Origin of the sequence: Salinibacillus kushneri (assembly GCF_900111405.1) — a bacterium.
GTDB lineage: Bacteria > Bacillota > Bacilli > Bacillales > Alkalibacillaceae > Salinibacillus > Salinibacillus kushneri.
This window is the reverse complement of sequence record NZ_FOHJ01000002.1, coordinates 115344-230686: the sequence shown is the minus strand read 5'-3', so window position 1 is coordinate 230686 and position 115343 is coordinate 115344. Positions and strand designations below refer to the sequence as shown.

General features: G+C 37.8%; 110 protein-coding genes, 1 tRNA gene, 5 pseudogenes, 1 riboswitch and 1 other annotated feature (2 of these 118 cut by a window edge). Of the genes and pseudogenes, 25 read left to right on the top strand and 91 right to left on the bottom strand.

Annotation, left to right across the window (positions count from 1 at the left end):
- Positions 1–32 carry the final stretch of a universal stress protein gene (locus BMX63_RS03545; RefSeq protein ID WP_093132034.1) on the top strand. 388 nt of this gene lie to the left of the window's left edge, so 32 of the gene's 420 nt are visible here — the last part of the coding sequence; the start codon falls outside the window, past its left edge; its stop codon occupies positions 30–32.
- 59 nt (positions 33–91) lie between these two features.
- Here the strand turns inward: BMX63_RS03545 and BMX63_RS03540 are convergent, their stop codons facing one another.
- Positions 92–1279 carry a D-alanyl-D-alanine carboxypeptidase family protein gene (locus BMX63_RS03540; protein WP_177167163.1) on the bottom strand — a complete coding sequence of 396 codons (1188 nt, stop codon included), beginning with the start codon at positions 1277–1279 and terminating at the stop codon, positions 92–94.
- A gap of 299 nt (positions 1280–1578) precedes the next feature.
- On the opposite strand from BMX63_RS03540, the pseudogene BMX63_RS18720 reads away from it, so the two are divergent.
- Both BMX63_RS18720 and BMX63_RS18715 read left to right on the top strand, forming a co-directional pair.
- Positions 1579–2004, top strand: a pseudogene (locus BMX63_RS18720) (DUF3231 family protein); the annotation flags it as partial.
- 51 nt (positions 2005–2055) lie between these two features.
- The gene (locus BMX63_RS18715) at positions 2056–2562 is read left to right on the top strand and encodes a DUF3231 family protein (protein WP_342731523.1); all 507 of its coding nucleotides are present in this window, start codon (positions 2056–2058) and stop codon (positions 2560–2562) included.
- A 57-nt stretch (positions 2563–2619) separates the two neighbouring features.
- On the opposite strand, the gene BMX63_RS03530 is transcribed toward BMX63_RS18715, so the two are convergent.
- Positions 2620–4038, bottom strand: coding sequence for a SpoVR family protein (locus BMX63_RS03530; RefSeq protein ID WP_093132032.1), 1419 nt, complete (start codon positions 4036–4038; stop codon positions 2620–2622).
- A gap of 135 nt (positions 4039–4173) precedes the next feature.
- Positions 4174–4782, bottom strand: a complete 609-nt coding sequence (locus tag BMX63_RS03525) for a YhcN/YlaJ family sporulation lipoprotein (protein WP_245732703.1) — start codon at positions 4780–4782, stop codon at positions 4174–4176.
- A 175-nt stretch (positions 4783–4957) separates the two neighbouring features.
- Here BMX63_RS03525 and BMX63_RS03520 point away from each other — a divergent pair, with 175 nt between their 5' ends.
- Complete coding sequence (locus tag BMX63_RS03520) at positions 4958–5191, top strand: YhdB family protein (protein WP_093132030.1); 234 nt, start codon at positions 4958–4960, stop codon at positions 5189–5191.
- A 169-nt stretch (positions 5192–5360) separates the two neighbouring features.
- On the opposite strand, the gene BMX63_RS03515 is transcribed toward BMX63_RS03520, so the two are convergent.
- The 21 genes and pseudogenes from BMX63_RS03515 to BMX63_RS18625 form a co-directional block, all read right to left on the bottom strand.
- Positions 5361–6080, bottom strand: coding sequence for an SDR family oxidoreductase (locus tag BMX63_RS03515; RefSeq protein ID WP_093132028.1), 720 nt, complete (start codon positions 6078–6080; stop codon positions 5361–5363).
- Between the two features lie 31 nt (positions 6081–6111).
- Positions 6112–6840, bottom strand: coding sequence for an ABC transporter ATP-binding protein (locus BMX63_RS03510; RefSeq protein WP_093132026.1), 729 nt, complete (start codon positions 6838–6840; stop codon positions 6112–6114).
- Between the two features lie 198 nt (positions 6841–7038).
- Positions 7039–8094, bottom strand: a complete 1056-nt coding sequence (locus BMX63_RS03505; protein WP_281242720.1) for an ABC transporter permease — start codon at positions 8092–8094, stop codon at positions 7039–7041.
- Positions 8072–9295: an ABC transporter permease gene (locus BMX63_RS03500; protein WP_093132022.1), complete on the bottom strand. Its 1224-nt coding sequence runs from the start codon at positions 9293–9295 to the stop codon at positions 8072–8074. The genes BMX63_RS03505 and BMX63_RS03500 overlap by 23 nt, the downstream gene beginning before the upstream one ends.
- A gap of 49 nt (positions 9296–9344) precedes the next feature.
- The gene (locus BMX63_RS03495) at positions 9345–10910 is read right to left on the bottom strand and encodes a DUF6583 family protein (protein ID WP_093132020.1); all 1566 of its coding nucleotides are present in this window, start codon (positions 10908–10910) and stop codon (positions 9345–9347) included.
- 218 nt (positions 10911–11128) lie between these two features.
- The gene (locus BMX63_RS03490; RefSeq protein WP_093132018.1) at positions 11129–12343 is read right to left on the bottom strand and encodes an anti-sigma-I factor RsgI family protein; all 1215 of its coding nucleotides are present in this window, start codon (positions 12341–12343) and stop codon (positions 11129–11131) included.
- Positions 12340–13077 (bottom strand): RNA polymerase sigma factor SigI, encoded by a 738-nt coding sequence (gene sigI, locus BMX63_RS03485; RefSeq protein WP_093132016.1) that lies wholly within the window; start codon positions 13075–13077, stop codon positions 12340–12342. The genes BMX63_RS03490 and sigI overlap by 4 nt, the downstream gene beginning before the upstream one ends.
- A 68-nt stretch (positions 13078–13145) precedes the next feature.
- Positions 13146–13970, bottom strand: a complete 825-nt coding sequence (locus tag BMX63_RS03480; protein WP_093132014.1) for a S1C family serine protease — start codon at positions 13968–13970, stop codon at positions 13146–13148.
- A gap of 29 nt (positions 13971–13999) precedes the next feature.
- Positions 14000–15757 (bottom strand): ABC transporter ATP-binding protein, encoded by a 1758-nt coding sequence (locus BMX63_RS03475; protein ID WP_093132012.1) that lies wholly within the window; start codon positions 15755–15757, stop codon positions 14000–14002.
- A 3-nt stretch (positions 15758–15760) separates the two neighbouring features.
- Positions 15761–17497, bottom strand: coding sequence for an ABC transporter ATP-binding protein (locus tag BMX63_RS03470; RefSeq protein ID WP_093132010.1), 1737 nt, complete (start codon positions 17495–17497; stop codon positions 15761–15763).
- Between the two features lie 782 nt (positions 17498–18279).
- On the bottom strand, positions 18280–18570 hold the full coding sequence (locus tag BMX63_RS03465; RefSeq protein WP_093132008.1) for a HesB/YadR/YfhF family protein: 291 nt from the start codon (positions 18568–18570) through the stop codon (positions 18280–18282).
- A 128-nt stretch (positions 18571–18698) separates the two neighbouring features.
- Positions 18699–19715: a TIGR00341 family protein gene (locus BMX63_RS03460; RefSeq protein WP_093132006.1), complete on the bottom strand. Its 1017-nt coding sequence runs from the start codon at positions 19713–19715 to the stop codon at positions 18699–18701.
- Positions 19716–20162: 447 nt separating this feature from the next.
- Positions 20163–20987, bottom strand: coding sequence for an aldo/keto reductase (locus tag BMX63_RS03455; protein ID WP_093132005.1), 825 nt, complete (start codon positions 20985–20987; stop codon positions 20163–20165).
- 81 nt (positions 20988–21068) lie between these two features.
- Positions 21069–21431 carry a hypothetical protein gene (locus BMX63_RS03450; protein WP_093132003.1) on the bottom strand — a complete coding sequence of 121 codons (363 nt, stop codon included), beginning with the start codon at positions 21429–21431 and terminating at the stop codon, positions 21069–21071.
- A 15-nt stretch (positions 21432–21446) separates the two neighbouring features.
- Complete coding sequence (locus BMX63_RS03445) at positions 21447–22523, bottom strand: undecaprenyldiphospho-muramoylpentapeptide beta-N-acetylglucosaminyltransferase (protein ID WP_093132001.1); 1077 nt, start codon at positions 22521–22523, stop codon at positions 21447–21449.
- 536 nt (positions 22524–23059) lie between these two features.
- The gene (locus tag BMX63_RS03440; protein WP_281242719.1) at positions 23060–24247 is read right to left on the bottom strand and encodes a NupC/NupG family nucleoside CNT transporter; all 1188 of its coding nucleotides are present in this window, start codon (positions 24245–24247) and stop codon (positions 23060–23062) included.
- A 330-nt stretch (positions 24248–24577) separates the two neighbouring features.
- A complete protein-coding gene (safA, locus tag BMX63_RS03435; RefSeq protein WP_093131997.1) occupies positions 24578–25195 on the bottom strand; it encodes a SafA/ExsA family spore coat assembly protein in 618 nt (205 codons plus the stop codon).
- A 149-nt stretch (positions 25196–25344) separates the two neighbouring features.
- Complete coding sequence (locus BMX63_RS03430) at positions 25345–26403, bottom strand: DUF2207 family protein (protein WP_342731519.1); 1059 nt, start codon at positions 26401–26403, stop codon at positions 25345–25347.
- A 63-nt stretch (positions 26404–26466) separates the two neighbouring features.
- Positions 26467–26754 (bottom strand): annotated as a pseudogene (locus BMX63_RS18710) (DUF2207 domain-containing protein); the annotation flags it as partial.
- Between the two features lie 20 nt (positions 26755–26774).
- Entirely contained in the window at positions 26775–26900 is a 126-nt protein-coding gene (locus BMX63_RS18815) for a DUF2207 domain-containing protein (protein ID WP_143060113.1), read from the bottom strand.
- Positions 26897–27025, bottom strand: a complete 129-nt coding sequence (locus BMX63_RS18625) for a hypothetical protein (RefSeq protein WP_281242716.1) — start codon at positions 27023–27025, stop codon at positions 26897–26899. Before BMX63_RS18625 ends, BMX63_RS18815 begins: the two co-directional genes overlap by 4 nt.
- Positions 27026–27172: 147 nt before the next feature.
- Between BMX63_RS18625 and BMX63_RS18810 the strand changes: the two genes are divergently transcribed.
- Positions 27173–27259, top strand: a complete 87-nt coding sequence (locus BMX63_RS18810) for a putative holin-like toxin (RefSeq protein ID WP_425441452.1) — start codon at positions 27173–27175, stop codon at positions 27257–27259.
- A gap of 181 nt (positions 27260–27440) precedes the next feature.
- Here the strand turns inward: BMX63_RS18810 and BMX63_RS03425 are convergent, their stop codons facing one another.
- From BMX63_RS03425 to BMX63_RS03290, 29 genes and pseudogenes are all read right to left on the bottom strand, one after another.
- Positions 27441–27881 (bottom strand): DUF6376 family protein, encoded by a 441-nt coding sequence (locus tag BMX63_RS03425; protein ID WP_093131993.1) that lies wholly within the window; start codon positions 27879–27881, stop codon positions 27441–27443.
- 246 nt (positions 27882–28127) lie between these two features.
- On the bottom strand, positions 28128–29288 hold the full coding sequence (gene yhbH, locus BMX63_RS03420) for a sporulation protein YhbH (RefSeq protein ID WP_245732700.1): 1161 nt from the start codon (positions 29286–29288) through the stop codon (positions 28128–28130).
- A gap of 301 nt (positions 29289–29589) precedes the next feature.
- Positions 29590–30879, bottom strand: a complete 1290-nt coding sequence (gene odhB / locus BMX63_RS03415) for a 2-oxoglutarate dehydrogenase complex dihydrolipoyllysine-residue succinyltransferase (protein WP_093131989.1) — start codon at positions 30877–30879, stop codon at positions 29590–29592.
- The gene (locus BMX63_RS03410) at positions 30876–33671 is read right to left on the bottom strand and encodes a 2-oxoglutarate dehydrogenase E1 component (protein WP_245732720.1); all 2796 of its coding nucleotides are present in this window, start codon (positions 33669–33671) and stop codon (positions 30876–30878) included. Before BMX63_RS03410 ends, odhB begins: the two co-directional genes overlap by 4 nt.
- A 308-nt stretch (positions 33672–33979) precedes the next feature.
- Complete coding sequence (locus BMX63_RS03405; RefSeq protein WP_093131985.1) at positions 33980–34297, bottom strand: ArsR/SmtB family transcription factor; 318 nt, start codon at positions 34295–34297, stop codon at positions 33980–33982.
- A 14-nt stretch (positions 34298–34311) separates the two neighbouring features.
- Positions 34312–35217, bottom strand: a complete 906-nt coding sequence (locus BMX63_RS03400) for a cation diffusion facilitator family transporter (RefSeq protein WP_093131983.1) — start codon at positions 35215–35217, stop codon at positions 34312–34314.
- A 584-nt stretch (positions 35218–35801) separates the two neighbouring features.
- A complete protein-coding gene (locus tag BMX63_RS03395) occupies positions 35802–36524 on the bottom strand; it encodes an amino acid ABC transporter ATP-binding protein (protein WP_093131981.1) in 723 nt (240 codons plus the stop codon).
- Positions 36525–37175 carry an amino acid ABC transporter permease gene (locus BMX63_RS03390; RefSeq protein ID WP_093131979.1) on the bottom strand — a complete coding sequence of 217 codons (651 nt, stop codon included), beginning with the start codon at positions 37173–37175 and terminating at the stop codon, positions 36525–36527. It abuts the gene before it with no gap.
- 89 nt (positions 37176–37264) lie between these two features.
- Positions 37265–38071 carry a transporter substrate-binding domain-containing protein gene (locus BMX63_RS03385; protein ID WP_093131977.1) on the bottom strand — a complete coding sequence of 269 codons (807 nt, stop codon included), beginning with the start codon at positions 38069–38071 and terminating at the stop codon, positions 37265–37267.
- A gap of 347 nt (positions 38072–38418) precedes the next feature.
- Positions 38419–40314 carry a PrkA family serine protein kinase gene (locus BMX63_RS03380; RefSeq protein WP_093131975.1) on the bottom strand — a complete coding sequence of 632 codons (1896 nt, stop codon included), beginning with the start codon at positions 40312–40314 and terminating at the stop codon, positions 38419–38421.
- Positions 40315–40600: 286 nt separating this feature from the next.
- Positions 40601–41266 (bottom strand): NAD(P)H:quinone oxidoreductase, encoded by a 666-nt coding sequence (gene wrbA, locus BMX63_RS03375; RefSeq protein ID WP_093131973.1) that lies wholly within the window; start codon positions 41264–41266, stop codon positions 40601–40603.
- Positions 41267–41343: 77 nt separating this feature from the next.
- On the bottom strand, positions 41344–41964 hold the full coding sequence (locus BMX63_RS03370; protein ID WP_177167183.1) for an alpha/beta hydrolase: 621 nt from the start codon (positions 41962–41964) through the stop codon (positions 41344–41346).
- A gap of 16 nt (positions 41965–41980) precedes the next feature.
- The gene (locus tag BMX63_RS03365) at positions 41981–42919 is read right to left on the bottom strand and encodes a ring-cleaving dioxygenase (RefSeq protein ID WP_093131969.1); all 939 of its coding nucleotides are present in this window, start codon (positions 42917–42919) and stop codon (positions 41981–41983) included.
- A gap of 459 nt (positions 42920–43378) precedes the next feature.
- Positions 43379–44296: a ketopantoate reductase family protein gene (locus tag BMX63_RS03360; RefSeq protein WP_177167160.1), complete on the bottom strand. Its 918-nt coding sequence runs from the start codon at positions 44294–44296 to the stop codon at positions 43379–43381.
- Positions 44297–44640: 344 nt separating this feature from the next.
- Positions 44641–45114, bottom strand: a complete 474-nt coding sequence (locus BMX63_RS03355) for a tRNA (cytidine(34)-2'-O)-methyltransferase (RefSeq protein ID WP_093131965.1) — start codon at positions 45112–45114, stop codon at positions 44641–44643.
- Positions 45115–45162: 48 nt separating this feature from the next.
- On the bottom strand, positions 45163–46014 hold the full coding sequence (locus BMX63_RS03350) for an amidase domain-containing protein (RefSeq protein WP_245732699.1): 852 nt from the start codon (positions 46012–46014) through the stop codon (positions 45163–45165).
- Positions 46015–46079: 65 nt separating this feature from the next.
- Positions 46080–46607 carry a methylated-DNA--[protein]-cysteine S-methyltransferase gene (locus tag BMX63_RS03345; protein WP_245732698.1) on the bottom strand — a complete coding sequence of 176 codons (528 nt, stop codon included), beginning with the start codon at positions 46605–46607 and terminating at the stop codon, positions 46080–46082.
- A gap of 205 nt (positions 46608–46812) precedes the next feature.
- A complete protein-coding gene (queG, locus tag BMX63_RS03340; RefSeq protein WP_093132482.1) occupies positions 46813–47925 on the bottom strand; it encodes a tRNA epoxyqueuosine(34) reductase QueG in 1113 nt (370 codons plus the stop codon).
- A 78-nt stretch (positions 47926–48003) separates the two neighbouring features.
- Positions 48004–49704 carry an ABC-ATPase domain-containing protein gene (locus tag BMX63_RS03335; RefSeq protein WP_093131963.1) on the bottom strand — a complete coding sequence of 567 codons (1701 nt, stop codon included), beginning with the start codon at positions 49702–49704 and terminating at the stop codon, positions 48004–48006.
- A gap of 334 nt (positions 49705–50038) precedes the next feature.
- Positions 50039–50112, bottom strand: a tRNA-Gly gene (locus BMX63_RS03330).
- A 267-nt stretch (positions 50113–50379) separates the two neighbouring features.
- Positions 50380–50919: pseudogene (locus tag BMX63_RS18410) on the bottom strand (ABC transporter ATP-binding protein); the annotation flags it as partial.
- A gap of 111 nt (positions 50920–51030) precedes the next feature.
- A complete protein-coding gene (locus BMX63_RS03320; RefSeq protein WP_093131959.1) occupies positions 51031–52089 on the bottom strand; it encodes an anti-sigma factor in 1059 nt (352 codons plus the stop codon).
- A 72-nt stretch (positions 52090–52161) separates the two neighbouring features.
- Complete coding sequence (locus BMX63_RS18405) at positions 52162–52374, bottom strand: RNA polymerase sigma factor (RefSeq protein WP_245732697.1); 213 nt, start codon at positions 52372–52374, stop codon at positions 52162–52164.
- Positions 52375–52387: 13 nt separating this feature from the next.
- A complete protein-coding gene (locus tag BMX63_RS18400) occupies positions 52388–52669 on the bottom strand; it encodes a sigma factor (RefSeq protein ID WP_245732696.1) in 282 nt (93 codons plus the stop codon).
- A 407-nt stretch (positions 52670–53076) separates the two neighbouring features.
- Entirely contained in the window at positions 53077–54255 is a 1179-nt protein-coding gene (locus tag BMX63_RS03310) for an iron-containing alcohol dehydrogenase (RefSeq protein WP_425441451.1), read from the bottom strand.
- A gap of 150 nt (positions 54256–54405) precedes the next feature.
- Positions 54406–55908, bottom strand: a complete 1503-nt coding sequence (locus BMX63_RS03305; RefSeq protein ID WP_093131955.1) for a sodium:solute symporter family protein — start codon at positions 55906–55908, stop codon at positions 54406–54408.
- 100 nt (positions 55909–56008) lie between these two features.
- Positions 56009–56503, bottom strand: coding sequence for a hypothetical protein (locus BMX63_RS03300; RefSeq protein ID WP_093131954.1), 495 nt, complete (start codon positions 56501–56503; stop codon positions 56009–56011).
- A gap of 11 nt (positions 56504–56514) precedes the next feature.
- Complete coding sequence (locus tag BMX63_RS03295) at positions 56515–57948, bottom strand: aldehyde dehydrogenase family protein (protein WP_093131952.1); 1434 nt, start codon at positions 57946–57948, stop codon at positions 56515–56517.
- 51 nt (positions 57949–57999) lie between these two features.
- Positions 58000–59004 (bottom strand): LacI family DNA-binding transcriptional regulator, encoded by a 1005-nt coding sequence (locus BMX63_RS03290; RefSeq protein ID WP_093131951.1) that lies wholly within the window; start codon positions 59002–59004, stop codon positions 58000–58002.
- A 197-nt stretch (positions 59005–59201) separates the two neighbouring features.
- Positions 59202–59436 (top strand) — a binding site (T-box leader).
- A gap of 57 nt (positions 59437–59493) precedes the next feature.
- Between BMX63_RS03290 and BMX63_RS03285 the strand changes: the two genes are divergently transcribed.
- The 4 genes from BMX63_RS03285 (at position 59494) to BMX63_RS03270 (ending at position 63381) form a co-directional block, all read left to right on the top strand.
- On the top strand, positions 59494–60648 hold the full coding sequence (locus BMX63_RS03285; RefSeq protein ID WP_093131949.1) for a pyridoxal-phosphate-dependent aminotransferase family protein: 1155 nt from the start codon (positions 59494–59496) through the stop codon (positions 60646–60648).
- Between the two features lie 13 nt (positions 60649–60661).
- Positions 60662–62248 (top strand): phosphoglycerate dehydrogenase, encoded by a 1587-nt coding sequence (serA, locus tag BMX63_RS03280; RefSeq protein ID WP_093131947.1) that lies wholly within the window; start codon positions 60662–60664, stop codon positions 62246–62248.
- A 549-nt stretch (positions 62249–62797) separates the two neighbouring features.
- The gene (locus tag BMX63_RS03275) at positions 62798–63130 is read left to right on the top strand and encodes a hypothetical protein (RefSeq protein WP_093131945.1); all 333 of its coding nucleotides are present in this window, start codon (positions 62798–62800) and stop codon (positions 63128–63130) included.
- Between the two features lie 65 nt (positions 63131–63195).
- A complete protein-coding gene (locus tag BMX63_RS03270) occupies positions 63196–63381 on the top strand; it encodes a hypothetical protein (RefSeq protein WP_093131943.1) in 186 nt (61 codons plus the stop codon).
- A gap of 151 nt (positions 63382–63532) precedes the next feature.
- Here the strand turns inward: BMX63_RS03270 and BMX63_RS03265 are convergent, their stop codons facing one another.
- The 12 genes from BMX63_RS03265 to BMX63_RS03210 all read right to left on the bottom strand — a co-directional run bounded on the left by BMX63_RS03265 (position 63533) and on the right by BMX63_RS03210 (position 75506).
- A complete protein-coding gene (locus BMX63_RS03265) occupies positions 63533–64534 on the bottom strand; it encodes a S66 family peptidase (protein ID WP_093131941.1) in 1002 nt (333 codons plus the stop codon).
- Between the two features lie 238 nt (positions 64535–64772).
- On the bottom strand, positions 64773–65588 hold the full coding sequence (locus BMX63_RS03260; protein ID WP_093131939.1) for a histidinol-phosphatase HisJ family protein: 816 nt from the start codon (positions 65586–65588) through the stop codon (positions 64773–64775).
- Between the two features lie 198 nt (positions 65589–65786).
- Complete coding sequence (locus BMX63_RS03255) at positions 65787–66221, bottom strand: hypothetical protein (protein ID WP_245732695.1); 435 nt, start codon at positions 66219–66221, stop codon at positions 65787–65789.
- Positions 66222–66527: 306 nt separating this feature from the next.
- Positions 66528–66977 (bottom strand): acyl-CoA thioesterase, encoded by a 450-nt coding sequence (locus tag BMX63_RS03250; RefSeq protein WP_093131935.1) that lies wholly within the window; start codon positions 66975–66977, stop codon positions 66528–66530.
- A 9-nt stretch (positions 66978–66986) separates the two neighbouring features.
- Positions 66987–67556: a TetR/AcrR family transcriptional regulator gene (locus BMX63_RS03245; RefSeq protein ID WP_093131933.1), complete on the bottom strand. Its 570-nt coding sequence runs from the start codon at positions 67554–67556 to the stop codon at positions 66987–66989.
- Between the two features lie 47 nt (positions 67557–67603).
- The gene (locus BMX63_RS03240; RefSeq protein WP_093131931.1) at positions 67604–69211 is read right to left on the bottom strand and encodes a long-chain-fatty-acid--CoA ligase; all 1608 of its coding nucleotides are present in this window, start codon (positions 69209–69211) and stop codon (positions 67604–67606) included.
- A 15-nt stretch (positions 69212–69226) separates the two neighbouring features.
- Complete coding sequence (locus BMX63_RS03235) at positions 69227–70003, bottom strand: SDR family oxidoreductase (protein ID WP_093131929.1); 777 nt, start codon at positions 70001–70003, stop codon at positions 69227–69229.
- 343 nt (positions 70004–70346) lie between these two features.
- On the bottom strand, positions 70347–70868 hold the full coding sequence (locus BMX63_RS03230; protein ID WP_093131927.1) for a DoxX family protein: 522 nt from the start codon (positions 70866–70868) through the stop codon (positions 70347–70349).
- Between the two features lie 697 nt (positions 70869–71565).
- Complete coding sequence (locus tag BMX63_RS03225) at positions 71566–72021, bottom strand: GtrA family protein (protein ID WP_093131925.1); 456 nt, start codon at positions 72019–72021, stop codon at positions 71566–71568.
- A 26-nt stretch (positions 72022–72047) separates the two neighbouring features.
- Positions 72048–73184, bottom strand: a complete 1137-nt coding sequence (locus BMX63_RS03220; RefSeq protein ID WP_093131923.1) for a glycosyltransferase family 4 protein — start codon at positions 73182–73184, stop codon at positions 72048–72050.
- A 21-nt stretch (positions 73185–73205) separates the two neighbouring features.
- Positions 73206–74354: an NAD-dependent epimerase/dehydratase family protein gene (locus BMX63_RS03215; RefSeq protein WP_093131921.1), complete on the bottom strand. Its 1149-nt coding sequence runs from the start codon at positions 74352–74354 to the stop codon at positions 73206–73208.
- Positions 74355–74543: 189 nt separating this feature from the next.
- Positions 74544–75506 (bottom strand): alpha/beta hydrolase, encoded by a 963-nt coding sequence (locus BMX63_RS03210; RefSeq protein WP_093131919.1) that lies wholly within the window; start codon positions 75504–75506, stop codon positions 74544–74546.
- A 254-nt stretch (positions 75507–75760) separates the two neighbouring features.
- Here BMX63_RS03210 and BMX63_RS18395 point away from each other — a divergent pair, with 254 nt between their 5' ends.
- The 4 genes from BMX63_RS18395 to BMX63_RS18380 are packed head-to-tail and all read left to right on the top strand — an operon-like array spanning position 75761 to position 77762.
- Entirely contained in the window at positions 75761–76399 is a 639-nt protein-coding gene (locus BMX63_RS18395) for a PAS domain-containing protein (RefSeq protein ID WP_245732694.1), read from the top strand.
- 27 nt (positions 76400–76426) lie between these two features.
- The gene (locus tag BMX63_RS18390; protein WP_245732693.1) at positions 76427–77179 is read left to right on the top strand and encodes a diguanylate cyclase domain-containing protein; all 753 of its coding nucleotides are present in this window, start codon (positions 76427–76429) and stop codon (positions 77177–77179) included.
- Complete coding sequence (locus BMX63_RS18385) at positions 77134–77427, top strand: EAL domain-containing protein (RefSeq protein ID WP_342731516.1); 294 nt, start codon at positions 77134–77136, stop codon at positions 77425–77427. The genes BMX63_RS18390 and BMX63_RS18385 overlap by 46 nt, the downstream gene beginning before the upstream one ends.
- On the top strand, positions 77355–77762 hold the full coding sequence (locus BMX63_RS18380; protein WP_245732718.1) for an EAL domain-containing protein: 408 nt from the start codon (positions 77355–77357) through the stop codon (positions 77760–77762). The genes BMX63_RS18385 and BMX63_RS18380 overlap by 73 nt, the downstream gene beginning before the upstream one ends.
- Positions 77763–77843: 81 nt before the next feature.
- Here BMX63_RS18380 and asnB read toward each other — a convergent pair whose 3' ends face one another.
- Both asnB and BMX63_RS03195 read right to left on the bottom strand, forming a co-directional pair.
- Positions 77844–79355, bottom strand: a complete 1512-nt coding sequence (gene asnB / locus BMX63_RS03200; protein ID WP_093131917.1) for an asparagine synthase B — start codon at positions 79353–79355, stop codon at positions 77844–77846.
- Between the two features lie 538 nt (positions 79356–79893).
- Positions 79894–80271, bottom strand: a complete 378-nt coding sequence (locus BMX63_RS03195) for a rhodanese-like domain-containing protein (RefSeq protein ID WP_143060112.1) — start codon at positions 80269–80271, stop codon at positions 79894–79896.
- Positions 80272–80442: 171 nt separating this feature from the next.
- On the opposite strand from BMX63_RS03195, the gene BMX63_RS03190 reads away from it, so the two are divergent.
- Positions 80443–81738 (top strand): glycosyltransferase family 2 protein, encoded by a 1296-nt coding sequence (locus BMX63_RS03190; protein WP_093131913.1) that lies wholly within the window; start codon positions 80443–80445, stop codon positions 81736–81738.
- Between the two features lie 4 nt (positions 81739–81742).
- Here BMX63_RS03190 and BMX63_RS03185 read toward each other — a convergent pair whose 3' ends face one another.
- The 5 genes from BMX63_RS03185 to BMX63_RS03165 all read right to left on the bottom strand — a co-directional run bounded on the left by BMX63_RS03185 (position 81743) and on the right by BMX63_RS03165 (position 87796).
- A complete protein-coding gene (locus BMX63_RS03185; protein WP_093131911.1) occupies positions 81743–82867 on the bottom strand; it encodes a DegT/DnrJ/EryC1/StrS family aminotransferase in 1125 nt (374 codons plus the stop codon).
- 28 nt (positions 82868–82895) lie between these two features.
- Positions 82896–84197, bottom strand: coding sequence for a nucleotide sugar dehydrogenase (locus BMX63_RS03180; protein WP_093131909.1), 1302 nt, complete (start codon positions 84195–84197; stop codon positions 82896–82898).
- 117 nt (positions 84198–84314) lie between these two features.
- Positions 84315–85316 carry a glycosyltransferase family 4 protein gene (locus BMX63_RS03175; RefSeq protein WP_093132480.1) on the bottom strand — a complete coding sequence of 334 codons (1002 nt, stop codon included), beginning with the start codon at positions 85314–85316 and terminating at the stop codon, positions 84315–84317.
- Between the two features lie 43 nt (positions 85317–85359).
- Complete coding sequence (locus BMX63_RS03170; protein ID WP_093131907.1) at positions 85360–86580, bottom strand: glycosyltransferase; 1221 nt, start codon at positions 86578–86580, stop codon at positions 85360–85362.
- Positions 86581–86611: 31 nt separating this feature from the next.
- A complete protein-coding gene (locus tag BMX63_RS03165; RefSeq protein WP_177167158.1) occupies positions 86612–87796 on the bottom strand; it encodes a glycosyltransferase in 1185 nt (394 codons plus the stop codon).
- A 180-nt stretch (positions 87797–87976) separates the two neighbouring features.
- Between BMX63_RS03165 and BMX63_RS03160 the strand changes: the two genes are divergently transcribed.
- Both BMX63_RS03160 and BMX63_RS03155 read left to right on the top strand, forming a co-directional pair.
- Positions 87977–88732 carry an SDR family NAD(P)-dependent oxidoreductase gene (locus tag BMX63_RS03160; protein WP_093131903.1) on the top strand — a complete coding sequence of 252 codons (756 nt, stop codon included), beginning with the start codon at positions 87977–87979 and terminating at the stop codon, positions 88730–88732.
- Positions 88733–88765: 33 nt separating this feature from the next.
- On the top strand, positions 88766–89734 hold the full coding sequence (locus tag BMX63_RS03155; RefSeq protein WP_093131901.1) for a dTDP-glucose 4,6-dehydratase: 969 nt from the start codon (positions 88766–88768) through the stop codon (positions 89732–89734).
- Here the strand turns inward: BMX63_RS03155 and BMX63_RS03150 are convergent.
- Positions 89731–90966, bottom strand: coding sequence for a glycosyltransferase (locus BMX63_RS03150; protein ID WP_093131898.1), 1236 nt, complete (start codon positions 90964–90966; stop codon positions 89731–89733). The two genes, BMX63_RS03155 and BMX63_RS03150, sit on opposite strands and share 4 nt — an antisense overlap.
- 150 nt (positions 90967–91116) lie before the next feature.
- On the opposite strand from BMX63_RS03150, the gene wecB reads away from it, so the two are divergent.
- Entirely contained in the window at positions 91117–92184 is a 1068-nt protein-coding gene (wecB, locus tag BMX63_RS03145; protein ID WP_093131896.1) for a non-hydrolyzing UDP-N-acetylglucosamine 2-epimerase, read from the top strand.
- A 54-nt stretch (positions 92185–92238) separates the two neighbouring features.
- Here wecB and BMX63_RS03140 read toward each other — a convergent pair whose 3' ends face one another.
- The 3 genes from BMX63_RS03140 to BMX63_RS03130 are packed head-to-tail and all read right to left on the bottom strand — an operon-like array spanning position 92239 to position 94921.
- Complete coding sequence (locus BMX63_RS03140) at positions 92239–93261, bottom strand: D-glucuronyl C5-epimerase family protein (protein ID WP_093131894.1); 1023 nt, start codon at positions 93259–93261, stop codon at positions 92239–92241.
- A 35-nt stretch (positions 93262–93296) separates the two neighbouring features.
- Positions 93297–93977: an N-acetyltransferase gene (locus BMX63_RS03135; RefSeq protein ID WP_245732692.1), complete on the bottom strand. Its 681-nt coding sequence runs from the start codon at positions 93975–93977 to the stop codon at positions 93297–93299.
- A gap of 17 nt (positions 93978–93994) precedes the next feature.
- The gene (locus tag BMX63_RS03130; RefSeq protein ID WP_093131890.1) at positions 93995–94921 is read right to left on the bottom strand and encodes a glycosyltransferase; all 927 of its coding nucleotides are present in this window, start codon (positions 94919–94921) and stop codon (positions 93995–93997) included.
- 143 nt (positions 94922–95064) lie between these two features.
- On the opposite strand from BMX63_RS03130, the gene BMX63_RS03125 reads away from it, so the two are divergent.
- Positions 95065–95970, top strand: coding sequence for a Gfo/Idh/MocA family protein (locus BMX63_RS03125; protein ID WP_093131888.1), 906 nt, complete (start codon positions 95065–95067; stop codon positions 95968–95970).
- Between the two features lie 319 nt (positions 95971–96289).
- Here the strand turns inward: BMX63_RS03125 and BMX63_RS03120 are convergent, their stop codons facing one another.
- The 6 genes from BMX63_RS03120 to BMX63_RS03095 form a co-directional block, all read right to left on the bottom strand.
- Positions 96290–96505 carry a hypothetical protein gene (locus tag BMX63_RS03120; RefSeq protein WP_093131886.1) on the bottom strand — a complete coding sequence of 72 codons (216 nt, stop codon included), beginning with the start codon at positions 96503–96505 and terminating at the stop codon, positions 96290–96292.
- Positions 96506–96521: 16 nt separating this feature from the next.
- The gene (locus tag BMX63_RS03115; protein WP_093131884.1) at positions 96522–96899 is read right to left on the bottom strand and encodes a DUF2642 domain-containing protein; all 378 of its coding nucleotides are present in this window, start codon (positions 96897–96899) and stop codon (positions 96522–96524) included.
- Between the two features lie 275 nt (positions 96900–97174).
- Positions 97175–97468 carry a hypothetical protein gene (locus BMX63_RS03110; protein ID WP_093131882.1) on the bottom strand — a complete coding sequence of 98 codons (294 nt, stop codon included), beginning with the start codon at positions 97466–97468 and terminating at the stop codon, positions 97175–97177.
- Between the two features lie 405 nt (positions 97469–97873).
- The gene (locus tag BMX63_RS03105; protein WP_093131880.1) at positions 97874–98821 is read right to left on the bottom strand and encodes an aldo/keto reductase; all 948 of its coding nucleotides are present in this window, start codon (positions 98819–98821) and stop codon (positions 97874–97876) included.
- 70 nt (positions 98822–98891) lie between these two features.
- Entirely contained in the window at positions 98892–99833 is a 942-nt protein-coding gene (ribF, locus tag BMX63_RS03100) for a riboflavin biosynthesis protein RibF (RefSeq protein ID WP_093131878.1), read from the bottom strand.
- Positions 99834–100055: 222 nt separating this feature from the next.
- Positions 100056–100436, bottom strand: coding sequence for a DoxX family protein (locus BMX63_RS03095; RefSeq protein ID WP_093131876.1), 381 nt, complete (start codon positions 100434–100436; stop codon positions 100056–100058).
- Positions 100437–100712: 276 nt separating this feature from the next.
- Positions 100713–100830: riboswitch (SAM riboswitch) on the top strand.
- 107 nt (positions 100831–100937) lie between these two features.
- Between BMX63_RS03095 and BMX63_RS03090 the strand changes: the two genes are divergently transcribed.
- From BMX63_RS03090 to BMX63_RS03070, 5 genes and pseudogenes are all read left to right on the top strand, one after another.
- Positions 100938–101960, top strand: coding sequence for a methionine ABC transporter ATP-binding protein (locus BMX63_RS03090; RefSeq protein WP_093131873.1), 1023 nt, complete (start codon positions 100938–100940; stop codon positions 101958–101960).
- Positions 101950–102612 carry a methionine ABC transporter permease gene (locus BMX63_RS03085; protein ID WP_093131871.1) on the top strand — a complete coding sequence of 221 codons (663 nt, stop codon included), beginning with the start codon at positions 101950–101952 and terminating at the stop codon, positions 102610–102612. The genes BMX63_RS03090 and BMX63_RS03085 overlap by 11 nt, the downstream gene beginning before the upstream one ends.
- A 14-nt stretch (positions 102613–102626) precedes the next feature.
- On the top strand, positions 102627–103463 hold the full coding sequence (locus BMX63_RS03080; protein ID WP_093131869.1) for a MetQ/NlpA family ABC transporter substrate-binding protein: 837 nt from the start codon (positions 102627–102629) through the stop codon (positions 103461–103463).
- 29 nt (positions 103464–103492) lie between these two features.
- Entirely contained in the window at positions 103493–104704 is a 1212-nt protein-coding gene (locus tag BMX63_RS03075; protein WP_093131867.1) for a M20 family metallopeptidase, read from the top strand.
- Positions 104705–104944: 240 nt separating this feature from the next.
- A pseudogene (locus tag BMX63_RS03070) lies at positions 104945–105577 on the top strand (DsbA family oxidoreductase); the annotation flags it as partial.
- Between the two features lie 152 nt (positions 105578–105729).
- On the opposite strand, the gene BMX63_RS18620 reads toward BMX63_RS03070, so the two are convergent.
- Positions 105730–105855 carry a hypothetical protein gene (locus BMX63_RS18620; protein WP_281242715.1) on the bottom strand — a complete coding sequence of 42 codons (126 nt, stop codon included), beginning with the start codon at positions 105853–105855 and terminating at the stop codon, positions 105730–105732.
- A gap of 160 nt (positions 105856–106015) precedes the next feature.
- Between BMX63_RS18620 and BMX63_RS03065 the strand changes: the two genes are divergently transcribed.
- Together BMX63_RS03065 and BMX63_RS03060 are read left to right on the top strand one after the other, a co-directional pair.
- Positions 106016–107227: an MFS transporter gene (locus BMX63_RS03065; RefSeq protein WP_093131863.1), complete on the top strand. Its 1212-nt coding sequence runs from the start codon at positions 106016–106018 to the stop codon at positions 107225–107227.
- A 318-nt stretch (positions 107228–107545) separates the two neighbouring features.
- Positions 107546–108142 (top strand): class I SAM-dependent methyltransferase, encoded by a 597-nt coding sequence (locus BMX63_RS03060; RefSeq protein WP_093131861.1) that lies wholly within the window; start codon positions 107546–107548, stop codon positions 108140–108142.
- A 24-nt stretch (positions 108143–108166) separates the two neighbouring features.
- Here the strand turns inward: BMX63_RS03060 and BMX63_RS03055 are convergent, their stop codons facing one another.
- From BMX63_RS03055 to BMX63_RS03020, 8 genes and pseudogenes are all read right to left on the bottom strand, one after another.
- Complete coding sequence (locus tag BMX63_RS03055) at positions 108167–108478, bottom strand: DMT family transporter (protein ID WP_093131859.1); 312 nt, start codon at positions 108476–108478, stop codon at positions 108167–108169.
- Positions 108478–108819: a DMT family transporter gene (locus BMX63_RS03050; protein ID WP_093131857.1), complete on the bottom strand. Its 342-nt coding sequence runs from the start codon at positions 108817–108819 to the stop codon at positions 108478–108480. The genes BMX63_RS03055 and BMX63_RS03050 overlap by 1 nt, the downstream gene beginning before the upstream one ends.
- A gap of 5 nt (positions 108820–108824) precedes the next feature.
- The gene (locus BMX63_RS03045) at positions 108825–109412 is read right to left on the bottom strand and encodes a TetR/AcrR family transcriptional regulator (protein ID WP_177167157.1); all 588 of its coding nucleotides are present in this window, start codon (positions 109410–109412) and stop codon (positions 108825–108827) included.
- Positions 109413–109655: 243 nt separating this feature from the next.
- A pseudogene (locus BMX63_RS03040) lies at positions 109656–110406 on the bottom strand (3-hydroxybutyrate dehydrogenase).
- 82 nt (positions 110407–110488) lie between these two features.
- A complete protein-coding gene (locus tag BMX63_RS03035) occupies positions 110489–111949 on the bottom strand; it encodes a CoA-acylating methylmalonate-semialdehyde dehydrogenase (protein WP_093131853.1) in 1461 nt (486 codons plus the stop codon).
- 72 nt (positions 111950–112021) lie between these two features.
- On the bottom strand, positions 112022–113368 hold the full coding sequence (locus tag BMX63_RS03030) for a GntP family permease (protein ID WP_177167156.1): 1347 nt from the start codon (positions 113366–113368) through the stop codon (positions 112022–112024).
- Between the two features lie 26 nt (positions 113369–113394).
- A complete protein-coding gene (locus BMX63_RS03025) occupies positions 113395–114591 on the bottom strand; it encodes an iron-containing alcohol dehydrogenase (protein ID WP_093131851.1) in 1197 nt (398 codons plus the stop codon).
- A 148-nt stretch (positions 114592–114739) separates the two neighbouring features.
- On the bottom strand, positions 114740–115343 hold the final stretch of the coding sequence (locus tag BMX63_RS03020; protein WP_093132476.1) for a sigma-54-dependent Fis family transcriptional regulator. 1211 nt of this gene lie beyond the right edge of the window; 604 of the gene's 1815 nt are visible here — the last part of the coding sequence; its start codon lies beyond the right edge, outside the window — the gene reads right to left on this strand; the stop codon is at positions 114740–114742.

The following is a 115343-nucleotide window of genomic DNA, read 5'->3' as shown; positions in this document are numbered from 1 at the left end:
GAGCGAATTGTCCAGTTCTAATTGTAAAGTAATACATGAAGGGGCTAATCTCTACTGAATTAGCCCCTTTATCTTTGTGTCAACCTTATTTTCACATAAATGATTTATAGGATTTCCTTCGTATTCGAATTTTACGAAACACAAATCCGATTATTCCAATCATCACAATTCCTGTTAGTATACTGGAAAGGTAGAAGCCTAAATTTAATTGTGAATTACTATTCTTTGCTGCTTCCATTTGGCTACTGCCATCATCATGATGTATCTTCATTAAATGGTAAGAATTGATACGTTCCCCATTCTGTTTGTAAATTTCCAGTTTTCCCTGTTTGGTTAATTGCTTTGTTATTGATATTTGATCTTTTACATGGGTATATTTTAGGTCTTCCGGAATTTTATACGCTTGATTTTGAATTTCAACAACTTCACCACCTTGAAGAGATGAGGTTTCAAAATGGTCAAAACCGTAGTTTAATAGATTCGCCGTATCCTGATATGCTTTATTTTGGGTTTGTCCGTTCATGGTAATTACAATCAGATTTAGATTTCCACGATTGGCTAAAGTGGCTAATGTATGGCCGGACTGATCTACATATCCTGTTTTTCCGCCAATAACATTGTCAAAAGGAAATTCCCCTTTTAGCATTTTATGATGGGAAATAAGTGTTGTATCCCAGGACTTTCCGTGCCATTTCATCTCAACCGTTCCAAATATATTACGGAACTCCTCGTTTTGCACTGCATAGCTTGTTATATGAGCCAGGTCTTTTGCTGTTGTTGTATGATCTGGATTAAAAAGACCATGTGGATTTTCGAAATGAGTTTGTTCAACTCCGATTTCATGCTTTAAGTATTCATTGATATCTTTAGCAAATTGTTCAACACTTCCACTTAAGTACTCAGCAATTGCATTCCCGGCATCATTTCCAGAATTAATTAAGAGCCCCTGAATAAGCTTCTTTAACGTCACCTTTTCACCTGATTCTAAAAAAACCGTTGTCCCTACTGTATCAACCGCATTTTCACTAACTGTTACAGTATCATCTAAATCACCATTTTCAATAGCATAAATTGCAGTGGCAATTTTCGTTAAACTAGCTGGATACATAGAAGTTGTACTATTCTTTTCATAAAGAACACTTCCATTATCTGCATCAATCATAATTGCAGATTGACTGGCTAATTGGGGTGCTTTGGGATTCGTTTCAGCAAAAACGGTTGGAATAAAAAGTGTATTCATAGTTAACAATAATGTGGCAATGAAGAGATATTTTGCCATTGTAACACCTACTTCGATGTATTTAAAAAATAACAGGTTCCATTATACCAGTCTTATAGATGATGTCACTAGAGGTAATAAAATTGTTAGTTGATTGTAACAACTGTTAAATAAAAATGGTTTATTTAAGGGAAATAAGATTATTGAGGTTTTTTACGGAAAACGAATGTTATTTACTCGTATGAAAATACTATTAAAAGAAAAAATATTCATAGAAGATAAAAAATGAGTAAAAAGGAACAGATTTAATGACTGGAGGATAAAAGAATATGGAAGGGAAGTAAGTAAAACTTACAGCAGCAGAAATTACTGAGTTGTGGAAAGGGTACATGAACGATCAGGCCATTACTTGCAGCCTTCACTATTTTTTAAATACGCTTAAGGATGAAGAAATTAAGCCTCTTGTACAGCATGCTTTAGAATTGGCAGAGGGAAATCTTCATGCCATAACAGAAATTTTCAACAAAGATAACTATCCGATTCCTTATGGCTTTAACCTTGAAGAGGACGTTAATGTAAATGCACCTGAATTATTTAGCGATTCATATATACTAAATTACTTGCATCTGTCCGTTCAAATTGCCCTGCAAAACTATAGCCTCAGCCTTTCCCAATCGGTAAGAAAAGATGTTTACAGTTATTTTAACGAGTGTATTACCCAATTGACAGAGCTTTTAAGAGAAACCAAGGAGCTTTTATTATCCAAAGGTCTATATCAAAGAAGCCCCTATTTGCCTATACCAGAACATAACGATTTTGTGAAAAAGCAAAGCTTTATGACTGGTTATTTTGGGGAAAGAAGGCCCTTGTTAGGACTGGAAATCTCAAACTTGTATGCAAATTTTCAGCGAAATGCATTGGGTGTAGCTACGATGATCGGTTTTAGTCAGGTAGCATCCCGTAAAGATGTCAGACAGTTTCTCATTCGAGGAAAAGATATTGCCCAAAAGCACTGTGAAATATTTGGATCCATTTTAAGAGAAGATAATTTGGATGTTCCTTCAACCTGGGATACAGAAGTAACGGATTCTACTACGTATACCTATTCGGATAAGTTAATGATGTATTACTCTACAACGCTTATTGCTCTTAGTGTAGGATATTACGGCGCAAGCATGTCTATGAGTCCCAGAAGAGATATTGGAATTATGTATGGAAGACTTTCGCAGGAAATCTTAAAATATGCAGAGGATGGTGCGAATATCATGATAAAACATGGATGGATGGAGGAACCACCAAGAGCTTTAGATAGGGATGAGCTAGCGAAAAAGAATAAAGACTGAATTTTCCCGTTAAAACACACATATAAAAAAGAGAACTGTCCCCAAAAAGGCAGTTCTCTAAATATATCTTTTCTTCACCTTATCCCCCTCACAACTAAACACTGTCACCCGATCTTCCACTATCGTTTCCATATGAACGGTACGTCCCCAAAGATTATAAATATAAGGAAGGGTCTTTTCTAAATAGTTAATATCCAACTCAATCCCCTCGTAGTGATGGAGCAGGTAAAGCTCACCGTTACGTAAATAATCCCCATTTTCAACCGTAATATAAGGAAAGCCTCCATTTACACGCATGGTAATCAGTTGATCTCTTACTTCTGTCCAATCCTTATCAACAACTTTATAATCTCTCCCTTGTTTTTGGAATAGATAAAGATCCTCTTCCTGCACGATTTCCTTTGTCAAATAGTTACGGATAAATGAAATATCAGACTCAATTTCTCGAACCTCAAAAAGCTTTTCTCGACCTGTACCAGGTTGAACTCCACTCTGTTTCATTTCTTCTGTTGGATTGTTGTAACGATCTTCAATATCTTCAAATATTTTAATGCCTAAACGATAAGGGTTAATGGAGGTATTGGACGGTGCAGTAACTCCCGAATGCAATTTAGCAAACTCCACCGTTTCATCACTGGTAAGGTTTAATTCGCGTAAGATACGAGAGTGCCAATAGGAAGCCCAGCCTTCATTCATGATTTTCGTTTCCAGCTGGGGCCAAAAATAACGCATTTCCTCGCGCATCATCGTTAAAATATCACGCTGCCAGTCATATAGCTCCCGGCTATGATTTTCAATAAATAAGAGAAGATCCTTTTCCGGCTGCTCAGGAATTTTCTTGCGTTGTACTTTCGCCTCTTCTTCAACTACTTGTTCATTTGGATCTATCCCAAATAAATCATGGTAGTCATTATCCAGTCTCTGATTTGGCTGAAAAATCGGCTCTGACTTTTTTTCCGCTTCATATTCTTTTCTAAGTAAAGATGGATCAATATGCTCATTTATCGCTAAAATAGCATCTAAAAAGGATTCAACTTCCTTTTTTCCGTATTGTTTTTCATATGCCTGTATGCGATCAGCTGTAGCTGCCATACTTTCTACCATATCTTCTCCTGTATTCTGATAGCGTAAATTATTCTTAAAAAAGTCACTGTGACCTAAAACATGGGCGACAATCAGCTTGTTTTGAATTAAACTATTCGAATTTAATAAAAAGGCGTAGCATGGATTTGAATTAATGACCAACTCATAAATTTTACTTAAACCAAGTTCCTCCTGAAGCTTCATTTTATGGAATTGCTTACCAAAGCTCCAATGTGAAAATCGAGTCGGCATCCCATAAGCACCAAAGGTGTAAATAATATCAGTAGGGCAAATTTCATAACGCATTGGATAAAAATTCAGACCAAATCCTTCTGCTATTTCTGTAATTTCATCGATTGCACGCTCTAAATTGGTATATTCCGTTTTCAACATGAAACCTCTCCCTTAATCGATGATTGCTATAGTATATGAAAAAGGGTGTCTTAGTTTTCGAATTATTTTATAATCTTGGCGAAATTTAAGTAGAAATAAACGAAGGGCCCTCTAGAGAGCCCTTCGTTTTCTTTATTACTGTTCATTATCTGTAGGGAAAATACGCTGGAACATATCTCCCATTTCTTTAAATAATCCCTCAATTGGGTCCCCATTTTCTATTTGATCTGCGTAATCTCCAGCCTGGTTAAAAAATTCCGGGTTTGCGGATACAAAAACATCGTCGATATCTTCATCTGTTGCTTTTACAACTTTGGATACACGTTGTTTTAATTTATCAGACGCTTCGTCATTCTGGTTCCCTTTCAGAGCTATTGCTACATACGCATTTTCATTTCCTGCAAAAACGTAAGCCTGGTCTACTTCGTTAATTTCATCGGTAATTCGGTCTGCTGCACGGTTAGCTACTTCATATTGGTTATTGTTGTTATTAGTGTTTTGTCCAGTATCATTATTACCATTTCGATTGATATTGTCCTGGTTTCCATTGTTAATATTTAGATTGTCACCATTGTTGTATTGGGGACGCTCTCTGTTTGGAGCAATATCTGTCGTATTGTTATATCGAACTGGCTGAACTCCGTTATTTCCATTATTTCCAAGCCCAGTTTCGTCACCACCCTGACATCCCGTAATGGTAACAGCTGTAAGCAACGTTGCACCCATTAGCTTTAGTTTATTCACTGGAATGGCCTCCTTTTTTGGATGGTTCACTTTTATTATTTGCCCGCTTGTTTGCTTTATGCGGTTAAGGATTTTCCAAAGGGCAAATTGGTTTTATATCCAAAAAAGGCCATGTAAATCAAAAGGCTTCTTGCGTCATACTATAAATGAACCCTTTTTTATGGGGGAATTGGCGATGAATATGGTGGATTATGATAAAGCAATGTATTTTACGTTATGGGGTCAATGGGATGATCTTCTCGTCTTAATGGTAAGAACAGAGGACGATTTTTTATCAAAAAAAATCGAGACCTTTTTACATGCTTATCACTATGGATATGATGAACCAACCATTGTAGGATCCCATCAAAACCTGATTCATTATTTAGAACATGCAATAACACAGGATACACCTGTTTATTATGTTTAAAGAGAAGGGAGCATCCCTTCTCTTTCTAATTCAAATATTTCACTCCAAAAAAACAGTTTTGGTTCGTTTAATTGTTTTTTCGGTTACAAATAAATGGATTGCAATTTCTTTATTATTTTTTCTCTCTCATCATGTCCTTTAGTACATCGATTTTCCGTTCAGTACCTGATTACGATTGTGGATAATCCTGTGTAAGTGGATGAAGATGAAGCTCATCAATCATCATATGTTTAGGAGCACTTGCCATATACAGAACCGCTCGTGCAACATCCTGTACCTTTAGCCAATCTTCTTTTGATGGATCTCCCTGTTTGCTTTCTGCAAAAAATGTATCAACCATACCAGGATTTACCGTACCAACACGAATACCATGTTTCCGTACTTCTTGTGAAACAGAACCCATAAATCCTTGAACAGCATATTTTGTAGCCGTGTATAAGGAGCCACTTGGTATGGTGTACCTTGCAACATCTGAAGAAATTGTTATGATGGTACCAAACTGTTGTTTTTTCATTGCTGGTAATACAGCTTTTGTACAGAGAAATACACCTTGTACATTGATGTCAAAAGTCTTTCGCCATTCCTCCAAGGTTACGTTTTCTACTTGCTTAAACAAACCAACTCCAGCATTGTTAACTAATATATCAACCTTTCCATAAGCGTTTTTCGTTGCCTCAACTACGTGTTCAACTTCATTTTCCTTTGCTACATCGGCTTTAAAGGAAAGGATATCTTCAATGCCCTGGTTTACTAATTCTTGTTTTGTTTTATGAATTTGCTCTGAACTCCCCAAAATAGATAGCTTAACTCCTTGTTCAGCTAACTGTCTTACAATTTCCTTCCCCATTCCTCTTGATGCACCTGTCACAATCGCAACATGACCTTTCATCTTTTTTTACACACTCCTATTGTTCCATCACTTATCTCATTCTAAGTTTTAATAGTTTACCCAAATCTTTATCCGTTTCATTCCCAAAGTTGTTTAGCTCAAATTCTTCAAGTTTTGAAAATGCATCAAAAAATATCAGTTTTCCTTTTTGAAATATCATAATCTTCTCACATATACGGTTCAGAATATCCCAATCATGACTCACCATCACAAGTGTCTTGCCACCCTGTTGAAGTAACTTTAACCATTGGATTAAATCCTCCTTTGCAGCTAAATCAACACCTGCTGTTGGTTCATCTAACAATATGAGTTCGGGATTATGTAATAAACCTATAGATACATTTACCTTACGCTTCCATCCACCTGATAATGCTTTAACTTTTTTATCCTGTACCCCAAATAAATCAAGAGCTGACATCACCTTATTCACATACTCCTTTGCAACCTTTTGTTTTGAAGCCTTTTGCCAAAACAAAATTTGATCCTGAACCGTTAAATCTTCATATAAGGCGATATCTTGAGGTATGTAGCCTATATTACTTCTAAGTTCTTTAAGTTTTTCTTTATAGGAAGCTCCCTGGTAATAAATCTTACCTCTGTCTGGTTTTAGAATGGAAGCTAGGATTTTTAAAAATGTAGATTTCCCAGCCCCATTCGGTCCAATAATGCCAATGGAATCTCCTTTATGAATGGTGGCTGAAACGCTGTTTAATATCTGATTCTTCTTTATATATTTATTAATTTGATCGACTTGAATCACATTTCATCCGCACCTTTACATGTTATATAGTCAGTCACCTTCGCTTTTCTTTTTGGCTCTGTTAAACATAGGTGTTCCGCTCCAGTATACTCACTTTCCGTGGGCAGTCCGGGGTCTCCGTGAATTTCACCTGCTTGTATAGCATGCGATCAATGAATTCACTTTTTAAAAACAACAATCATTTAAAAAAACAGCCTTTTAAAAAATAAGCTGGTAAAGCCATGTATGAGGGAAAATGACTTGCCACTTACTTTGATTGTCTGAAGTGAATGTGAGAAATGAAAAAAATAAGGACAGTAATGAATAAACTATTGATACGAGTAAAAATAAATAAGGGCTTTTAAAGATTCGAGTAAAGCTAAACGTTATCATCAAGATAACAGCAAATACAATAACAGACGGATAAATTATGGATGAATAGGAAAAACCAAACTCCTGTAAGGGTCTGCTTGATAGATAACAAATCATTAAAAGCAACAAAAGTGCAAAACCACTCGTTAATAAATAAAAACGTATGTAAAAAGGAATAAGACTACCTTGATGTAATCGAAGTCTTTCGATAATCCCCTGGGACTTCCATTTGTAAAGGGAAAGTAATAAAACGACAAAAATCATCCATGCATACCACAGCCAAAATCCTATTAAAGCAGCATAGCCTTTTGATTGAAAACTATTTTCGTTCTCAGGAAGAACTTCTGCCTCTTCATAGGGTACGAAATTCATTTGAAATAAAGGCTCAGGCTCCCAGTATTGTTCAGCGTGCTGATAAACCTTTCTCCAATCTTCCCTCGTTGTCAATCCTCTATATTGCGTTACATCATTTGCCGCCTTACTGCTTAAAGCAAAACGCATAATTTCCGATGCCACTTTTTCTTTAACAAAGGAATCAAAAAAAGATTTATCGGACCGAACCCATGTAATTTGTTCATTCATTTTTCCAGCCTGAATATGGTTTAGAAAGTCATCGTGTAAAAGAAAGGCTGCCTCCACCTCATTTGTTTGTACCGCCCGGTAAGCTTCTCTCTTCGTTAAATGAGTCAATTCAATCCGCGGATGATTCTCAATTTGCTGAGCAATTGTGTTCATTTCATTCGTTTCTTCCTCGACCACCCAGGCAATTGGAATCTCACTTTCATCTAAGGTGTCTGTTACAAATGGTACTACCATAAACCATAATAAGAAGGGAAAACTAATCATAAAAAGAGATCGCCATTTATTTTGATGTATTAATTTATTTAAAAGAAAAAGATACATACCCATCCTTACGCTCCCTTCTTACGATTTTAGTCAAAAGAACAGCAGCTAAAATAAGGACTAAAGCTGTTAAGAAAATCCAGTGCCTAAAAGGATTTTCATCATCAGAAATGATTGTCACAAATGCCTGATACATATGGTGAAAAGGGGAAAAGAACAGAACATGTTTAATCCACACAGGAAGGTAAAGCACTGGAATCCATACCCCGCTAATGAACAGTCCCAATAATGTCAGTAATAAATAGATATTCGTTCGCGTTGTCTGATTCGGCAAGAACCATTCCAGAATACACAACACTATTGCTAAAATGAGACAAATGAAAAACCAGGTAATAAAATGATATCCATGAAGTAGCCATTCAGAATCAACCACGACATAAATGAGTAAGTTTAAAAAACCTGCATTTACATATAAAAATACTGTATAAAACATTAATTCGCTCCACACGATGGTAAAAGATGGTATATTAAACGTACGCAAACGTTCTTCAATCCCTGCCTCTTCTTCTCGATGGGTAAATATTTGAAGTAATAATGCTGACATTAGTAAACTTGTTAATAAGTAAGCGATGACTCCATGGTATTCCCACCCAGCTTTTGCCCCTGATTCTACCTGCTCCATTTCAAATAAATCATTTCGATTCAGAGCAAACAACGTATAATTCACAATCATTTGCTGAAGTACTCTCTGTGGATTTTCATCGGAAGGTAAATGTTTTATGTATAAATCATATAACGTATTAATTCCACTCTGTGCAGCAGATATATACTTAGCACCGCTATTTAACAGCATCTTAACCATATTAGAAGAAAAAAGATTTTCATTATTTGTTCTGACTGTGATCGGTGTATTTTCCCCACTCCTTAAATCAGAAGTAAAACCTTCCGGAATATAAATGACAGCCGTTAGACGACTATTATCCAATTCCTCTATGGCCTGCTCTTTTTGTAATGCAAACATATGTAATACATTTGATAAACTATCTTCATTTTGAAGCTGATTAGCTAAAGTCTTTGTTTCAAACGTCTGATCTTCATCCACTATACCTACATTTATCTTTTCTGTACTATTATCCATGGATTGGGCAATCAAATATAGAAAGCAGCCAATAAATAAAAAAGGAAAAAACAGGATGGCAAAAAAAAGAGCAGGCTGTTTCATGATCCTTTTCCATTTATATCGAAATAATGTCCAGATCAAGACAACCCGCTCCTTTACATATTCATTATTAGTATTTTAAAAGCATTTCTTAAAAATTACCAGGCATCATACCACCAAATCCACCGCCCATAGTGGACTGATAGTACTCCATTGCATTTTTTTGAATTTCCATACCGATTTCCTGCCATTCAGCATCAGATAATTCAAGGGCATTAACGGAGTTATTTTCATCAACTGTAGGGAATTCTAAATCATCGGTAAAGGAATATTCGGTTTCTCCATTGATGGTTAATCCACCTGTTAAATTTCCGGTAGCAGGATCATCCATAGAGAAATCGATTCCTAATTCAAAATCCCTTTGACCACCGTCTTCTTCATTTGTATGACTTGTATTCACATGACCACTAATTTTTGGAATTTGCTGCGTTTGTGGTTCGTTGATGACTAAGTTAAATTGATTATCCCAGGTATTTTCTTCGATAACAGAGTCCGCTTCAACAGAAAAATCAATATTTTGAACAGAATCGGAAATCATGACATTTAATACATGATGAACACCATAAGCATCCCCATCTGGTTTTCCGTCTTCTGTATATTGAATAACAAACTCTCCGTCTTCTGTAGATGGCACACCTTCGACACCAAATTTAAATTCATATTGATTATTATCCTTTACAATCGTGTCCATATTGACAGTAAATGTATCTCCCTCAGCTGTTTCAATAGTAAGAATGCGGTATGAAACAGTATCTCCTGACATATACGCTTCATAATCCATTCCATTAGGCAGGTTTAAATCATCAAGGCTCTCAATCAAAGTATCCAATTCTTCCTGCTGTCGTTCTGTTGTACCAAATTGATAATTTAGACGTTCATCATCTTTCATTTTCGTAAACACGTCATTTAAGATTTGGCGTACTTCATCCTCAGTAAAATGGACGGCTAACTTTGTATAAGAAGACCCCTGGTATTCTTCGTTTTCAGTCACGTTAACCTGTTCCTCGGAAATGTGGTCAGTAACAATCCCTAAATATTCCTTTGCCATTTCCTTCATTTCTTCAGGTGTCATTGAATGTTGGGCCATTTCAGCAAAATTAGGCATTTCATCATAAGGAATGTCCTTTACACCTTTAGCTTCAAGTTCATCTCCTAATGTTTTATTATTAACAGTGAAATACTGATCATATAAGTCCGGAACTTGTAGTGACGTCTGTTCTTCATTTTGATAAAAATTTCCATTTAGCAAACTTGTATTTTGCAGGGATAGATCCAGACCAGCATAGGTTTCTTTCGTATCTGGATTTACTTTTACATTCGTTGAAAGCTCTGCAGAACTTACCATACTTTGAATCATGGAAAATGATGGATTTGCCATTGTTAATTGAGCAGGTAAATCGACACTAGCTGTAAATGCCGATGAAGACTCATAAGCTTCCTTAAGTAATCTTTCATTTAATTCCTGTGAATCCCCATAATACTCGTCATAATAGTCCCAAACCTCATTAAAGGTTTGATTCTCTGCATTTGCATACTGTACTAGTGGATTTTGTGAAACTTTATTAAATGCAAAAGCCACAATTGCACCAATTGCAACAACGAGAATAATAGAGGTAATTAGAATAACCCTCTTTTTACTTGTTTGTTGTTGTTCCATCCCGCACTCCCCTTTTTTAAGAATTCCTTATCATTATATAATGCAAATAATATAAGGGGAAGATAAAATTGGAAAAAATTTAAATAAAAAAACATCTCTACAAATCATAGTAGAGATGTTTAAACAAACATAAAAGGACTTTCTGCCTAAAAACGTTATCTTAAGCCAGGAGGAAACCATCCTTTATAATCGTGTTTATTATCATTTTTTGGTTGCCCTCAATCTTTTATCTTATCTTTTTTATCGAATTCAGGATGTTTCTCTTTATGACGAGTCGGGACTTTTTTATCATTTTTTTTCAGACCAGGTGGTAAGAATTTCTTTTTTTGCTCTTGATCATTTTGATCAGCTTCTTTTGACTTCTTCTCTTCTTTAGAACGATTCTTTGACCATTTGTTCTTACGGTCCTTTGAATCATTCCTTTCTTCTTTAGCTTTATTGGAGGATTTTTTATTTATTTCTTCTTTAGCATTGCTGGAGGATTTCTTATCTATTTCTTCTTTGGCTTTATCAAAGGATTTATCCTCCATTTTCTTTTTTAAACCAGGAGGAAGAAAATCTTTATCATCAATAAATTTTTCTATTAATTTTTGATGAATTTTTTCTTTTTGTGACTTACCGTTATCACGACCATCATGATCATCATTTTCATTATTATCATCATTTTCAGATTGATTTGCCTGTTCTTTCTGAGTAGGCTCATTAGAATCGGAGGATTCACTTGATTCAGCCTGCTGATTTTCGCTTTCCACTGTATTAGGTTTTTCCTTTTGCTCTTCCTTAGCGACTTCCTGAGCATATAAGTAGTTCATGGAAACCTGCTCTTCTTGTGCTCTTTGGTGGATTTCTTCTGGAACTTCAAACGTATTCACTGTAATCTCATCATCGTTTTGGTCATTTATATATGACTGAATCATATTTGAGATGTCCTGATTTTTATGCTTTATGTCTTCTAAATAGCTCACACCAATAAAAATGTCTTGTGTTGGACTCAAATATCCCAGTGTCTGCGTCTGGTTAATAATCATTAAGGTGACCATCTCTACAGATTGACCCTTCCAGTCTTCTAATTGTTTTTTAACCTGTTGGGCCTCTTGATTGATAGGAGTCAAATCGGTTACCTTTAAATTTTCATTTACAGCTAACTCAATGCTTGGATTAATATCCAAATTCACGTATGCATAGGCTTCCTGGGGCTGATTCATCATCATAGCGGGTACAAAGATAAGGAAAAATATAATAGCAACCGCCGAAACCCGGCGGAAATTTATAAGTGAGTGAATCGACTCCAAAAAGGATAGAGGTTTATCTTTAATCTCAACTTCCTCTCCTACCTCGTAACTACCCTTCATACGCATTTTATGAAAGGAACCATCGGCCGCCATAATAATCACATTTCGCCGATTCCTTTGAACAACTAGACCCTTCTTCACAGATCCACCCCCTTTAAATAATCCTTTAGATAGATGTAGTCGCCAGACAGAATAATAAACATAGCAAGAATATATTTACGATTTCTTTCAAGCGTTTTCCGACTCACCTCAACATAATTAATAAGGTCCTTCATTGGTAATCTTTTTTTTTCGATAACATAACTGCGTAAAGGTTCTTCATAAAATATAATTTTAGCTATTTGAATCGCTGACTGTCTTGCATCTGCATGTTTAGGTGATTGCTTAGTTAATTCTTTAAAAGAAATCTTATACTCCTGCAGTTCTTTTTGGAAATCAAGAATTTCTTCACGTCTTTGCCATGTTTCTGATTGTTGCTGATATTCATTCCTGGCAACCTGAACTTCTAACTGATTTTCCATTTTCTCTTCATCATCATTATCCTGATCAATAGATAGATCTGTCTGCTGCCGCCCTTCACTGCGTAAATAATCTATCACTTTTCGTTTTACAACAATCTTAGCAAACGAAAGAAATGAGCTTCCTTTATCCGTAGAATAGGTTTGTATCGCCTGATCAAAAGCAATCAAACCTATACTAAACTCATCGTCTGACTTTGGATCTATATACTTTTTACAAACTTGGGAAACCGTTTTGGCGATAAAAGGTTGATACTTTTTTAGCAGTTCATTTCGTGTTTGTTCGTTTCCTTGCTGAGCTGATAGTACTTGGTCTTCTAAGGAGATATTTTTCTTGCTGAATATACGTTCTATCAACCCTTACCACCTCCACACATAATATATTATTCGTTCAGAATACATCTTAAATGACCGTTCTTTTTCGTTTATCGAATGAAATTGGCTTCATCTTTCTGATAGAAATCCTCGATGGGAATAGCCAGTCCTACTTTGCCATCATTTGCTTTGTTTGTCGTAGCATATATCACACCGATGACTTGCCCGTCTCTATTGATAACAGGACTTCCACTATTGCCATTATAAATTGGAGCTTGTAGCATCAGCGCATCACCCTCGATGCTTGATGATTCTGTCAATCCGAGTATCTTCCCTTCATTCGCAATCCCATTAAAGTTAAGGGGGTTTCCAATAAAATAAATATGATCTTGTGGTGCCCATGAAGCAGAAGGTGCTAAGTCTAAAAATGGGAGATTCTCACCTTCCACTTTTAATAGGGCAAGGTCTATTTCTGGATAGGATGCCACTATGTCTGCTTCATATAAGCCTGCTTCTGGAAATCCAACATTTAAGTGAGGTCCTTCATCAATAACATGATAGTTCGTTAAAATATAACCATTTGATGAAATTGAAAAACCAGTACCTTTCCCTTCACCTGTTTCCACAACAACTACAGATTCCTGGTACGTATCTATTTCATCCATTGTTGATAATTTAGCAGATGTTTGAAGAAAGTCAACAATTGAGAAAGAAAAAGTTCTTGGCAAAAACTGCAATGCGCTTACGAGCATAAAGACAGAAATCATCCAAAACGCCCATTTTGGAAACGAACGTTTTGGCTTTTTTTCCTGTTCTTCATTTCGCTTTCTATTTATGCGCTCTTCCTGTAAAATTTCGTAAACTTCCTCTGGGTCCAGGTCTTCGTATAAATCTGTTTCATCTATAGTTTCTGGCTTTTTTTTCTCATCATCCATGTAAATGCCCCTTTGCACAACGCTTTGGCTTAAAATATGGATGGTACGGTTTGATTTCCATGTTGTTTTTGATACATTTCATAATATTTTCCTCGTGCTTGAATCAATTCTTCGTGTTTACCTGTTTCTATTATTTTACCACGTTCCAAAGCAAAAATTTGATCAGCATGCTGAATGGTTGATAAACGGTGGGCAATAATTAACGTTGTACGCCCTTTTTGAACAACTTTCATCGCTTCCTGAATTAATTTTTCTGTTTCTGTATCAATATTGGCTGTTGCTTCATCCAGAATTAAAATAGCTGGATCAAAGGCTAATGCACGTGCAAATGATAAAAGCTGTCTTTGTCCTGTAGAAAATTCACTGCCACTTTCACGAACAGGTTCATCGTATTTTTTTGGAAGCTTTTCAATAAATGTATCAGCACCAACGGCTTTTAATGCTTCAATAGCTCTATGCCTGCTAATAGACGGATCATTCAATGTTACGTTGGAAAGGATGGTTCCCGTAAAAATAAATGGATCCTGAAGGACAATACCTATTGAACGACGCACCTGTTGACGAGAATACTTCTTCGTATCCATCCCATCAATTTCAATTCTACCATGCTGCGGGTCATAAAACCGAAATAATAAATTCATGATTGAACTCTTTCCTGATCCTGTATGACCAACAAAAGCAGCTGTTTCTCCAGGATTTATATGGAAATCGATATTTTTTAGAACATATTCATCCTTTTTATATGCAAAGGTAACATTTCGAAATCTAACATCACCATCATAGGCGGGCATTTTTTCATCTCCTACCTTTTCGCCTGGCATATCCATCAATTCGAACACTCTTGCACCAGCCACACGTGAATGCTCTAATTGCGGCAGTTGACTTACAATTTGATTTACCGGCTCAAACAAGCGGGTAATGTAATCGACAAATGCATATAACACACCAGCTGAGATCATTGACGTACCTGAAATGGTATGCCCTCCAAAATACCATATAATACTCATAAAGGCGATGCCTCGTAAAATTTTCACTAAGTTAAAAGAAGTAAGCGCCGTTAAAGTATTCATTTTAATCTGGTAACGATAATTTCGTTCATTTAACGTTTCAAATTCGTCCTTAGCCGTCTTCGTACGACGGAAGGCCTGAATCACAGGCATTCCTTGAATTAATTCATTAATATTTGCATTGATTTCACTTACAGTTGATCGTATGATTCGATTATATTTACTAGCATAAATCTTAAATAGACGCATCCAGATATAAATCAATGGAATAAGAATTAAACAAATCAGCGCCAGTCTTACATCAAGAAGGAATAATGCTACATAAATCCCGGCCATGTAAACAAAACCATCAACAAACGTCTCCAGAACTTTCATATAAAGCTCTTTAATAGCTTCTGTATCATTGGTTACTCTTGCTACGGTTTTTCCCGCCGGTCTATTCACATAATAATCCATTTGCAGTTCTTGTATGTGACCAAAAACATCATTACGCATCCGCTGAATAATCTTATTCGCTGAGATTTGTAATAAATACGTTTTAAAGTATTGGAAAAAGGCTGCAAAAATTAGCAATCCCATATATAAGCTAAGCCATTTTATAACAGGCTCCATATTAGGATTTGTAATACCGACAATATGTTCATCAATGACGATTTTCGCAATAAATGGACCTGACAACTCCAGCCCAACTGAGATGATTAAACAAACAATCCCAATCATAATGGTTTTCCTACTCGTCATCGCATATTGATATAATCGCTTTTCCGTAGAACCTTTCATATATTACACCTCCACCATCTGTTGAATCGTATATTGTCTTTTATACCAGCCATTTTGACGGATAAGGTCATTATGGGTTCCTCTTTCTATAATCCTTCCATTATCAAGAACGATAATTTCATCCGCATATTGTACGGCTGATAAACGGTGGGCAGATATAATCGTTGTTTTGGCTTCACGTTCTTCTTTTAGATGTGAAATGATGTTCGCTTCCGTTTTGCCATCTACTGCTGAAAGTGTATCATCAAGAATTAATATTTCTGGATCCATAAGTAATGCTCTTGCTAATGACACACGCTGCTTTTGACCGCCTGATAGGGTGACACCACTTTCCCCAACGAGTGTATCCAATCCTTCAGGGAACTGGTCAATATCCTCTTTTAAGTCTACTGATTCCAGCATTTGATAGATTTCTTCATCAGTTTTCCATCCACTCCCAAATAATAGATTCTCTCTAATCGTTTTTGAGAACAAAACATGGTCTTGTGGTACATAGCCTATCCATTCTCTTGTCTGATCCAGCTTAAAGTCCTGGATAGGAATTTGATTGATTAGCACCCAGCCTTCTGGTGGTACATATTGACGCAACAGCTGCTTCATTAATGTTGTCTTACCTGAACCTGTTTTTCCTACGATACCAATGGTTTGCCCTCTCTTAACAGACAAATCAATGTCTTTTATTTGATAACCTTCAGTTTCCGGATACTGAAAGGAAACGTTTTTAAATTCGATTTTCTCAGGAATTTTGATTACTTTTGGATGAGGAGGATCATGTACATCAGGTTCTTGCGCCAAAATATGTTCCACACGATCAATCGATGCATTCCCTCTTTGCATTACATTAATTAAATCACCAACGGCAATCATCGGCCAGATCAACATCCCTAAGTAGACGTTAAAACTGACTAAATCCCCAAAGGATATTTGCTGATTAAAAACCAAAGTTGCCCCATAACCAATTCCGATAATGTATGCCAGACCCACCAGTACATTTATGGTTGGTTCAAAAAAAGCATCCACTTTAGCTACCTCTGCATTTTTTTGAAAAACATCCTCTGTCATCTCACCAAACCGGGCTTCATCCTGCCTTTCCTGAACAAAAGCCCTTGTGACACGAACGCCCTTCACAGATTCTAAGGTATAATTGTTCAAATCACTAAAGGAACGCTGTGCCTGCATAAAGCGGGTATGAATTTTCTTTCCATATTTATTGATGATGTAAGCCATAATAGGCAGTGGGATAAGTGCCGCCAAAGTAAGCTTGGCACTTATCGTAAAAAACATCATCACAATTATAAAACTCATAAAAACGGTTGAATCCACTAAGGTTAAAATTCCATAACCTGCTGTCATCATAATAGCCTTCAAATCATTAGTTGATCGAGCCATTAAATCACCGGTACGATAGCTGCCATAAAATCTTGGTGTCATTCTCAGAAAATGATTCATTAAATTGGAACGAAGTCTTCTTTCCAGCAATATAGATCGCCCGAATAAAGTATAATCCCAAAAGAATGAAAGGAGATAACTTAATAAAATAACCCCTATTAACCAGACCAATAACTCAACTAAACGCTCATTTGTCAAAGTCTGATACTGTATTTCATCAATGGCTATACCGATGATTTTGGGCGGTAAAAGCTCAAGCAGGTTCACAAATAGTAACGCAATAATAGCGATTGTATATCTTAACCATTGCTCTTTAAAATACCAGGATAATTTCTTAAAAACACTAAACATATTTCTCCATCCCTTCTCTATTCTTATCCAGATTTATTTGGGCCAGCTACCCGCTTTCTATCCTCTTTTTTTCCTTCCCTAATAATTGAAAGGACAATTGGAACAGCAGTCTTCCCTTATCACGTTTCATAAATAGCTGCAAACGAAACTTAAACAATTTCTCCACTTCCTTCCTGGATTAAAAAAACACCAATCGCCTGAATAAGAAAGCGATTTATTTTCATATTTCTTCTTTAAATGAAAAAATGCGCATACGCCCGTGACGTATGCGCAAGACAAACATTCAGTCCTCTTTTCGGCCAAATATTTGCAAGTACTTTAACCAACTAAAAAGTAAGGTAGCATAAAAAAATCACGGAGCCACCGTGACCTGTTTACATTTACAATCAATGTACAAACAAAAAAGACAAAAAAATCCTATCTCTTTATATACGGTAATAAAGAGGTCACGGTGTTATCATTATATTTAGTTAATAGTGAAAGAACATCATATAAATACTGTTGCCACATTTCCATATATTGTGTTTCCCTAATCATCTTTCGTGACCTCCTTTTTTTAAAATTTTAATTGCTCATAAATTATATAGTTTTCAAAAAGTTAAGTCAACAGTAAAAAAGAAAGAATTTTCCACTTAAGAAAAAATCAGGCATAAAGACGGAGTCAAGTGGTTTGAAATTCTAAATTTAAAAAGGCAATGCACAGATGAAGAGTATTCCCTTATCATTTCCTGTACCAAAAAATACACCTTTCAAACAAAAGTTCGAAAGGTGTTACAAATCCTTTAACGTTTTTCAAATGTAAATTCAGGTTCATCTTCTTTCAGATCAATAGTCAAATCATGCTCGTCTAAAAGCCATTTATCCTTATTATTTATATAAAAGGTAATTCCCTGAACTTCATCCTGAATGGCAATTGTTCCATCCATACCTTCAGACACTCCTAAAAAATAGCTTGGGAAGATAGTTGGAATTCCTCCATAAAGCTTGACAAAAAATTGTACATAATCCCCTTTTGCCAAATCCATTTCATCTATGTACCAATTGGCAGCCTCTTTTGTTACATTCAAATTCATGTCGACACCTCTTTTTATTCTAAATATATCATGATTTACCTGATTATACCTAATTTTACGTATATCATTATCATGTTCAACCTATTGCCAGAAATTCCATATGAGAATTAGTGATTACACCCATTGGATTATTTTATTTTAACATTCTGTCCAAATAGAATCACGACGACAAGAATAGCGACAATTACACCGACAAAAATAAACGAAAATGTTCTTGATACATTCGCCCGTTGCACCTCACGCCATCTAAGAGGCCGAATTCCACTTATAGAAAAGATGGTGATGGCTGATAAAAGAATACAAGTAGTATTTACTGTAATAAGTAATAATGAACCGAAAGTATCATCCCAATAGGCTTGACCTATGGATAAGCCTATTGCGATGGTAGGTGGTAACAAAGCAACCGCTACCATCACACCAACAAGATTTCCAGATAATCGGTTTAAAGTTGATAAGGCTCCTGCTGCACCTGAAGCAAGAGCAAGAAAAAAGTCTGAGAGGGTCACTTCTGTTCTAGCGACATATTCATTGTTCTCCGTCCCCATCCCAAATAAAAAACTAAAACCAATCGATATGCCCACAACAATGACAAAACCAAATAAAAAGGTTATCAATGATTGGACAACTCGCTGATAATCACCTAATATAGCAGAAAAAGCAACCGAAATAATCGGACCAATCATCGGGGCTATTACCATAGCCCCGATTACAACGGCCTCACTATCTTTGATAAATCCTACTGTGGCTACAATAGCAGATAGGATAATAAGCAACGTATAATTTAGGGTAATATTGCTATTTTTTTCGATTGTTTGAATAAGCTCCTGTCTACTGGCCCTTACTAACTTAGACTCTTCCTGTTCAGACTCACTACCTTCGTTGTCCACATTTTGCAGTGTTTGTTTAGAAATGTAGGTTTGTACGGGAATGAGTACGGTTTCAAATCCTTCGACAACATTCGTTTCATGCTCGAGATAGTTTAAAATTTCTTCAACACTGCTACTTTCCACAACCATCCGAACCAATAACATGTTCTCACCTTCACGAAAGGTCATATAGGAAAGGTGAGGAAATTCCTGAAGTGCACGGTTTGTTTCTTCAAAATGCCGTTTGGGAATGTAAGCTTCTATAAGCTGCATTTTCATAACGTACAGGCTTCCTTTATACTAAAGTTACAACTTATTATTCCCATATCGTTAATGTGATAAAATAAGTTTACTACCATGTTCATTAAAGGTATATTCAGATGTAACCAAAAGCGTCTTCCTTGCTTGATTCATGTATAGAAACAATGAGTATAAAAGGAGAGTTACAATGCTTTTAGAAAAAATGCTTGGCCATTAATTAAAAATTTGCAGGAGCAATATATCCCTTACGAAACATGTGGACTTTCTGATAAAAAAGTAGTGATATTGAGCCGTTTGGATAGTCGTCTTGTTGAATTTCTTCCAAAAGCCTTAAATATCAAAATGGGGATGTAAAGTGAGTAAAGAAGGCTGGAGCCAACCTCCACTATTTCCCGGGAAATTTCTACATAAAACGTCATAAAAGAAAAGACATCAATCTCCATTTGGAGTTGATGTCTTTTCTTTTTAATATGGAAATTCATCCGGATGTTTTCCAGTACGCTTATCCTGATTTAAAGCGTCTATTTTCTTCATGTCCTCTGCTGTAAGTGCAAAATCAAAGATATCTGCATTCTCTTTTTGACGATGAGGTTTTGTAGACTTTGGAATAATGACAATCTCATGCTGGTATTCCCAGCGTAAAATGACTTGTGCCGCCGTTTTTCCATATTTCTCAGCAATCTCATTTAATACAGGGTCATCTAAATATCGACTTCTGCCTAGTGGCCCCCATGCTTCAAGCTGAATTTCATTTTCCTTACAAAAGTCTAACAAATCCTTTTGATAGAGCTGTGGATGAAATTCTACCTGGTCTACCATTGGTTTTATTTTAGCTTCCTTCATAAGTTCTTCCAGATGATGAATTTGGAAGTTACTAACACCAATCGCACGTACTTTTCCCTGCTCGTATACCTCTTCAAGAGCACGCCAAGTATCCTTGAATTTACCTGGAACAGGCCAATGAATTAAATAAAGATCAATATAGCCTAATCCAAGTTTTTGTAAACTGTCATCAAATGCTTTTAGAGTCTCTTCATAACCCTGTTCCGTATTCCATACTTTACTGGTTACAAAGATATCTTCACGGTTTAATCCACTCTCACGTATCGCTTGCCCAACTTCTTTTTCGTTTTCATAAAAAGCTGCTGTGTCAATGCTTCTGTATCCAAGATCAAGAGCAGCTTTTACTGTATCCACCGCTTCTGTTCCTTTTTCTACTTTATAAACCCCTAAACCTACCCAGGGAATTTTGACTCCATTATGTAATGTAACGGTACTGGTTAAACTCATGACGTCATCTCCTTTCTTACCTTCTATGTTGATGATAATTTTTTCGATAAGGAAACGCAAATGTAATGAATTAATTCTGTTTTATCCACTGTCCAAAGGTTTCTTATTTTCAATATAGTTAGGTAATCGCATTTCTATAAATAGTAACGAGATAAGTCTTAATATCACCGGGTAAAGCGCGATAACCCCAAGAAGGTCGCCTATATAGCCTAATAATTCCGTTGCAAGCATCCCAATCGATAAAAGAAGCATAAGAATTGCAGATATATTGCCTGACACCCCATTTACAGGAATCCAGACATTTCTGATGAGAGTAGATTCCTGCTCTAAATCCTGAAAACATTGATAATGAAAAGCCTTGAGCCGAAACCACTTGGATGCAGTAATAAGTTCATCGCGATCACGAATTCTTCTTGCGCAATAGTGACAATGAATTTTGGACATCGTTTCTCCTCCCTACTAATCCTTTATATGCTTTATCAACTGAATAACCTGATCCTTGGTTTCTTCACTTTTATAGGCCTCCATCTTTTCCATAATCGTCTTTCGTTCTGCCCATAATTGATTAAGCTCATTTAAAAAGCGTTCCTCCTGTAATTCTTCTTCCTCAATAACACGGGCAAATCCCTGTTTTTTAAAAGAGTTCGCATTCAAAATCTGATCTCCTCTACTAGCTTGTTTAGACAATGGGATAAGAAGCATCGGTTTATGCAAGGCTAAAAATTCATATATAGAATTCGAGCCTGCACGGGATACAACTAAATCAGCAGCAGCAATCAAATCTTTTAATTCATCCTGAACATATTCAAACTGAACATAACCAAAACGGTTAATCGAGGAATCTACTTTTCCCTTCCCACAAATATGAATAATTTGAAACGCATCCAATAATTGATCAAGGTGCTTCCGAATGATGTCATTCATTTTTTGAGACCCTGAACTTCCTCCCATGATGAGAACAACAGGTTTATCCTTTACAAACTCACATTGCTTTAATCCTTTCATCTTATCACCTTGAAATAACTCTTCCCGAATAATCGCACCTACCCATTCTGCCTTTTTAACAGGTAGATATTCCATTGTTTCCGGAAATGTAGCAAGAACTTTTTTGGCAAACGGAAAAGCCATTTTATTTGCCAACCCTGGGGTATAATCTGATTCATGAATAATGGCTGGTACTCCCTTTAACTTAGCTGCGGTAACAACCGGAACGGAAACAAACCCACCTTTCGAAAATACTGCATGAGGCTTCACTTTCGATAAAATTCTTAATGACTGAAAGGTTCCTTTTAGTACCCGAAACGGATCCTTAAAGTTTTCTTTGTCAAAGTAACGGCGCAGTTTTCCAGTTGAAATGCTGTGATAGGTAATCTCTTCTATTCCACTTACAAGTTCCCGCTCAATTCCCTGATGTGAGCCAATGTAATGAACATCCCATCCTTCGTGTAAAAATTCAGGAATAAGCGCCAAATTGACGACTACGTGACCCGCTGTACCGCCACCTGTAAAAACAATTGATTTATTCTTTCTCTTCATGAATGGTGTCGTCCTTTCTATATGTACAATTAACTAACATTTAAATCATTATTATAACCTATTCTATCGTAAAAGATATATCAGCAAAAAGAAAGTCCCATATAAATGAAATCCCCCCCTTAACAATCCATTTTCATTTTAATACCACCTGCGACTTCTTGGATGTGGGAGGATATGTTGAAGACATGGAGTGGTTCGGTATTGCCACGGATTGGCTTTGGTTTATGTCCACCACGACCTGGGAGCAGTAGCTGGACATAGAAAAGTAAAGCAGATTGTGTTCAGACACGACTACGCAAAAAACCCATTCCAAATACATACTACTGTCATGGAATGGGTTTCTTAAAATTAAAGTTTACTCGGTACGAAAGAGATATATGATTTTTGTTTGTTACTAAAGTCATTTGGTCAACTTTCATATGAATTTTGTCTTATAAGGAAGAAAACCAGTCAAAAGATTGAGGAATTTCGTCTTTTATATATCCATTCAGTCTCTAGATGAAAAAAGGGACACTGATTGTGTCCCTCGTGTCTTCTTATAAGAATAGTCCAGCAATTGTTGCAGAAAGGATGGAAGCTAAAGTAGCCCCGATTAACAGCTTCATTCCATATTTGGAAACCGTTTTTCCTTTTTCTGCGTCAATTCCTTGTACTGTACCTGCAATGATACCAATGGATGAGAAGTTGGCAAAACTAGTTAAGAATACAGAAACAATCCCGACTGTCTTTTCGCTCATACCATTCATAATTTCAGTAAATTGAGTCATGGCAACGAATTCGTTGGTCACAATCTTTGTTCCCATAATACTTCCAGCTTCTACAACCTCACTTGGTGAAATACCCATTAGGAATCCAAGTGGTGCCAAAATATAACCTAAGATTTGTTGTATGGTTACACCTGCGAATACCATTTGAATAATTCCATTTACAAGGTCAAGTGCAGCAATAAAAGCAATAAGCATGGCTGCGACAATAAGTGCAATTTTACCACCATCTAATGCACCATTTCCCATAGCCTCAAAGAAGCTTTTAGCCTCTGATACATCTTTAATATCAACTTCATCTTCTTCATCTTTTACTTTTACTGGAGCAATAATCGATGACACAATAAGTGCACTAAACATGTTTAATGGAAGAGCAACTAGTACATACTCTGGTGGAAGCATTTGCATATAGGCTCCTACGATGGAAGCAGACACAGACCCCATTGCGGATGCACTTACAATATATAAACGATTACTATTTAAATGATGGAACTGGGATTTGATGGCTATTAACGCCTCAGATTGACCAAAAAAGATACTATTTACCGCGTTAAAGGACTCAACTTTCGGCAAACCGGTAATTTTGGAAATTCCCCAGCCAAGATATTTAATAATAAATGGAAGAATCTTTAAATGAGTTAGCACAGCTAATAAAGTAGAGAAAAAGACGATAATAAGCAGAACATTAAAGAAGAATACATCTTCATATCCTCCTAACCCTCCAGCCACAAATCCAACGCCTTCCATACCAAACTCAATTAATTTATTAAATCCGTTTGATATAGCTATTATAATATCCTGTCCAATTTCTGTTTTAAATAAGAAGACTGTAATAATTAGTTGAGACAGAATCATTACCAATATCCCTTTAAAATTTACACTCGTCCTCTCATTAGACATTAAATAGGCAATTCCAAGAACGATGATAATGGCCAAAATACCTAGTAAAATTCCTACAATATCCAAAATATAAACCTCCTCATACCTGCTACTGATAGTGTTTGTATACTGTAAGACTTTCATGCAGAACCGCTGTATTCTTCCACACCCTTATCGCTTTGTTAATTATTGGATTGAAAGCGATTCACCGAAAATCATCACGCATTTCATTATAAAGGTCTTCAGATTATCTTTCTAGTCTTTTTTGTAAGAATTTGATGAAATTTTTTGGAAAAACAACAATTTACTTGTTTTTTAACGAGTGGGAACTTAATCTCACACATCTAAGCAAGCCAAACAAAAAAGTCCCAGTTTTTATTAAAAAACAAGGACTTTTTGCTTTTATTATCGCTATTTTTTTATAAACATTTTCGTCCAATAATGCCCATAGCTCCCACCCTTGGCATAACCTACACCGATATGCGTTACATTTGAATCAAGGATGTTTTTTCGATGGCCCGGACTATTCATCCAGGAGCGAACGACTTCTTGAGGAGTTCGCTGACCAGCTGCAATATTTTCAGCTGCCCTTGAATAGCTGATTCCAAAATTCTGCATCATCGTAAATGGAGATCCATAGGTTGGAGAGGTATGAGAAAAATACCCTTTGTCCCTCATATCTTCTGACTTATAACGTGCTACTCTGGCTAATTCCCAATCAAACTTTAAAGGACTCAAACCATTCTGCGAACGATAATTATTCGTTATACGAGCTACTTCTTCTTCTACGGACTGTGTACCTTCCCTTAGTGGTATAGTGACTTTATCACCTGGATAAATCAAATCGGGATTACTAAATTGGGGATTGGCATTAATGATTTCTGATAACCCAACCTCATACTTGACAGAAATTTTCCATAATGTATCCCCAGATTGGACTGTATATGTATCTGTTTGGGCTGAGACACTCACGTTTTGCACAGTGAATAAGAGTAGCATGATGCCAAATGCGACAACCATTTTTTTCATTGTTCAACACTCCTTTCTTAAAAATCAACCTTAGTTTATGCCGATTTTTGTAAATTAAACAAAATGATGGATAAAAATTACCATAAATAAAACCCAAATAATATTTGATTTGGGTTCTATATGGCTAACTTTATGACCGATTAAGGACTTTAAAACGCTCCTGAACCGCCACCACCGCCGCCTACACCAGTTCCAGTCCCGGCATTTACACTTCCGGTACTGGCAGCCACTGTATGTTCTGCGTGGCTAAAACTTTCCTGAATTGAAGTCGATATCAACAGAAAGCTCATCATATCTAAGGCGGGAGTAGAGTATTTTGCAGGTATTTTTTCAATGATTCGTTTATTTTTCTCATTCATCTTTTTATCATTTAAGCCTATGGCATAAATAATTGACCGCATTTGATCATCTTCAGGCCATTGTCTCCATTGATTTTCATTAATCTGAGGATATTGATTCTCGAACTCCTTCCATTTTTCACGAATGGCGATTCCTTTTGCCGTTTTTGGCGAATAAAACAAGATAAACATTTCAAGGCCAAAAAAGAGTGCAATGATAATTAAAGTCCACATATACAATTCATGGATAGCTATAAGGACAGCAAATGGAATAAGCAAAAGGCCCATTAAACCTACTGTCCATTTAAACTTCGTCTTTTTTTCAACTAAATCATGCATTTTAACTTCTTTAGCTACCATTCCTGCCCAGGTTTTCATATCCTCATGAAAGGTTTTATGATTCGTTTTTTCTTCTGTATAAGCTTCTAAGTCATTTATTTGGAAGGTATGGTTAGATCCAATTTTCTCAAACATCCACTCAAGTAGAAAGGCTTCATGTTCATAATCTGTGTCACGGTGAATTACCGTAAATGTATTCTCCTCTTCATGCTTAACGTATCCCTTACGAACTAGGTCCAGTAAAGCACCTGTCACAAGATAGGCATTTTCCGGTACAGATTGCATATAAAGCATAGTGGCAGGAGTGCTCATCACTTCTTTAGGGAGAAAGAACTCAGCAGAAAACATCCGCTCAGCTTCCAGCTTTTTTTCCTGGTTACTGCGCCAGGATGACCAGATTAACCCTAATAGCAGAACACCTATAAAACCTACTATATAAGGAGACAAGTCTGATAAAAATTCCTTTCTATTTTCAAAAGCTGCCATTTCATCTTCCAATTTTTTCTTATCCAATAAAATTTCCTCTCGCATCGGCTTATCTTCCGTAAGAGATGCAGATGAAAAAAGTTCCTGAGGATAAGCAACACGAATATCACCTTTTTCCTCATGATCTACTTTTCCCATATCAAAATGAACTACACCTTCATCAAGCACATTAGCTGACTGCTGTGCTTCATCATATCCATAGGCTATGACATCTTCTGTAGCCTGTGGGGGATGAACTAAAACATTAAATTGCTCGTAAGAAGACTCGTTACTTTTATCAAAAAACGGCCAGTAAAACTGCGCGACATCATTGTAGACCTCTATTCCATCTTCAATCGTATAAGACAAATCAATGGTAATCGTTTCATCTGAGCCCTTACGATATATTTTGTAGTCTGACTCTTCCTGTTCTACATTTAATGATGTGTTGTTTTAAAAGCCTTAAAGTTCTCTATGGAAGTCCCTTTTTTAGGGATAATACTTCGGGTAATTCCATTAAACTCATCATCAAACTGATACGTATGAGATTCCTTAACCTTCACATCACCATTTTCCTGTAAATAAGCACAATTTGTGTTTTTTCAATGGTAAAATCAACGGCAAGGACCTCTAGAGGGAAAAAAAGGATAAAGGCAAAAACAATTAATAGAGATGCAAGTTTCTTCATGTATAGTTCTCCTTTCCTATCTCCATATACGATAAAAGAACGAAATCGTTTCAATTGTTTTTTTACTATTCCAATTTTTTGTTACAATAATCTTGTACAATAAGGCTTTCTTGGGTGGTGGCTCACTCCCTTTTATGAAAGGGGGTGATGCATATGACAGTATTCGAATCGCTGATGCTAATGATTTCCTTTGGAACATTGGTCGCGACAATACTGTTTAACGAAAAAAAGTAACCACCCTATAAGCCTGGCAAGCAAGTTAGGGTAGTTACTATTTTAACGCTCTAACGTGTGAGTCGCCCCCATTTAGGGCTATTGTACAGGCCGTTGGTGTTAAACCAACGGTCTTTTATAATATATGTGTATGTCTCCTTTAATTATACATGATTTACGTGAAACTGAGAAGTGCAAAACGCTACAATCCTAGGTTTTCTAACTGATTTAATAAACTTGTCATATTACGAATCGTCTCTGCCATTTGAGAACTTTCCAGCTTTTCAATGGCCACCTCTCCATTATTCGTGACCTGCTGAATGGTTTGATCTATTTTTTGACTATGCTCAACAAGTTGCTGATGTATATCCTCTGCAACAGCAGGTGGTTCCATTCGGATAAATTCATTCACTTGAGTCTCGATATGATTTAAACGCTCATTCAATTGTTGTTCTACCTCCGGATTAGCAGCTGCCTCTTCCATAAGCTGTGGAAGATCAGAACTAAAATCACTCAACGTATTGATATACTCTGTTGCTTCATTGGCGTAATCTAAGGAGTCATTTACTTCATTAAATAAATTACAGCCTGTCAAAGCAGTGATGCTAAAGAAAATGGCGGTTACCAACAATCTTTTTTTCATCTTGAGACTCCTTTCATTCTATTTTCTCCATGTTAACATAACATTCATGAAGTAGGTTGTATTAAAGCTTACTGTTGATTTTCTACCAAGTTATATTTTGATCGGGGTTGCGTGAGGAGCGTATACGGGAGACCCCAGCAGCCTTATGTCGAGATAACTTCCGGACCGCCCATGGAACACGGGAACGGAAATCCCACACCTATGTTAACAGTGCCATAAAGTAAGGGATGAGAAACGTCTCATCCCTTACTTTACATCGGATTCCTCTTTTTTGAAAAACTCCTTCATCGCATGAAATACATCCGCTCTACGTTTTAAAACATAATGCTTAAATTTCGGATCTTCAAATTTGTGGTAAACAGACATTAACGTGGAATGCCGATTGTACTGATTGACCTCTCCATAACAGAACATACTCGATTTTTCCATTAGTTGTTCAACCAATCGAACGCAATTTCGATTATCAGAAGTTAAATTGTCACCATCCGAAAAATGAATAGGATAAATATTATAACGTGATGGATTATATTTATCATCGATAACTTCTAAGGCCTTCCTATAAGCTGATGAACATATTGTTCCTCCGCTTTCACCTTTTGAAAAAAACTCATCCTCTGTTACAACTTTTGCCTCTGTATGGTGGGCAATAAATTCAATATCCACCGTATCATAATTCTTTCGTAAAAAACGTGTAGTCCAAAAGAAAAAACTTCGCGCCATGTACTTTTCCCACATCCCCATACTTCCGGAAGTATCCATAAGGGCCAAAATAACAGCTTTGGAATCTGGCTTTTCAATATCCTCCCAGGTTTTATAACGAACGTCATCTGGATAAATTGGATAAAAGGAAGCCTCACCCTCCTGAGCATTTCGTTTTAACGTTTCTTTAAGCGTTCGTTTCTTATCAATATTTCCAGTTAAACCTGTTTTACGAAGGTCCCGAAATTCCGTATCTGTGGTAACAATATCATCCTTCTCTTTTTCTTCCAAATTGGGAAGCTCTAAATGCTGGAAAAACGCTTCTTCCAATTCTTCAAAAGAGACTTCTGTTTCATAATAGTCTTGACCAGGCTGATCACCTGCTTCCTGCCCGTTACCCACCTGTCCTTGCTCGGGCCTACCATCTTTTGCAACAACATCTCCAACTTTGCTATCACCTTGACCCTGACCCGCATGTTTATTTTTGTCAAAATTATATTTAATTTTATATTCATTTAATGATCGTACAGGGATTTTCACTACATCTTTCCCTTCCGACATAATGACACTTTCTTCTGTCACCAAATCCGGCAATCGTTTTTTAATGGCTTCCCTTACTTTCTCCTGATGCCTCTGTTGATCATCATATCCTTTTTTATGGAGAGACCAATCTTCTTCTGATATCACAAAGCTTTTTTTATCATCCATCATGAATTTCCCCCCATAAGATTTATTAATGATATCTTATGCAGAGATTGGACTTCTTTTCACTAAAAATTGAATTTTTTGAAAATATGATGCATTTAGCATAATTGAAATGCGAATCTGATTTTCTATTTTAGATGAAAAGAAATATAAAGGCTGTTTTCGCATAACTCACTAAACTTTTTATCCGAAACAAATAAAAAAGCAGCCCAATTTTGTATGGTAATTGGACTGCTAAAACTCTGCTGAAAAATATTTATAATCTTAAAACGGACAACTTCCTAAAATGCTTAATCGACTTCTATTACCCTTCTAGTAAAAGGCTATATGGATCTTCCAGCATTTCTTTGATACGTACCAGGAACTGTACTGCTTCACGCCCATCGACGATACGGTGGTCGTAGGACAGAGCCAGGTACATCATAGGACGGACTTCGATGCTGTCATCTGGCATAACCATAGCACGTTTTTGGATCTTATGCATGCCCAGAATACCAACCTGTGGAGAATTCAAGATTGGTGTTGATAATAAGGAACCAAATGTACCACCGTTTGTAATGGTAAAGGTGCCACCCTGCAATTCTTCCATTCCTAATTTTTTATCTCTGGCTTTTATCGCTAAATCCGCAACCTGCTTTTCAATACCAGCAAAGTCTAAACGATCCGCATCTCTTACAACGGGAACGACAAGGCCTTCTTCTGTGGATACTGCCATACCGATATCATAGAAGTTCTTCTTCACAATTTCGTCTCCTTGAATTTCAGCGTTAAGAAGAGGAAATTCCTTCAAAGCACCCACAACAGCTTTCGTAAAGAAGGACATAAATCCTAATTTCACACCATGCTTTTCCTGGAAATCTTCTTTACGCTCTTTACGTAGATTCATAACGGCGGTCATATCCACTTCATTAAACGTAGTAAGCATAGCTGCTGTATGTTGAACATCTACTAACCGCTTCGCAATCGTTTGACGGCGACGGGACATACGAACACGCTCAACAGGCTTATTAAATTCGGTCTTTTCTGCCTCTTTGGAAGCTTTACCTGAATCTTTTTCTTTTTTACTGCTTTCTACTTTTTCTTTTGCTGCCTGTTCTACATCTTCTATACGGATGCGTCCTAGTGGATCCTTAGGATACAGTTCCTTTAAATCAATTCCAAGCTCACGGGCACGCTTCCTTGTTGCTGGTGCTGCAACTGGTGCTTTGTTTGGATCCTGTTGTTCGTCTTTGGCAGCTGGTTCTTCTTTAGTAGCAGGAGCTGGCTCTTCCTTCTTCTCTTCTTTAGGAGCTTCTGCTTCTTTTTCTTCAGGCTTCGTTTCCCCTGATTTCTCTTCTGATGCTCCAACACTGGCTGTTCCTGTTTCATCCACCTTTGCAATAACATCGCCGATTTCGACATCTTCCCCTTCACCGGCAACGATTTCTGTTAACACACCACCAAATTCCGTGTTAACTTCTACATTGACTTTGTCAGTCTCAAGTTCAACAACTGCGTCGCCCTTTTCGACTTTGTCACCTTCTTTTACAAGCCACTCAGAAATCGTACCTTCTGTGATGGATTCAGCTAGTTCAGGAATTGTAATTTCTTTCACTGGGAATCTCCTCCTTTAGAAAGCTTTAGCGTCTGGTTAATAATCTTGTTTTGTTCTGATTTATGAATATTTGGTTCACCAACGGAAGGTGATGAACGTCTAGGGCGACCAATATACTTCACCATTTGACTGTCCTTCGCCAGAGTCTGTAACTCTTCTTTCACGAAGTCCCAGCTTCCGGCATTTCTTGGTTCCTCTTGAACCCAGACGATTTCTTCAATATTTTTATAACGAGCCATCATGTCTTTGATTTGCTTCGCAGGGAATGGATAGATTTGTTCTACTCGCAATACATGAAGCCAATCAAAATCTTCCCCTTTATGTTCTTCAAGTGCTTCATCCAAATCAACCATAATTTTTCCGCTGCCTAAGACAAGGCGTTTCACCTTCGTTTTCTTCTTACCCAGATTTTCCTGCTCAACAACCGGCTTGAATTTACCTTCAGTAAACTCACTAGGAGCTGCAGCGACTCTTGGATTTCTTAAAAGACTCTTAGGTGACATTACCACAAGTGGTCGAGCTGAGTCTTTTCCTCCTATAGCCGCCTGCCTGCGTAGCAAATGGAAAAATTGAGCTGATGAGGTTACATTCGCTACCGTAAAGTTATTTTCAGCAGAAAGCTGTAAGAAGCGCTCTAAACGTGCACTGGAATGTTCTGGGCCCTGCCCTTCATATCCATGCGGAAGAAGAAGAACCATATTTGATTTTTGTCCCCACTTAGCACGTCCTGCTGCAATAAATTGATCGAGAATAACCTGAGCTGTATTGGCAAAGTCTCCAAATTGCGCTTCCCAAAATACTAATGTTTCCGGGGATTGCACACTATACCCATACTCAAATCCAAGTACTCCTATTTCCGAAAGTGGGCTGTTATAAACATCAAAGGATGCGTTTACCCCATCTAACTCATGAAATGGACTATAGGTTTTTTCTGTTTCTACATCATGTAAAACAGCATGCCTGTGAGCAAATGTTCCTCGCTCAGTATCCTGACCTGTGATACGTATTGGGGTTCCCTCTTTCAAAATGGTGGCAAACGCTAATGCTTCCCCTAGAGCCCAATCCACTTTCCCTTCTTCAAAACCTTTTGCTCGTTTTTTCAGAATACGCTCTAACTTTTTAAATACCGTAAAGTCTTCTGGGCGTTTAAGCATATTTTCATTTAGCTCTTTTAAGGTTTCCAATGGTACGGCTGTTTCGATCTCATCCAACCCATTTGCCAGAGCCTCGGGTACTTCTGCCTCTTCAGGCTCCTCCTGTTCATCTTCTTTCATGTTGTCGTAAATCGATTTGAATTTTTTCGAGACGTCTTTTTTCAACTGTGTAAATTCATCATCCGTAATAACGCCTTCTTCATTAAGCGTATTCGCATATTCATGAAGAACCGACTCATGCTGATCTATATCTTTATATAGGAAAGGCTGAGTAGACCTTGGTTCATCCATTTCGTTATGTCCATAGCGGCGATAGCCTACCAGGTCAATTAAAATATCTTTTTGAAATTTTTTACGATATTCATATACGAGATTTACAGCTGTTAAACACGCTTCAGGATCGTCCGCATTCACATGAACAACCGGAATTTCAAAACCTTTGGCTAAGTCACTGGCATACGTTGTGGAGCGTCCATCCGTGTTATTAGTAGTAAAGCCAACGAGGTTGTTAGCGATAATATGGATGGTTCCACCTGTGTGATAGCCCTCTAAGCGTGAAAGGTTCAATGTTTCTGCTACGACACCCTCACCAATAAAGGCGGCATCACCATGGATAGAAATTGTAAACGCCTTATTAGGATCAGGTTTTGCGTAACCCTTGTGAGAACGGTCATCCTGTGCCGCTCGTGTATACCCTTCCACAATTGGGTTAACAAACTCCAAATGAGATGGATTATGGGCTAATGTGACACGAGTACTCTTCTCACCTTCTCTTTTAATATCACGATCAGCACCAAAATGATATTTCACATCTCCTGTCCATCCGTAATTAATACCAGTTGAACCTTCAGATGGTATTAACTCTTTATCAGGCGAGTGATGAAATTCAGAAAAAATTAAATCGTATGGTTTTCCAAGAACATGAGCTAATACATTTAAACGACCACGGTGGGCCATTCCCATGAGAACATGCTCAACGGAATCATTTTTCGCATCATGGACTAAACGATTAAGCATTGGAACCATGACGTCTAAACCTTCTATAGAAAAGCGCTTTTGCCCTACAAAAGTTTTCCCTAAAAATTGCTCGAAGCCTTCTACTTCAGCTAAGCTTTTAAGCAATTCCTTTTTTTCTTCAGAACTAAGAGAGACTTTAAATTCTTCAGATTCAACACTTTGCTGAAGCCACTCCCGTTCATCATTATCATGTACATGGTAAAATTCAAACGAAATCTTACCAGAGTAACGCGATCTAAGCGTATTAACAACGTCCAATGCGTTCTTCACATTGGCTGGAGCGTTTTTCCATATCCATTTTGATGGGATTGAACGTAAATCTTCATCGGACAATCCATACGTTTTTGGATCAACAAGTGGAGAATAGCGATCTTTTTTCCTCCCGACCGGATAAATATTCGCTTCTAAATGTCCATGCCGACGAATCGACTCTACTAGCTTCATAGTCGTAGAGATTTTTTGCACATCACCATCTGTTAAACCTTGTGATCCTGGTTGTGTAGTTCCACCAGATGATATCCATTCTGGTGCTCCATATTCACGAAAGATATCCTTTAACGATGGATCTACCAGTTCAGGGTCTTCCAAAAATAGTTCATATTGTTCCTCGACGTAACCCATGTTTGGGCCGTGAAACTGATCCCAAATACTTTCTGACCCTTTGTTTGACACTTTTCACTACCCCCATTAGATTTTCGTAAACGTATACATTACTCTTTTTATTATAGGTTTACACCGCTATTTACTCAACTAATTCATTTATGTTCTATGAAGAAATTTCTATAGCTGGGTGTAAGGTTCCTACAGATGTACCATACTCATTTAGTATATAAAAAAAATCCTGTACAGAAAAGTCTGTGAGTAAAGAAATTTCATGTTTTTCGAAAGTTTATGTACTGAATGAGCATTTTTATAGTCCAAGACAACATTTATTGGTGTAAAGCATGGTGAATGGTTTGATCTAACATTTTCATTACATGCTCATCATCATGAGAATAATAAATGGTTGTCCCTTCTCTACGAAACTTGACTAAACGTAAGCTTTTTAAATAACGAAGCTGGTGGGAAACATTCGATTGCTTCAACTGCAGCGTTTCGGCTATTTGATTCACTGAATATTCTTTTTGAAAAAGCAGATACAAAATCCGCAGTCTTGTGGGATCAGACAGTGCCTTAAACGTTTGGGAGACAATGTAGAGTGTATCCCCGTCCAGCTCCTGATAATCTTTATTTTTCTCATTTTCCATAATTTATCTCCTCTTTAATTACAATTGTCTTCTTTTTGGCGGAATTTGGATCCGTCTCCTTCTATTTGAATCGTCGTGTGGTGTAATTCAAATTTATTATGCAAAAGATCTGATGCTTTTTCTAATATTGAATCCCGATCTATTCCCTTTTCTACGATTAAATGACAGGTTAACGTAGGAAAGTCTGATGTAATCGTCCAAACATGCAAATCATGAACTTCTTTAACACCTGAGATATTACACAAGGTATTTTCCACTAAATCCATCTCGATATGGGATGGTTTCCCTTCCATCAAGACGTGAATCGAATCCTTCGTTACTCTCCATCCACTAATTAAAACCAGGATAGAGACAATGACACTAGCTACCGGATCTGCTATATTCCAATCAAAAAATATGATGAAAAGACCGGCAACCATTGCGCCAACTGAACCCAATAAGTCACCTAATACATGCAAAAATGCACTCCGTAAATTTAAATTCTCCTCCGTATCGCCCTTCATAAGGATCCATGCAACGAAAATATTTACAACAAATCCAATGGAAGCAATAATCAGCATTCCTGCACCTACATTAGGTGGCTCTAAAAACCGGTGGTAAGCCTCCCAAAAAATATAAAGGGAAATGGCAAGTAAAGCTATTCCATTAAAAAAGGCAGCCAAAATTTCAAACCGTTTATACCCATATGTTTTACTCTTATTGGCAGCTTTTTCCCCTATCTTAAAAGCTAAAAGGCTTAATCCGAGTGATGCAGCATCACTTAACATATGCCCGGCATCTGAAATAAGCGCTAAGCTGTTAGTAAGAAAACCACCTATAACTTCTACAACCATAAAAGTAGTTATCAAGCAAAAGCTTATAAGTAAAGCTTTTTTATTAGCATTATGATGATGATGTTCATGATCATGATTGTGTCCCATAATAACCGTTCACCTCTTAATATGATTATATGTTCATATTAACATACTTTATGGATATTCATAAAGAAGAAAAAAGCAACAGATCCGGTCTAATTGCATAAATAAGCCTAACGGATAAGGTGTATATTCTTTTCTTTCCTGTTGGACAAATAATAAATTACAATAGAATCCTGTCTTTTGATGAAATCATTCGGTCACTATCCCTTTGAATGCTGTCTGCATGTCTAAGATTTCTGTTTGTAGTGCGAGAAGGAATCCGCATCCTTTTGTTTTTTTCCGTTTTCATTTCCACTCCTTCAGGAATTTATTCAGATTCGTTTATAATTCCGTCTATTTGCCCCGAAATCCTGGCCAATCACACCTTTATTCTGTCACCCCAACCGATTTCTTTCACTTCCCATAGTTATTCGGTCAAAAACCCCCTTAATCACATCTGCCGAATTAATTATTAAGTTTTTTTCCTCTTATTTACATCCAGATATAAAGCGACAGATAGACATAAAAAAAGCGAAATGCATTCTTCTTCTTTTTCTAGAATGCACTCCGCTTACTATTTACTATATAAACCTTCCTTACTTTTGTGACTATAAAATTTTACTTAAGAAGGACTGAGTACGAGGATTTTGCGGGGTATCAAAAATAGCATCCGGATTTCCCTCTTCCTGGATAATTCCTTCATCCATAAAGATAACCCGATCTCCAACCTCTCGGGCAAAGCCCATCTCATGGGTTACAACCACCATAGTCATTCCTTCTTGTGCCAAATCTTTCATAACCTGAAGCACATCTCCTACCAATTCAGGGTCCAATGCAGAGGTTGGTTCGTCAAAGAGCATGACCTTTGGCTCCATGGCTAGAGCACGGGCAATCGCGACGCGCTGCTTTTGTCCCCCGGAAAGGCTATCCGGATAATCCTGTGCTTTATCTGAAAGTCCAACTTTTTCAAGCAGGGATAAACCAATTTCTTCAGCTTCTTTTACTGATAGCCCCTTTACTTTAATAGGAGCAAGTGTGACATTTTCTAAAACCGTCTTATGCGGGAAAAGGTTAAAGTGTTGAAACACCATTCCCACTTTTGTACGCAGGGCATTAATATCGGTATCCTCAGCTGTTAATTCTTCTCCATCAATCGTTACAGTTCCTGACGTAATATCTTCTAATAAATTCAAACAACGCAAAAAGGTACTTTTACCAGATCCGGAAGGGCCAATCACACAGACCACTTCCCTCTCTTCAACTTGGGCATCGATTCCCTTTAACACTTCTAAGTCACCGAACGATTTATGCAAATCTTTTACTGTTATCATTTAAACATCCATCTTCCTTTCTATTCTTCTTAAGTAAAGAGCAGCAGGAATGGTTATAATGAGATAGAATAAACATACCATCACCAGCGTTTCAAACTGCTCAAAAGTGGCGTTATAATATTGTCTGGCCTGGTAAATTAAATCACTCACCGCAATAACGGAGAAGACTGACGTATCCTTCAAGCTAATGACAAATTGATTTCCCAAAGGCGGAATCATACGTTTAAAGGCTTGTGGCCAGACAATATAGCGCATAGTTTGTCTTTCTGTTAACCCCAGGGACCTTCCTGCCTCAGTCTGTCCACTATCAATGGAGTATACCGCCCCGCGGACAATTTCTCCAATATAAGCACCTGCGTTTAATGCAATGGCAATAACTCCTGTAGTAAAAGAATTCAGTTGCAACTCTGACAAACCAAAATAAATAAACAATGCCTGTGCCATAATTGGTGTTCCACGTATAATTTCTATATAAACCGTCCAAAAACCTCGAATAACTTTAATTTTGGAAAGTTTCCCCAGACCAGCCAAAGCCCCTAAAATCATACCTAAAAATAAGCCAATCAGGGTAATAGCTACTGTTACTTGTAACCCTTCCCAAAGAAAGGGTAAGGATTTTACATATGGTGAATTCATAATAGCATCTATCATTCTAAAAATCTCCCCTTAATTTAAAATAGCGTAACAAGCTTAGCTTGTTACGCTTGATTTCGTCGTGTTTACAATGTTGTGTTTGATTTTTATTCTTGTGGCGGTTCTGTACCAAACCACTTTTCATAGATTTCTGCATACGTACCATTTTCTTTAAGTGTCGCTAATGCATCATTTACAGGCTCTACAAGCTCAGATCCTTTTGGAAATGCAATTCCATATGGCTGACCTTCTAAAATATCACCAACCGTTTTCAATTTATCGGGAGCATTTTCTTTAATATAATATTGAACGTTTGGCAGGTCATATAATACTGCATCAAGTCGTCCAGCAATTAGATCCTGATAAGCTGTTACAATTTCAGGAAAGGAATTTACATCTGCATTTGTGTTTTCTTTCAGATACTCTTCACTCGTAGATCCTTGACGAGAACCTACTGCATGACCGTCAATATCCTCAATAGATCCAATATCTGAATCTTGTGGAACAGCCAAAATCAATCCAGAATCATAATACTTATCTGAGAAATCGATTTCTTCTTTACGATCATCTGTAATAGAAATACCGGCAACACCAATGTCATGCTTGCCTGTACGCATGGAACCAAGTAAACCGTCAAATTCCATCGTATTAAATTCAACCTCAAATCCAGCTTCTTCAGCAATGGCTCTAAGTAATTCAATATCAAAGCCTTCCATATCTCCTGTTTCCGGATTCTTATATTCAAATGGCTGGAAGTTGGCGTCTGTCGCAACCTGATAAGTTTCTACATCATTTGAACCGCTATCTGCGTCACCATCCCCACTATCGCTGCTTGATGACTCACTTGTTCCACAACCAACTAACATTGCAATGGATAGTAGTACAATAAAAATTCCAAATATTTTTTTCTTCATGAAAAAATTCTACCCCCTAATGTTTTGTAGACAATCTTAATTATCCCAAACGAATGAAAATAGTTAAATTTTCAAAAAAATCTGAATGTAATGATTTAGGCTTGTTTATACTCATAAAGAAAAAATAGGACAGAATTATATAGAATAACTCCCTTAAAAACCCGTATACTCCGTTAAAGTCAAAATTCGCTCACCTTTTTGGTAATATATTCCTATGTGCTCGTTTGATGTATGAAGAATTCGTCACATTTCAAAAAAACCGTTCCGATAATTATCTCATCGGAACGGTTTTACTCATTCGGATAGTGTAAGGTAATCACTTTACTACACAATTTTCAGTCCATTGTTTAACGATTGAGTAAGCTTCCCACATAACGCAATAATTCATTAGCAGACGTTGAATCGTATCCATACTCATCTATGAGGGTGGCAATAACTTCATTAATTTTCTTCAGCTGTTGTTCATCAGGGGTTTTGGTTGATGTCGTGATTTTTACAACATCTTTTAAATCAGCAAACAATTTTTTCTGAATGGCTTCACGAAGGCGTTCGTGGGATTGATAGTCAAACCTTTTACCTTTTCTGGCATAGGCAGAAATGCGGATTAAAATCTCTTCACGGAATCCTCTCTTCGCATTTTCCGAAATCCCAATCTGCTCTTCAATGGAACGCATAAGCTTTTCATCAGGCGGCATTTCTTCACCGGTTAGAGGATCCTTAATTTTTGTTTTATTGCAATAGGCCTCCACATTGTCCAAATAATTATCCATTAATGTCTTAGCTGATTCTTCATAAGAATAGACGAACGCTTTCTGTACTTCATTTTTCGCAATCTCATCATACTCTTTACGGGCAACGGAAATGAAAGATAAATAGCGCTCCCGATCCTCTTTCGTAATCGAAGGATGATCGTCCAGCCCCTCTTTTAGAGCTCGAAGTACATCTAGTGCATTAATCGAATTCGTATCTTTTTTAATAATGGCTGAAGAAATACGATTCATGATAAAACGGGGATCAATACCGTCCATGCCCTCATCCGGAAACTCCTTCTTAAACTCATCAATATCAACTTCACTAAAGCCCTCTACATTCTGCCCATCATACAGATACAGCTTCTTTAATAAATCTATATCCTGTCGCTTCGATTCTTTCAATCTGGTTAAAATGGTAAAAACGGCTGTAATCTTTAATGTATGTGGTGCAATGTGGACGTCCCTCATATCACTTTCTCTGACCATTTTCTGATAAATGCGCTCTTCATCACTAACTTTTAAGTTATAAGGAACCGGCATAACAATCATACGGGAATGAAGGGCCTCATTCTTTTTATTGCCAATAAATGAACGGTATTCTGCTTCATTTGTGTGAGCAATAATTAACTCATCAGCACTTATTAAGGCAAAGCGGCCGGCTTTAAAATTCCCTTCCTGCGTTAACGATAAAAGATGCCATAAGAACTTCTCATCACACTTTAAAATTTCCTGAAATTCCATTAAACCCCGATTGGCCACATTTAATTCTCCATCGAAACGGTATGCACGTGGGTCTGATTCGGAGCCATATTCCGCAATCGTGGAAAAGTCAATAGATCCGGTCAGATCTGCAATGTCCTGTGATTTTGGATCAGACGGGCTAAAGGTACCAATTCCCCGACGTTTGTTTTCTGATAGAAAGACGCGCTCCACCATGACGTCTTCTATGCGACCACCATATTCTTTTTCAAGGCGCATCATATTTAGCGGGGACAAATTACCTTCAATGCGTATTCCATATTCCTGATAGAAGTCGTCTCGTAAATGCTGGGGGACGAGATGAAGCGGATCTTCATACATCGGGCAGCCTTTAATCGCATACACCGCCCCATAATCAGTATAGGAAAATCGCTCAAGTCCACGTTTTAGTAAAGAAACAATCGTTGATTTTCCACCGCTTACAGGCCCCATTAAAAGTAGGATTCGTTTCCTGACATCCAGTCGTTCTGCAGCCGGATGAAAATACTCTTCAACTAACTTCTCCAATGCTTCCTCAAGGCCAAACAGCTCATGACTGAAAAACGTATATTCTTTATGCCCATCCTTTTCCTCTACGCCTGCTTCTTTAATCATTTGATAAATTCTTGAATGTGCAGACTGCGCTAAATAAGGCCTTTCTTTTAAAAGCTCTAAATACTCTTTAAACGTGCCTTCCCATCGAAGCTCTTCTTCTTCCCTTCGATGTTCCTCAATCTTGTTTAAGATGCTCATGCATCGCCCTCCTATTAGGTGAATTGAAATATATGATGATTTGTACGATTTTGTACAATATATGTCGAGGACGAGCTAATGATGAATTATTAAGGAGAAAAGAGTAAAAAGTGGGGGGAAGATATTAAGTGCGAGAATGCCTGTGCGTAAAATTCAGATAGCTATCAAATTATCCTTTCGCCTGGCACCATCCACTAAGCAAAAAATCCCCATCCATCCGTATATTAGAAAAATACCAATAAAAAAAGAGCCAACCCTATGGGTCAGCTCTTGTTATTGGTTTAGTTTATTGTTGACCGTTTTTCACCCATGTTGCTACATCTACAAGGCGCTTAGCCTGATGTTTAACAGCTGCTTCTACATCTTCAACGATATTTCCATCTTGTCCTTGTGAAGCACTCGTACCATATGGGTTGCCACCACCAGCAAAGATAGATTGGTCAGAATATCCTGGAGGTACAATAATTGCTCCCCAGTGTGCCATGGATGTGTAAAGGGAAAGAATAGTTGCCTCTTGACCCCCATGTGGGTTTTGTGCGGAAGTCATTCCACTAACTACTTTATTTACAGTTTTACCATTTGCCCAAAGACCACCTTGCTCATCAAGGAATTGTTTCATTTGAGCTGGTAGGTTACCAAAACGAGTAGGCATGCTGAATAATAAAGCATCTGCCCATTCTATATCATCTGAAGTTGCTTCTGGTACGTCTTTTGTAGCTTCAAGATGCTCTTTCCATGCTGGGTTAGAGGCAATAGCTTCCTCAGGTGCAAGTTCAGGTACTCTTACAACTTTCACATTTGCACCAGCTTCCTTTCCCGCTTCTTCAGCCCATTTTGCTAATTCGTAGTTTGTTCCAGTTGAACTGTAATAAATAACTGCTAAATTTACATCTGCCATTTGACTCGACTCCTTTTCCTTTGATTTATTAAATAGTTTGCTAAAAATACCCATAAACTAAACACCTTTCATACCTTTTAATCTAATTTATTCCGGAATCACCCCCTTAAATTAGATTAAAATCACATAATTCATGAATTTTCACCATAATGTTTTTGATACCATTCAGTTGATTTTTCTACTTCACCTCTAGTTAATTGGTGACCGTAATTATCCCAATGTAATTCCACACCAGCCCCTGCATTTTCTAATAAAGTATGAAGCTCATTTGACTCCTCTGGTGAACAAATTGGGTCATTACTACCCGCAGCAATGAAGATAGGAACACCAGATAAATCAGGAAGTCCAATCCCTCTTCTAGGTATCATTGGATGATGAAGCATGGCACCCTTTAGTGAATTTTGATAATGGAATAAAAGACTGCAGGCAATATTAGCGCCATTGGAATAGCCTATCGCTACAATGTTATTTCGATCAAAACCATATTGATCTGCCGCTTCATCCAAAAATTCATGCAATTCTTTCGTACGATTGATAAGATCTTCTTCGTCAAATACCCCTTCAGCTAATCGACGGAAAAAACGGGGCATTCCATTTTCGGAAACATTTCCACGAACACTCAATACAGACGCTTCTCCGTCTATCATACCGGCTAGTGGAAGTAAGTCCTGTTCTGTTCCACCAGTTCCGTGTAATAATAAAAAGGTTGGTTTGTCAGAATTAGACCCTTTATTAAAAATGTGTTTCAACAGATTTCCTCCTCTTTTATTAATCAAGTTCTCGAACTTCTACAGGTAATAGAATGTCTTCAATACGCTTTCGATGTGGTTCATACCATTCAGGCAAACGTAAAGTCTCACCCAGCCTGTCCTTTTCTTCGTCAATCGCGAACCCTGGAGGATCGGTTGCAATTTCAAACAAAATTTGTCCAAACTCCCGGAAGTATACCGAATTAAAATAATTGCGATCCTGAACAGGTGTAACCTGGTAGCCATTTTCCTGCAAAAGATGCTGCCATTCGATTTGATCATCATCATCTTCTGCGCGAAAAGCGATGTGATGAACCGTTCCCGAGCCTTGAAGCCCTCTAACTACAGCACTTTGTTTAATATCAATCACATTACCAATGTCACCAGTGGCTTGGAGGCGAATGATGTCTTCTTCTTCCCCAACCTTTTCCAAACCCATTAAGCTGGTTAGCAGTTCGGCAGTTTTTCCCGGCTGTCTGGAATAAAGCGTTGCACCGCCAAAGCCTTTAATGGCTACATCAGGTGTAACTTCCCCAAAACTCCAATTGTTTAAAGCCCCTTCCTCACGTTCAACAAGTTCTAAACGCAAGCCGTGGATATCTTCAAATTCCAAAGAATTCTCTCCAAATCGGTTTGTTTTCTTTGTTTTAATATCAAATTTAGCTAACCGGTTTTCCCAGAAAGAAAGGGAACCAGCAGGAACCACAAAAGAAGTAACCCCTACCTGTCCACTGCCTACCCTGCCTTTATGAGCTCCTGGAACTGGAAAAAACGTCATAATTGTTCCAGGTGATCCGTCTTCATCGCCAAAGTAAAAGTGGTACGTACCCGGATCATCGAAATTAATCGTCTTTTTCACAAACCGCAAACCTAAAATTCCAGCATAAAAATCCATGTTTTCCTGGGGATCACTGACAATCGCCGTAATATGATGAATCCCCTTGGTAACCTTTGACATAAAACCCGCTCCTCATTTCAAGTAAATTCCGTTCTAGTTTATCCTAATTCAAAAATCTATTTACAATTTCTTGTAAAGTCCATTCCTCATTTTCAAATGTTATCAATTCATTTATCTTGAATTCGAACTAAATTATAAAACGAACAAAAACAACTGTCAAGGGATACAGAAAAGCGGAGGCGACTGGTTAGGCCCAACAGCATAAGCAGAATTCACGGAGTGGCGCGGGTTTCGCTACGGAGTGGATTTTGCTTATGTCTGCTTGGGCCTAGGAGCCGCAGCTGGACATAGAAAAGCGGAGGCGACTGATCAGGCCCAACAGCATAAGAAGAATTCACGGAGATAATCGAATCTACGAATAATTGGACAATTAAAGCATCTTCTTTCATTTTTTATCAATTTCCAAATTCCCGCCGGTTCCCCCACGTACCTAAAAAAATTGAGCTGCGCTACAGCAGCTCAATTTTGACCATTCTTATAAGGATGTAACAACGCGTATATCGCCTTTAGACAAGGAAGGTCAATGTTATATTGTTCACCCAACGTTAAAAGATACCCATGCATACTGTCCAATTCCAAAGGCAGTCCTTTTTTCAGGTCCTTATGCATGGAGGAAGTGAGATCAGGAGATACGCTTTTCAGCCTTTCCATTACGGTATCCACCATATCACCGGATATTTCTACTTGTCTTGCCTGAGAAATTTTGTATACTTCAGTAATAAGATTTCGTAAAAAGGCTTGTGTTACCTCATCTTCCAGTGCCACTCCAATAGGTGCCCGAACGGCTGATGTTATGCCGCTCAGAGAAGTTATAAAAATAAATTTTTTCCATATTTCTGCAAGAATCTCTTCCGTAAGGGTAACAGCTATTTTAGCATCCTTCATCATCTTTTCAATGTTTTCTAAAAAGGAAGAATCCTGTGTTGTTAAGGGACCAAAGATAATATCCTGCATTGGACTTTTTTGAATGATATCCCCTTTTTCGTTCAAGGTAGATTCGATATAGCATAGTCCCCCTAAGACATTTTCCTTTCCAAACTTTTCAATAAACAAATCTAAGTGCTCCACTCCATTTAACAGAGGTAATAATTTAGCTCCTTGCTGTACTAACTCTTCTAACTGAGGCATAGCACCTTCCAGATGATAATTTTTTAAAGCTACAATAACAAGATCCGGCTGTTCCACCTCTTTAGGCTCCACTATAAGGTTTGGTTCGAAGGAAAAATTCCCATGGATGCTTTCAATGTTCAAGCCCCTTTGTTTGAGCTGTTCATACCTTCTCTTTCTGACTAAAAAATAAACAGATTCACCATTTTGGGCGAGTTTTCCACCATAGTAACCACCTACTGCTCCTGCTCCCATCACAACAACATTCATCATTAACACCTCCAAAAAAATGTATAAAAGGAACATAAAAGTAAAATCTATGTGTAATGTATAAACTTGTTGTAGTTTAATAAAAAACAAGAAAAACATGAAATATCTATGAAGATTAAGAAAGGATATTCAAACAGACGCAATATTTGGTATAATAAGAAATAGCTTACATTACATAAAGAATGGTTTACGTTTGACAAAAGGAGGATTTTTCATGAAGATAATACTTATCTTAGGGGTATCCATCGCATTCCTTACATCAATCTTTTCAGCTGGTTATAATACCAAAAAATAAAAAGATAGAGAAGTCGCCATCCACCCAATTGTTGGAGATGGCGGCTTTTTTAGTTCATATGAGGAAAACCTTGCTGACGTAAAGCTTCAAAAATAATAATCGCTGCTGTATTCGAAAGGTTGAGGGAACGAATTTGGTTGTTCATATGAATTCGCAGGCAGTGATCCTCTTTTCCTTCCAGCAAATCTTTCGGAATCCCGGAAGTTTCACGGCCAAATACAAAAAAGATATCTTCATCCGGGTTACTATAATCATAATCAGTATAGTACTTAGTTCCAAAATTTTCAATATAGTAATAGGTTCCATCCGGGTATTTATGATACAGTTCATCGATGGAATCATAGTATTTAATGTCTACATTATACCAATAATCCAGCCCGGCACGACGAACCATTTTATCATCCGTTGAAAAACCTAAAGGACGAATAAGATGTAATGTGGTATTCGTACCTAAGCAAGTTCGCGAAATATTTCCTGTATTCGCTGGGATTTCTGGCTGATATAAAACGACATGTATTCCCAACATTATCACCTCTATTACTGCTTCATACATTAGATATTATATCACATGTTATTCGCCTATACGGAAAAACTTATACTGACAATTCGGGGTCCAAGCATGCGAGTCTTCATAGCTCCAATATCGATTGCGACTATTTACAGTATGAGCATTGACAAGAGGTTCCCCGTTACCATCCTTGGCTACCACAATCGTAGTATGATTCCAATTGCCATCTCCTTCAAAATCATAACAAATAACATCTCCTAATAAGAGTTCATTAGCATTCTCTACCTCTTTTGCAGTTAAGCCCTGATTTGAACCACTTAAATACCAGCGAAAGGCATGGGCTACAGACCAGCTGTAACTCCAATTATCTCCAGAATACCACCAGCCCTTTGAGCGATTGGATGCCCCCCACATAGGTGCTCCACCAGCCCGCAGGCATTGGGAAATATAATTGGTACAATCGACCTCAAATTTTTTGTATTCAGGATTATAATCATTCCACCAGCGCTCGGCATATCTTACCGCCGCCCTGCGATCATAGGAAAAAGCTCTTTGTTCTAATCTTGTATCTGATTCAAATGCAGGTGTAATGTGTTCCGTTTGATTACCTGATGGTGGAGGGATCATTTCATGGCGGGATAAGGTTTCATCTTGGAAATTCAGTCTAACTGGAATGAGTTCTTCTTCTAGATAGGTCTTACCCGTTTGCTTTAATAAGTAAGATAGATGAAGATAATAATGAATCTCTTTTTTGTGGTTTCGGTTCATTTGATGATAAGGCTTCCCCGCTCCTGTAACCTGTAAAACCTGAACACCTCTATTTTCATAGGCATCCTTTTTTTGCTTCCACCATTTGAAATCAGTGTATTGCCGAATAATATTTTCCCATTCTTTCTGAAGAAAAGAATTTTTCACCGTTTACGCCTCCCTTCCGTTCTAATGTATGAAAGGGAGATAAAAAGCATGTAAAATAGACAATATTATTGAGAAGCTAGTGGAGTCTTTTCAAGTTTAAGCAAAAATGCCTTTTTATCAATGCCACCAGCATAGCCTGTCATATTCCCGTTACTCCCTACAACACGATGACATGGAAGCAAAATAGGTAATGGATTTCGATTTACAGCCCCTCCTACTGCTCGTTGTGCACTAGGCGCGCCTATGATATGGGCAATATCTTTATATGTTCGTGTTTCTCCATAAGGAATATCTTTCAGAGCTGACCATACCTGTTTTTGAAAGGGTGTACCGTATAATTCATAAGAAAATTCAAATTGTGTGCGCTCACCCGAAAAATACTTTTCAAATTGTTGCATTACCTCCAGTAATTTTGTTGGATGATGTTGGATGTTTGCCTTTTTGAAGTGTTTTTGGAGCCAATTATGAAACGAGTCACCCAGTTGACTAAGCTTACCATATTGTAATGCACATAACGCTTCGTCCTTCATGATGAATGTAATTGGACCTAAATCGGTATCCATTTCGTCATAATACAACCATGAATTTTTCACCCTAAAAACACCTTCTTTTAAATTTTTATGTACAGGCTGTTTGGATGTTTACGGAAAACTGTTAAAATGATTCGAAATTCGCCAAAGGACTTCTCTGCTTAAACTCGCCAGTACATTTACTTAATAGTTTATCGAACATTTTGTGATTAGACTATAAAATCGAAAAAAGAGTCACATTTTCCTCAATGCGACTCTTCGACAAGCATTAACTTAGTGGTGCAGTAAAGAACTCTAACCCTTTCTCCATTTCAGCTAATACCGATTCATCTGTCTCCTTCTCTTTTGCTTCTAAAATGGCCGTTTTTCCGCTTTCTGATCCAATTTTCCCTAAAGCCCACGCTGCTGTTCCTCTTATTACGAGCCGTGGGTCATGCTTCATTACATCAATGAGTTCATCAACTGCAGTTTCGTCCTTATAATTCGCTAAAGCGATAATGGCGTTACGTTGAATCGGCTTCTTACCTCTCCAGGAGCCTGCCATCGGACCAAATGTTTCCTTAAATTCACGATTCGAAATACGTAATAACGGCTTAAGACGGGGTTTTACCACTTCTGGGTCCGGCTCCATTTCTTCGTGTAAATGAAAGTTTTTCCCTTTATTTCTCGGGCAAACTACCTGACAGGTATCACAGCCGTATAGACGGTTTCCGATTTTTTTACGATAATCATCAGGTAGAAAGTCCTTCGTCTGTGTTAAAAAGGCAATACATTTTTGAGCATTTAATTGCCCGCCCTGAATTAAAGCTCCTGTGGGACAGGTATCTACACAAAGATTACAATTGCCACAGTCTTCTTCTAATGGCTGATCGGGCTCAAATGGTATGTTCGTAATCATCTCGCCTAAATACACATAAGAGCCAAATTCAGGAGTGATAAGAACAGTGTTTTTCCCTGTGAAACCAATTCCTGCTCTTACTGCTACTTCTTTATCAGATAATTCCCCTGTATCTACCATAATCTTATATTGGGTATCAGGATGTTTTTCCTTTAAATATTCTCCGAGCTGTTCTAGCTTTTCTCGTAAAATATGATGATAGTCTGTTCCCCACGAGGCCCGGCAAAATTGTCCTCGTCTGTCACCCTTTGTACTTCGTGGGGCATTTTCCAGCTTTGATGGATAAGCTAAAGCAATGGAAATAATGGACTGAGCCTCTGGCATTAATTTCCGAGGGGTGGTTCTCTCCTCAATTGTTCCCTTTTCAAAGCCTGACTGATATTGATTTTCCTGCTGCACTTTCAGACGTTCCTTAAGTGTGGTAAACACGTCCACCGAAGCAAAGCCGATTTTATCAATACCAATACCCTTGCTCTGCTTCATAACATCCTGTTTTAACTCATCATACAAACCATTTCCCCTCCTTTCACTTTAGCACTTTAAAGCGTGTGGGGACAGTCCCTAATCCCCGACTTTAGCTGTTCGTAAGCGATTGAGTGTGGCTGCTATTTCATATCTTCTGGGTCTGGCTAATTCACCCGGATGCTCGTGTGGTCTTGGCGTGAAGGAAGCAAGACCATTTGTATCAATTTGGATTTCAATTTCATCTAACAGCTCATTGAGGGACCTTTTCTGTTTCAGCCAGCCTTTTTGTTCTAAATGATGCAAAATTTGAGCAATCATGCGTGTTTGGGACACATCCACAAGCTGCTCGACCTGTTGAAGATCGATGTCAACACGTCCCATTAGAATTTTATCAAGCTCCTTTGCCTGAACCTTAGACTTCTTACCTTTACGACTATCTAAGCTATTCGGTAAAAAACGTCGATTGGAAATGGTTCCAAAGGACTTATCAATATGCTTACGCTGGCTCGGAAACTGACTGGCAATCTCCTTCGCTTTTTCCGTAACATTATGTGGTATATATTCATCCAGCATAATCACCTGATCTGCAGCATCAAAATAGTCACCGGAACCACCCATAACTAAAACGGTTGATACTTGAAGCTCATTACGCAGTTGACTGATTTTATCAATAAACGGAGTAATCGGTTCTTTTTCCTTAACAACAAGCTCCTGCATTCGCTGATCACGAATCATAAAGTTGGTGGCACTTGTATCCTCGTCAATTAACAAGGTTGATGCACCAACCTCAAGAGCTTCCATTACATTCGTTGCCTGTGAAGTACTTCCACTGGCATTTTCCGTACTAAATTGAGCTGTATCCTCACCATGAGGCAAATTATTAATAAACGGAGAAATATTGACATGGGTGACCTTCCTGCCATCCTCTGCTCTTACTTTAACGGCGTTTAGATCAGTAAGGACATATTCACGCCCATCTCCCTTAATATGATGGTAAACACCACGCTCAATAGCCGTAAGCAATGTACTTTTTCCGTGGTAACCTCCCCCTACAATGACTGTAATTCCCTGTTTTAGTGCCATCCCCGTAAGAGGCTCGTCACGGTGTGGAAGATCAATGGACACACGATTTTCCTCTGGACTCTGAAAAGGAACCGCCTTTTTTAACGGACGATTACTGATTCCACTTTCACGCGGTAATATTGCTCCATCAGCAATAAAAGCAATCCAATTGTTCTCCTTCATTGCTTTACGAATAGCTTCCTGCTGGTCTGCTAATTGGACAAATGCTTCGATTTCGTCGTTTTTAATCGAAAAAATGGACTGCTTCATAATATCCGGGATTATTTGAAAGAAGAGCTTTTCTGCTTCACGACCATTGATTCGGCGACCATTTGCCGGAAGTCCAACAGATAAGCAAATCGTCGTTTGAGAACCATCTGTTGTAACCGCTGTTCGGTCTAAAATTTCTTGTCCAGGTGCATCAATACTAAGTAGACCGCTCTTTCCTGATCCACGCACTGTGGCCTGATTATTTCGAATAGCTTGGGCTACAGAGCGGGCAATGACATCTTCTGTGTATATTTTTCGCTGTTTCCCCTGTATCCACTCTTTTCTAACAGGAAAAGCTTTATTCGGAACAATGATTCTGACTTTGGAAGGGGAGGCAAACGGATCTCCCTGAACGTAATCAATCGCTAATTTATATTGTTGAAATTGAAATATCCCTTGCAGAGATTTATATCCTTTATATCCTTTTCCATCAATATTTCGCAACGTAGAGCGCAGCTTTTGCATAACCAAAACACCTCATCTATTATTCGCTCTTGATTGATTCCTCAACAATCCAAGGATACAAGTCAGTAGCAGGAAATTCAAGTGTTAACGCGGCTTGATTGTGAGACATGGATTGACTGAAAAATTCAGCTCAATAAACCAAAAATAACTTGCGCCTGACAGAATAAAGCTTTCATTAAATCGAATCATAAGCTAAACCGAAAGAATGATCGCGTTTATCGAGGAATATCGACATCATAACGCTCCGTAAAGATTCAATAAATACATAAAAAACGCAATGCTTCGTGGCGAGCCAAACGAAACACTGCGTTGGTAACAGTTATTATATAATTGCTGGAGCGGGTGATGGGAATCGAACCCACGACATCAGCTTGGAAGGCTGAGGTTTTACCACTAAACTACACCCGCATTTTTTGTCGAATTTCTTTGTTTTGAATTGATATTTGCTATTATAACAACTAATGGACAATGGTTCAACAGTTTTTAAAAATTTATTCTGATTTTATGTATTTTATGCTAAACAAGTCCATAATTTTTAAATTTTTAGATGTAAAAGTGGCAACTGGTAGATTTAGTGTATAAGCTAAATACACGGAATAGCACCCTTTAGGGAGTAACATTTTGCTTAAGTTGACTTGAACCTATAGCTACTTTTTGTACACGACTCTGCCAATCCCCATCCTGGATAATCGCAACCCGATCACACATTTGCTGCATTTCAGCCAGTAGATGACTCGATACCTTCACAGCTATCCCTTGTTCGGTTAACCTTTTTAAATAGCTACGGAATTCATAAATTCCCTGTGGATCTAATCCATTTGTAAGCTCATCGAATATAAGCAGTGAAGGCTGATGTAGGATAGCCTGCGCTACCCCAAGCCGCTGCCTCATCCTTAGAGAATAGGTTTTAACTTTTCTATGAATGTTTTTCTCCTTATCTACTAATTTCACAACTTCATCGATTCATTCTTTCATAATCTTTTCTGTAGACATTCTGGCAAAATGAACGAGATTTTGATTGCTAGCCAGTTAGAAACTTATACATTTCCGAGTTTTCCACTATGGCGCCCAATGGTTGTCTTTCCCAGCACCATTTGGACCTAGCAATCCAAAAACTTCGCCTGGCTGAATGGAAAAGGACAAATCATCAACAACATCTTTGTTCCCAAGCTTTTTCGTCACATTTCTTAGTTCAAGCGCTGGTTTAGTTTCCATTTTTACCTCCCAATATGAAATATTTGCTTTTTACCATTGTTATCTTACCATAAATGTATTAAGGAGAATTATGGTGTAATGTCTATTTATAAAAATTCAACGCTCTTCTTCTTAATTCCACAGCCTTACTTCACCAATAGTTAGATTAGTAATCCAATTTTCTCCCTTTAACTCCAAAATTTCCTTGGTGGGACCTGTGATAACTATGCCATATATGTGGACTCCTTCATTATTTAAATAATGAATCCGTTCGTCTAAGCGAAGATCGTTAAGTCGAGCTACTTGCTTAACCATTCCTTTATGGTCAGCCATTAGCTCCAGTGTGTGCATGAAATTTTCATTTCGAAGCTCTGCACTGCCATATTCTTCTACAGGAGGTAAAGAGCCTGATTCTGAAGTAACACGACTAAAAAAGCCCGTATCTTCTGTTTTTCTTGACATAACATTTAAATCTTCTGGATGCCAGATGGGCTGACTAGGAAATCCAATGGCTTCTGTAGCACCTGGTCCTTTTTGTTCCGCTTCCTCTTTTTCTATTCCGGTTTCAACCGCAAACCATACTGGCTCTATTGTTTGATAATTTTCAAGCAGGGATAAAAGATCTTCTGTTGAGTAAGGCTGATCTAATGATACAAATGCTTCTACTACCGTCCCTTCAGGTAAATGCTCAAGTCGACTCCATTCTTGTTTATCCTCCAAGGCCACGTCTTTAACAGGATAATAAAACATAGGATTTTGATTGATGTCTTTTTCAACAATCGGCTCAAACAAAGGTATACCATACAAAAAATTCATTTCAAAGCTACCAACCTTTTCGTACTCATTCCCTATTCTTTTTTTGAGGTCTCTTTTGTTATTTAAAAAGAAATAACCCACACTTGATCCCCCGCTCCTCGCATCAATATTCGGTTGTGTAACAGCCAGGGTGGATTTGATCACATCGTTATAGACCTCAATTCGATCTGGGTCACCCCACGAGTACAAAATCACATTTATTATACTACTAATAAAAGCGATTAAAATGAGAATTCCAATAGCTGTACCTGCATTGGTTATTCTTGCTTTCCATTTCCCTTTTCGAAGGATTTTTTGATAATTTTGCGAATTGGAAAGTGTTTTTTCTTTTTTCTCACCCAATTCTTCATCTAAATAAGATTGATAGACTTCCATCTTTTTTAACTCTTTTTCAACGTCCTGACTTTCCTCTTCCGATAGCTTTCCTTCTGAATAAGCTTAAAATCTTCACTCATGAGGTGCTTCATTCCTTTCCTTTTGTTGACGAAGTGTTTGACGACCTCGAAATAACAAAATTTTAAAGTGAGACAGTGAAACTTCCATGATTGATGCTGATTCTTTATAAGATAAATCATGAAAATCAGCCAATAGAATTGCATGCTTCTGTTTTGCTGGTAAGGTCTTCAGCATTTCCTTCAGCTCCAGGATTTGATTCTTCATTACGGCCTCTTTTTCAGTCGAAGCATTTCCTCGTATTTGTTGAAAAAAGGTCTGGTATTTTACAATTTGGGCGTTTATTTTTCCTCATATGATCGATAAACACATGGTAGGCTACCTTAAACAACCAGGGTTTCATTTTCTGATCATTAAGCTCTTCAATATGTAAATAAGCACGGAAAAACGTCTCCTGCACCAAATCCTCCGCTAAATAACGATCATGCGTAAGAGAAAGCAAATAGCGTGAAATTTCCTGGATGTATGATTGGTAGATATCATCAAGATTGTAACGCGACATTTACTTCCTCCTCCTTCCCCCCTGACTACGAATAAGAATGGTATTTTGTTACAAAAGAATTTTGTCTATATATGTAGATCAATTTGCAGTTTATGAGGTATTTTCGATTCTGTTGTTTTTACCATGATTTCTTTCGCTATCTGCAGAGATTCGGTCTAGCTATTTCACATTCCTGTCCGATTACAATATAATTATTTCACTTTTCTCATTAAATCGATCAAAGCACCACCATCATGTTGATCCTTTCATTAATTCTGGTAATTCCTACCATAATCAAGTCTGTTACACCTTTAATCCTGTCGCCTCTTATCATATATAAACTAATCCATTCACACCACCGAATTTATACGCTCCCTATACAATAAAAAAGCCAGGCCCCGAACAGGCTGGGCCCAGCCTAATAATTCCTAATCACTTAAAAGCTTTCCGTCATAAGCATTCTGATAAATTTTCCGAATTAAGTCCAAATCCAATTTTTTCGGACTTCTATTTAACAATCGTTTTTGCTCAACACCATTTTGAGCTAACCGCTCAATATCATCCTCTTTAATGGAGTACTCCTGTAATTTTGTAGGAAGACCGACATCTTTGACGAGATCCTGAAGGCTTTGTACCACATCAATGGCAAGCTGTCGGTCACTTTTCCCTTCTGTTGGGAGATTGAAGATTTCTGCCACCTTTACCATTTTGTTTAAGGAGGCTGGCCAGATGTAGTCATACACATAAGGTAACAGAACAGCATTAGACTCCCCATGCGGGATTTTAAACAGTCCCCCAAGAGGATAGGCTAGCCCATGTACACCGGCAACTCCGGCATTGTAAAAGCTTAAACCAGCTATTAAACTGCCAAGTGACATTTGCTCTCTGGCATATTCATCCTTTCCGTTCCAAACCGCTGTACGCAGATTACCAATAATTCGTTTCATAGCATCAATCGCCAATGTATCCGTTAATGGTGTTGCATTCACAGAAGTATACGCTTCCAAAGCATGAGTAAAGGCATCTACTCCACTTGCCGCTGTTACTTTAGATGGCAATGTATACGTCAATACAGGGTCAACAATCGCATAATCCGCTAATAAATTTTCATGGGTTATGACATCCTTCGTATCCTCTAAGGAAAATACAGCAATGTCAGTAACTTCTGCACCTGTGCCGGAAGTGGTCGGAATTAATACTTTCGGTAGCCCTTTTGCTTCAGGCTTTTTTGTACCGGATAAGTTTAAAAAATCCTCAACTATACCTTCATTTTCAGCTAATACAGATGCAGCTTTTGCTAAATCCAAAGCACTTCCGCCACCAACACCAATAACCAAGTCCGCTTGTTTACTTCTTACCTCATCAACCACTTCATTTCCTACTTTTAGTGGAGGTTCGGGTACTACATTCGTAATAATATCGACATCAGCCTTTTCCTGATCTAACAATTGGAGTACAGGGTTGATGACCTCCAGTTTTTTGAGCATGGGATCTGTAATCAAAACAACCTTTTTAACCTGTTCTTCATTTAAGATATCTCTTAATCTCTCAATTGACCCTTTTCCATGAAAAATATTTTTTGGTGAAACGAATTGATCCATAGTAATCACACTCCTCTATTATTTATTTCAAGGCTATTTTCAAATCGTTTGTTGCTCTGCCTGCCGCAGGTGAAATACACTAGGCTTTCCCCATCCTTGTATAGCTCGCCATCAACGAATTAACTTATAAAAAAACAACAATCTTTAAAAAACAGCCTAATTCAATGTTAAATCCTCTGATTCTACCGTTTTCTTTTGTATACTACTCGAGAACATCAAGGTATGAACAACCATTACAACCATACTAATGAAAACACCAAGTCCAGCAGCCGCGAAAGGATTGCTAACGTCAAATCCAAATGGTAAATAAATAATCCAGTAGGAAATAGTCCCAGCTAATAACGCTGAAATTGCTCCTTGTCTAGTAGAGCGCTTCCATAATGCTCCAACAACTAATGGACCGGCTGTTGCTGACACAATTCCTCCTATCCCAATCCACATAAAGATTGATAAAAACTGTGGTGGTGACCAGGCCAACAGGATTCCAACTGCAATAACCAGAATCGTTGAATATCTACTAATGAGTAGCTCCAGCTTTTCGGATTTATTTTTACTAATATTCATTCTTGGAACAATGGTTTTCCTAAAGATATCATTAGCTAGTAGCTGAGTCAGGGATACAATCAGACCGTCTGAAGTAGACATTACAGCTGAAAGAACAGCAACGGCTAAAAACGCTGCGATTACGGGAGGGAATATTTCTTGAAATAAAACAGGAATGATTTGATCCGGGCGTATATCTGCGGCTGGGTCCACAACTGCAATCCCTAACATTCCGCCAAGCCCCATTAAAGGTAGTATGGTAGCAAAAAATGTACAATACATAATCAGTTTTTTCATATCTTTATTGGATTTTACAGCTAAGAATTTATTGCCAAGGTGTGGTAAAATTCCAAAAGGTAAGTGAGCGATAAATAATAAAGCAATGAGCCAAAATGAACCATACGTATCATTACCAGGTATAAACAATGTATCAAACGCACCTTCAGGCTTTCTTTCCTTTATCAGGTTTATCATATCTCCAAAACCGCCATCTACTCCTACACTTCCTACAAAACATGCAACGACAGTAATTGCCGTAATGAACATTAAAAATCCTTGAATGGCATCTGTCATGATATCTGAATGGGAACCACCTAAGAATACATAAATAGCTAAAACAATTCCGGTAATAATAAGACCGACTCCATAATCAATCCCCATCATCGTTTGAAACATCGTTGCGGCCGCGACTAGCTGAGAAACAACATAGAAAATTAATAGAATCGAAATAATCGTAAGAGTAATCCGAAGAAATTCACTATTATACCGGTCTCCAATAAAATCCGGAATGGTTCTCGTCCCAAATTTATCACCATACATTTTAATCGTTTTGGCAACAAACAACATACCAATAACTGTTGCAACCGGATACAATAATGGATACCATAAACTAGGTGCCCCTAAATCAAAAGCTAACCCAGGCATTCCCATAAAGGTAGAACCACTTGAAATACCTGCGCTAATGACTAATGCAATAACAATTGGGCCATAACTGGAACGGGCCGTTGCGAAATCATCAGAGGATTTTGTTTTCTTACCACCCATAACGCCCATGGTAATCATCATACCAATAAACAAAACCATAAATATCCATGAAAACATAACAACAGCATCCATTTTATCCCCCCTTATTTATCCAGCAGTTTCGTTTTAAACAATACAATCGCCATACCTATCCATGTAGTTAGTAAAATTCCTATCATCCAGTACAAAAATGTCATACATTCACCTCCTTCAGATAGTTGGCAATTTCCTTATATTTTTCTAAAACATCCTCACTCCCAGTCGATGGTTCAAGCAAAAATGTTTTCTCCCTGCCCTTAACTTTCCTGGAATAAACGAGATACGGAATATACAATGTAAAGGTATTCTTAAGATGGATTTCAGGATAAGACCAGACTTTCCGTTTGTGTATATAATTGTTTTTTAAATATTCCATACCTGTTTGCGTTAATTCCTGATAGGTGTAATGGATGGGAAGGATAAGATGATGATTTTGCTCATCAAAGGGAAGCAGATTATCCTTTTTCATTTGAAAAAAGCTGGTCTCCATTTTGGTTAAATTCGTAATAAGAGATTTCTTTTCCATACGTTTTTTAAGGAAAGGGAGTGGTTTAAAACCAATCTCCCAATTTGTTACTTCATAGGGATAAAAGACAACCTTAGCATCTGGATGGGCTTCTATTTGTTCTTTATAGGCAAGTGTATACATGTTCCTTCTCCTTAAAAATCGTAATTCATACTGATGAATTTCATATGAACCATTTCCTTCATTGCATATTTGATTCCCTCATAGCCATATCCTGACGATTTCAATCCCCCATACGGCATATGATCAAACCTTAGTGTAGGAAGATCATTAATTAGTACTTGACCTACGATTAGCCCATGAGCAAATGTAAAGGCTTGTGGCAGATGATAGGTGAAAACACCTGCGTTTAAACCATAGTTAGTATCATTCATAGCTTCTAAGGCTTCTTCAGCATTTTTGACTGAATTAACAATAACCACAGGTCCAAATACCTCATTACAGGAAACTCTAGCTTCATTTGATACATTGGCTAAAATCGTTGGCTCAATACCGTTTTCCTGTTTCAATCCACCTGTAACAAGTCTGCTCCCGGAATCGACAGCTTCCTGAATCCAGGTTAAAACTCTATCCTGGGATTTTTCGTCTATAACTCCTGACAAATCTGTATTTGGATCATTCGGATCACCATATTTCAATGACTCAGTAAATTCCTTAAAATAAGCTAAGAATTCATCAAATACATCCTGATGAACATAAACTCGTTGTGTACTGATACAAACTTGCCCATTGTATGAAAAGGCACCTGTGACAGCACTTTTAGCGATATCCTTCAGTTTATTTTTAACACTTTCATCTACATAAAGTGCTGAGTTATTTCCAAGTTCCAAGGTTACTTTCTTCAGACCCACCTGGGATTTAATTAATTTTCCAACCTCCGGGCTGCCCGTGAAGGTAATCTTTTCGACATCGGGATGTTCAATTAAGACTTTTCCTAAACGAGGCCCATCCCCGGTTATGACCTGGTAAGCATCTTCAGGCAGTCCAGCTTCCTTGAATACTTCCGCTAGTTTAATAGAGGATAGAGGAGTCTTTTCTGCCGGTTTAACGATGATACTATTTCCTACTGCTAATGCCGGGCCGACTTTATGAGCTACGAGATTAAGCGGAAAATTAAATGGTGTAATCGCGCCAACAACACCGATTGGCTGGAAAATGGTATATGCATCTCTGCCCCCACCGTTAGTAGCGGCATCCAAACGTATGGATTCTCCCTCCAGTTTTCGTGCTTCAATGGCTGCAAATTTTAACGTTTGAACGGTACGCCCTACTTCCCCTAATGCAAAACGAACAGGTTTTCCGGATTCAAGTGTAATGGTTTTTGCAAAATCTTCCTTATTTTCGTCTACCATTTGCGCAGCCTTTTCCAGAATAAGCGAGCGTTTTTCAGAGGTTAATGCCTTCATTTTTTGAAAAGCTCTTTTCCCATTCTGGATGGCCTTTTCCATTTGCTCATTACTGCATTCCGGAATATCCATGATTTTTTCTCTGGTATGAGGGTTCATTAATGCATACGTATTCATTGAATCTTTTTCTAATTGATTCAAATATTGACTAGTATCAAACATGATAATTCCTCCCCTTTATGCAAATAAATTTTTGTTTACGTATTCATTTTACTAAATAAGCTTTGTTGTTGATCGGTTATACAATTTAGTTTTTACTGTCTCCTGAACAAACTCACTCGTATTATATGCTTCTCGAAGATTAATTAAGTCAATTAATTTTTCAATGGCTATTTGCCCGAGATTCGTCTCATCTATAATCCCGACAGTAGTGAGCTGAAAGGAATGATGTCTACTTAATTCTACATTATCAACTCCAATCACACTGATATCCTCTGGAACGCGATAGCCCTTTTGGATAAGAAAATCAATCACATAAATCGCAATGGAATCCGTTCCAGCAAAAATGGCAGTAGGGCGATGTTTTCGGGACATAATGTGACTCGTTTTTTCAAAGATGTCCTGCTTGCTTGTATCCGTAATAAAGATATGATTATCATTAACATCCATTCCATACTCATTAGATACCTGTTTAAAGCCATCATATCTGCCTTTAAATGTTGACATGGTCAACGGACCGCCAAGCCAAACGATATTTTTATGGTTAAGATTAATTAAGTGTTGTGTAGCAAGTCTTCCAGCCTGAAAATTATCCATTTCCACATAGTTTCCCTTTTCTCTATGCTTACGGTTAAACATCATAAATGGAATATCAAGCTTTTGTAATTCTTTATAAACTGGATCCTCATAAAGTATGGAAGATAAAATAATGCCATCAACTTGATGATTTAATACATCTTCATAAATAGACATGTTATCCCCGAAATTTTCAAAATGAACGTTAATATTAAATCCCTTTGCTTTTGCGTAATTCACTATAGATGTTGTCGTTTCCACAAAGAAAGGATTATGTAATGGTCCCGATAACAGCGCTATTGATCTCGTTTTCTTATTCACTAACGAACGAGCTATTGAATTAGGTCTATAGTTCAATTCCTCCATAGCCCTTTTCACTTTGTTTAACGTTTTCTGATTTACTTTTTCAGGACTATTCAACACCCTTGATACGGTTGTTTGAGAAACTCCTGCATAGGATGCAACATCTTTTGAAGAAGTCATTTTCTGTTCACCAAATTTTCAATGATTTATTGTTTATTTTAAAATGAAAACGCATTCATTGTCAACAATATTCTGAAAAAACGAATCAGAACTATTCCTTCACTTTTAACGTATAAAAACCAAAAAACTTGGAATGAAAGGTTGACATTCGATTTAAGTCTGCTATGATAGATAAAAATTATTTAATACGTTTAAACGTTAATACGGTGAAGAAGACAGATTTGTAGTGAATTATACTTCAGAGAGCTGGTGGGTGGTGCGAACCAGTGGTAATCACTATGGATAGCCCTTCTGAGTTGGCAGACTGAACAGATAGTAGGCTTGCCCGGTACATGCACGTTATGCATGAGGACCAATGAAGGCTCCTTCCACAGCGCATGGAAGGTAGTGAACAAGGGTGGTACCGCGGATGTTTAACCTTTCGCCCCTTCCATAAGGGGTGAAAGGTTTTTTTATGCCAACATTAATCCATTTAAGGAGTGAAAGCTGATGTTACAAGATCAAACCTTTTTACGAATTCCTGGGCCAACACCGATTCCTCCTAGTGTACAACATGCCATGTCCCAGCCAATGATTGGGCATCGTGGCAGTGAAGCAAAAGAATTAATCCAGAGAATTCGTCCAAGACTAAAAACCATTTTTGGAACTGAACAAGACGTGCTAATGATTGCTGGGAGTGGGACAGCCGGCTTGGAAGCAGCTGTTGTAAATAGTGCTATGCCTGATGATGAAGTCCTCGTGATTGTTACAGGTGCATTCGGTGACCGTTTCAAGAAAATTTGTCAGTCCTATCAGTTGAATACTCACGTTATTGACGTTCCCTGGGGAGAAGCCGTGAATCCTGACAAAGTGGCTGCATATCTTAACCAACATCCGAATATAAAAGTGGTATTTTCAACCTTTTGCGAGACCTCAACAGGCGTATTAAATCCTATTCAGGACATCGCTAAAGTTGTACATCAGACCTCAGATGCACTACTAGTCGTTGATGGTGTGTCGTGTATTGGCGGGGTCGAATGCAAAATGGATGAATGGGGTGTGGACGTACTCGTAACCGGTTCTCAAAAAGCCTTAATGCTTCCAGCAGGTCTTACCTTTGTAGCAGCTAGTGATCGTGCTTTAAATAAAATGAAGGAAAATCCACAACCTCGTTTTTATTTGAATTTGAATACCTATCATGACAAGTTAACCGATTATTCAACACCTTACACACCAGCTTTGTCATTATTATTTGGCTTAGAACAGGTCCTCACCCTAATAGAAGAAGAAGGGTTTGACAAGGTTGTAGAACGCCATGAAATGATGAAAAACATGACAAGAGCTGCCTGCAGAGCACTTCATCTTCCTTTACTAACAACAGATCAGGACGCCTCACCTACTGTCACCGCTGTACAGCCTAATGATGTTGATCCGGAAAACCTTCGCAGTATTGTCAAACAGGAATTTGGATTGTCGCTGGCTGGTGGCCAACAGCATCTTAAAGGGAAAATATTCCGAATCGGCCATATGGGGTACTCATCCCCTGCTGATGTGTTACAAACCATAAGTTTACTTGAAATCGGCTTACATAAAGCCGGAAAACAAGTGGAATTTGGTACAGGTGTAGCAGCCGCTCAAGCGATTTATACACAACTACAAAAATAGGAGGTAAAACCAAATGACTTTTCACATTTTAGTTAGTGATCCATTAAGTGAAGAGGGGATTGCCCCCCTCAAACAGGAAAAAAATATGGTAATCGATGTGAATACCAGTCTCTCTCATGAAAAGCTGTTAGAAATGATTGGGAACTATGACGCACTCCTTGTACGCAGCCAAACCAAAGTAACCAAAGACATTATAGAAAGAGCAAAACACCTTAAAGTCATTGGCAGGGCAGGTGTTGGCGTCGATAATATTGATTTAGATGCTGCAACGGAACACGGGGTAATTGTCGTAAACGCCCCGGATGGGAATACCAATTCAGCCGCCGAGCATACCATGGCCATGCTCATGTCACTGGCACGGAAAATTCCACAGGCCTATCATTCGCTAAACCAGCATGAATGGAATCGAAAAGCCTATGTGGGTGTAGAAGTAAAAGGAAAAACGCTCGGTATTGTTGGACTCGGCCGTATTGGTGCAGAAGTAGCCTATCGCGCCAAGGGACAGCGTTTAAATGTCATTGCTTATGACCCCTACCTAACCGAGGAAAAAGCAGAAAAAATGGGCATTCAGTATGGAACATTTGAAGAAGTCATCCAACAGGCAGACTTCATAACCGTTCACACGCCATTACTTCCAGCGACAAAGCATATCATTAACAAGGATGCCTTTGATCAAATGAAGCCAGGTGTACGAATTATCAACTGTGCCCGCGGAGGAATTATTGATGAGGATGCACTCTATGAGGCTATATTAGAGAAAAAAGTCGCCGGGGCCGCTCTCGATGTTTTTGAAGAAGAGCCACTGCAAAACTATCAATTAGTGAATCTGCCTGAAGTAGTGGCTACCCCGCATTTAGGTGCTAGTACGATAGAAGCCCAGGAAAATGTAGCCATCGATGTAAGCCATGATGTCATCCAAATATTAAATGAGGGTGTGGCAAAAAATCCTGTCAACTTGCCATCCCTCCCTGCGGATGTCATGAAGCGGATTGAACCCTATTTTAACTTATCCGAAAAACTAGGGACCTTTAGCGCTCACCTTGCCCAGGAAGCTGTTGAAGAAGTAAGCATTTACTATTCAGGAGATTTAGCTGATCTGGATGTAACGCCACTAACCCGTAATACGGTAAAAGGAATTTTAAAGCGTTACTTAGGCGAGCATGTCAATGATGTTAATGCACCTTATTTTGCCGATAAAAAAGGAATTACCATCAATGAACAGAAAACCACATCTACCAAAGGATTCACCAACCTATTAACCGTGGAAGTCGGTACTCAATCAGGAACATCCAAAGTGGCCGGTACATTACTCAATGGCCTTGGAACACGGATTGTAAAAGTCGATGCCTACAGTGTTGACGTTATACCAACTGGCCACCTATTACTCATCCGTCACACTGACCAGCCAGGTGCCATCGGACGTGTGGGAAGCCTCCTCGCCCAATTTGACGTCAACATTGCAACCATGCAGGTGGGGCGTTCGGATGTCGGTGGAGATGCGATTATGATGCTTACCGTTGATCGTCAAATAGATAATAATATACTTGATGAATTAAAAGCAGTGTCTGATATTCATCAGGTGAAGACGATAGACTTGTAGACATGTCTTGTGCAGCGTGATTCTGTGGTAAGATGGCCTTATTTAATAAAACTAAGGCATAAATAGTAAAAATTAAAATTCACAAAACAACAGCCAGATATATATAAGAGATTAATGAATATCGTTTACAATGAAAAGATACCTTAACGGACTAATCTATTAAAAGATGGATAAATTCAGTAAATATTAGCTCAATAACTTTTAAAATCGGCTTAATTATTTTTAAAACTGGCTTAATTATTTTTAAAATAGGTTAGATAATGTATTATTCAAGAGTAAAACATCATAAATGAATGTACATTCTTTATAATTAAGGCTCTGTTAAACATGGGTGTTATTTCCACTCCAGTGCGCTCGATTTCCGCGGGCGGTCCGGGAGCCTCCTCGGCATCGGCCCAGGGCCCCGTATACCGCTCTTGCCACAGGAGTATTGTGCACTTCAGCTCCAATCAACTTGGCAGAAAACCTTCAATAAGCTTTAACATAGCCGTAATTAAAATGCCTTATCTAACTTTTTTTGCTTATTTACTATTTCGAAGAGGTGATGTAATGGGATATGTATATACAGGACTTATTATGGCTATTTTTGTAATATTTTTGGTGACAATTATTTTAGCAACTATCCCGGAAAATCGTAAAAGTAGAATAAGATTTGGTTGGATATCTACAATAGCTGGTATCCTGCTCTTTTTTCCATCCGTTATACTGTTTGGCGGCTTTTTCGGAATCGGCGGAGCATTTTTAGGGGCGGCTGTTGGCTGTTGTTTAATGTTAGTTGGACCTGTCATCTGGATTGTTGGTTTGTTGACCAAAAAAGATAAAAATCCTGAAGATGATGCAAGCTTAATAGGTTCCTATAAAAAGAAAAAAGCCGAAAATTAAAATGAAAGTGCAGGGCATGATTACTAATTGAAAATCGTGTCATAAATACAAAGGAGGTCTTACACATGGACTTTCTATTCCTCATTGTTGCCATTTGTCTATTATTATTCGCCATGAGTAAAATGTCCATGATTACATATTCTAAAAGAAATTCTGTCTTAAAAGAAGCTAAACAAAATGCACTCTCACTATCTTTACGAGATGATAGGTATAGAATATTTGGAAACATAGCGCAGTTGCACAGGCAATGATGCTCCTAATGGAAAAAGTGACCCCATTCCTACGCCTACGCTTATTATTTCGTATGGCATGAACAACAGGAAGTGTCCAGGAAATTAGTCCAAGCACGACACTCCCGAGATTAAGTAAACTAATCCTATCTAACTCCTTTGTTGAAATTTTTTATAAAACCCCGTCTTCCATAAAGGTGATTTTGCCTTGTTCAGCATCTAATTCTATGTTTATCCCTATAGGAAAAACATGTGATGGAAAGGTATGTCCGATATCAACATTTGTCAGGATAGGGATGTTGGTATCCCCTATAACCTCAAGCAACAGTTCATTTAAAGTGAAAGGGGCGTTTAAATCATCAAACTGTTCATGCTTCCCCACAATTAAACCGCTAATCTTATCAAAGATACCAGAAACTTTTAACATACTAAAAAGTCGTTCCTCTAGTGCCATGTCCTTATATGAATCTTCTATAAATAAAATTGATCCCGTCAGGTCAGGAAAGTATTGGGAATTTAGGAATCCAGACATGGTATTCAAATTTCCACCAACTAATTTACCTGATGCTTTACCTTTTCTCAAACAAGTCCAGCCTCTGTTTTCATACATCTTTTTAGCTCTCGTTTGGGTGTTCCAATCAAGCATTTCATCTGTCCACTCATTTGGAATTTCAAGCGTATATGGTGCAGATTTTTGTTTTGTGACTATATTTTTGAAATACTCCACTCCTTTTGGAAGCATGTCAGGGTATTCACCGAAGGACGGGATAATGGCTGGTCCATAAAAGGTGACAAGTCCAATTTTTGTATAAATACCCAAGAGAAGGGATGTTACATCACTATAGCCCATAATAATTTTGGGATGATCCTTTAGATATTCATAATCCATGTAGGGTAATAAGGAATTTGAATTTGTTCCACCTATCGTACTTATAATCGCTTTCACTTCAGGATTATGAATGAGTTCATTGAATTCATTCACTCTATCTTTTATCGTTCCAGAACGATACGCCTGACTCTTATTTGAACAACTGCCTTCAACAATTTCATAGCCAAGTTTTTGAAGGAATCTCAATCCTCTTTCATACCTCTGTTTAAATTTTACAGGTGCTGGTGTGGATGGTGTAATAATTCCAATTGTGTCTCCTTCTTTTAATACCTCTGGTTTTATCATAGATCAAACACCCTCTATATGTATCTTTTTCAGCAATTGAGTTTGTATGCTTATTCAGATGGTAAATTACGTTAATCTACAGTTATCTTAGCACACAATTTTCTAAATGTTGTTTAACTTTATATATTAAAATGTACGGTTATAAGAAGAAAAAAAGCACGTGAATACATTATGAGTCCACGTGCATGGTTTGTCATTAAAGCGTGTAACGACAACTAATATGATTCCTTGACACCAATCAATCTAAGGAATAAGTCTCTCTCTTCCGTTTACTAAACACCTGAATCTCCTGATACCCAACCGAACGTGCCAATTCAAGGGACTGATCAAACGCATAGCCTACATGTTTCGGTGCATGGGCATCAGAACATGTCACAATGCCAACGCCAGCATCATAGCATTTTTTGAGCAGTATTGGGTCTGGATAAATTTCACCAACAGGCTTGCGAAAACCTGCTGTACTGATTTCTATACAAGTGCCCGATTTGGCTAAAGCTTCAACGGCCCGGTCATATTGTTTTTCCACAAAATTTTGATTGTCAGGCTTATAGGAGAAAATTTTTATTAAATCAATGTGCCCGACAAAATCAAACAGTCTGGATTCAGCTAAAGTAACAATCTGGTCAAAATACTGTTCATAGGCTTCATAAATGTCCCGCTTTTCGTATTCATCACGATAAATGGCTAAATCAATTCCCCAATCACCAATCCAATGAACCGATCCAATCACATAATCAAAGGGATGAGCCTTGATAAACTGCTCCATTTCCTTTTCCTTACCTGGGGTGTAATCCATTTCAATCCCCATTTTCACTTTAAGGCCTTCCGCTCTTGCCTGATCAAAAAACGCCTGGTAGTCTTTGAAGTTTAACCCACGTCGATTATCAATCCACGGGTTTGAGATAATATCCTTAGTCTCGTTAAAGAAATAGGCATGCTCTGAAATGCCCAATTCCTCAATACCTTTCTCTTTTGCTTGTTGTAAATATTCCTTCAAATACTCTGTTGTGAATTCCCCAGTTTCAGCCATATGTACATGATAATCGGTCAGCATGTTATCCTCTCCATTTTAAATTTTTCATATATTGTATCATGGATAACCTTTTATTCTCAGTATTTATTCGCTGCAATCACCAATCAGAAAAATGTTAGTATTCACAAGGAGAAAAAATGCACGAAGAATCTTCCGTCTTATCATCAAACATCTCCCTTTTTCCCCTGTTTCCATACAGTTTTAAATCATTTTCCCATATCATTCTTTAATAAATTTCTTGAAATATAGTAATAAAATGATTAAGAGTACCGGGTTTAAAACTGCTGAATAGCCCAAATGCCACCATCCATAATAAAAATAACCCCATGGTTCCGGCAATAAGGTAATAAACTCATATATCAACAGGGTAATTTCCCAATAAAAGAAGTACCGTATTTGCTTCAATAATGGACTATGAAGTGGATACCAACTTAAAAACATCGTATTAATAGGTGGAAGTAACACTAAATGGGCGGGTAAGGAATTCCAGTCAACTGCTTTTTCAAAATACCAGTAAGCATGATATTTTATGTCTATGTAAATATCGAAACTACTTTGAAACGCAATTGTAAAAGTCCATATGTGTGCAATTTGTTTAGCAGCTAATGATTTATTGGTTTTGAATGCAACAACATTAAAAAGAATAATTGACATGTAAAGTCCAAACATAATAAAATTCCTTTTTTTTATTAGCACAAACCATATATTGTAAAATAATACCATTAACTAGTAAAACCTTCTAATTTTGCTCATCCAATAGTGAACTGAAGCAAAAGAGAATAAGGAATACATTTATTACTACAATAACGAACGAATGTAAGAAAAAATGACTGGTTTAAGTTCAATACAATATTGAACTCAAAACCAGCCAACCCGTTGATAATGAAAACTCTAATTTTTGGGTCACCATCTTTCTCCCATCATATTTTATTTAATCCATATCCACTAAAATATATCTCTTTATCTTTTCCCTTGCACCACATTCTCCTCTATATAAGGCTCAAGCTTTTGTCGAACAGAATCTGGTATAGAGGTAGTCTTTTGCTTGTTAAAATCAAAATAAACCATAATCGCTGTACCTTCAGCAATCAGTCCTCTTTCATTTACAAATTTGTGTCGTAAATGAAAGCTGGAGTTTCCCATTTTACTTACATACGTACGAATCGTCATGACCTCATCAAAATACGCCTGCTGTTTAAAATCACAGGAAGTAGATGCAAGAATAAATGGCCATGACTCCATATCTAGAAGCTCTCCTAAATCTTTAAACATTTCAATGCGCGCCTCTTCTAAATAAATAAAATAACTGATATTACTCACATGGCCTAAGGCATCTGTTTCGCTTGCTCTTACCTTTACTTTACATTCATGTTTCAAACGAACACCTCTCTTCTTATTCAACCCATTCATAGGCTTTTTCTATACAGAATCTTCAATCCCCTGACAAATCATATCAATAAATATACTTGCTACTTCAGAATCAGTAAAAACACCATCAGACTGAAACCATTGATAACTCCAATTACACGCCCCTAATATACCAAGAGTAACAATATCCGCTTGAATATCACGTCGAAATTCCTTAGCTTTTATTCCATCACGTATCACCTTTTCCATAGCGGTTCGTACCTGATTTCGTTTTGTTCGCACTTCACTCATATGCTCCTCATTTAAATGACGATATTCACGATGAAATACACGCGCACTGTTACCTAAAGGCGTAATATTGGTTATCAGTACCCTTACCAGACCTTCAAGCTTTTCTTTATAGGTAAGTGTCGTGTCATCCATCACCTGCTGCTGTTGTTGTAATAACGTGTCAATATATTTGCGATGAATCGTCATCAGGACCTGTTCCTTGCTTTTAAAATAGTAGTAAAACGTCCCCTTAGTAACACCTATCTGGTCTACAACATCTTGAATGGAAGTTTCGATAAAGCCGTTTTTCTCAAAGCACTCTATACAAGATTTAATAATTTGATCTTTCATTTGCAACCCTCCAGGCTTCTTTAAAAGAATCTACTAAAAATAGAGGGTTACGCCATTTCTTCTCTTACTTTTCGTCGCAAAATTTTACCAACATTGGTTTTGGGCAATTCCTCTCTAAAATCAACCATACGGGGGATTTTATATGCCGCTAAATGTTCCCGGCAATACGCAATGATTTCTTCTTCCGTAGTACTTTGTCCCTCATTTAAGACGAGAACGGCTTTTACGGTTTCCCCACGATATTCATCTGGTACCCCTACAACTACAGCCTCCTGAACAGCAGGATGTTCATATAGAACTTCTTCAACATCGCGAGGATAAACATTATAGCCACTCGCAATAATCATATCTTTTTTCCGATCCACAATGTAAGCGTATCCATCTTCATCCATACGTGCAAGATCACCTGTGTAAAGCCAGCCGTCACGTAAGGTATCCGCTGTCTCTTCAGGCATATTCCAATATCCCTTCATTACCTGAGGCCCCTTGATAATTAACTCACCGGTTTCTCCATAAGGAACTTCAGTTGTACCATCGCTAAGATCCACTACTTTATAATCCGTTGAAGGAACACCAATACCTATACTTCCAGGCTTCCGTTTTGAGAACATTGGGTTACAGTGAGTGGTTGGAGAAGCCTCAGTCAACCCATATCCTTCTAAGATTTTGGCTCCTGTTTTAGCTTCAAACGAACGCATTAATTCGCCCGGCATTGGAGCACTTCCGCTATTACAAATTTTGATACTGTCAAGTCCATATTCTTCTGCTTTCGGATGACTGTTAAGGGCTACATACATGGTTGGTACACCTGGAAAAGATGTTGGTTTGAGGTTTTTGATTGTTTGCAGAACTTCTTCTATTTCAAACTTAGGAAGTATAATATTCATAGCAGCTGTATAGACGGAGAGATTCATACCAGATGTCATACCAAACACATGAAAGAGAGGAATAACGGTTAGGGAACGTTCATTTCCAATTTCGATTTCATCTTTAAAAAATTCATAGGCCTGAATAGTGTTTGTGACAATGTTTCGGTGGGTGAGCATGGCTCCTTTTGATCTACCTGTTGTGCCTCCTGTATATTGTAAAACAGCAATGTCCTCTTCTGGATCAATACCAACTGGATTCGGAGGGTTGGAGGCCTGCTTTATATAATCGGTAAATTCAACCGCTAAGTCATCTTCTGTAGTTTCATCACCCAGACTTACCTGAATAACCTTCTCAACATCTGTTTGATCAATGATCTGATTCAATACTGGAAGAAGCGGCTTATAAATCACTATAGTTTTTGCACCCGAATCGTTTAAAATATACTCAAGCTCACCACCAACTAGCATTGGGTTTACTTGAGTAACCGTTCCTCCCGCTTGAAGGATGCCATAGTAGCTTATGACATACTGCGGACAATTGGGAAGCATCAAGGCAACACGATCACCCTTTGAAACACCATCCTCTTGAAGCCTGGAAGCAAAAGCCTCTGCCTGCTTGCCAAGTTCTTTATAGGTCATCTCCCTTCCATAAAAATGAATGGCCTTATGGTCACCAAACTTTTTGATTGTCTGCTGCAGCATATCTGTTGTAGCAAGCTCTGGAATCTCAATCTCACTTTTAAGATGATCCGGATAATGCTTTTTCCATACCTTTTCCATATTCATTCCTCCTCAGATATTTTATGTAGCACTCATTCCACCATCAATAGAAATCGTTTCACCTGTGATATAACTGGATGCTTGTGAAGCTAAAAACAATGCAATCCCTTGAATTTCTTCCTCCTTGCCCAGACGGCGTAATGGTGTTAATTCAGATACTACTCCGCCTCCTTTTTCTAACACTCCCTTGGACATTTTCGTTGGAATAAATCCTGGTGCAATGCAATTGACATGAACGTTATAGGGTCCCCATTTGGCTGCTAAATCCTTTGTCATTGTAATAATGGCACCCTTACTAGCGTTATAGCCAACAGCATCCATGACACGTGGATCAACACCTCTTAAACCAGCGATTGATGATAGATTAATAATTTTTCCACTCTCCTGCTCGACCATATACTTTCCTACAGCCTGAGACATGAGGAAAGTACCGGTTACATTGACATTCATCACCTTATACCAGGCATCAAGCGGCATTTCTAAAACGGGTGCCCCCCAGGATGCCCCACTATTATTAACAAGAATATCAATTTTCCCAAATTTCTCTATCGTTTGGCCCACTACATTCTGCACTTGGTCCGGCTCTTTCACATCACACGGAAGAGCTAAAACTTCCCCACCTATTTTTTCAATCTCTTTAGCTGTCACTTCACAATTCTCAACCTTACGCGAGCAAATTACAACTTTTGCTCCAGCATCTGCGTATGCCAGAGCAATTTGTCTTCCAAGACCACGGCCACCCCCCGTTACGATTGCTACTTTCCCATCCAGTTGGAACAAATCCTGAATTAAACTCAAATGATCTCCTCCCCACCTATTGTTAACGCTTTCATAAAATCATTAAAACCATTTGTTGCAAGGTACAAATACTGACTAGTTAGTATGATACTATCATTGTACCACATGATTATGAAAATTTGTATAATTTTCAGCCTATCTCTTTCCCTTAAAAGAGGAAAATAGCCACTTTCTTTTAAGAGAATTATATTTTCATGCTTTCATCCTGCACCGTTTTCTCAACAAGACCACCTTTTCCTTCATGTTAGTAAAAGTATATGACCGTTTATGTAAAAAAAATGACGCGACTCTTAATCGCGTCATTTTATATTTCATAAGCTCTTATTCTTATTCTTTATAATAATTAGGCAACTGCGACTTCATCTTTCTGTTTTTTACGACTTTTGAATGTAAGATTATGTTTGTTTAAGAAAGGCATTACCCAACGGTCTAAACCAAAGCGACCTGCATTGTATCCTGCAACAACGATAAATAAGGTTAATAGTACCATTTGAGCATTTGTACTTACTGTTCCACTAAATAAAAATGCGAAGTTCATGGTCATTCCCATTAATCCTGCAAAGTTTGTAAAGATTCCTAAGATAAGCGAAAGACCTACTAAACATTCTCCCCACATGACTAAAAACGAGAACAACTCAGCATTAGGTAACGCGAAGCTTTCCAGAAATGCTGCCCACCAGCCTTGTACAGCAGGATGATCACCACTAGCACTTGCAATGGCCCCTTGAATAAATCCACTTGCATCAAAGCCTCCACCTGTCAATTTACCAAATCCTGATGTAATCCACTGATATCCAATATATATTCTTAGAAACGCTAGTACACCTGCAACATATTTATTATGACGTAGAATATGATTAAACATATAAATCCACCCCTTTAAAATTTTGTTCAACTTTTCACATTTGATTTTATATGTGTTGAATAAGTGTAACAGCTTTGGCCCCCATGGCTGACCATTTTTTGCTGTTTCCTTATTACACTTATATCTTATCATGAAACTTATATTTGAAAACCACTTTGTTCAATAGTTCACATATACGTAACAAAGATTTGTATAATTTGTGAATTACTGAACAATAACTTGAAATGATGAAACACTCCCCACTTCTTCAACCAAAACCACAATAAGTTTAATGGACTGTGTTCATTGTTGAATTTATTCTGTCTATTTTGCCGATAATTCTGTATCCATATCGAATGATTCTGTTACAAAGGTTAATATACATTCCAGGAATTTTAACTCATGTTGAGGATAACGGATAATCCTTTCTGGTTATGTTGTATTCATTTTGCCTTTGTTGTGGATTCTGTTTCCATTCCGTGATATTCACGTCTGTTTTTATAATTATGAAGTCTAACTTACGAAGATTTCTGTCTGCCTGGTCTGATTCTGTCAATTGATGGGATCATTCAGTCTGTTAAAATAGTATTCCTTTCCGAGATTTCCGTCTCCTAGCCTTCCCGCATCCAGTGCACTTACACAAAAGAGTCCAGATCACTCATCGTAATCTGGACTCTCAACTCTTACTTACATTTCAAGACCTGGTTTCTATAGGCTATTATTCCTTTACCTTCCCAGCCCCGAAATCCTTAAACACAAAATATTTAATCATAAAGAAGCTTGCCAAGAATGAAAAAAACATCGCTAAGCCTTTGGCAATATTATACCGTAACCAGTTTGGCACACCAATAAATGCTAATAATACATTGCCAGCAAAAAAGACAAGATTATTAACACCTAAACTCACAATAGCCTGTCCAATAAAGGTAAGTCGCTGCCAATGGCTTCCTTCTGCTGAGCGTTTAAAGGTAATACTGGCATTCCAAAAGTAACTATTACCAATAGCAAGTGTATAGGCAATCGTATTATATAAGAGCAGCAATCCTTGATCTTCGGTATGAAAAAAAATTAGTAATACATTTAGTACCCCAATATCTATCGCCGCATTGGCGATTCCAATTACACTGAATTGCATGAATTGGAATGGACCTTTTTTCTTCTTATCATTTCCCATGGAATCCCTCTATTAGATGTTCAAGTTTAAGATTGCTCTTGTTTTAATTCTTCATCTACCCTTGCGACTTCTTTATAATAATCTAAAACTTGCTGTGCTGCACCTTTCCATCCTAGCTCTTTAATTTCTTCATGTGCGGCATCAGCTAAACGTTTACGTAATGTTTCATCTCTAAAACGTAAGACTGTATCTTTAAAGTCCGTTGATTTATCGGGCTCATAAAGTAAACCTGTTTTTTCGTCTTCAATTTGTTCACACGTTGGTCCGCTCTTAGCAGCTACTAAAGGAAGACCAGATGCCATAGCCTCCATAATAACCAGGCCAAGGGTTTCTGTCGTTGAAGGAAATACAAACACATCCGATGAAGCAAAGGCTTTTGCCAGCTCTTCACCATGTAAAAATCCTGTGAAAACGGTATGAGTCCCTTCAAAATGTTTTTCAAGGGCAGAACGGTGTGGACCATCACCCACAACAGCCAGAACAAAATCGTCTGATTCATCCAGTACCGATTTAATCTTTTCAATTTCCTTTTCAGCGGCAAGCCGGCCAACATATAGTAATAATATTTTATCCTTTTGACCATTTGTTAAACGTTCACGCATGTCGTCATCATACCGTTTAGGCTGAAACATCTCGGTATCAACGCCACGCTTCCAGACATGGACATTGTAGAAATCAAGATCAACCAGTTCATCCTGTACGGTTTTAGATGTACAAAGATTTAAATCAGCTTTATTATGAAGTTTTCGGAAATACCACCAAATAAGTCCTTTAAAAGGAGATAATTTATAATAATCCAGATACTGAGCTACATTCGTATGATAGGAAGCAATCATGGGATAACCAAGCTGCTTAGCGTAACGTACACCTGAAAAACCAACTAACGCTGGATTGACCACGTGTACAACATCAGGCTCATAATCTGCCAGAATTTTTTTCACCTTACGTGTTGGCAGTGAAAACTTCTTCGACCGATAAAAAGGAAGGGTCCGAGCTGGAATCCCTTCAACTTTTGCCCCTTCAAATTCATACACGCCAAGGTCAGGTGCAATAATTCGTACATCATGCCCTTCTTGCAAAAAGTAACGGATACAGGCGGTTAGTCTTGTTACAATTCCATCTGTAGAAGGGAGAAATGTTTCCGTTACAATGGCAATTTTCATGGAATACACTTCCTTATTGCATTATTTCCAGGAAACTTGAGGAAGCACATTTTCTTTAATCACGCGGTCTTTGTGATCAACAACAGCTTTCAAGATGTTCCGAACAACCTCTTCTGTTAGTAAATGTGGTTCCAGCCCAAGATCCTTAAGCTTCGTGTTTTCAGCATGGAAGAAATGGTCTTCTAATTCCACACGAGGGTTTTCAAGGTGAGCAATATCTGTGTCAAAGCCTTCCTCTTTCGCTACCTTTTGTACTAGTTTGGCAAGATCTAGTACAGAAAATTCCTCTGTAAACTGGTTAAATACACGGAATTCGCCTTTATCAGCCGGATTATTTGCTGCAATTTCAATACAACGAACTGTATCTTTTATGTTTAAGAATCCACGGGTTTGACCACCTTGCCCGTAAACGGTTAAGTCATGACCAATTGTGGACTGGATAATAAAACGATTCAAGGCTGTACCAAATACACCATCATAGTCCAGACGGTTCGTTAGCACTGGATCCATTTTGGTTTCTTCTGTTTCAAGCCCGTAAACAATTCCCTGATTCAAGTCAGTTGCACGAATGCCCCAGATTTTGCAGGCAAACATAATATTGTGGCTATCATGAACCTTAGACAGATGATAGAAGGAACCCGGTTGTTTAGGATATGGTAAAACATCCTTACGGCCCTTATGTTCAATTTCAAGGAAGCCTTCCTCAATTGGAATATTTGGTGTCCCATATTCACCCATAGTACCTAATTTAATAAGATGACAATCCGGTACAATTTCGCGAATACCATATAATACATTTAATGTACCTACGACATTGTTTGTCTGCGTAAATACGGCATGCTCACGGTCAATCATGGAATAAGGTGCAGAGCGTTGTTCAGCAAAATGCACGAACGCGTCCGGCTTTTCCTGCTTGAGTACTTCTCTTAGGAAATCATAGTGGTTAAGGTCTCCATTATATGTACGGATTTCTTTTCCAGTTAACTCCTTCCACTTCTCTACTCGTTCTTCTAAGGAAGCGATTGGTGTAATGGAATTTGAATGAAGTTCATCGTCCATTTTTCTTCTAATAGTGTTGTCAATGATGGATACATCATGACCTTGTTTGGATAAGTAAAGGGCTGTTGGCCATCCGCAGAAGCCATCCCCACCTGCAACAATAATGTTCACAATTATTCCCCTCCATTTTGGTTATAACTATATTTTATGGATAGATGTTGTACGTCTTTTTGTAAAGATTGACATACTAGGTGCAAAACACACACTGGTAATTAAAAACTATCATGATATGACTAATTTGACAAATGAAGATCCAGTATTTAGATAAATTTTAACATATTTCTAGTTCGTAAAATAGAATTAAGGGTTCATATGCTTATTTAAAAATTCATTTAATTTCGCTACATATTCTTCTTTATGAATAACAAATGCTTCTCCATGGCTTGAACCATTAAATGTTATCAGTTCCGCTTCACTACTGGTATTTTCATATAGCTCTTTGGACATTTCAGTAGGGACAAACGCATCGTCATTTCCATGAACATAAAGAATAGGTACATCCGCTTTTTTTACTTGTTTGAGTGCGGATGCCTCTTTCAAGGAATAATCGGCCCTTATTTTTGTTACAAGGCTTGTACTTGGTAAAACCGGAAAAGCCGGTACGTTAAACATACGTTTCATCTGATAATCAAATAAATCATAGACGCTCGTATAAGGACTATCCGCAACAATTGCCTTTACATTGTCCGGAAGCTCCTCACCACTTGCCATTAATACCGTAGCAGCTCCCATTGATACCCCATGTAAAACGATTTCAGTTTCAGGGCCTAACTCATCTACAACTCTATTTACCCAATCGACATAGTCCAGTCGATCGTGCCAGCCAAAACCGATATAATCTCCTTCACTCTTCCCATGACCACGCATATCTACTGTAAACATATTATACCCTAACTCTTCATAGTAATACTGACCAAACAGCCCCATTTGACTGCCGTTTCCTAAATAACCATGGGCAAACACGACTGTTTTATTCGTAGGCTCTTCTGCTTCAAGAAAATAGCCTTGCAGGGTTAACCCATCAAAGGATTCCATTTTCCATGTATCAAAATCCTGATTTGCCACCCAGTTACGCCAGTCCCCTTCAAGCATAACTTCCATCGCTTCCCCTGACACTTCTAAATCATCATTTCCATTTAAAAAGTCCTTAGGAAAATCGCGATCAATAGCAAGATTATAGAAGTAAATACTACCGATAATATCTATTAATAATAGGATGATCAATAAGCCAATGCCTATTTTTATCCAAGGCTTCTTTTTCACGTTTTTTCTCCTTTCCCCTCACCTTCTTCCTATATATTATACATGATTCAGCTCTACTATAGGTCTACTCTTAGCTAGTATTTACTGGTAATTAATTAATACACGCCGGCATAAAATAAGCATATAGACTTACGTATTTTCCCTATACTTTCAAAATAAAAGGACTTTTTATTCATACAGAAAAATGGTTTAATAAAAACAAGAATCGTTTTAAGTGTTCTACTAATCTATTACATAGTTGCAGGTGACTTCAATTGAGTAAATACAGTATTAAACAAATTCCATTTTACGTCTGGCTAATCAGTGGTCTTATTTTTATATTGGCGATTGGGATTGAGCATTTATCTTCAAATATAAATACTGGGCTATTCTGGTTACTGAACTTAATTTCTGTATCCTTATTTTCCTATCACTTAGGTTTATTTGGCGGTGTTCTCTCACTCTTAATCATTTTATCCATACGAATTAGTGTTGATTTTCAAACCTTTTCATCGCTTTCATCACAAGAGCTATTAAGAATTTTGTTTATTAATTTTATCGGATTTGTTACGTCCATTTCTATTGGTTACCTGGCAGGAAAAATGAAGCTAAATGAAAAAAATATTCGTGAAATCTTCAATAATAATGATATTACCTTATGGACAAGGAACGTCAAAACAGGCCACGTAACTGTTTCTGAAGGAAATGCTAAAATATACGGTGTATCAAGGAAGGAATTTGAACAAAATCCCCAGATTTGGTTTCAATCCATTCATCCTGAAGATCAGGATATATTAAAAGGGGCCATTGAAAAGCAGAAAAGGGGAAAGAAAACGAAAGTCGTATACCGAATTATTCGTCCTGATCGACAAATTCGCTGGATAGAAGACCGCGGGACTCCCGTTTACAATTAATATGGAGAAGTTACAAGAGTAGACGGAGTGGTTTTTGACGTTACAAGCGAAAAAGAAACTGAAGAAAGAATGAACAAGATGGCTTATAACGACTCCCTGACTGGTCTGCCTAACCGCAATTGGTTTCAAAGCTACCTTGAAGCAACACTCATTTCAGCTCAGAAAACCAATACATCAATCGGTATCATGTTTATCGATTTCGATAACTTCAAACGAGTCAATGATACACTTGGACATCGAGTAGGAGATGGTTTATTAATTCAAATGGCAGAGCGCCTGCAAACCTGTATTCGACAAGGTGATATTGTTTCAAGACAGGGTGGGGATGAATTTTTAGTTCTTATTGAAGATTCAAGTGAGGATGAGATAGAAGAAATTGCTGAGAGAATCATAAAAAATATGAACCATCCTTATATGGTGAAAGGAAATGAAATATTTTCAACACCCAGTATAGGCATTAGTATGTATCCCATTATAGAGGATAATGCGGAATCGTTAATTGAAAAAGCTGACTTTGCGATGTACCTGTCAAAGGAAAGCGGAAAAAATAATTATCAGTTTTATAATGACGAGTTAAACCAGAAAATGAAACGAAAAATCATGCTCGAAACCCGTCTTCACAAGGCGATTGACAATGGGGAACTGGCCATTCATTTACAGCCGCAAATCAATTTATCGATAAGCTGTCTTGCCGGCGCAGAGGCATTATTACGCTGGGAATGTGATTTAGACGCATTTCACCTAAAGAATTTATTCCAATTGCAGAGGAAACAGGATTAATTATTCCAATTGGGGAATGGGTTTTACGTGAGGCATGCAAGCATTCTAAGAAATTCCGCGATCATAACTTAATGCCCTTTCCTATATCCGTTAATATTTCAACAAAACAGCTGATGAATCCAAATTTTATAAGTCGTTTAAAACAAATGATTTCCGAAGAGCAAATGAATCCGCCCTGCTTACCCTGGAAATTACCGAATCAGCATTATTATTCTATGAGGAGGCCAAGGAAAATATTGAAGAGCTAAGGAACTTAGGGATTGGTATTTCCATCGATGATTTTGGTGTTGGTTACTCTTCTTTAAGCATGATTAAGGATATCAGGATGGATGAGTTAAAAATTGATCAGACCTTTTTAAATGATGCCTTAGAAAACCGCCGTGTCTATTCGTTGCTGAAAACGATTATTAAAATTGGAAAAATCCTGAATGCAAAAGTGGTTGTCGAAGGGGTGGAAACAGCCGGTCAGCTGGAAATTTTAATTAAAAAAGGCGTATATGGACAAGGCTTCTTTTACAGCCATGCTTTACCTGCTGAAGAATTTGAAGAGTGGTATTTAAAATACTATACAAAAACCACTTAGGGAAGGAACATCCCCATATAACCAATGGTGTTCCCTCCCTAAGTTCCTATTAAATTGCTCCAGCAGATTTTATATAGTCTATTAAGCTGTTGCCCAGCGTCCCATTATATCAATGGCTGATTTTTCAGGGAAAATTTCTTTATAAATCTTAAAGTATAAGCATTCTTGTTTACTTCTAAGTTCAACAGGTGCTTCCTGATTAAGGTCATGGAATTCTTTATCTGACATTACTTGATTGGCATGCTCTTCTAAAATATCTAAAGCACCGCTTCCCGCAGAAAACTCTTCTTTTTTGCGCCAGAGTATGGAATGAGGCAGTAATCCACTAAACGCTTTTCGTAAAATCCATTTTTCCATATGCTCATCAGTATGAAGCTTCGATTCTGCCGGTATGGCTAAGGCATTTTTAATGAGTCCTAAATCCAGGAACGGTACCCGAAGCTCTAAAGAATGAGCCATACTCATACGATCGGCACGCTGTAAATTAATATTGTGAAGGGAACGAATAATACGGATAATTTCGTTATTAAGACCCTTATCATCCTGATAATTTTTCAAATACTCATAGCCAGCAAATAATTCATCGGCTCCTTCACCAGACAAAATAACCTTCACGTGCTCTGATGCGAGTTTCGACACAAAATAGTTGGGCAAGGCACTGCGAACGAGAGATGGTTCAAAGGACTCAAGGTGATAAATCACTTTAGGTAAGACATCAAGTAATTCCTCTTTTGAGTACACATACTCATAATGATCCGTTCCAATTGCCTCTGCTACTTCGCGGGCACGTTTCAGATCCTCACTGTCCTCAGAGCCGACACAAAAGGATTTTACCGGCTGTTCCCCTTTATTCAGTTTCGTAGCAAGTGCGGAGATTAAACTGCTGTCTAAGCCTCCACTTAGAAGTACCCCTACTTCTACGTCTGCCAATAGACGCTTTTGAACGGCATTAGTCAGTTGATTTTTAATTTTCTCAGTGATTTCATTTTGAGCTTGAGCAGAAAACATATCCGTTTGTTTTGGTTCTTCAATCTCCCGATAACAAACAAATCCAGTTTCCGGTGTATAATAATGTCCTGCTGGAAATTCATGAACCTCATTCGTTACAAGGTACAACGTTTTTAATTCTGATGAAAACACATAATGTCCTTTAGTATCCTTTCCATAATAAAGGGGCTTAATCCCAAGTGTGTCCCGGGCAGCCAAAAAGGTGTTTTGCTCTTCATCAGCAATGAAAAAAGCAAACATCCCATCAAGCTGTTGAACCCCTTTTGTTCCTTCCACTTCATACATCTTAAGTACAACTTCACTGTCTGACTCTGTTAAAAAGTGTACCTGATCCTTTAGCTCTTCCTTTAGTTGAAGATAATTATAAATCTCTCCATTACAAACAATCCATTTTGATTGTTTCTTATTTTTAATTGGTTGAATGCCATCCTCCAATCCTATAATAGAAAGACGCTGATGACCTAAATGAAAATGCTCAAGTCTAACATCACTCCCCTCATCCGGCCCTCGATGCTGCATACTGTTTAACACATCTTTCATTAACGTATCATTCAAATTCCCTGTCATTGCAAAAATTCCACACATGTTTTCAATACTCCTTAGAAGTTATTTAGTATGTATTTTAGTTTTTGATTCTTTATTCACTTTAGGGAAAAGACATCAATCAGGCAACGTTCATTTCAAAACAAAATCACCTGAATTTTTCGATAAGTGGTCATTAATTGGTTTAGTCTGGCATTTTTGTAGGTTTCAGGACAAAAGAAGGTCTATCGCTGCATTTTTTAGGAAGGTTTTTGATTTGAATTCTGTCAATTGGGGATTTTATTCGGTCAGTTTGAATGAGGATTCGGTTAAAGAGCCGGTGAATTCCGTTTGGCTATTTGGACCGTTTGGACTTTCGGTCAGCCTAACGCAGAATTCGACCGGCTGCTGGTTTAATTCTATCACTTTTATTATTTTTTCAGTCTGAGCAGTATAATCCTGTCAATGAACACAATAATTCAGTCAAAGACCATCATTATTCTGTCACATAAGAACCTATTTCAGTCAGGATCCAAAAATTTAGCTTGCAGCTCAGCTTTAATTTGGAAAAAGAAAGGACAAGTGCACGATAGAATTGTCCTTAGTTCAACCATGATTCATTATTCATCAAAACATATCCGATAACTTGAATTCCTCTTCCCTTCAATATACGTGCGCTTAAATTTTTTTCGATCCTATCCTCTGCAACAATAATAACGTCCTTTTCAGGTATCTCATGATAATGGCGTTTCAAATAGGATAAGGGCATACAGAATGCCTGATTAATCGAATTTCGGGAAGACGACTGAAAATCACGCGTATCCACTATAGCAACGTCTTCTTTTGTAAGCGATTGAAGATCTATTTCTCTAACCCCTTGTACGGGGATATGTCTGCGATAGAAAAACCATGATAGGATAATGATTATAATGGCAATAGTCATGCTTCTCTCCTCGTAGTAGTAATCTGCACGAAACATCGTATACCCCTGTTGGTATAATGTCAAACAACAAGTATTACTAGCAAAAACAAAAAAGCAAAACCTACTACTCCTGTAAGGCAGGCTAATGGCGATATCGTCTCTCATTTCATACTTCACCTGTGCATAAAATAGGATGTATAAAGGATTTCGAAGGGAATGAGGAATACAATGAAGGATATAACAGCCATTTTGATCCAATATTCTAATCAGGGAATTTTAAACAAAGCCATAACCTCTCTTAACAAAATCCAAACAAGATTAGCTTCAATCATTGTCTTCCATGCTGCCACAATGCCAGATAATACTGTGAATATAAACCAATCCCATGTAACAGACAAAATAGACTTTATCGGAATCCAAGATGATGATTTGGGGGAACGTCTTAATGAAACCATTGAGCAAGTGAATACACCTTATATTTTACTTCTCCAGAATACTGATTATCTTTCTCCCACAATCGATACAGCCACTTTAAACCTTTCTGATCAAAAAGAAGTGTTAGGTACCCCCGTCTATAATCGTAATAGGACCATCCACCAGCCAATACTTATTTCTACCTCTTTCCTTAAACAATATAAATTTCTCCCTGCAAACCATTTACCCTTTAAGGAGGCCCTTTTTCCTGCCTGGCTTGCAACAATTGCTTCACCCAGAAAGTTAATTAAACAAAACCTCATCAGACATGCAAGAAAAAGACGTACTGCCACGACAAGGGAAAAGGGAAAAATTATGCAAAAATACGGAGAAAGAACATCAGCAGCTCACACCCCCTCACTATCAGTCATCATATCTAATTACAATATGGAAAAGTATGTGGAAGCTTCCTTTGTTTCATGCCTTTTACAAAGGGAAGCATTTAATCAGATTGTGGTGATTGATGATGGTTCTACCGATAATTCCTATAATAAACTCCTCAAATGGCAATCTGTTAAAAATGTTGAGATATTTCAAAAGGAAAACGGGGGAAAGGCCCGGGCTTTAAACCACGTATTATCCTCTATTACATCTGATTTTGTATTAGAGCTTGACGCAGATGATTGGCTTGACCCTGATGCTGTTTATGTTATTAAGAAGTACCTATCTAAAATGCCCGATGAAGCATCCGTTCTATATGGTAACCTTAGAAAATGGAAGCAGGTAAAAGGAGATGTACTGTTTAAAGAGATTGCTAAAGGCGTTCCGGTTCGTAGCAAAAAGGATTTATTATCCTACCGATTCCCTCTAGGGCCCAGGATATACCGCAGCTCCATCTTAAAGGATGCAGGAGGATTTCCCGTTCTTGACTTTGAAGATGGAAGACTGTATGAAGACGTGAGCGTATTAAATCAGTTACTATCAATATCACCCATAACGTATCAAAATTTTACCGTGTATAATGTTCGGGAACATAAGGAAAGTATTACAAATCAATTTCATCCAAGATGGAACGATTTTCTGAAACATTTAACCAGAGAACAAGGATAAATTCTTATCCGTTGTTCTCTAAAAAGTCAAGTACAATATCAATCACATAGTCCTGTTTTTCTTTGGACAATGTCGGATAAATGGGAAGAGCTACTATTCGCTTAGCTACCCGTTCTGCAACCGGAAAATCCCCTTCCTTATAGCCCAGGTCACGGAAAGCTTCCTGAAGGTGTAGCGGCACCGGATAATAAATGGCAGAAGCTATGTCATGATTTTTTAATTCTGATATAAGCTCCTCCCTGCCGTCTAATTCAATACAATATTGGTGAAAAGTATGCTCCCGACTTTTGACCATTGGAGGGATTGTTATTTTATCCTGGAAATTTTCTGTATACCGATCAGCTATCTCCTTCCGCTTTGTTAAAAAGGTATCTAAATAGCTCACCTTTACTAGTAAGATGGCTGCTTGTAATTCATCCAGTCTACTGTTCATACCAACTTCGTAATGATAATATTTTTGTTCACTGCCATGATTGCGAATACGTTTGATCCTTTCATAAAGATCTTTTTGATGTGTTACAACAAGACCTGCATCCCCAAATGCACCCAGATTTTTGGTAGGGAAAAATGAAAAGCAGCCTACATCTCCAATCGTTCCTGCTTTTTTTCCATTATACTCCGCCCCGATAGCCTGACAGGCGTCTTCTATTACTTGTAAATCATATTTATGGGCAATATCCATAATTTCATGCATATTCGCAACCTGACCATACAAGTGGACGACAACGATTGCTTTTGTCTTATTCGTAATGGCCTCTTCTATTTTAGCGGGATGAATGTTGTAAGTGGATGGTTCAATATCAGCGAAAACAGGTGTGGCTCCCTCCTGAGCAATAACTTCTGCCGTCGCAAAAAATGTAAAAGGGGTGGTTATAACTTCATCCCCAGGTCCAATATCTAACGCCTTTAGAGCTAATTGTAATGAATCTGTTCCACTGGCTGTCCCCAAACTATAAGTGACATTAAGATAGTTTGCTGTTCGTCTTTCAAACTCTCTCACTTTATCTCCAAGTATATATTGACCACTATCTAATACCTCTATAACCTTATCTATTACGGATGTTCTGATTAATTTCCATTCCTCCTGTAAATCAAGCAAAGGAACCCTATCAAATTTATACTCCGGCATAAAAAACCTCCCTTTCACTTCTCAATCCCTACCTTCCAATCCCTTCATACTGGATACCTAAGTTTGTAATCTCCTCTTTCGACCATTTATTTCTTCCATCAAATACAAGCTGACAATTTGTAAAGCCTTCCAAATCCAAATCCTCATACTCCTTATGAAAAGCCTGGAGAATAATCACATCTATTTCCGAGGTAAACTTATTTTGTAATCCTAAGGGTAGTGCCTCATATTGGATAATTTCACTATTGGTAAAATGAGGATCATTAATAAAAACATTTGCCTGTTTTTCTCTAAGATGATCAATTAATAATAACGTTGTAGACTTAGTCGGTTCTTTTACATTTCCCCTGTATGATAACCCTAGGATCAGGACATTTTTATTTTCCAGACTACCTAAACGATCTTCAATTTTACGAATAGCATAGGTAGCCATGCTGTCATTAATGTTTCTTGATAAAGTCGTCAGTCCCTTATTCAATCCTCTATTTATGAAAAAATAGGGATAGATAGGAATACAATGTCCTCCCACACCTATACCAGGTGCATGTATATTGGAATAAGGCTGACTATTACTTGCTGAGATAACTTCAGACATAGGAACACCTTTTTCCTCAGCAAACTTGGCAAGTTCATTGGCTAATGCAATGTTTACATCACGATATACGCATTCTGCCACTTTTGAGAATTCTGCTGCTTCTATAGAACTGACCTCAATTAATTCACAATGAAGAGCTTTCTTATAAAAACTTGAGGCGATTTCCAGACTTTTCTCATTCAAGCCTCCCACAACTTTTGGATAGTTCGACAAGTCTTCTATTATTCGATTTGAATAGACTCTTTCAGGGCTGTAGGCAAGGTGAAAGTCTTCACCCATTTTAAGTCCTGATTTATGCTCAATATGCTTACCAAATCGATTTTTCGTATCTCCAGGCGGTAAAGTGGTTTCAAATATAACAAGTGAATCTTTTTGTATTCCTTCTGCAATATCGCCAACAGCATCATCAATATATTGGTAGTCTATTTCATTATTTTCATCAACTAAGACAGGAACAATGACAATGATAATGTTAGCCTTAGAAACTGCTTCTTTATTTGAATCGGTAGCCATGAGCTTATGGTTCTCATAGGCATCTTTTACTAACTCACTTAACCCAGGTTCATTACTTATGTGAGACTTGCCCTTATTGACCAGACTTACTACGTCAGGATTTTTGTCTGCACCATAAACCTTGTATCCTTTATGGGCAAAGACTGCCGCTAACGTAAGTCCAATTTTGCCAAGACCGATAACGGCAACTTCCGGCAAAGACTGGCTTTTTTTTATCATCATCTATCAACTCCTACGACTTTTCTAAAAATCTATTATTATGGTATGTGATTATAAATAGCACGTTTGGACTGATTCCTTTCATCCTGGATAAAGATTATAAAAATCTATATCCAGGAACTATAACTGTTTATAGATATGAATATACTGATCCGCTACAACTGGTGCATGATGATAGGCTTCTACATAGCTTCTTCCCTGTTTTCCGATATCACTCCAAGTTTGAGGATTATCAAGCAATTTTTTTAATACATCAGTTACGTTCGTTGGTTTGGCATTCACAATAGGTAATTCAGGGGGATACTTGGATAAGAGATCATCTCTTATAAAACAAATGACCGGTTTTCCAAAAGCCATCGCCTCCGTACTAATAAAACCACTTGCTCCGATTCTTAGCTGATCAATTACAATATCCGCTTTAGACAGAAGACCTCTAGTTTGCTCATACGTTTTATTTTCAATTAATTGAAACCGAAATTTATATCCTATTCGTTTCAATTCCCGTACTGCTTGTAAGATAAAGTTCGTTCCTTTTAAATCACGATTAGTCGGAGCATGGATGATGAGAGGAATTGGTCTTCCAGTTGGGTATTTAGGTGTAAATCTGGTGACATCAATGGTATGAGGAATAATGTGGGTGTTCTTATAGGTGTTTACTATATACTCGTGTAATTCGGGATCCTGTACAATCGCATGATCAATATAACGGGATAAAAGCTCCACGTTATGGTTGATTTTTTCTTCCGTCCATTCTGGTTTTACACGTACATACGGATTATTTTTTTGGGCTATAGACTGCAAACGGATATCTGATCCATGATGATGGACAACCATTTTCTTTCCTGCCTTTTTCAATATCTCTAAATCTCTTTTATCAGGATAAAACGTTTCGCCAAAATGAAAATGAAAAATATCATAGTGTTGAATAGCTTCCTGTAAGAATCGATCTAAAACTGCTTTTGCTTCCTGACTGTTTTTTCGATTTAGATTTAAACACAGATCCGGCTTAAACTTAAACTTGTTATCATAGAAGTGACAGGATGTTGCTTCGATACCTTTCATTCGTAACGCTTTACATAATTCAATCATGGGTGATCCATAAGGAATGTGGAGAACTTTCAAAACTACCCGCTCCTTCTTATATGGTTTCTTAGCATTTTCCATTTTATATAACTGAACATAAATGGTTATAGATACCAAGCAGCCGCTTCTCCATATGTTCCCAGCTATAAGCTGACTCCATTTGTTTCCTGGCGTTTATCCCCATTTTCTTTAGATCATCCCTTCTGGAATAAAGCCAGAGAATGGCTTCAGCATAATCATGAGCACTTGCTTGAGGTTTATCGACCATATATCCACATTTATACCTTTCAATAAATTGTTTCATATCATCACATTGGTTTATGAGAACAGGCACACCATTATTTAAATAACTAAAAAATTTATTCGGCATGGCAAACCGATGATTCAACGAACGGGATGAATCTAAATCAATCCAGCCCAAATCAACATCCTCCATAGCAAAAGGAATTTCATCATATTTCAGCCACCCGGTAAACAGTACTTTATCCTTTAAGTGAAGGGGGATAAACGGTGTTTGTTCCTCCCTTTTCCATCCACCAATAATTTTCACCTTAAGATTGATCTGCTCATTCGCTGCTTCTACTAGTTTAAATAACTTCTTAGCATTTCCCCTTTTCTTTCCCAGGACTCCTTCAAATGCGAGGACGAAATCACCTGTTTTCTTCAGATTATTTAGTTTTTTGTGAGCTAATGGAGGAGAATTATAAATTATTTCTATTGGAAGTGAAGGATTAATGGTTTGATACCATTTTTGAATGGATTCTGATACAGTTATGACATGATCAATCTCTTTGAACATCATCTTAAGCAGCTGTTCCTTCAAAAGTTTTTTGCTTTTTGATTCTTTACTTAGCGGATCGGGCTCTAGTTCGTGACTATCATATATCAATTTGCAATGGTTTCCTTTTGCTGCTAATGTCCGCTTAATTTCCACTCCTGAATAAACGGAAAAAAACTCATGAGCATGATAAATATCAGCCTCCTGCTCGATTCCAAGTTGAATTAAAGCATCAGTCCAACCATTAGGAACAGTTGCTGCGAGAGTTTGATGAAGACGTTTCAGATGCTTCTCATAATCTATTTGTTCGTACGTAATGATATTAACTCCCTCATATTCAAAAGTTTGTGATTGAAAAATGTCTTCAAAAGGACGACCATCAATAGCAAAAAGATTGCCATTTCTTCGAGGAACAATCATTGTAACGTCATACCCGTGTCTCACCAGACTCTTAGCCTCTTTTTTAAAGATCCGTGCATCCAAAAAAGGATGCTCAGTGACTAAAAAGCACACCTTTTGCCCCATCTTTTACTTCCCCCTTTTTCATTCCTTACATCTAAGATAAGAGATAAGAAGTCTGATTGGATTCCAGGGATTGATATAGATTGATGAGTCGATTTTCCATATAACCCCAATTATAAATCTCTTTCACCGCTTTCTTAGCATTTTTCTTCATCTCTTTAAGCCTTACAGGATTCTGATAAAGATAAACAATGGCTTTTACATAATCCGCATACGAAGGATTCAATCGATTAATCACGATTCCACAATGATAGGTATTGATCAATCTCTCTATATCATTGCACATCCCAACGACAACAGGGATTCCATTATTCAAATAACTGAATAGTTTAAATGGCATAGCAAATGCATGATTAAGAGAGTTTGAAGCGTCTAAATCTATTAATCCAACATCAACATCAGACATATGGGAAGACAAGGATGAATATGGGACCCAACCAGCCTGTATGATACGATTTTGTAAATGATCAGGTACAGAAATCTTCTCTCCATATCGTGGCCCGCCAATCAGTTTACATTGAAAATCTATGACTTTACTGCATGAATCTGTAATCGCATAGATATTCTGTAGATTCCTATCAGTTAGATTGCCTTCATGACCCACAACAAAGCTGTTAGAATTTCCCGCTTTCAAAGAATCATTAGCTGTAGGATAGGGAGTGTTATAAATCGCTTCAACATTCAGTAAAGGATCAATCGATAAATACCATGCCTTTATGGAATCTGAAACGGTTATAATCGCATCTGCCTCTTTTATCCCCTCAAGCAATATCCTTTTCCATTGACGCCTCTCTCTGTCTTTTGAGGTGTATGAAAATGGATCCGGGGTTATTTGCCTGCTGTCGTAAATTAATTTTACATTCCTGCTTTTTAATGCCCGTTTGACTTCTTTACCGAAATAGAGTGAACTCAATTCGTGTATGTGGTAAATATCAGCTTTTTCCTTAACCCCCAATCGAAACAATGGATGCGCCTTGGGGTTGATTGATTTGCTGTTGTTTTCATAGGTTACAACCTTGATGCCTTCAAATTGAAATATTTTATCCCGAAACTGTTTAGTAAATGGAGTACCATCTATATCATACAAATACCTATTTTTTCGAGGTGCTATAATCGTAACCTCATATCCATTTTTCACTAGACTTTTTGCCTCTAGTTCAAATACTCGGGAATCCAAAAAAGGTAAATAACTTAAAAGCATGCACACTTTTTTCCCCACGCTCGCCCCTCCTCTTCCTAAATCAGAACAAAGTATGAACATTAAAATTCTATGATTCATAGAATTAAATAAATATGTTTCTCTAGGATTTATATGCAACAATCATTTTCGCTCGTTACTGCATTCACCTTATTTTTTATCTTTTCAACACATGAACTATACAAAAAGGGGAGATGAAGAATGGAATTAAATCTGAAGGAAAAAAACGTACTGGTCACAGGTGGAACCAGAGGAATTGGTAAAGCAATTGCCCATGCTTTTCTCCAAGAGGGAGCTTCTGTAGGTATTACGGCAAGAAATCAGGAGGAACTGACCAAAGCACAGAATGAATTAGGCGTTCAAACTTATCGAAAGGACCTGACCATTCCCGAACAAAGAGAAGAATTGATGGAAGCGTTTATTAAAAACTTCAGTTCAATAGATGTACTTGTTAATAATGCAGGCGCCAGTTATGGACAAGATGTATTACAGACACCCATAAGCAGCTTTGAACAAGCAATGGAGACCAATTACATCTCAGCTGTCCATCTAAGTCAATTAGCCGGTACAATGATGAAAAGACAACAGGATGGTGTCATTATCAACATTGCTTCCATTTTTGGTAAAGAAGCAGGAGGTGCTCCTGCCTACAATGCTTCAAAGGCAGCATTAATAAGTCATACGAAATCACTAAGTTCAGAATTGATAAAAGATCATATTCGTGTGGTTGGAATTGCTCCAGGGGCTACTTATCACCCCAATCAAATCTGGCAAAATCGGTTAAAAGAAGACCCAAAATACCTAAAAAAATATGCTGAAAATAAAATTCCTGCAGGACGTCTTGGAACAACAGATGAAATCGCAAATGTTGCTGTTTTTCTAGCATCTGAAAAGGCCTCATGGATAGTAGGGACAACTATTACCGTTGATGGGGGACAATCACGCCTGAATTTTTAAAATTTATATTACATTTAAAAGGAAGTGTTATTTTTGAATCAGCGATCACTTGATAACCGTAATGTTCTCGTTGTTGGAGGAGCGGGTTTTATTGGCAGTCATATCGTCGATAAATTTCTTGACGAAGAGGTCGTAAACCAGGTTATTATAATTGACAATCTTTTTACTGGAAAAAAGGAGAATGTAGAAGAAGCTATCGATAACGGAGCTGTTTTATATATTGATGATGCAGAAAATCAGGAGATTCTTCATTACATCATCAAGGAACATGACATTGATGTTGTAATGAATTGTGCAACGAAAGCATTAAACTATTCTTTTATCAATCCTGCACATGCATTCATGACCAATGTAACGGTGTTAAAAAATTTATTAGAGCTTCAGAGAAAAAAGGAATTTAAAACATTGTGTCACCTTTCATCTTCAGAAGCCTACGGATCAGCGCAGTATAAACCTATCGATGAACATCATCCACTCGCACCTGTTACGACCTATGCTGCTGGTAAAGCATCAGCAGATTTAATGCTTCAATCCTATGTACAAATGTTTGGCTTAGATGCATTTATCCTTCGTCCTTTCAACAATTATGGACCTAGACAGAATTTTGAAGGACAACTGGCTGGAGTCGTCCCAAGTACAATTAAAAAAATAATTAATGGAGATACACCGGAAATTCATGGAACAGGTCAACAGACAAGAGACTTCATTTACGTAGAGGATAACGTCAATCTTATCATGAAGGCATTTCCGATGGTTTCCCCAGGGTCTGTTGTAAATATCACAACAGACCAGCAGCTGTCCATTCAGCGTGTGGTTGAAACCATAGCTGACGTAATGGGGTACAAGAAGACGATAAGGAAGGTTCCTGGGCGCAGAGCAGATGTATCAAGTCATAGAGGATCAGCTAAGAAGTTAGAATCCATTATAGGTACATTTGAGGGCACCCCCTTTAAAAACGGAATTATAGCAACTGTTGAATGGGTAAAAAAAAGAATCACCTAAAATGTAAAAAATATTCCCTGTTGACCTGATAGGGTGTGATAAACATTCTGAAGACGCTTCTCCATCTTCTCCCAGCAATAGACTTCTTCCATGACTTTTCGGCCATTTAAACCCATATCCTTTAACAGGGATTTGTTTTGGGACAAATAAAGGATGGCCTCGGCATAATCTTTTGCTGTGGCATCCTTTTTATCGATGACCAATCCACATCTATGAGACCGTATAAAAACCTCCATTTCATGACACCGATTAACGACGACAGGAACTCCGTTATTCAAATAACTAAAAAATTTATTCGGCATAGCATAAGAACGATTTAGGGATTCTTTTATATCTTTATAGTCAATCCAGCCGATATCCACATCTTTCATATATTTCGAAATCAAATCATAATCCACCCAGCCTGTTTGTTTAATGTTATCACTTAAATGATCAGGAAATTTAAAGGAATCACCAAACCTTGTTCCGCCTATAATTTTAAATTGAAAATCTATGTGCTGAGAGCAAATTTCCGTTATCTCTATGATTTTATCTCTATTCCCTCTTTTGTTATCAATATTTCCTTCATAACAGGCAATCACTCGATTCCGATTCCTTTTGGGTGAATAATCCCGGGAAAGTGGAGGGGAGTTATAAATAACCTCTACAGGTAAAGCAGGCTTTTGGGAAATAAACCATGACTTTATAGAATGAGAAATGGTAATCACATAATCCACACTTTTCAGCATAACAAGAAGCTTTTCTTTCAAGTTCGCTTTTACATGATTGGAATTTTTTGTATCGAGGGGATCAGGTGTTAATTCATGACTATCATAAATGAGTTTCACATCTTTTTTTCTTTCTTTTAATATCCTTTTTACACCCACACCTGCAAAGAGCGATAAGTATTCATGCACATGATAAATATCTGCTTCCTGCTCAACTCCTAAAGTCGTCAGGGGGTTGGAAAAGCCTTGTTCCCATTGTGATTCAGGTGATAATACCTTGCTTAATAAAGGTCTGCTTTCCTCAAAGCTATACGTTACAAAGGTAATACCTTTATAAGTGAATGTTTTTTGCAGAAATTTATCTTTGATTGGGGTTCCATCTATGTCAAAAAGATATCCTTTCCTTCTCGGCACAACAATGGTCACATCATAGCCCATGTTCTTCAAACTCAAGGCTTCCCGCTTAAAGATTCTAGCATCTAAAAATGGATGTTCAGCGACCAGCATACATACCTTTTTGGCCATCATTCCTGCTCCTTCCTTATTCGTAATCCAATACCTTTTTCATTATATTAATGTTGATTATAAATCATGTTTCCTGATTAATCCTCATTATCAGGAGGAATGAAAAATAATGTCCAAAAAGGGAAATAAAAAAATAGAAAGGGGAATATAATGAAAATCTTAACAGTTGTAGGAGCACGTCCTCAATTTATTAAATCAAGTATGCTATCTAAAGCAGTCCAACCGGTTCAGGACATCACAGAGATAATCGTTCATACAGGTCAGCATTATGATGAAAAGATGTCCAACGTTTTTTTCAATCAATTAAAGCTGCCAAAACCAGACTATTATTTAGGGGTCGGTTCTTCGTCACACGGTAAGCAAACTGCTCAAATGCTTGAAGAATTAGAAACCATTATACAATCCGTTAAACCTGATGTTGTACTGGTTTATGGAGATACGAATACTACACTTGCGGGCAGTTTAGCAGCAGCAAAACTGCATATTCCCATCGCCCATGTAGAGGCAGGACTTCGAAGCTATAACAAAGAAATGCCGGAGGAGATTAACCGGCAAGTAACAGACCATCTGTCCAGCTGGCTCTTTTGCCCTACTGCTTCCGCTGTCGAAAACTTAGATAAAGAAGGAATCACAGAAGGTGTCTATATCACTGGAGATATTATGTATGATGCTGTTCTATATTTTAAAGATATTGCCTTTCAGCACTCTTCTATATTAGAAACCTTACATCTATCAAAAAAGGACTATTATTTGGTAACCATTCATCGTGCTGAAAATACGGATAATCCCGAGCGTTTGAAATCCATCCTTAAGACCTTGCAGCAATTAGAAAAAAACGTCATTTTCCCACTTCATCCACGGACAAAAAAGAAAATAGAACAGTTTAATTTAACAAATCTACTCTCCTATCCGATCAAGACTGTAGACCCTTTCGATTACTTTGATATGTTAACAATTACTTCACAAGCAAGAATGGTTTTAACTGATTCAGGCGGTTTGCAAAAGGAAGCTTATATGCTTCAGGTTCCTTGTATTACTCTAAGAGATGAAACCGAATGGACAGAAACCCTGCAATTCGGATGGAATCAATTAGCTGGCACTGACCAAAATAAAATCCTGAATCTTATCAATACCTTCCAGGTTCCAAACCAGTATCCACAAATATTTGGGTCCGGAAAAACAGCTGAGGAAATTTTAACGATATTAACAAAGAAGTAAATCAAGAAAAAAGCCAAAAGAGGAAAACACATCTTCACCTCTTTTGGCTTTTGTTCATTTTGCCCGTATTCCTTTTAAGTAATCCTTCCATCTTAATAAGATTGTCTTCATCTTTTGATCATTTTCAATGGAATATAAGGCAGACAGTAAATGAATATGTGTAATATGATACCCCCATTTTGCTACATTTGGATACCCTCCATCCGTAGTATAATGTGTTAAATCATAAGCCGTTCGGTTGCCTAAATCATATAAAGGAAGCATTCTTTTTAGCGTCACAATTCCCTGGTTATATAACCGTTGACATAATCGATTACCAGTTGCCTTGTATACATCATACAATCCAATCAGAGAATACATAAAACCATTCAAGATATAAGATGGAGGATTCGTTGGACATTCCTCATAAAAGGAAAATTTGTTTTCAAACTTCGCTAATACCCCTTGAGGTGCAGGGGTTCTAAATAGCTTCGTTGCCCGCAAAGCACAACTATTGTATTGCTCATCCTTTGTTAGATATGAGGCACGCGCCAAAACAGACATGGCCATTCCTAAACCAATAGAGGAATACCATGGTCTCTTTACTTCTAAATTCCTGCTGGGAAAATACGGAAGGTCAAAGGAATAGGCCCATCCTCCTCGAACATCCTGTTTGTCCAGAAACCATTTGGCTACATTTAAAAATTTATTTTTGCTTTGTGCATCATTATTTTTTAAATATAAACTATAATGCTGAAGACCATATTGAGCTATGGTTGAAGGATTATAGTATTCCCCAAACGAGTATACGGTCTTTGGAATACCAGAATAATCATAACGTACATTCCAGTTTTCCACGCTGTTTTTATCAAAGTGTAAATAATTCCCATGTGACTGATAACTTGATATTTCACTGAATCTTGCCTTTGTTACGTGAAGGTGTAGTTGCTGGTCTTTTTCCCTCCACTCTTTCTCAGCCTCATACCCTTGCTCAAGTAAAGAAATAGGGATGTAAAACTCATTTCCAATCTGTTTCCCCACTCCTTCTAAATGATCATGCATCACTACTTTAATATCCTTTATCTTGTTCGAGTCCAATTTCCTCACCTTCTTCAAGTAACATATACTTATAATTAAGAATGAATATCCTTAGAAGGAACTCCAGCAATCACTTTGTAATCGCCAACATCTTTTGTTACAACGGATCCCGCTCCTACAATTGTTTCCTGACCAATGATTATCCCCGGTAACAAAGAAGCATTATTGCCAATCTTAGCTCCTTTTTTAATGAATGGTCCTTCTAACTCATAGGGTTTTGCCCCCATATATTTATCATTGGACATGGATACACATGGACCAATAAACACATCATCCTCCAGGGTTGTGTCCCCGGTAATATAGGCTAACGTTTGAATGGTACAGGCTCTTCCAATAGTAGAATTCAGTTCAACTACAGCTGATCGGCCAACTACAGAAGTATTGCCAATCCTAACATTTTCACGAATACTCGCTTGATCACCAACAAAAACGTTTTGAGAAATCTGGGTTCCAGCATAAATCGATACTAAATGTCCTATACGCGTCCCTGATTCAATGATCAATTTGTCTTTCTTTTGCTCGGTTTTTCTCATTCGTGCACTGACATTTGGTTTGATTCCAAGTACACAATTGCTACCTATAGTGACGTTGTCTCCAATTTCAGTACCTTCTAATATCACGGTATTATGACCAATTACCACATTTTCACCGATTGTTACATTCTTTTCAAACACTGTGTTCTGCCCTACTTTGACACTTTCAGGAATGGTAGACAAACTATTTAGCTCCTTTCTTACGTTCTTCTTACGATATATTCTATTTTTTTAACGAGTTGTCGTGCTCGCACTTGAATAGAATGATGATTTCGTACAAATTGATATCCTTGTTCTGCAATTTTGATTCGTTCTTCCTCATTTTTAAGAAAATAGGCAGCCTTCTCTTTAAAATTATGCTTATGAATCGGCACAAAATGAACGTCTGGAACGAACCCAAGATCCTCTAATTCTTTAAAGGTCGGAGCCAGAAGAAGAGTCTTAGAGGCGAGTGCTTCAAAATATTTTAAGACTGGATAGTAATATACAGATGGTGAAGTAAACATAATCTTTGCACGATTTAATTCTTTGGCATACTGTTTCCCAATCATATACTGTTTCTCCTCTTCCTCCCTATATCTACGGTACCCAGGATGGCGGTGGTGGATAAAGCCCGGTTGCCCCTCATAGGCTTCCACAATTATTTGCCTTAGTGGGTAATCGTTATTAACTGCTCCTGTCATTAACAAAGGGATGTCTTTTTCTATTCCATAATCCCGAAACAGTTCAATATTGACACCGTGAGGAAACCACTTCATTTTCTTTCGATACTCTGGATAGGTTTCAATAAATTTATCTCGAACAACTGGGAACAAATAGGAAATTTGATTTTTATCCACATAATTTTTTCGAAGCTTTGTAAAACGATGTACATCATTAACAAATAACCCCGTAGGAATCTCAATATGTGCAAGCCCTCTAATTACTGGAGACATTCGTCTATCTATATCATTTAATATGAGAATAAAATCAGGGGCCATTTCTATTTTTTTGAGAATAGAGCGTATATGGCCTGATTTTCTCCATATCTTGATATTTACTATTTTCGAAAGCTCCTCTTCTAAATAGGAAAAGTTCTTATAAAGTAATCCGGATGTATCCTCTGCAATAAATAGGATATTTACCAATCGTTATGCTCCTCCCTCCCTATTAAAATCTATTAATTACAGGACTAGAGCCAATTTTAAATCTTTCATTATGGCAGTCTACCTCAATTCCTCGCTTATGCATAAGATATCATGTGCAATCATTTATAGAAGGAGAATTATTTATGAAAGTCGGTGTAATAGGAACAGGAAATATGGGGGAAAATCATGTTAAAACGTATTTATCTATGAGAGATCATTGCAAACTCGTTGGAATTTACGATCGTGACGAAGAAAAAACCCAAAGGATTGCTAAAAAGTATAAAGTAAAGAAATTTCAATCATTACCTAATCTCCTTGAATCTGTTGATGCAGTTAGTATCGCAGTACCGACTGAACTTCATTACGACATTGGCTTACTTTGTGTGAAACATCATGTCCACATGCTCATGGAAAAACCGATCACAGACACATTAGAAAACGCAGAACATTTAATCTCCGAAGCCTCACAAGCTGGTGTCAAACTACAGGTCGGACACATTGAACTTTTTAACCCACTTATTCAAATTCTTTCGCAGGAACTGAAAAATGAAAAAATAATTGGTGTAGACTTTCATAGAATGAGTCCGTATGATGAGAAAATAAAAGATGTCGATGTGGTAAAAGATTTAATGATTCATGATTTATATCTGGTACGTGAACTTCTTCAAGATGAAATGATAGACTTTTATACGTTGGGAAAAATCATCGAAAACACACCGAAGTACGCAACCGTTATCGCTAAATCCTCAAAAGGTGTCATTGCCCAATTAACGGCAAGCTTCAAATCCCAGAGAAAAATTAGGAGGATAAGTATTCTAACAGAAAATGCTTTAATTGAAGCGGATATCTTAGCTGGCAGGATTATACTATCCAATCATTATATTACCAAAACGATTGCCTTTGATAACGAAATTCAGCCATTGAAGCTTCAGTTAATTGACTTTATTGACTGTATTAAATCGGATAAAAATCCTTCTGTTTCAGGAGTAGATGGTTTGATAGCCTTACAAATAAGTCAAGAAATAAGCGAGGCCATTTATCAGCATTAATCCACGACTAGACACATCAATACCATTCAAAAATGATTGTATGTTACAAACTGGTAAATCATGACCAGTAGCCCTTATTTACAGGGATGTGAAAATTTCATAAATGATAGATAGAACAAAAGAGGGAGGCGCCAGTTTAGCAACATACGAAAATAAAGGAAGTCTCTCTGGTTGCTTTTCACTGGCGCTGAACTTGGTCATTCCGAAAATTTTATCGACAAAGCTTCCATATTATCACTCCCTACCATAAAAAGGCGACTCTATAAAGAGTCGCCTTTTTAGATCTATTTTTTCGTAAAAGATTTAATCTACTTCCTATTTATGCCGCTGCGGAAGTGAAGGTAATATAGTTAACGGCATCTAAGGACAGATAGATCTTATTATTTTGTCCATAACCACTCATTACATCAATAACCAGAATTAATTCACTGGTTACTGTTGCTAAGACTCCCTCAATTAAATTACTATCTGTCGCTACTTCTACTCTTGAACCTAAACGTGTCGCTAATTCCCCTGCAAAGGTATCTTGAAACATCCTACACACCCTCCTTTTATAATTCACTTACATATTCAATTTGATTAATTGGAACCAGCACTGTATCACCAGCACTATCAATAAGAGCAATATAATCATCTTCTACAGCAATCAAAGTTCCGGATACTGGACCAAAGGTTGTCGTAACCTCAACCGATTCATTAGTTAAATCTACTAGCACGTCTCTTATGGTTGCAGGAGTGTCTGCACCAGCATCATCGTCTCCATTAGCACCATCATTACCACCCAAGCTAACGTCCAAATCAAAATTAAAGTCTACTAAGTCAGATAAATTATTTTCAGTGGTTCCATTAGTATTATTTACGGGTAGATTTTGTAACATCATCTGATTAAACATCCGTAAGAGAGTTCTTTGTCTATCCGTTAAAGCCATTTATATCCTCCCTTTCTATAATAGATTTCACTTCACTATATGCAATATCCCCCTTCCTGTAAGGGCTATCGTATATAAACTATGTATAATTCCACTAGTATGATAGGAACAGTAGAATCAGAGCATCAGTCTATCAACGGGATTTACAGATTAAAAAGAAAGGAAAGGACAAGGATAGGATAAAAAAAGTCCATCATTTTAGAGAAATGATGGACGATGAACCTGTATGGCCTAAAGAAAACATTCTCTTCTACATACTGATAAAACGATGATTATTACGGTTGGACATCATTTTGATTGGCACTTATATTATTAATCGCTCTCTCCATTCGGTGCTGACTTTCTTCTACACGCATTTGGGCATCAAATAATGGCTCACCTGAACCCCCATTACCATTTATCGCCTTCCCTCGTGCTTCCTGTATTTGATCTTGTACCTTGCGTAATTGTTTTTGAATTCTTTTCATTTCTTCAGGATTGGCATCATTTACTGCTTGTTGAGCAGCGTTTTCCAATTGCTCAGACATTTCATGCAGCTTTTGAATTTCGTGGTCGTTTTGAATAGGCATTACACTTTCCTCCCTATATTTTGTCTAAGCTTAGTTTTTACGCAATAGCTTTAGCCTACTCATGTTAAACGACCTTTTTATAAGATTTGCTTTTGTATAATGTAAGGTGAGGTAAAGAGGAAAGTATACTCACTTTCAGTTGGGTTGCCAAAGGATTTAGGATAATACATAGGAGATTTAGATCTATATAGAAGGGAATATTTAATAACGAGGAACGGAAAGAAGTTTTTGAAACTTAAAAAATCCTGAGAGTGGAAGGGGCTGGGACAAAAGCGTTTTATCAAAAAATCCGAACGAAATAGAAATGATGGTTGGTGCACGCTCCGGAAATATATTTCGATAAAATCGTTCACTGTTTTCTTTTTGAATTGATTGTTTTTTGTTATGTCCCAGCCCAATTGACCACTACATTTCCTTTTCCCAGGCTCCTTTGATTTCGATACCTGTAGCTTTGGCTGATGACTCTAGGTCTTTCATTTCCTGGTTGGATAACTCAACATCAGCGGCTGCCACAGCTCCATCAACATGTCTGGATTTCGTAACACCTATAATCGGCACCGTTCCTTTTGCCATCGCCCATGCAACAGCAATTTGTGTAGGTTCTACACCGTGAGCTTCCCCGATTCTATTCATATCCTCTAATAAAGGAGTCAACTTTTCTAGGACTTCAACATTAAACGCCTCTCCTCTTCGTGTTCCAGGTGTAAATGGATTCTGCGGTGTATACTTTCCGGTCAATGCCCCTTGCTCCAACACCATGTATGAAAAGAAGACCACACCATTTTCATTGCACCAGTCAATAATACCCGCATCTTCTGAGGCACGATAAAGCAAACTATAATGGTTTTGTACAGCAGAAAGCTTTAAGCCTTCTTTTTCGAGAATCGAAGCAGCGAGCTTCGTTTCTTCTAAGTTGTGGTTGGAAACGCCAGCATGCTTGACCTTTCCCTTTTTCATCAAAGGAATTAGCTCATTGGTCCATTTTTCTACATCATTGGGATTATGTATCCAATAAATGTCCGCATAATTTACACCAAGCCGATTAAAGCTTTCGGTAATGGACTTTTCCATATCTTCCTGGGCGCCTGGAGTGAATTTTGTTGAGATTAACACATTGTCCGATTCCTTAATAAACTGCCCCAAAATGGTTTCAGAAGCACCCATGCCATAAACAGCAGCTGTATCCCACAAATGAAATCCAGCTTTCATCGCTGCTTCATACACAGGCTTTAAATCTTCATCGGTCAATTGATTACCAAAAACATCTTCTCCACTATTTGCACCACTTCCCCAGGACCAGGTTCCTAACGCGATAGGAGGTATCTGATCGTTTCTTAATTGAACATATTTCATAAAGAATTCCACCTTTCCTATGTTATTACAGCTCCTACTAAATTCGACAAAATTCGGGTGGTGACAGGCACTAAAAATGCCCCATCAGTCTCTCGCCTTCTATCTTATCTTTTTCCATTTGTTCTATTAGTTTATCTAAACTGTCAAAATTTAATTCCTCTCGCATAAAACGTAAAAAGGAGATGGATACAGTCTGGTTATACAAATCACCAGAAAAATTCAGAAGGTGAGCTTCAATCAGATACCCTTCTCCATTAACTGTTGGGCGATATCCCGTACTTATAAGGGTATCCCAATAGTCTATTATCCCTTCTTTCTTATGTATGCCAACCATCCCTAAATAAACACCTGGTTTAGGCTCTACATAATTTTCCATTTCACCAAGATTAATGGTAGGAAACCCTAGCTTGCGCCCCATTTTTTCACCATGAATCACCGTTCCTGTAATCGTAAATGGACGTCCTAGTAAAGCATGTACAGGTTCCATGAGACCTTTTTTAATATAACCCCGAATGGTTTGACTGCTGATTTTGGTGCCGTTTACTTTTACTTGAGGAACAGTCGTTATCTCAATATTCCGCTTTGCACATAAATCCAGAAACTTTTCCATATGAAAAGATTCGTCAAAACCAAAACGAAAACCTTCACCGAAAATCAATCGCTTTATGTTTAACCGAGCAAGATAGTTAAAAACCCATTCCTCTAAAGGATACTTCACATCCCCCTGTGTGTGGTTTATTTGATAATACTTTTCTACACCAAATTGTTCCAGTAAATGAAGTCGATCTCTATCTGGTGTCATTCTTTTTTCAAAATCCGGGTTCTGATTTCGAATCCAAAGGGGATGATCAGAAAGGCTCATCACAGCCAGGGTTTCATCAGCCGTCTTCTGCTTCTTTGATGTTTGCAGGATATGCTGATGTCCCTTATGAACACCATCAAACTGACCAAGTACAAGTGTTAAGGGGGTTGAATCATGTGGCCGTGTTTCTGTTAGATCAATTATTTCCATTTGCAGCGCTCTCCTTTATTACGTTCATCATACGTTTAGCTGGGTAAAAATGACTATGTAAGATTATATTCCCATACTGAAAATCAGAAATAGACCTTAAAGAAATTTTATCCCTTAATGGCATTCAAATCAAAATAATTGCTTTACAAAGGGAGGCAAAAACAAAAACCACATTTCCCCGTGTTAAACCCCCATAAAAAAACAGGGGGAATATCCCCTGTTTTATAGAGTCCAGGACCAGTCCTGAATTTGTAATAGCATTAATAGTGCAGCTGCTAGTGCAATATTTTTCATAAATTGAGTCTGTTCCCCCATTTTTTGCATGGGATCCTCAAATACCCAATAATTGTGGAACGTGGTTGCTGCTATGATTAGAAAAATAACAAGCAGTAATACACCAATTCCAACAAACATACCAGTTAAAATCGTTAATCCGCCAATAATCAAAATAAGACCAGAAAGTGATGCACATGCACCAGGCAGAGGGAGATTTTTTTGTTCGCAAGCCTGTTTCATGCCTTGATAATTTTTAAGATGATTAAATCCTGTCATAAGAAAATAAATCCCCAAAATCAAACGTCCAATCAGCCAAAATAATCCCATTTTATTTTACTCCTTTCTTGATGTTTATTTGAAAATACTATAGTTTTACTTAAAGTATTGAGAATCGCATCATATCGTAGTACATGAATCAGATTATTGTCAAGAAGGCTTTTTGCCCATGCGAAAGGATTCAGGATGAAAGTCTTCTCCTCTTTCATTTGATCATTTACACCAGGGACTTTTTACACACTTTTCAAAAAATCATTGACATATAATTGTCCTTTCTCGTATGATTATTTTAAAATTATTTAACAATAAAATATTTTGAAATTGTACTTCTTATCAAGAGAGGTGGAGGGATACGGCCCTTTGAAGCCTCGGCAGCGGGTTTCAGTAAAAGCTGAAACACTGTGCCAAATCCGACAAGCCATACAATTGGCTTGAAAGATAAGAAGAGCGCGGTTGTTTTTACATATTGACTCTAACCCCTCTTCTTATCGAAGAGGGGTTTTCTTTATCTACATGGAAACGATGATGAACAGCTATCGGGGAGGGTCACGCATGATTGAGCTTAAGAATGTATCAAAAGTATTTGAATCAGGTGAAAAGCAGGTTACCGCGGTTCAGGACGTCAATTTAACCGTGGAAAAAGGAGATATATACGGAGTAATCGGCTTTAGCGGGGCTGGAAAAAGTACGTTATTACGCTGCGTTAACCTCTTAGAAAAGCCAACCACTGGTAAGGTAGTCGTAAATGGAAGAGACTTAACCGCCATATCCAGTACTAAGTTGCGCGAAGCACGCAAAAAAATCAGTATGGTCTTTCAACACTTTAACCTGTTGGAGTCAAAGAAAGTCTACGATAATATTGCGTTTCCATTACGACTGGCAGGAGAAGATAAACCAACAATCAAAAACCGGGTAGATCAGCTGCTTGAATTTGTTGGACTTAGTGAACAGGCAGAAAAATATCCTGACCAATTATCCGGCGGGCAAAAACAGCGAGTAGGAATCGCGCGGGCTTTGGCTACTTCACCTGACATTTTATTATGTGATGAAGCAACGTCTGCACTTGATCCACAGACAACAGCTTCTATTCTGGAGCTCTTAAAACGGATTAATCGTGAATACAAAATTACCATTTTAATTATTACACATGAAATGCAGGTGATACGCGATGTCTGTCAAAAAGTCGCTGTGATGGAGAATGGAAAAATTATAGAGCAGGGAAGTATTTTTGACGTATTTTCTAATCCACAAACCAAAACGGCACAAAACTTTGTCAGCTCCGTGATGAATGACCGAATTCCAAAATCCATTCTACATTTATTAGAAAATGATTCTAGACATATCTACCGAGTAACGTTTGTCGGTGATTCCACCGGGTATCCATTGTTATCCCAGGTCGCCAAACGATTCCATGTTGAAGTGAATGTACTTCACGGACAGATTACTGAACTTCAGGATATCCCGTTCGGTAACCTCATCATTGAACTACAGGGAAAAGAAGATGAAATCAGGCGGGCTCAGCTATATATCAATCAGTCCGTCCAGCTTCAGGAGGTGCTAGCAGATGCAAATTAATTGGGATACATTTTGGTTAGAAATCTTACAGGCAACCGCCGATACATTTATTATGGTCGGCGCAGCCTTACTTTTTGCCGGAATTATCGGGCTTCCTTTAGGTATTGCTGTCGTTGTGACAAGACCAGGACACCTGTTAGAAAACAAATATATCTTTAACATTCTAAATCCTATTATTAATATCTTTCGTTCAGTCCCTTTTATTATTTTGCTCGTTGCCATTATTCCATTTACGAGATTTGTTGTAGGAACATCTATCGGAACAACAGCGGCCATAGTTCCATTAATTATTTATGCCGCTCCTTACATTGGGCGCCTGGTGGAAAATAGCTTGCTGGAGATTGATCCAGGTGTGATTGAGGCTGCTGAATCAATGGGCGCAACACCGAATCAAATCATTTTTCGCGTACTCGTCCCTGAAGCTCTTAGTTCACTTGTCTTAAATTTCACGATTGCAACGATTGGTCTGGTCGGAGCCTCCGCCATGGCTGGAGTCGTTGGCGGCGGTGGATTAGGTGATTTGGCCATTGCCTATGGTTATCAGCGATTTGAAACAGAAGTGATGATTGTGACGGTTGTTTTACTGGTTATAATCGTTCAATCCATCCAATCCATTGGTAACCGTCTATCCCATATTATTAGAAGAAGATAAAGGAGCGATTAACCATGAAAAAGTTTTTATCATTAATCCTAGTATTTTTATCTGTTTTAATTGTCATTTCCGGCTGTGGAAATTCATCAAGTGCCAGTAATTCCAAAGAAGAAGTCGTAAAAGTCGGTATGAACGCTTCCGGTGTTCCTATTTGGGAATATGTGAAGGAAAAAGCTGCTGGGGAAGGAATTAAGGTAGAACTGGTTGAGTTTTCTGATTATGTCCGCCCTAATTTAGCCTTATCAAATGGCGAAATTGACATGAACGCTTTCCAAACGGTTTCTTACTTTGATTCCTTTATAGAAGAGCGTAATCTAGATCTTGAACCAATTGCGACCACGCTCATTGCACCAATGGGACTCTATTCCGATAAATACGAAAATCCAGCAGATATCCCGGACGGAGCCACCATCGCATTACCGCAGGAAGCAACGAACATGGGGCGCGCATTGCTTTTACTGCAATCAGCTGGTCTCATCACGTTACCGGAAGACTTTGATGGAAATGGCGATTTAAAATCGATTCAAAGCAATCCTAAAGAATTAAAATTTGAGCCTGTTGTCGCAGCCCAGACTCCACGTGTATTGCCGGATGTTGACGCATCTGTAATTAATAACGGTGTTGCCGTTGAGGCAGGCTTCACTCCCGTTGAAGACGCTATTTTCATAGAAGATGATACTGCAACGCCATATATTAATATTTTGGCTGTTCAAACTGAAGATGCCGACGATCCAACCCTGCAAAAACTTGCGGAAATTTACCAAAGCGAAGATGTTGCAGAACATATTAAGGAAGTTTTTGATAACTCTCTTATTCCTACCTTTGTTCCTCTAAAGGAAATTGGATGGTAGGCTTCAACTAAAAATAAAGGAGTGAGAGCATGGCAACCAAAGTCACAAAAAACAAATTAAATGAAGATATTATTTCTCAAATCAATCAACTGACTAATCATTATATATCCATTAGTCATCGAATTCACGCCAACCCTGAAATCGGAAACGAAGAGAAGTTTGCTTCAGGGCTGTTAAGCCGTACTCTTGAGAAAAATCATTTTACAGTTGAACGTGAAGTAGCAGGACATGAAACCGCCTTTATTGCTAAATACGATTCCGGTCACAAAGGTCCAACAATTGGATTTTTAGCGGAGTATGATGCCCTCCCTGGTCTCGGTCACGCCTGTGGACATAATATTATTGGCACGGCCAGTGTTGCCGCTGCTATTGCGTTATCCCAAGTGATTGAACAAACGGGTGGAGGTGTAGTAGTACTTGGTACACCTGCCGAAGAAGGCGGACCTAATGGAAGTGCGAAAGGAAGCTTTGTAAAGCACGGTTTACTCGAAGGCATTGATGCGTGTATGATGGTACACCCCTTTGCTAAATCTGCTGTCACAGGACCGTCTTTAGCCGTTGACCCATTAGATTTTGAATTTCACGGAAAATCAGCCCATGCCGCCTCCTCTCCTGAGGAAGGGATTAACGCTCTGGATGGAGTCATTCAACTATTTAACGGCATTAATGCATTACGCCAGCATGTTACAGATGACGTTAGAATTCACGGAATTATTACCGATGGAGGAAAAGCTCCAAATATTGTGCCGGACTATGCAAAGGCAAGGTTCTTTATCCGGGCGAACACCCGACAAACCTGTGCTCGGGTTACTCAGAAGGTTAAACGAATTGCTGAAGGTGCCGCTCTATCTACAGGGACTGAGGTAAATGTGATTCAGTTTCAAAACGAAGTCGATCACTTTGTCCTGAATAGACGATTTGATCAAGTATATGTTGATAAAATTCACGAGCTGGGTGAAACAATTGATACGGAAAACAGCAAAGGGCTTGGTTCTACTGATGCCGGAAATATCAGTAATGTTGTCCCAACGATTCATCCTTATATTAAAATTGGCCCTGATACATTAGTAAACCATACTCCTGAATTTCGTAAGGCAGCGAACTCTGAGGAAGGCGACCGTGCCTTGATAGCTGGTGCCAAAGCTCTTGCTCTTACAGGATTTGAACTTTTAACTAATGAAGAAACTCTTAAGGAAATAAAAGATGAATTTCATCACCGAATCGAAGCGCAAAAAAGTTAAAGAAAATGAATTCATAAATGGTTGCTACCGCTTTAAACTGGTTACACTTAGGTGGTAGCAGCCATTTTTATGTATAGCAGGAATTTTGATTACTCCCCTATTTTTAATCTTGTCCTGAATCTTACATTTCCCCCAGACGAATGCCAGACGTTTTAATCATACAGATAGCATAAGAATTGTTCGTTTAACACCCCATCCCTATGCTACAATAACGATAAACTTATGAATGAGGTGTTTATTTTGAAAATTGAGGTATGGTCAGATTTTGTTTGTCCGTTTTGTTATATCGGAAAGCGACGTTTAGAAATGGCGCTCGACCAATTTCCACATAGTGATGAAATCGAAGTAGAGTTCAGAAGTTTTGAACTGGATCCCAATGCACCAAAATATGCAGAAGAAGGCATTTATGATTCCTTAGCTCTCAAGTTTGGATCCAGTATCGAGCAAGTAAAAGAGATGAATAAAGGAATCATTCAGCAAGCTGCTGATATCGGGCTTACCTATAACTATGATAATATGAAGCCAACCAATACGTTTGATGCGCATCGCCTGGCAAAGTACGCCAAGACGCAAGGCAAGGAAAAAGAGCTCATAGAAAATTTCCTGCACGGCTATTTTACGGAAAACAAAAATGTAGGTGACATCGACACAATCGCTGACATTGCAGAAGATTCAGGGATAGACCGGGATCAGGCATTAGAAGTATTAAATGATGAAACGGCCTATGCAGGTGATGTAAGAGAAGATGAACAAATGGCACAACAGATGGGAGCGAGTGGTGTTCCATTCTTTGTCATCAACCGAAAATACTCGCTTTCCGGTGCACAGCCATTAGATACCTTTAAAGAAGCGCTGGAAAAGGTATGGAAAGAATAGTCAGGAACACGTTCATGGTTCCAGGAACAAAAGCCGAAAGTCCCCCTTTAGCGACGTACGGACTGGACTAAAGCTGCAGGTGATAAAGCAAACACGACGAACCGATTCGTGTCGATGTTGATTCATCCTACGGGATTTAGGTAGTAGCACTAGTCGTTGGAGCCGGAACTGGACGTGGCCCATCCTGAATTTTTATCCACTTGAGCTTTCTTTTTATCATTCTCCTTATTGTAAAAAACAGGATTAGCCTCCTGTTTTTTACTTTGGATCTTCATTTACCAACACTGAAGGGAAAATAGGTTAATCCCCTCTGCACCAGTATTCACAACTCATCCATTACCTTACTCGTACTAGACACACTTCTAATATTTTTGATAAGCTATTAAAGTTACACATCCATGGAAACAAAATATAATGAATTAAGGTGATCGATTCGTGAATCAATTAAAAGCTAAATTATGGACAAAGGATTTTATCATTGTCTCATCAGCCAACTTTTTCTTATACTTAGTCTTTTATTTATTATTGGTAACAATGGCTGTCTACGCAGTAGAGGAATTTGCCGCTTCTGAAAGCCAGGGTGGACTAGTCACTGGGGTTTTTATTATTGGAACACTAATCGGGCGGCTGTTTCTTGGACGTATGATTTCGAAAATTGGTAACAAAAGAATGTTATATTCTGGGCTAATCTTTTTTATTTTGACTTCCTTATTATATTTCATAGATACAGGCATTACTTTTCTGCTTATTACCCGTTTATTACATGGAATTGCATTAGGGATGGCGAGTACAGCAACAGGAACGATTGTCGCTGGTGTTATCCCTGAAGAGCGAAAAGGGGAAGGAATCGGGTATTACAGTATGAGCATTACATTGGCCACGGCTATTGGTCCGTTTATTGGTCTTTTTATGAGTGAGCACACGACTTATCAAGTCATCTTTAGTTTTTGCCTCGTGTTAGGAATCATTAGCTTACTCATAGCATTCTTTTTAAACGTACCAGAAGGGAAAAAGAAAGCACAACCGAATAACTCAAATAAATGGAGCCTTTCCAGCTTTATTGAACCAAAAGCATTACCTATTGCACTCGTTGTGCTAATCATATCGCTAGGTTACTCTAGTGTTCTATCATTTATTAATTTCTATGCGATTGAAATTGATCTGGTCGAAATAGCCAGTTTATTCTTTGTTGTTTATGCAGTAGCGATCTTGGTATCGCGCCCCTTTACTGGACGCTTAATGGACTTAAAAGGGGCCAATTCTGTAATGTATCCGGCTTTTATTCTTTTTGGATGCGGATTACTTCTATTAAGTACAGCTGAAAATAGTATCGTCCTATTACTAGCAGGGGTTCTGATTGGTCTTGGATTTGGGAATATGCAATCCATCACGCAGGCTATCGCCGTTCAAGTTACCCCTTCTCATCGGGTAGGGCTGGCAACATCCACCTACTATATATCTCTAGATGCAGGACTTGGATTTGGACCGTATTTGCTTGGAATGATTATCCCATTCACCGGATATCGTCACTTATACATCATTATGGGCTTGCTTGTGCTTGCCACTATTGTACTCTACTTTTTCATGCATGGGAAAAAGGAAAAATCCGTTTGGGAAAGTATGGATTCTACGGTGTCATCAAGTTAATATAAGATTTTGAAGTTAATGTAAGGGAAAATAGAATGAACAATCTTATAACCTGATAAATCATGTCACTAGAAAATAGAAAATGCCCAGAGTTTAAAAATCTGGGCATTTTCAGTATCTTCTACAGCTATTAATCTCTCCCTATTCAATTTAGAAAAAACGGGTCTTCCCTCGTCTTTATGGAAAGAAATAAACCTTTTCGGTCAGATTATCCACTATACCAGTGGTTTGAAGGGAGAGAATCGTACCTTTAGGTTTTGATTTTTGCTATAATGGCCACTATATAACCTGAAATTTTAATGACTAGGAGAATGGAATATGGAAAATAACGTTTTTGAACAGATGGCAAAAAGATATGATACAGAAGAAAGAATGGAATTAGCTAAAGTGATCGTTAACGAAGTAAGACCAGCATTACGAAATAGTAAATCCAAATCTTTATTAGACTATGGGAGTGGTACCGGTCTCATTAGTTTAGAATTATCCGATTTAGTAGATTCTATTTTGTTGGTAGATTCATCAAAACAAATGTTGGATGTTGCAAAAGCTAAAATTTCCCGCAAAGGAATGACCAACTTAAACGTGCTTTGTTCAGATTTTACTCAAGAAACTCCTGAACGTAAGGCAGACATCGTTTTAATGTCACTAGTCCTTCTTCATATTCCAGATACTAAAAAAATTTTACAAGAATTGTTCAACATTTTAAATAGTGGTGGCAAGCTAATTATTATTGATTTTGACAAAAACGATAAAATAAACCATCCGAAAGTTCATAACGGTTTTTCGCATGAAGAACTGAGAAAAGGATTATCCGAAATTGGATTTAAATCCATTGAAATTAAGACCTTCTATCATGGGAAACGTATTTTTATGAATCAAGATGCCTCAATGTTTATATCCAGTAGTCTAAAGTGATTAATTTCCTGCTAAAGTACACATCTATGAAATAAGCTTCAGACCAACTGCTGAAGAAAGAATCATAGCAATAAATAATAGTCGTTTCCATTCTCTCGGTTCTCCGTAAAGGATCATTCCCATTACAGTTGACCCTACAGTCCCGATTCCAGTCCATACACCATAAACGGTAGCCATTGATAGTGTTTGCATAGCATAGGCTAAAAGTGTCAAACTCAAACCAAAGGTAACTATGAGAACAATTAATGCATCCCACTTTTTCATAGCTAATCGTTTTAAATTCAAAACGCCAGTAACTTCACAAATTCCCGCTATAACAATTGCTAACCATGCCATTATGCTGCCCCCTTTGTATCTGAAGGCTCATTTGAGACTTGCTTTAATCCAATAACACCTATTAGAAGTATACCGATTAATACTACTTTTAATAGATTAAAAGGCTCCCCGAACACCATTATCTCCACTAAAACCGTACCAGCTGTTCCAAGACCGGCAAAAACCGTGTAAAGAGTTCCAACATGAAGGTACTTTGCAGAGATCGGTAAGAGGATAAAAGTAATGATTATTGCGATTATAGTTAAACTCCATTCGAAAAGGTTGTCTGCATGCTTAAGGCCCGCCACCCAGAACACTTCAAACAGAGCTGAGAATAATACATATAGCCAATATTTGTTCATCTTGATCACTCCTTCTCAACTGCTGCAATCCCCTGCCAATAAATCGGGAATGATACATTTACCCGTTCAAAGAATTTATTTTTTCCGGTAAACAGGAGTTCAATAATCACTCCATCTACTAAGGTTATATAAGCCAAAGCCGCTTGGTGAATATTCACACCAATAAATTCACCCTTATTCTTGTGAAATGTCATGAGCTTCCCTAAAGCCCTTTGCATACCATCAATAAATGAATTAACGATTTCCGAAACCTTATCCCGTAAATTCCACGGCGGAAAAAAACACATTCTTAATAAAAGCTTGGTCGTATCGGATTGATTGAACCCCTCTTCTATAAAAGCAAAAAAATCCTGTAATTTCGTTTTAATTGGCTTTTGTTTAGAGGATTGGAAATATATCAGAATTTTTCTTCGTTCATATTGAAAAACATATCTGACAACCGTAAGAAACAAATCATCCTTTCCCTTGTAATGAGAATAAATGGATGCCTTTTTAATTCCTACTTCTTTGGCAATTTCATTTAGTGAAGATCCCTCATAACCATGCTTTGCGAAATGAGACAGAGCAATATTACGTATTTTTATAGCACTCATCATTCCACCTACCTATCGTTCGGTTGCTTTATTAATTCTCTCATTTTTACGACTAATTTTCAATATCCAGTAAAAATTTTCATCAGATGGGTAATCCCCTAATAAACCCATTAAAGGATTGATTCTTTATCGCAAAAAGGAAAAGGCCTTAATATACAAACACCTGTATATTAAGGCCTTTTCCTTACATTCACGTCTTTAAGAAAGGATCATATCCATTCAAATCCTAAAGCAATGCTTAATCTACTGCGCAGTATACCCACCATCCAAAGTAACGGCCTGACCAGTCACGCCTTTTGCCTTATCACTTGCCAAAAAGAATGTATAATCCACAACTTCCCTCACATCAAGTAAACGTTTTTGTGGTATTAAAGGAAACAATACTTCCTCCAGCACCTTTTCTAATGGAACATTTCGATTTTTAGCAATCTCTTCAAATTGTCCACGAACTAATGGTGTATCTACATATCCAGGACACAATGCATTTACGGTAATACCATGCTCTGCTGTTTCTAATGCAGTAACCTTTGTTAAACCAATAACACCATGTTTAGCACTATTATAAGCAGCTTTCCCAGATAGAAGAAATGTTTATGATTCGACCCCACCCTTCTTTTTTCATTGTTGGTAAAACATACTTTGACGCTACAAATGGTGCCACAAGCATTACTTGAATCATTTCTTCAAATTTATCAGCAGGAAAATCTTCTACTGAGGCAACGTGTTGTAAACCAGCATTATTAATTAAAACATCAATTTTTCCATATTGTTCTATCGTCTTATCTATCGCTATTTTTAATTCATCTTCTTTGGATACATCACATTGGAGTCCAATACAATCATAATCATTTATTACTTCTAAAGCTTTATTTAGCCTGTTTTCATTTATATCGATAAAAGCAACTTTGGCACCCTCACGTAAAAAGTCAACTCCGATTTCATAACCAATTCCACTGGCTGCACCTGTAATTAATACAACTTTATCAGAAACCACACTAAATTCCTCCCTATTAAAATGATGGTATTTTTGGAATGAAAAAGATGGAGGTTATATCCTCCATCTTTTTCGCGAATCCCTACACCCAGCGAGATGTAATCACTTTTTGACGTGTATAAAATGCAAGACCATCTTTTCCATTTGCATGCAAGTCGCCATAAAATGAATCTTTCCAGCCAGAGAATGGAAAGAAAGCCATGGGTGCAGGAACACCAATATTAACACCGAGCATACCCGCATCAATATTTTCACGAAATTGACGTACGGCTCCTCCGTCTCTAGTGAATATGCAGGATCCATTGGCGAAACGTGATTGATTAGTTACTGTTATGGCTTCATTTAAGTTCTTAACGCGTACAATTGATAATACTGGGGCAAAAATTTCATCCTGCCAAATTTTCATATCTGTAGTAACATTGTCAAAAATTGTTGGTCCTACAAAATATCCTTTACTTTGTGCACTTTGATCGTTCCGTCCATCCCTAGCGAGTTTAGCACCCTCTTGTTCACCCGTTTCAATATAATTTAGTGTACGCTCCTTGTGCTGTTCACGAATAACGGGACCAAGGAATACATCATTATCTAAACCGTTTCCAATTTTCACATCATTAGCCTTTTGAATCAGCTGTTCAACGAATGAATCTGCAATAGACTCTTCAACTGCTACTACAGATGCAGCCATACAACGTTCACCCGCTGAACCAAATGCTGCATTTAATATTTGGGTTGTGGAATGATCAAGGTTCGCATCTTTTAGAACAATCGAGTGATTTTTTGCACCAGCTAGTGCCTGAACGCGTTTTAAATTTTCTGTTCCTCGTTTATAAACATATTCAGCTACAGGTTGTGAACCAACAAATGAAATACCTTCGACACCGTTATCGTCAAGAAGTCCATTAACCACATCGTGAGCACCATGGACGATGTTAAACACACCTTTGGGAAGTCCTGCTTCTTCCAATAATTCAGCCAAATAATTAGCAAGTAATGGGGTTCGTTCAGATGGCTTCAATATAAAAGTATTTCCAGTTACAATAGCCATCGGAAACATCCAGCAGGGTACCATCATGGGAAAGTTAAATGGTGTTATGCCTCCAATAACACCTATTGGATAGCGATAAACTCCCGATTCAAGGCCTGAAGATATAGAGGACAACTGTTCACCCATCATTAGTGATGGAGCACCAGCAGCAAATTCCACATTTTCAATTCCCCTTTGGACTTCCCCTTGTGCTTCTTTGAATGGTTTCCCATTTTCGATGGTTATTAATTCTGCTAATCTATCCCCATTTTCGACTAATAATTGCTGATATTTAAACAATATTCGAGCTCGTTTTGGAACAGGTACCTCTTTCCAGGTTTCAAAAGCTTCTTGAGCGATTTCCACAGCATAATCCACGTCTTCTTTTGCTGAAATAGGTACATAAGCAATTATTTCTTCCGTAGCTGGATTAAATAAGGCTTCTTTTTTGTCTGATTTAGATTCTATCCAAGAACCACCAATATAATTTTTTAGAGTCTCCACTTTTGTTTGTGTCATGTTAATACCTCCTATAAAGATAAAATGTTGAGATGTAAAGAATCTTTATACCTTATCTGTTCTATTGGTTACCTAAAAGATGGAATACAATAGAACAGCTAAGAACATCACTGCAGTTGGTAAGACAACACTTAGCCAAAATATAGGTTTATAAGATCTCTTATGCGTTTCACCACAAATGACCCTAATGGTTGTAACTACATATCCGTTATGCGGTAATGAATCAATACCACCTGATGCCAGGGCTGATACACGATGCATTGCTCCGGGATCAAGACCTTGAGTCATATAAATTGGAGCCAAAACAGGCAGGGCAATTCCCAGTCCACCTGATGCTGAACCAGTAATACCGCATATAAGTGTAACCCCAACGGCTAATCCCATTAATGGTGGACCTGGCATATTAACAAGTCCATCAACTAAACTTTGAAAGGCAGCAACCTGAGCTGCAACACTACCGAAGCCAACAACAGCACATGTATTGGCAAGAGCCACTAAAGCATTCTGAGCTCCAGTTGCAAGAGATTCCCAAAACTCTTTCAGGAATCGCATCATAGTAGTACATACTAAAATAATCCCTAATGTTAATGCTACGAGTAATGCTGCTGTAGGATTCATATATATGGAAAGAATATTTAACAACCCAATGACGACGATGAGCGGTAAAATGGAAACAATAGTATTGGGCAAATCACGATTACGCCTCGTATCTTCGTGATCCTCTACTTCCTCAGCAAGTCCAGCCGCTGTTTCTGTTTTAGCCGCTTTATAAGGAAGCGAAAATTCTTCACCATTTTGGACTGCCTTTTTCACTAATCGTCCAATCCAGATGGCGCCAACAATCATGATAATCAATGCACATATAACGCCGATAAAGCCACCACCTGTTGGCTTTGTCCCAAAATGTTCGGTTGGGATGATATTCTGTATTTCCGGTGAACCTGGTGCAGTCATAGTAAACGAAATAGAACCAAAAACTAAAGCAGCTGGAATAAACCGGTGAGGCAAATTCGCAGCCCTAAATAAAGAAACCGCTATGGGATAAACAGCAAAACCTACAACAAACAAGTTTACACCGCCATATGTCATGATAGCTGCAGCCGCAACAACAGCAAAGACAGCACGTTTTGCCCCCAGTTTATTTTTTATCCAAAGAGCAATACTTTCTGCTGATTTTGTTTCTTGCATTACTTTTCCAAAAATAGCTCCTAACAGGAATACGAGAAACCATGAAGCGAAGTAATCAGTAAAACCATTCATATAGTTATCCATCATTGCTGTTTGCAGGTTCAAACCACCTGTAAGCGCTACCAAAACAGAGCATAGAATAGCTGCAATAATAATATTAATACCTTTCATCGTCAGGTATATAAGCAAGGCCAGTGAAGCGATTAATCCAATGATACCGATAATCCCCATCATTACTTCTCCTCTCTTTTATTACATTAGTTAATCTTACTTTCAGATTGAAACTGATAGTCAAAACAAATGGAATAGAGTTCTTCAATTTCCTGTTGGTTTGGAACTCTCGGATTATTTGCCGGACTGCCGCTTGTGATTGCATCTTGTGCCATTTTACTAGTGACAGATTCAAATTGTTGTCTATCGATTCCCCATCCATTTAAATTTGGTATATTCAGTCTTTGACAGATATCTTTAACTGATGAAACTGCCAGGCTTGCAAGCTTATGATTGGAATAATTATCTGTATTAGAATCAAAAATTTTACCTAAATCTGCTAATCGATCAATGGCTGATTCCTGACTAAATTCCAATACTGCTGGCAATAACATGGCGTTTGATATTCCATGTGGTACGTGAAATAAAGCACCGATTGGCCTGGACATGCCATGCACTAAACATACTGATGAGTTAGAAAAAGCTAAACCGGCCTGCAAAGAGCCTAGTGCCATTTTTTCACGTGCATCAACATTTTCGCTGTTCTTGTATGCTTCTTCAATATTATGAACAATCAATTGCATGGCTGAAAGTGCCATAGTATCTGTCATTGGATGTGAACGCTTGGAAATATAAGCTTCAATTGCATGACTTAGTGCATCGATTCCTGTTGCAGCTGTTACATTCTTGGGTGCTGATAAAGTAAGTAACGGATCGACAATAGCTATTTCTGGCAGGAATGCTGGCTGCTTAATCATCATTTTGACATCATTTTTGGTATTTGTTATGACCGTAGCATCGGTTGCCTCAGAACCAGTACCTGCTGTTGTAGGAATTGCAATATGGGGAATGGGATCTATCACAGCAAGCTTTTTATCCCCCATATATTCCCCGATATAACCACCATTTGTTACTAATACAGCTATTGACTTTGCTGTATCAATACAACTTCCACCACCAAGTGAAATTACAAAATCACATTTTTCATCTTTAAATTGTGTTAATGCCTCATCAACATAGACATCCGTAGGCTCAGAAGCTATTCCTAAATAAACTGTACTCTCCAAACCTTGTTTGAATAAATAATCACGGCATTCACTTACATAACCAAGTTGTTCCATAATTTTGTCACTAATAATTAATGCCTTTTTTCCTAAGGATACTCCTTCCTTTCCTACCTTTTTGAACGCATTACGTCCATAGTGAATAGTTTGTGGTGAACGAAAAACGGCTTCATTTTCCAAAACGTATTCCTCCTTTTTCGTTTACCATAATTTATGCAAATATTATGCCAATTTAATATACACCCATTAGTCAATATTTTCTGAATAATGGGTGTATATTCATTCCTACAAAAAGGATTTATTGTGTAGTGAAATAACTACACTATTTTCACAGAAGATGATGCTTTTTAAGTTTTTGATATAATGTTGTCCGATGAATCCCCAGCTCTTTGGCTGTTTTAGATTTGTTTCCATTATTCCGGTTTAATACCGTTAAGATGGTTTCTTTTTCTTTCTCTTTCTCTGATTCTTTTATATAATCAAGAACATTAGGTTTTTCGCTTTTTAAATGGCTAGAATGACCTTTTCGATCTACCATATACTTCGGTAAATGATTGATTTTTATGGTATCTCCTTCTACAAGAACAACGAGTTTTTCAATGACATTAACGAGTTCTCGTATATTTCCCTGCCAGCCATAGTGAAGAAAGACAGCCATCGCTTCTGAAGTAATGGTTTTCGTTGGAATATGATATTTACTACAGGTTTTGTTCAAGTAATATGATACAAGTGCTGGAATATCTTCAGCTCGTTCACGTAAAGGCAGTACTGGAAGTTCAATAACATTGATTCGATAATACAAATCCTCTCGGAATTCTCCTGTATCAACCATCTTTTTTAAATTTTGGTTTGTTGCTGCAATAATCCGGGTATTAAGTTTATATTTCTTTGTTCCTCCTACACGTTCAAACTCTCTTTCCTGAAGAATTCTT

What these genes read in the sequence shown, in the direction of transcription:
- BMX63_RS03540 (WP_177167163.1), bottom strand. Translation starts at nt 1,279, where the DNA reads ATGGCAAAATATCTCTTCATTGCCACATTATTGTTAACTATGAATACA.
- BMX63_RS18715 (WP_342731523.1), top strand. Translation starts at nt 2,056, where the DNA reads ATGACTGGTTATTTTGGGGAAAGAAGGCCCTTGTTAGGACTGGAAATC.
- BMX63_RS03530 (WP_093132032.1), bottom strand. Translation starts at nt 4,038, where the DNA reads ATGTTGAAAACGGAATATACCAATTTAGAGCGTGCAATCGATGAAATT.
- BMX63_RS03520 (WP_093132030.1), top strand. Translation starts at nt 4,958, where the DNA reads ATGAATATGGTGGATTATGATAAAGCAATGTATTTTACGTTATGGGGT.
- BMX63_RS03515 (WP_093132028.1), bottom strand. Translation starts at nt 6,080, where the DNA reads ATGAAAGGTCATGTTGCGATTGTGACAGGTGCATCAAGAGGAATGGGG.
- BMX63_RS03505 (WP_281242720.1), bottom strand. Translation starts at nt 8,094, where the DNA reads ATGTATCTTTTTCTTTTAAATAAATTAATACATCAAAATAAATGGCGA.
- BMX63_RS03495 (WP_093132020.1), bottom strand. Translation starts at nt 10,910, where the DNA reads ATGGAACAACAACAAACAAGTAAAAAGAGGGTTATTCTAATTACCTCT.
- BMX63_RS03480 (WP_093132014.1), bottom strand. Translation starts at nt 13,970, where the DNA reads ATGGATGATGAGAAAAAAAAGCCAGAAACTATAGATGAAACAGATTTA.
- BMX63_RS03475 (WP_093132012.1), bottom strand. Translation starts at nt 15,757, where the DNA reads ATGAAAGGTTCTACGGAAAAGCGATTATATCAATATGCGATGACGAGT.
- BMX63_RS03470 (WP_093132010.1), bottom strand. Translation starts at nt 17,497, where the DNA reads ATGTTTAGTGTTTTTAAGAAATTATCCTGGTATTTTAAAGAGCAATGG.
- BMX63_RS03465 (WP_093132008.1), bottom strand. Translation starts at nt 18,570, where the DNA reads ATGAATTTGAATGTAACAAAAGAGGCTGCCAATTGGTACATAGATGAA.
- BMX63_RS03460 (WP_093132006.1), bottom strand. Translation starts at nt 19,715, where the DNA reads ATGAAAATGCAGCTTATAGAAGCTTACATTCCCAAACGGCATTTTGAA.
- BMX63_RS03455 (WP_093132005.1), bottom strand. Translation starts at nt 20,987, where the DNA reads ATGAGTTTAACCAGTACCGTTACATTACATAATGGAGTCAAAATTCCC.
- BMX63_RS03450 (WP_093132003.1), bottom strand. Translation starts at nt 21,431, where the DNA reads ATGTCCAAAATTCATTGTCACTATTGCGCAAGAAGAATTCGTGATCGC.
- BMX63_RS03445 (WP_093132001.1), bottom strand. Translation starts at nt 22,523, where the DNA reads ATGAAGAGAAAGAATAAATCAATTGTTTTTACAGGTGGCGGTACAGCG.
- safA (WP_093131997.1), bottom strand. Translation starts at nt 25,195, where the DNA reads ATGAAAAAAATGGTTGTCGCATTTGGCATCATGCTACTCTTATTCACT.
- BMX63_RS03430 (WP_342731519.1), bottom strand. Translation starts at nt 26,403, where the DNA reads ATGCGAGAGGAAATTTTATTGGATAAGAAAAAATTGGAAGATGAAATG.
- BMX63_RS18625 (WP_281242716.1), bottom strand. Translation starts at nt 27,025, where the DNA reads ATGAAGAAACTTGCATCTCTATTAATTGTTTTTGCCTTTATCCTTTTT.
- BMX63_RS18810 (WP_425441452.1), top strand. Translation starts at nt 27,173, where the DNA reads ATGCATATGACAGTATTCGAATCGCTGATGCTAATGATTTCCTTTGGA.
- BMX63_RS03425 (WP_093131993.1), bottom strand. Translation starts at nt 27,881, where the DNA reads ATGAAAAAAAGATTGTTGGTAACCGCCATTTTCTTTAGCATCACTGCT.
- yhbH (WP_245732700.1), bottom strand. Translation starts at nt 29,288, where the DNA reads ATGGATGATAAAAAAAGCTTTGTGATATCAGAAGAAGATTGGTCTCTC.
- BMX63_RS03410 (WP_245732720.1), bottom strand. Translation starts at nt 33,671, where the DNA reads ATGGGTTACGTCGAGGAACAATATGAACTATTTTTGGAAGACCCTGAA.
- BMX63_RS03405 (WP_093131985.1), bottom strand. Translation starts at nt 34,297, where the DNA reads ATGGAAAATGAGAAAAATAAAGATTATCAGGAGCTGGACGGGGATACA.
- BMX63_RS03400 (WP_093131983.1), bottom strand. Translation starts at nt 35,217, where the DNA reads ATGGGACACAATCATGATCATGAACATCATCATCATAATGCTAATAAA.
- BMX63_RS03395 (WP_093131981.1), bottom strand. Translation starts at nt 36,524, where the DNA reads ATGATAACAGTAAAAGATTTGCATAAATCGTTCGGTGACTTAGAAGTG.
- BMX63_RS03390 (WP_093131979.1), bottom strand. Translation starts at nt 37,175, where the DNA reads ATGATAGATGCTATTATGAATTCACCATATGTAAAATCCTTACCCTTT.
- BMX63_RS03385 (WP_093131977.1), bottom strand. Translation starts at nt 38,071, where the DNA reads ATGAAGAAAAAAATATTTGGAATTTTTATTGTACTACTATCCATTGCA.
- BMX63_RS03380 (WP_093131975.1), bottom strand. Translation starts at nt 40,314, where the DNA reads ATGAGCATCTTAAACAAGATTGAGGAACATCGAAGGGAAGAAGAAGAG.
- wrbA (WP_093131973.1), bottom strand. Translation starts at nt 41,266, where the DNA reads ATGGGTATTTTTAGCAAACTATTTAATAAATCAAAGGAAAAGGAGTCG.
- BMX63_RS03365 (WP_093131969.1), bottom strand. Translation starts at nt 42,919, where the DNA reads ATGTCAAAGGTTACCAAGGGGATTCATCATATTACGGCGATTGTCAGT.
- BMX63_RS03360 (WP_177167160.1), bottom strand. Translation starts at nt 44,296, where the DNA reads ATGAATGTTGTTGTGATGGGAGCAGGAGCAGTAGGTGGTTACTATGGT.
- queG (WP_093132482.1), bottom strand. Translation starts at nt 47,925, where the DNA reads ATGAAGCAGAGCAAGGGTATTGGTATTGATAAAATCGGCTTTGCTTCG.
- BMX63_RS03335 (WP_093131963.1), bottom strand. Translation starts at nt 49,704, where the DNA reads ATGCAAAAGCTGCGCTCTACGTTGCGAAATATTGATGGAAAAGGATAT.
- BMX63_RS03320 (WP_093131959.1), bottom strand. Translation starts at nt 52,089, where the DNA reads ATGGAAGTCTATCAATCTTATTTAGATGAAGAATTGGGTGAGAAAAAA.
- BMX63_RS18405 (WP_245732697.1), bottom strand. Translation starts at nt 52,374, where the DNA reads ATGAAGAATCAAATCCTGGAGCTGAAGGAAATGCTGAAGACCTTACCA.
- BMX63_RS18400 (WP_245732696.1), bottom strand. Translation starts at nt 52,669, where the DNA reads ATGTCGCGTTACAATCTTGATGATATCTACCAATCATACATCCAGGAA.
- BMX63_RS03305 (WP_093131955.1), bottom strand. Translation starts at nt 55,908, where the DNA reads ATGGATGCTGTTGTTATGTTTTCATGGATATTTATGGTTTTGTTTATT.
- BMX63_RS03300 (WP_093131954.1), bottom strand. Translation starts at nt 56,503, where the DNA reads ATGTATACACTTGCCTATAAAGAACAAATAGAAGCCCATCCAGATGCT.
- BMX63_RS03295 (WP_093131952.1), bottom strand. Translation starts at nt 57,948, where the DNA reads ATGTTTGATACTAGTCAATATTTGAATCAATTAGAAAAAGATTCAATG.
- BMX63_RS03290 (WP_093131951.1), bottom strand. Translation starts at nt 59,004, where the DNA reads ATGACTTCTTCAAAAGATGTTGCATCCTATGCAGGAGTTTCTCAAACA.
- BMX63_RS03285 (WP_093131949.1), top strand. Translation starts at nt 59,494, where the DNA reads ATGTTACAAGATCAAACCTTTTTACGAATTCCTGGGCCAACACCGATT.
- serA (WP_093131947.1), top strand. Translation starts at nt 60,662, where the DNA reads ATGACTTTTCACATTTTAGTTAGTGATCCATTAAGTGAAGAGGGGATT.
- BMX63_RS03275 (WP_093131945.1), top strand. Translation starts at nt 62,798, where the DNA reads ATGGGATATGTATATACAGGACTTATTATGGCTATTTTTGTAATATTT.
- BMX63_RS03270 (WP_093131943.1), top strand. Translation starts at nt 63,196, where the DNA reads ATGGACTTTCTATTCCTCATTGTTGCCATTTGTCTATTATTATTCGCC.
- BMX63_RS03265 (WP_093131941.1), bottom strand. Translation starts at nt 64,534, where the DNA reads ATGATAAAACCAGAGGTATTAAAAGAAGGAGACACAATTGGAATTATT.
- BMX63_RS03260 (WP_093131939.1), bottom strand. Translation starts at nt 65,588, where the DNA reads ATGCTGACCGATTATCATGTACATATGGCTGAAACTGGGGAATTCACA.
- BMX63_RS03255 (WP_245732695.1), bottom strand. Translation starts at nt 66,221, where the DNA reads ATGTCAATTATTCTTTTTAATGTTGTTGCATTCAAAACCAATAAATCA.
- BMX63_RS03250 (WP_093131935.1), bottom strand. Translation starts at nt 66,977, where the DNA reads ATGAATGGGTTGAATAAGAAGAGAGGTGTTCGTTTGAAACATGAATGT.
- BMX63_RS03245 (WP_093131933.1), bottom strand. Translation starts at nt 67,556, where the DNA reads ATGAAAGATCAAATTATTAAATCTTGTATAGAGTGCTTTGAGAAAAAC.
- BMX63_RS03240 (WP_093131931.1), bottom strand. Translation starts at nt 69,211, where the DNA reads ATGAATATGGAAAAGGTATGGAAAAAGCATTATCCGGATCATCTTAAA.
- BMX63_RS03230 (WP_093131927.1), bottom strand. Translation starts at nt 70,868, where the DNA reads ATGTTTAATCATATTCTACGTCATAATAAATATGTTGCAGGTGTACTA.
- BMX63_RS03225 (WP_093131925.1), bottom strand. Translation starts at nt 72,021, where the DNA reads ATGGGAAATGATAAGAAGAAAAAAGGTCCATTCCAATTCATGCAATTC.
- BMX63_RS03220 (WP_093131923.1), bottom strand. Translation starts at nt 73,184, where the DNA reads ATGAAAATTGCCATTGTAACGGAAACATTTCTCCCTTCTACAGATGGA.
- asnB (WP_093131917.1), bottom strand. Translation starts at nt 79,355, where the DNA reads ATGTGTGGAATTTTTGCAATGACAGGGAATTTGAATGATACGTTAATG.
- BMX63_RS03195 (WP_143060112.1), bottom strand. Translation starts at nt 80,271, where the DNA reads ATGTTTCGTGCAGATTACTACTACGAGGAGAGAAGCATGACTATTGCC.
- BMX63_RS03190 (WP_093131913.1), top strand. Translation starts at nt 80,443, where the DNA reads ATGAAGGATATAACAGCCATTTTGATCCAATATTCTAATCAGGGAATT.
- BMX63_RS03185 (WP_093131911.1), bottom strand. Translation starts at nt 82,867, where the DNA reads ATGCCGGAGTATAAATTTGATAGGGTTCCTTTGCTTGATTTACAGGAG.
- BMX63_RS03180 (WP_093131909.1), bottom strand. Translation starts at nt 84,197, where the DNA reads ATGATGATAAAAAAAAGCCAGTCTTTGCCGGAAGTTGCCGTTATCGGT.
- BMX63_RS03170 (WP_093131907.1), bottom strand. Translation starts at nt 86,580, where the DNA reads ATGGGGCAAAAGGTGTGCTTTTTAGTCACTGAGCATCCTTTTTTGGAT.
- BMX63_RS03160 (WP_093131903.1), top strand. Translation starts at nt 87,977, where the DNA reads ATGGAATTAAATCTGAAGGAAAAAAACGTACTGGTCACAGGTGGAACC.
- BMX63_RS03150 (WP_093131898.1), bottom strand. Translation starts at nt 90,966, where the DNA reads ATGGCCAAAAAGGTATGTATGCTGGTCGCTGAACATCCATTTTTAGAT.
- wecB (WP_093131896.1), top strand. Translation starts at nt 91,117, where the DNA reads ATGAAAATCTTAACAGTTGTAGGAGCACGTCCTCAATTTATTAAATCA.
- BMX63_RS03125 (WP_093131888.1), top strand. Translation starts at nt 95,065, where the DNA reads ATGAAAGTCGGTGTAATAGGAACAGGAAATATGGGGGAAAATCATGTT.
- BMX63_RS03120 (WP_093131886.1), bottom strand. Translation starts at nt 96,505, where the DNA reads ATGTTTCAAGATACCTTTGCAGGGGAATTAGCGACACGTTTAGGTTCA.
- BMX63_RS03115 (WP_093131884.1), bottom strand. Translation starts at nt 96,899, where the DNA reads ATGGCTTTAACGGATAGACAAAGAACTCTCTTACGGATGTTTAATCAG.
- BMX63_RS03110 (WP_093131882.1), bottom strand. Translation starts at nt 97,468, where the DNA reads ATGCCTATTCAAAACGACCACGAAATTCAAAAGCTGCATGAAATGTCT.
- BMX63_RS03105 (WP_093131880.1), bottom strand. Translation starts at nt 98,821, where the DNA reads ATGAAATATGTTCAATTAAGAAACGATCAGATACCTCCTATCGCGTTA.
- ribF (WP_093131878.1), bottom strand. Translation starts at nt 99,833, where the DNA reads ATGGAAATAATTGATCTAACAGAAACACGGCCACATGATTCAACCCCC.
- BMX63_RS03095 (WP_093131876.1), bottom strand. Translation starts at nt 100,436, where the DNA reads ATGGGATTATTTTGGCTGATTGGACGTTTGATTTTGGGGATTTATTTT.
- BMX63_RS03090 (WP_093131873.1), top strand. Translation starts at nt 100,938, where the DNA reads ATGATTGAGCTTAAGAATGTATCAAAAGTATTTGAATCAGGTGAAAAG.
- BMX63_RS03085 (WP_093131871.1), top strand. Translation starts at nt 101,950, where the DNA reads ATGCAAATTAATTGGGATACATTTTGGTTAGAAATCTTACAGGCAACC.
- BMX63_RS03080 (WP_093131869.1), top strand. Translation starts at nt 102,627, where the DNA reads ATGAAAAAGTTTTTATCATTAATCCTAGTATTTTTATCTGTTTTAATT.
- BMX63_RS03075 (WP_093131867.1), top strand. Translation starts at nt 103,493, where the DNA reads ATGGCAACCAAAGTCACAAAAAACAAATTAAATGAAGATATTATTTCT.
- BMX63_RS18620 (WP_281242715.1), bottom strand. Translation starts at nt 105,855, where the DNA reads ATGAAGATCCAAAGTAAAAAACAGGAGGCTAATCCTGTTTTTTACAAT.
- BMX63_RS03060 (WP_093131861.1), top strand. Translation starts at nt 107,546, where the DNA reads ATGGAAAATAACGTTTTTGAACAGATGGCAAAAAGATATGATACAGAA.
- BMX63_RS03055 (WP_093131859.1), bottom strand. Translation starts at nt 108,478, where the DNA reads ATGGCATGGTTAGCAATTGTTATAGCGGGAATTTGTGAAGTTACTGGC.
- BMX63_RS03050 (WP_093131857.1), bottom strand. Translation starts at nt 108,819, where the DNA reads ATGAACAAATATTGGCTATATGTATTATTCTCAGCTCTGTTTGAAGTG.
- BMX63_RS03045 (WP_177167157.1), bottom strand. Translation starts at nt 109,412, where the DNA reads ATGAGTGCTATAAAAATACGTAATATTGCTCTGTCTCATTTCGCAAAG.
- BMX63_RS03035 (WP_093131853.1), bottom strand. Translation starts at nt 111,949, where the DNA reads ATGACACAAACAAAAGTGGAGACTCTAAAAAATTATATTGGTGGTTCT.
- BMX63_RS03030 (WP_177167156.1), bottom strand. Translation starts at nt 113,368, where the DNA reads ATGGGGATTATCGGTATCATTGGATTAATCGCTTCACTGGCCTTGCTT.